This window comes from Paenibacillus sp. JL3B1040 (assembly GCF_057063165.1).
In genome coordinates, this window is sequence record NZ_CM169317.1 from 3339954 (window position 1) to 3455296 (window position 115343).

111 protein-coding genes, 1 riboswitch and 1 other annotated feature (1 of these 113 only partly in view) are annotated in these 115343 nt (G+C 54.6%); of the genes, 9 read left to right on the forward strand and 102 right to left on the reverse strand.

The window, feature by feature from the left end; all coding sequences use genetic code 11:
- Both ACZF99_RS15100 and serA read left to right on the forward strand, forming a co-directional pair.
- Positions 1-398 carry the 3' portion of a hypothetical protein gene (locus ACZF99_RS15100; protein ID WP_483605914.1) on the forward strand. Its footprint begins 523 nt before the window's first position, so only the last 398 of its 921 coding nucleotides appear in the window; the start codon falls outside the window, past its left edge; it ends in the stop codon at positions 396-398.
- Positions 399-579: 181 nt separating this feature from the next.
- Positions 580-805 (forward strand) — a binding site (T-box leader).
- 232 nt (positions 806-1037) lie between these two features.
- Complete coding sequence (gene serA, locus ACZF99_RS15105; protein WP_483605915.1) at positions 1038-2627, forward strand: phosphoglycerate dehydrogenase; 1590 nt, start codon at positions 1038-1040, stop codon at positions 2625-2627.
- A 99-nt stretch (positions 2628-2726) separates the two neighbouring features.
- On the opposite strand, the gene ACZF99_RS15110 is transcribed toward serA, so the two are convergent.
- The 21 genes from ACZF99_RS15110 to ACZF99_RS15210 form a co-directional block, all read right to left on the reverse strand.
- Positions 2727-4166, reverse strand: a complete 1440-nt coding sequence (locus tag ACZF99_RS15110; RefSeq protein WP_483605916.1) for an ATP-binding protein — start codon at positions 4164-4166, stop codon at positions 2727-2729.
- Complete coding sequence (locus ACZF99_RS15115; protein WP_483605917.1) at positions 4167-4883, reverse strand: response regulator transcription factor; 717 nt, start codon at positions 4881-4883, stop codon at positions 4167-4169. It lies immediately after the preceding gene.
- Positions 4884-4947: 64 nt separating this feature from the next.
- The gene (gene ccsA / locus ACZF99_RS15120) at positions 4948-6213 is read right to left on the reverse strand and encodes a cytochrome c biogenesis protein CcsA (protein WP_483605918.1); all 1266 of its coding nucleotides are present in this window, start codon (positions 6211-6213) and stop codon (positions 4948-4950) included.
- Entirely contained in the window at positions 6210-7880 is a 1671-nt protein-coding gene (gene resB, locus ACZF99_RS15125) for a cytochrome c biogenesis protein ResB (protein ID WP_483605919.1), read from the reverse strand. Before resB ends, ccsA begins: the two co-directional genes overlap by 4 nt.
- A 21-nt stretch (positions 7881-7901) precedes the next feature.
- Positions 7902-8429, reverse strand: a complete 528-nt coding sequence (locus ACZF99_RS15130) for a redoxin domain-containing protein (RefSeq protein ID WP_483605920.1) — start codon at positions 8427-8429, stop codon at positions 7902-7904.
- A gap of 379 nt (positions 8430-8808) precedes the next feature.
- A complete protein-coding gene (locus ACZF99_RS15135) occupies positions 8809-9555 on the reverse strand; it encodes a pseudouridine synthase (RefSeq protein ID WP_483605922.1) in 747 nt (248 codons plus the stop codon).
- 142 nt (positions 9556-9697) lie between these two features.
- Positions 9698-10231, reverse strand: a complete 534-nt coding sequence (locus tag ACZF99_RS15140; protein WP_483605923.1) for a spore maturation protein — start codon at positions 10229-10231, stop codon at positions 9698-9700.
- A gap of 6 nt (positions 10232-10237) precedes the next feature.
- Positions 10238-10867, reverse strand: a complete 630-nt coding sequence (locus ACZF99_RS15145; RefSeq protein ID WP_483605925.1) for a nucleoside recognition domain-containing protein — start codon at positions 10865-10867, stop codon at positions 10238-10240.
- A 36-nt stretch (positions 10868-10903) separates the two neighbouring features.
- The gene (locus ACZF99_RS15150; RefSeq protein WP_483605927.1) at positions 10904-12106 is read right to left on the reverse strand and encodes a D-alanyl-D-alanine carboxypeptidase family protein; all 1203 of its coding nucleotides are present in this window, start codon (positions 12104-12106) and stop codon (positions 10904-10906) included.
- 140 nt (positions 12107-12246) lie between these two features.
- On the reverse strand, positions 12247-12744 hold the full coding sequence (ytfJ, locus tag ACZF99_RS15155) for a GerW family sporulation protein (protein ID WP_483605929.1): 498 nt from the start codon (positions 12742-12744) through the stop codon (positions 12247-12249).
- Positions 12717-13400 (reverse strand): DUF2953 domain-containing protein, encoded by a 684-nt coding sequence (locus ACZF99_RS15160; protein ID WP_483605931.1) that lies wholly within the window; start codon positions 13398-13400, stop codon positions 12717-12719. Before ACZF99_RS15160 ends, ytfJ begins: the two co-directional genes overlap by 28 nt.
- Before the next feature lie 266 nt (positions 13401-13666).
- Positions 13667-14314 (reverse strand): SMC-Scp complex subunit ScpB, encoded by a 648-nt coding sequence (scpB, locus tag ACZF99_RS15165; RefSeq protein ID WP_483605933.1) that lies wholly within the window; start codon positions 14312-14314, stop codon positions 13667-13669.
- The gene (locus ACZF99_RS15170) at positions 14283-15080 is read right to left on the reverse strand and encodes a segregation and condensation protein A (protein WP_483605935.1); all 798 of its coding nucleotides are present in this window, start codon (positions 15078-15080) and stop codon (positions 14283-14285) included. Before ACZF99_RS15170 ends, scpB begins: the two co-directional genes overlap by 32 nt.
- Positions 15081-15197: 117 nt before the next feature.
- Positions 15198-15665 carry a 6,7-dimethyl-8-ribityllumazine synthase gene (gene ribH / locus ACZF99_RS15175; RefSeq protein ID WP_430702695.1) on the reverse strand — a complete coding sequence of 156 codons (468 nt, stop codon included), beginning with the start codon at positions 15663-15665 and terminating at the stop codon, positions 15198-15200.
- 64 nt (positions 15666-15729) lie between these two features.
- Complete coding sequence (locus ACZF99_RS15180; protein WP_483605937.1) at positions 15730-16968, reverse strand: bifunctional 3,4-dihydroxy-2-butanone-4-phosphate synthase/GTP cyclohydrolase II; 1239 nt, start codon at positions 16966-16968, stop codon at positions 15730-15732.
- Between the two features lie 391 nt (positions 16969-17359).
- A complete protein-coding gene (gene ribE / locus ACZF99_RS15185) occupies positions 17360-18037 on the reverse strand; it encodes a riboflavin synthase (protein ID WP_483605938.1) in 678 nt (225 codons plus the stop codon).
- Positions 18022-19164 carry a bifunctional diaminohydroxyphosphoribosylaminopyrimidine deaminase/5-amino-6-(5-phosphoribosylamino)uracil reductase RibD gene (gene ribD / locus ACZF99_RS15190; protein WP_483605940.1) on the reverse strand — a complete coding sequence of 381 codons (1143 nt, stop codon included), beginning with the start codon at positions 19162-19164 and terminating at the stop codon, positions 18022-18024. The genes ribE and ribD overlap by 16 nt, the downstream gene beginning before the upstream one ends.
- Positions 19165-19405: 241 nt before the next feature.
- A riboswitch (FMN riboswitch) is annotated at positions 19406-19571 on the reverse strand.
- Between the two features lie 171 nt (positions 19572-19742).
- Complete coding sequence (locus ACZF99_RS15195) at positions 19743-22322, reverse strand: ABC transporter permease (protein ID WP_483605942.1); 2580 nt, start codon at positions 22320-22322, stop codon at positions 19743-19745.
- Positions 22319-23002: an ABC transporter ATP-binding protein gene (locus ACZF99_RS15200; RefSeq protein ID WP_483605943.1), complete on the reverse strand. Its 684-nt coding sequence runs from the start codon at positions 23000-23002 to the stop codon at positions 22319-22321. The genes ACZF99_RS15195 and ACZF99_RS15200 overlap by 4 nt, the downstream gene beginning before the upstream one ends.
- A gap of 83 nt (positions 23003-23085) precedes the next feature.
- Entirely contained in the window at positions 23086-24075 is a 990-nt protein-coding gene (locus ACZF99_RS15205) for a sensor histidine kinase (protein ID WP_483605944.1), read from the reverse strand.
- Positions 24062-24748: a response regulator transcription factor gene (locus ACZF99_RS15210; protein ID WP_483612755.1), complete on the reverse strand. Its 687-nt coding sequence runs from the start codon at positions 24746-24748 to the stop codon at positions 24062-24064. Before ACZF99_RS15210 ends, ACZF99_RS15205 begins: the two co-directional genes overlap by 14 nt.
- 281 nt (positions 24749-25029) lie before the next feature.
- Between ACZF99_RS15210 and tlp the strand changes: the two genes are divergently transcribed.
- Positions 25030-25257, forward strand: coding sequence for a small acid-soluble spore protein Tlp (gene tlp, locus ACZF99_RS15215; protein ID WP_483605945.1), 228 nt, complete (start codon positions 25030-25032; stop codon positions 25255-25257).
- 107 nt (positions 25258-25364) lie between these two features.
- Here the strand turns inward: tlp and ACZF99_RS15220 are convergent, their stop codons facing one another.
- The 19 genes from ACZF99_RS15220 to ACZF99_RS15310 all read right to left on the reverse strand — a co-directional run bounded on the left by ACZF99_RS15220 (position 25365) and on the right by ACZF99_RS15310 (position 42399).
- The gene (locus ACZF99_RS15220; RefSeq protein WP_483605946.1) at positions 25365-25802 is read right to left on the reverse strand and encodes a peptidylprolyl isomerase; all 438 of its coding nucleotides are present in this window, start codon (positions 25800-25802) and stop codon (positions 25365-25367) included.
- Positions 25803-25948: 146 nt separating this feature from the next.
- The gene (gene lysA / locus ACZF99_RS15225; RefSeq protein WP_483605947.1) at positions 25949-27277 is read right to left on the reverse strand and encodes a diaminopimelate decarboxylase; all 1329 of its coding nucleotides are present in this window, start codon (positions 27275-27277) and stop codon (positions 25949-25951) included.
- A gap of 112 nt (positions 27278-27389) precedes the next feature.
- Positions 27390-29036 carry a spore germination protein gene (locus tag ACZF99_RS15230; RefSeq protein ID WP_483605948.1) on the reverse strand — a complete coding sequence of 549 codons (1647 nt, stop codon included), beginning with the start codon at positions 29034-29036 and terminating at the stop codon, positions 27390-27392.
- 27 nt (positions 29037-29063) lie between these two features.
- A complete protein-coding gene (locus tag ACZF99_RS15235; protein WP_483605949.1) occupies positions 29064-29486 on the reverse strand; it encodes a stage V sporulation protein AB in 423 nt (140 codons plus the stop codon).
- The gene (locus ACZF99_RS15240) at positions 29486-30127 is read right to left on the reverse strand and encodes a stage V sporulation protein AA (protein WP_483605950.1); all 642 of its coding nucleotides are present in this window, start codon (positions 30125-30127) and stop codon (positions 29486-29488) included. The genes ACZF99_RS15235 and ACZF99_RS15240 overlap by 1 nt, the downstream gene beginning before the upstream one ends.
- Before the next feature lie 196 nt (positions 30128-30323).
- Positions 30324-31031 carry a purine-nucleoside phosphorylase gene (gene deoD / locus ACZF99_RS15245; RefSeq protein ID WP_483605951.1) on the reverse strand — a complete coding sequence of 236 codons (708 nt, stop codon included), beginning with the start codon at positions 31029-31031 and terminating at the stop codon, positions 30324-30326.
- 260 nt (positions 31032-31291) lie between these two features.
- Positions 31292-32047, reverse strand: coding sequence for an RNA polymerase sporulation sigma factor SigF (gene sigF / locus ACZF99_RS15250; protein WP_155605411.1), 756 nt, complete (start codon positions 32045-32047; stop codon positions 31292-31294).
- An 11-nt stretch (positions 32048-32058) separates the two neighbouring features.
- The gene (gene spoIIAB / locus ACZF99_RS15255; protein WP_483612757.1) at positions 32059-32487 is read right to left on the reverse strand and encodes an anti-sigma F factor; all 429 of its coding nucleotides are present in this window, start codon (positions 32485-32487) and stop codon (positions 32059-32061) included.
- A gap of 29 nt (positions 32488-32516) precedes the next feature.
- Positions 32517-32870 carry an anti-sigma F factor antagonist gene (gene spoIIAA, locus ACZF99_RS15260; RefSeq protein WP_483605952.1) on the reverse strand — a complete coding sequence of 118 codons (354 nt, stop codon included), beginning with the start codon at positions 32868-32870 and terminating at the stop codon, positions 32517-32519.
- An 89-nt stretch (positions 32871-32959) separates the two neighbouring features.
- Positions 32960-34150: a D-alanyl-D-alanine carboxypeptidase family protein gene (locus ACZF99_RS15265; protein ID WP_483605953.1), complete on the reverse strand. Its 1191-nt coding sequence runs from the start codon at positions 34148-34150 to the stop codon at positions 32960-32962.
- A gap of 195 nt (positions 34151-34345) precedes the next feature.
- Positions 34346-35677: a pyrimidine-nucleoside phosphorylase gene (locus ACZF99_RS15270; protein ID WP_483605954.1), complete on the reverse strand. Its 1332-nt coding sequence runs from the start codon at positions 35675-35677 to the stop codon at positions 34346-34348.
- A 19-nt stretch (positions 35678-35696) separates the two neighbouring features.
- Positions 35697-36533 (reverse strand): purine-nucleoside phosphorylase, encoded by an 837-nt coding sequence (locus ACZF99_RS15275; RefSeq protein ID WP_483605955.1) that lies wholly within the window; start codon positions 36531-36533, stop codon positions 35697-35699.
- 51 nt (positions 36534-36584) lie between these two features.
- Entirely contained in the window at positions 36585-37772 is a 1188-nt protein-coding gene (locus ACZF99_RS15280) for a phosphopentomutase (protein WP_483605956.1), read from the reverse strand.
- Between the two features lie 33 nt (positions 37773-37805).
- Positions 37806-38777 (reverse strand): site-specific tyrosine recombinase XerD, encoded by a 972-nt coding sequence (gene xerD, locus ACZF99_RS15285; RefSeq protein WP_483605957.1) that lies wholly within the window; start codon positions 38775-38777, stop codon positions 37806-37808.
- A 108-nt stretch (positions 38778-38885) separates the two neighbouring features.
- Positions 38886-39122, reverse strand: a complete 237-nt coding sequence (locus ACZF99_RS15290) for a DUF4227 family protein (RefSeq protein WP_483605958.1) — start codon at positions 39120-39122, stop codon at positions 38886-38888.
- 162 nt (positions 39123-39284) lie between these two features.
- On the reverse strand, positions 39285-39758 hold the full coding sequence (gene fur, locus ACZF99_RS15295) for a ferric iron uptake transcriptional regulator (protein ID WP_240268227.1): 474 nt from the start codon (positions 39756-39758) through the stop codon (positions 39285-39287).
- Positions 39759-39901: 143 nt separating this feature from the next.
- Positions 39902-40528, reverse strand: a complete 627-nt coding sequence (gene spoIIM / locus ACZF99_RS15300) for a stage II sporulation protein M (protein ID WP_483605959.1) — start codon at positions 40526-40528, stop codon at positions 39902-39904.
- 99 nt (positions 40529-40627) lie between these two features.
- On the reverse strand, positions 40628-41836 hold the full coding sequence (locus tag ACZF99_RS15305) for an endonuclease Q family protein (protein ID WP_483605960.1): 1209 nt from the start codon (positions 41834-41836) through the stop codon (positions 40628-40630).
- A complete protein-coding gene (locus ACZF99_RS15310) occupies positions 41833-42399 on the reverse strand; it encodes an NUDIX hydrolase (RefSeq protein WP_483605961.1) in 567 nt (188 codons plus the stop codon). The genes ACZF99_RS15305 and ACZF99_RS15310 overlap by 4 nt, the downstream gene beginning before the upstream one ends.
- Before the next feature lie 288 nt (positions 42400-42687).
- Between ACZF99_RS15310 and ACZF99_RS15315 the strand changes: the two genes are divergently transcribed.
- Positions 42688-43251: a tetratricopeptide repeat protein gene (locus ACZF99_RS15315; protein WP_483605962.1), complete on the forward strand. Its 564-nt coding sequence runs from the start codon at positions 42688-42690 to the stop codon at positions 43249-43251.
- Positions 43252-43308: 57 nt separating this feature from the next.
- Here the strand turns inward: ACZF99_RS15315 and ACZF99_RS15320 are convergent, their stop codons facing one another.
- Complete coding sequence (locus ACZF99_RS15320) at positions 43309-44436, reverse strand: M20/M25/M40 family metallo-hydrolase (RefSeq protein WP_483605963.1); 1128 nt, start codon at positions 44434-44436, stop codon at positions 43309-43311.
- Between the two features lie 76 nt (positions 44437-44512).
- On the opposite strand from ACZF99_RS15320, the gene prli42 reads away from it, so the two are divergent.
- A complete protein-coding gene (gene prli42 / locus ACZF99_RS15325) occupies positions 44513-44611 on the forward strand; it encodes a stressosome-associated protein Prli42 (protein WP_483605964.1) in 99 nt (32 codons plus the stop codon).
- Positions 44612-44640: 29 nt separating this feature from the next.
- On the opposite strand, the gene lipB is transcribed toward prli42, so the two are convergent.
- The 5 genes from lipB to lpdA form a co-directional block, all read right to left on the reverse strand.
- Positions 44641-45327, reverse strand: a complete 687-nt coding sequence (gene lipB, locus ACZF99_RS15330; RefSeq protein ID WP_483605965.1) for a lipoyl(octanoyl) transferase LipB — start codon at positions 45325-45327, stop codon at positions 44641-44643.
- 28 nt (positions 45328-45355) lie between these two features.
- Positions 45356-46738, reverse strand: coding sequence for a dihydrolipoamide acetyltransferase family protein (locus tag ACZF99_RS15335; RefSeq protein ID WP_483605966.1), 1383 nt, complete (start codon positions 46736-46738; stop codon positions 45356-45358).
- A gap of 17 nt (positions 46739-46755) precedes the next feature.
- Entirely contained in the window at positions 46756-47742 is a 987-nt protein-coding gene (locus tag ACZF99_RS15340) for an alpha-ketoacid dehydrogenase subunit beta (RefSeq protein ID WP_483605967.1), read from the reverse strand.
- A 2-nt stretch (positions 47743-47744) separates the two neighbouring features.
- Positions 47745-48770, reverse strand: coding sequence for a thiamine pyrophosphate-dependent dehydrogenase E1 component subunit alpha (locus ACZF99_RS15345; RefSeq protein ID WP_483605968.1), 1026 nt, complete (start codon positions 48768-48770; stop codon positions 47745-47747).
- A gap of 128 nt (positions 48771-48898) precedes the next feature.
- Complete coding sequence (gene lpdA, locus ACZF99_RS15350) at positions 48899-50320, reverse strand: dihydrolipoyl dehydrogenase (protein ID WP_483605969.1); 1422 nt, start codon at positions 50318-50320, stop codon at positions 48899-48901.
- Between the two features lie 162 nt (positions 50321-50482).
- On the opposite strand from lpdA, the gene ACZF99_RS15355 reads away from it, so the two are divergent.
- Positions 50483-50800, forward strand: coding sequence for a DUF2627 domain-containing protein (locus ACZF99_RS15355; protein ID WP_483605970.1), 318 nt, complete (start codon positions 50483-50485; stop codon positions 50798-50800).
- A gap of 77 nt (positions 50801-50877) precedes the next feature.
- On the opposite strand, the gene ACZF99_RS15360 is transcribed toward ACZF99_RS15355, so the two are convergent.
- The 32 genes from ACZF99_RS15360 to ACZF99_RS15515 all read right to left on the reverse strand — a co-directional run bounded on the left by ACZF99_RS15360 (position 50878) and on the right by ACZF99_RS15515 (position 78876).
- Complete coding sequence (locus tag ACZF99_RS15360; protein WP_483605971.1) at positions 50878-51087, reverse strand: hypothetical protein; 210 nt, start codon at positions 51085-51087, stop codon at positions 50878-50880.
- A gap of 236 nt (positions 51088-51323) precedes the next feature.
- On the reverse strand, positions 51324-52127 hold the full coding sequence (spo0A, locus tag ACZF99_RS15365) for a sporulation transcription factor Spo0A (protein WP_483605972.1): 804 nt from the start codon (positions 52125-52127) through the stop codon (positions 51324-51326).
- 257 nt (positions 52128-52384) lie between these two features.
- The gene (spoIVB, locus tag ACZF99_RS15370; RefSeq protein WP_483605973.1) at positions 52385-53716 is read right to left on the reverse strand and encodes a SpoIVB peptidase; all 1332 of its coding nucleotides are present in this window, start codon (positions 53714-53716) and stop codon (positions 52385-52387) included.
- 99 nt (positions 53717-53815) lie between these two features.
- Positions 53816-55555 carry a DNA repair protein RecN gene (gene recN, locus ACZF99_RS15375; protein WP_483605974.1) on the reverse strand — a complete coding sequence of 580 codons (1740 nt, stop codon included), beginning with the start codon at positions 55553-55555 and terminating at the stop codon, positions 53816-53818.
- Positions 55556-55588: 33 nt separating this feature from the next.
- The gene (ahrC, locus tag ACZF99_RS15380) at positions 55589-56038 is read right to left on the reverse strand and encodes a transcriptional regulator AhrC/ArgR (RefSeq protein ID WP_483605975.1); all 450 of its coding nucleotides are present in this window, start codon (positions 56036-56038) and stop codon (positions 55589-55591) included.
- A gap of 38 nt (positions 56039-56076) precedes the next feature.
- The gene (locus ACZF99_RS15385; RefSeq protein ID WP_483605976.1) at positions 56077-56556 is read right to left on the reverse strand and encodes a hypothetical protein; all 480 of its coding nucleotides are present in this window, start codon (positions 56554-56556) and stop codon (positions 56077-56079) included.
- 156 nt (positions 56557-56712) lie between these two features.
- Positions 56713-57573, reverse strand: a complete 861-nt coding sequence (locus tag ACZF99_RS15390) for a TlyA family RNA methyltransferase (RefSeq protein WP_483605977.1) — start codon at positions 57571-57573, stop codon at positions 56713-56715.
- A 12-nt stretch (positions 57574-57585) separates the two neighbouring features.
- The gene (gene dxs / locus ACZF99_RS15395) at positions 57586-59496 is read right to left on the reverse strand and encodes a 1-deoxy-D-xylulose-5-phosphate synthase (protein ID WP_483605978.1); all 1911 of its coding nucleotides are present in this window, start codon (positions 59494-59496) and stop codon (positions 57586-57588) included.
- A gap of 169 nt (positions 59497-59665) precedes the next feature.
- Positions 59666-60571: a polyprenyl synthetase family protein gene (locus ACZF99_RS15400; RefSeq protein ID WP_483612759.1), complete on the reverse strand. Its 906-nt coding sequence runs from the start codon at positions 60569-60571 to the stop codon at positions 59666-59668.
- 17 nt (positions 60572-60588) lie between these two features.
- The gene (gene xseB / locus ACZF99_RS15405) at positions 60589-60870 is read right to left on the reverse strand and encodes an exodeoxyribonuclease VII small subunit (RefSeq protein WP_483605979.1); all 282 of its coding nucleotides are present in this window, start codon (positions 60868-60870) and stop codon (positions 60589-60591) included.
- Positions 60845-62227: an exodeoxyribonuclease VII large subunit gene (xseA, locus tag ACZF99_RS15410; RefSeq protein ID WP_483605980.1), complete on the reverse strand. Its 1383-nt coding sequence runs from the start codon at positions 62225-62227 to the stop codon at positions 60845-60847. Before xseA ends, xseB begins: the two co-directional genes overlap by 26 nt.
- An 11-nt stretch (positions 62228-62238) precedes the next feature.
- Positions 62239-63096, reverse strand: a complete 858-nt coding sequence (folD, locus tag ACZF99_RS15415) for a bifunctional methylenetetrahydrofolate dehydrogenase/methenyltetrahydrofolate cyclohydrolase FolD (RefSeq protein ID WP_483605981.1) — start codon at positions 63094-63096, stop codon at positions 62239-62241.
- Positions 63097-63125: 29 nt separating this feature from the next.
- Entirely contained in the window at positions 63126-63575 is a 450-nt protein-coding gene (gene nusB, locus ACZF99_RS15420; RefSeq protein WP_483605982.1) for a transcription antitermination factor NusB, read from the reverse strand.
- 226 nt (positions 63576-63801) lie between these two features.
- Positions 63802-64035, reverse strand: coding sequence for a DUF2273 domain-containing protein (locus tag ACZF99_RS15425; protein ID WP_483605983.1), 234 nt, complete (start codon positions 64033-64035; stop codon positions 63802-63804).
- Between the two features lie 14 nt (positions 64036-64049).
- Positions 64050-64589: an alkaline shock response membrane anchor protein AmaP gene (gene amaP, locus ACZF99_RS15430; RefSeq protein WP_483605984.1), complete on the reverse strand. Its 540-nt coding sequence runs from the start codon at positions 64587-64589 to the stop codon at positions 64050-64052.
- Positions 64590-64698: 109 nt separating this feature from the next.
- A complete protein-coding gene (locus ACZF99_RS15435; protein ID WP_316548896.1) occupies positions 64699-65106 on the reverse strand; it encodes an Asp23/Gls24 family envelope stress response protein in 408 nt (135 codons plus the stop codon).
- Positions 65107-65218: 112 nt separating this feature from the next.
- On the reverse strand, positions 65219-66562 hold the full coding sequence (accC, locus tag ACZF99_RS15440) for an acetyl-CoA carboxylase biotin carboxylase subunit (RefSeq protein WP_483605985.1): 1344 nt from the start codon (positions 66560-66562) through the stop codon (positions 65219-65221).
- Between the two features lie 73 nt (positions 66563-66635).
- Positions 66636-67133 carry an acetyl-CoA carboxylase biotin carboxyl carrier protein gene (accB, locus tag ACZF99_RS15445; RefSeq protein WP_483605986.1) on the reverse strand — a complete coding sequence of 166 codons (498 nt, stop codon included), beginning with the start codon at positions 67131-67133 and terminating at the stop codon, positions 66636-66638.
- Positions 67134-67312: 179 nt separating this feature from the next.
- A complete protein-coding gene (locus ACZF99_RS15450; protein ID WP_483605987.1) occupies positions 67313-68122 on the reverse strand; it encodes a SpoIIIAH-like family protein in 810 nt (269 codons plus the stop codon).
- Positions 68123-68182: 60 nt separating this feature from the next.
- A complete protein-coding gene (gene spoIIIAG, locus ACZF99_RS15455; protein ID WP_483605988.1) occupies positions 68183-68830 on the reverse strand; it encodes a stage III sporulation protein AG in 648 nt (215 codons plus the stop codon).
- 5 nt (positions 68831-68835) lie between these two features.
- The gene (gene spoIIIAF / locus ACZF99_RS15460) at positions 68836-69696 is read right to left on the reverse strand and encodes a stage III sporulation protein AF (RefSeq protein WP_483605989.1); all 861 of its coding nucleotides are present in this window, start codon (positions 69694-69696) and stop codon (positions 68836-68838) included.
- Between the two features lie 43 nt (positions 69697-69739).
- The gene (gene spoIIIAE, locus ACZF99_RS15465) at positions 69740-70936 is read right to left on the reverse strand and encodes a stage III sporulation protein AE (protein ID WP_483605990.1); all 1197 of its coding nucleotides are present in this window, start codon (positions 70934-70936) and stop codon (positions 69740-69742) included.
- Positions 70937-70971: 35 nt separating this feature from the next.
- Positions 70972-71361 carry a stage III sporulation protein AD gene (gene spoIIIAD / locus ACZF99_RS15470; protein WP_483605991.1) on the reverse strand — a complete coding sequence of 130 codons (390 nt, stop codon included), beginning with the start codon at positions 71359-71361 and terminating at the stop codon, positions 70972-70974.
- 11 nt (positions 71362-71372) lie between these two features.
- On the reverse strand, positions 71373-71576 hold the full coding sequence (gene spoIIIAC, locus ACZF99_RS15475; protein ID WP_009225775.1) for a stage III sporulation protein AC: 204 nt from the start codon (positions 71574-71576) through the stop codon (positions 71373-71375).
- 60 nt (positions 71577-71636) lie between these two features.
- Positions 71637-72155 (reverse strand): stage III sporulation protein SpoIIIAB, encoded by a 519-nt coding sequence (gene spoIIIAB, locus ACZF99_RS15480; RefSeq protein ID WP_178022790.1) that lies wholly within the window; start codon positions 72153-72155, stop codon positions 71637-71639.
- Positions 72148-73146 (reverse strand): stage III sporulation protein AA, encoded by a 999-nt coding sequence (gene spoIIIAA / locus ACZF99_RS15485; protein ID WP_178022791.1) that lies wholly within the window; start codon positions 73144-73146, stop codon positions 72148-72150. The genes spoIIIAB and spoIIIAA overlap by 8 nt, the downstream gene beginning before the upstream one ends.
- A 125-nt stretch (positions 73147-73271) precedes the next feature.
- On the reverse strand, positions 73272-73538 hold the full coding sequence (locus ACZF99_RS15490; protein WP_068785162.1) for a YqhV family protein: 267 nt from the start codon (positions 73536-73538) through the stop codon (positions 73272-73274).
- Positions 73539-73735: 197 nt separating this feature from the next.
- Complete coding sequence (locus ACZF99_RS15495; RefSeq protein ID WP_483605992.1) at positions 73736-74989, reverse strand: aspartate kinase; 1254 nt, start codon at positions 74987-74989, stop codon at positions 73736-73738.
- A gap of 214 nt (positions 74990-75203) precedes the next feature.
- Positions 75204-75761: an elongation factor P gene (efp, locus tag ACZF99_RS15500; protein ID WP_178022793.1), complete on the reverse strand. Its 558-nt coding sequence runs from the start codon at positions 75759-75761 to the stop codon at positions 75204-75206.
- A gap of 155 nt (positions 75762-75916) precedes the next feature.
- Positions 75917-76990 (reverse strand): M24 family metallopeptidase, encoded by a 1074-nt coding sequence (locus ACZF99_RS15505; RefSeq protein WP_483605993.1) that lies wholly within the window; start codon positions 76988-76990, stop codon positions 75917-75919.
- Between the two features lie 817 nt (positions 76991-77807).
- Positions 77808-78248 carry a type II 3-dehydroquinate dehydratase gene (gene aroQ / locus ACZF99_RS15510; protein WP_483612761.1) on the reverse strand — a complete coding sequence of 147 codons (441 nt, stop codon included), beginning with the start codon at positions 78246-78248 and terminating at the stop codon, positions 77808-77810.
- Positions 78249-78336: 88 nt separating this feature from the next.
- Entirely contained in the window at positions 78337-78876 is a 540-nt protein-coding gene (locus tag ACZF99_RS15515; protein ID WP_483605994.1) for a YqhR family membrane protein, read from the reverse strand.
- A 185-nt stretch (positions 78877-79061) separates the two neighbouring features.
- Here ACZF99_RS15515 and ACZF99_RS15520 point away from each other — a divergent pair, with 185 nt between their 5' ends.
- Both ACZF99_RS15520 and ACZF99_RS15525 read left to right on the forward strand, forming a co-directional pair.
- Positions 79062-80060: a DUF1385 domain-containing protein gene (locus tag ACZF99_RS15520; RefSeq protein WP_483605995.1), complete on the forward strand. Its 999-nt coding sequence runs from the start codon at positions 79062-79064 to the stop codon at positions 80058-80060.
- Positions 80061-80066: 6 nt separating this feature from the next.
- Positions 80067-80390 carry a hypothetical protein gene (locus ACZF99_RS15525; RefSeq protein WP_483605996.1) on the forward strand — a complete coding sequence of 108 codons (324 nt, stop codon included), beginning with the start codon at positions 80067-80069 and terminating at the stop codon, positions 80388-80390.
- Positions 80391-80443: 53 nt separating this feature from the next.
- Here the strand turns inward: ACZF99_RS15525 and ACZF99_RS15530 are convergent, their stop codons facing one another.
- From ACZF99_RS15530 to adhE, 21 genes are all read right to left on the reverse strand, one after another.
- Positions 80444-81418, reverse strand: a complete 975-nt coding sequence (locus tag ACZF99_RS15530) for a patatin-like phospholipase family protein (protein ID WP_483605997.1) — start codon at positions 81416-81418, stop codon at positions 80444-80446.
- Positions 81419-81486: 68 nt separating this feature from the next.
- Complete coding sequence (locus ACZF99_RS15535) at positions 81487-83127, reverse strand: proline--tRNA ligase (protein WP_483605998.1); 1641 nt, start codon at positions 83125-83127, stop codon at positions 81487-81489.
- Between the two features lie 345 nt (positions 83128-83472).
- Positions 83473-85110, reverse strand: coding sequence for a family 10 glycosylhydrolase (locus ACZF99_RS15540; RefSeq protein WP_483605999.1), 1638 nt, complete (start codon positions 85108-85110; stop codon positions 83473-83475).
- A gap of 130 nt (positions 85111-85240) precedes the next feature.
- Positions 85241-85666, reverse strand: coding sequence for a transcriptional regulator MntR (gene mntR / locus ACZF99_RS15545; RefSeq protein WP_483606000.1), 426 nt, complete (start codon positions 85664-85666; stop codon positions 85241-85243).
- Positions 85667-85797: 131 nt separating this feature from the next.
- On the reverse strand, positions 85798-86511 hold the full coding sequence (locus ACZF99_RS15550) for a cytochrome c biogenesis CcdA family protein (protein ID WP_483606001.1): 714 nt from the start codon (positions 86509-86511) through the stop codon (positions 85798-85800).
- Between the two features lie 26 nt (positions 86512-86537).
- Entirely contained in the window at positions 86538-87341 is an 804-nt protein-coding gene (locus tag ACZF99_RS15555; RefSeq protein WP_483612763.1) for a metal ABC transporter permease, read from the reverse strand.
- 53 nt (positions 87342-87394) lie between these two features.
- On the reverse strand, positions 87395-88156 hold the full coding sequence (locus tag ACZF99_RS15560; RefSeq protein WP_483606002.1) for a metal ABC transporter ATP-binding protein: 762 nt from the start codon (positions 88154-88156) through the stop codon (positions 87395-87397).
- Between the two features lie 35 nt (positions 88157-88191).
- Positions 88192-89253 carry a metal ABC transporter solute-binding protein, Zn/Mn family gene (locus ACZF99_RS15565; protein WP_483606003.1) on the reverse strand — a complete coding sequence of 354 codons (1062 nt, stop codon included), beginning with the start codon at positions 89251-89253 and terminating at the stop codon, positions 88192-88194.
- 185 nt (positions 89254-89438) lie between these two features.
- The gene (gene metG, locus ACZF99_RS15570) at positions 89439-91460 is read right to left on the reverse strand and encodes a methionine--tRNA ligase (RefSeq protein WP_483606004.1); all 2022 of its coding nucleotides are present in this window, start codon (positions 91458-91460) and stop codon (positions 89439-89441) included.
- 577 nt (positions 91461-92037) lie between these two features.
- The gene (gene yidD, locus ACZF99_RS15575; RefSeq protein WP_240269874.1) at positions 92038-92319 is read right to left on the reverse strand and encodes a membrane protein insertion efficiency factor YidD; all 282 of its coding nucleotides are present in this window, start codon (positions 92317-92319) and stop codon (positions 92038-92040) included.
- Between the two features lies 1 nt (position 92320).
- Positions 92321-92782, reverse strand: a complete 462-nt coding sequence (locus ACZF99_RS15580; protein WP_483612765.1) for a Fur family transcriptional regulator — start codon at positions 92780-92782, stop codon at positions 92321-92323.
- 391 nt (positions 92783-93173) lie between these two features.
- Positions 93174-95375: a copper amine oxidase N-terminal domain-containing protein gene (locus ACZF99_RS15585; RefSeq protein ID WP_483606005.1), complete on the reverse strand. Its 2202-nt coding sequence runs from the start codon at positions 95373-95375 to the stop codon at positions 93174-93176.
- A gap of 204 nt (positions 95376-95579) precedes the next feature.
- Positions 95580-97187, reverse strand: a complete 1608-nt coding sequence (gene nagZ, locus ACZF99_RS15590; protein ID WP_483606006.1) for a beta-N-acetylhexosaminidase — start codon at positions 97185-97187, stop codon at positions 95580-95582.
- 32 nt (positions 97188-97219) lie between these two features.
- The gene (locus tag ACZF99_RS15595) at positions 97220-98827 is read right to left on the reverse strand and encodes a response regulator (RefSeq protein ID WP_483606007.1); all 1608 of its coding nucleotides are present in this window, start codon (positions 98825-98827) and stop codon (positions 97220-97222) included.
- Positions 98802-100646 carry a cache domain-containing sensor histidine kinase gene (locus tag ACZF99_RS15600; protein ID WP_483606008.1) on the reverse strand — a complete coding sequence of 615 codons (1845 nt, stop codon included), beginning with the start codon at positions 100644-100646 and terminating at the stop codon, positions 98802-98804. The genes ACZF99_RS15595 and ACZF99_RS15600 overlap by 26 nt, the downstream gene beginning before the upstream one ends.
- Before the next feature lie 88 nt (positions 100647-100734).
- A complete protein-coding gene (locus tag ACZF99_RS15605) occupies positions 100735-101562 on the reverse strand; it encodes a carbohydrate ABC transporter permease (protein WP_483606009.1) in 828 nt (275 codons plus the stop codon).
- The gene (locus ACZF99_RS15610; protein WP_483606010.1) at positions 101562-102446 is read right to left on the reverse strand and encodes a carbohydrate ABC transporter permease; all 885 of its coding nucleotides are present in this window, start codon (positions 102444-102446) and stop codon (positions 101562-101564) included. The genes ACZF99_RS15605 and ACZF99_RS15610 overlap by 1 nt, the downstream gene beginning before the upstream one ends.
- Positions 102447-102532: 86 nt before the next feature.
- A complete protein-coding gene (locus tag ACZF99_RS15615; RefSeq protein ID WP_483606011.1) occupies positions 102533-103921 on the reverse strand; it encodes an ABC transporter substrate-binding protein in 1389 nt (462 codons plus the stop codon).
- Positions 103922-104133: 212 nt separating this feature from the next.
- Positions 104134-104874, reverse strand: a complete 741-nt coding sequence (gene pflA, locus ACZF99_RS15620; RefSeq protein ID WP_483606012.1) for a pyruvate formate-lyase-activating protein — start codon at positions 104872-104874, stop codon at positions 104134-104136.
- A 123-nt stretch (positions 104875-104997) separates the two neighbouring features.
- Complete coding sequence (pflB, locus tag ACZF99_RS15625; protein ID WP_483606013.1) at positions 104998-107259, reverse strand: formate C-acetyltransferase; 2262 nt, start codon at positions 107257-107259, stop codon at positions 104998-105000.
- Positions 107260-107510: 251 nt separating this feature from the next.
- Positions 107511-110126 carry a bifunctional acetaldehyde-CoA/alcohol dehydrogenase gene (adhE, locus tag ACZF99_RS15630; RefSeq protein WP_483606014.1) on the reverse strand — a complete coding sequence of 872 codons (2616 nt, stop codon included), beginning with the start codon at positions 110124-110126 and terminating at the stop codon, positions 107511-107513.
- Positions 110127-110573: 447 nt separating this feature from the next.
- On the opposite strand from adhE, the gene ACZF99_RS15635 reads away from it, so the two are divergent.
- Positions 110574-111290 (forward strand): Crp/Fnr family transcriptional regulator, encoded by a 717-nt coding sequence (locus tag ACZF99_RS15635; protein WP_059043666.1) that lies wholly within the window; start codon positions 110574-110576, stop codon positions 111288-111290.
- Positions 111291-111456: 166 nt separating this feature from the next.
- Here ACZF99_RS15635 and ACZF99_RS15640 read toward each other — a convergent pair whose 3' ends face one another.
- The 3 genes from ACZF99_RS15640 to nirB form a co-directional block, all read right to left on the reverse strand.
- A complete protein-coding gene (locus tag ACZF99_RS15640; protein ID WP_483606015.1) occupies positions 111457-112239 on the reverse strand; it encodes a formate/nitrite transporter family protein in 783 nt (260 codons plus the stop codon).
- Between the two features lie 88 nt (positions 112240-112327).
- Entirely contained in the window at positions 112328-112675 is a 348-nt protein-coding gene (gene nirD / locus ACZF99_RS15645) for a nitrite reductase small subunit NirD (RefSeq protein WP_483606016.1), read from the reverse strand.
- Between the two features lie 34 nt (positions 112676-112709).
- Complete coding sequence (nirB, locus tag ACZF99_RS15650; protein ID WP_483606017.1) at positions 112710-115145, reverse strand: nitrite reductase large subunit NirB; 2436 nt, start codon at positions 115143-115145, stop codon at positions 112710-112712.
- Positions 115146-115343 lie beyond the last annotated feature (198 nt).

Below are 115343 nucleotides of genomic sequence, written 5' to 3' on the forward strand. Positions count from 1 at the left end.
AGAACTACGGTCTGCAGGCGCAAAAGAAATATTATTCCTCGATCCTCAAATGGACCGCCAAAACGAAACAGGGCATTCCGGCCGATTACACTTACAAGAACAACATCGGCACCAAAGAATGGTCCGGTTATTCGCTGGCCGTCAAAAACAAAGCCATCACCGATATGATGGTGAACGAGCAGCTTTATGTATCTTATCTGCCGCAGGACCTTACCGCCAAAATCGATCAGCTGATCGAAAACGGAAAAGCCGATGCGCTGAAACTGACCTCCGTTGCCTCGATCGTTAAGGTTTTAACGGAAACGGATGCCGTCAAAAACAAGGAATTCACAAAATGGAAATCAACGTATTACGCCTCCGAATCGCTGCCGGAGCTGCCATTCTTTACGGAGAACTAAGCCTCGCGGCTTGTCGCCGGAATCAGACGCTTTTCGACATTAGTAAAATCATAACCAAAATTCCAGGCGGATTCAAGTTCGGTCAAAATCCGAACGACAACCGCATAACATTGTAAAAATGTTCAGGTTAGTGTTGACACTCACGCGGGGGCCGTGTTACATTATGAAAAATTACATCTCATGAAACACGTTGAAGGAAATAAGGATTCGGAAAGCTTCCAGAGAGCCGGTGGTGCTGCAAACCGGCAGCGGAACGAATGCCTTTAGCGCTCCCGAGTCGCTGCGTTGAATCTAAAGTAGGCGCAGCCGGTGAACCCGTTACCGTTCTGTCAGCAATGACAACTGAGGCTGCTTCTGCGAAGGCGCAGCGAATTAGGGTGGTACCACGATCAACTCTCGTCCCTTACTACGGAAGTAGTGTGCGGATCGAGAGTTTTTTGGTTTATCAAGTAAGATGTAACGAAACGCGGACAGCGATCTAACGTCCCGGGGTACCTTCATTCTTTTGTACGGTGATAGGACACAGCGTCAATGAAGGACTCATCTGAAACCCATCAGCGTATGCTTCCGAAGAAAGCAATGTATGCATACTTTCCAAGGAGGCCTTGCTATATAAAACTTTTAGGAGGGTCAATAATCATGTTTAAAGTGTTAGTATCGGATCCGATCAGCGACTTGGGGATTCAGCAACTGATGGATGCAGCCGACGTTGAGGTCGATAAGAAACCGGGTCTCAGCGAAGACGAATTGGTGCAGATCATCCCGCAATACGACGGGCTTCTGGTCCGCAGCCAAACGAAAGTAACCGAAAAAATCATGGAAGCCGGGACCCGCTTGAAAGTCATCGGCCGTGCAGGTGTCGGGGTCGACAATATCAATCTGGAGGCCGCCACGAAACGCGGGATCATCGTCATCAATGCTCCGGACGGCAACACGATCACAACATGCGAGCATGCGTTTGCGATGATGATGGCTTTGGCCCGCCATATTCCACAAGCCTACGCCAAAACGATCGGCGGCGAATGGGATCGCAAATTCCTAGGCGTGGAGCTGCGCAACAAAACGTTGGGCGTGCTGGGCATGGGGCGGATCGGCAGCGAGGTCGCCAAGCGGGCTAAGGCGTTTGGTATGGATATTCTCGGATATGACCCGTTCCTAACCGAAGATCGTGCCGAGAAGCTGGGCGTCAAACTGGCCACCGTGGACGAAATCATTCGTAACGCTGACTTCATCACCGTGCATACGCCACTGACGCCGGAAACGAAGCATATGATCGCCCGTCCTCAGTTTGAAGTGATGAAGAAAGGCATGCGGATCGTCAACTGCGCGCGCGGCGGCATTATCGACGAAATGGCGCTGGTTGAAGCGATCGATCAAGGCATCGTCGCCGGAGCCGCCTTCGACGTGTTCGAGAAAGAGCCGCCGGAAGCTGACCATCCTTTCCTGGGCCATCCGAAAATCATCGTGACCCCGCACCTCGGTGCCTCCACCGTGGAAGCCCAGGAAAACGTGGCTATCGACGTATCGGAGCAGGTGCTTCACATCCTGCGCAACGAACCGTTCAAAAACGCCGTCAATATGCCGCCGGTCGCGGCCAGCGTCATGAACAAGCTGCAGCCTTATTTCGGGCTTGGCGAGAAAATCGGCATCTTCCTGTCCCAACTGAACAATCAGGCCGTGAAGGAAATCCACGTCGATTATGCTGGAGATCTGGCGGAAGTCGATACGCAGCCGCTCACCCGCTATATCATCAAAGGGGTGTTGTCCCGCCATTTCGGCAGTGACGTCAATATCGTCAACTCCATGCATCTGGCGAAAGTCCGCGACATCAACGTCGTCGTCTCGCAGGCATCGGCCACCAAAGGCTTCACCAACCTGATCTCTGTGACGCTCAAGGCCCAAGACGGGGCGGAGCGCCGAGTTGCCGGAACGCTGCTGAACGGATATGGCGCGCGGATCGTACAGATCGACAAGTTCCCGGTCGACGTTGCGCCGGAAGGTCATCTGATCTTTATCTCACACAACGACAAACCGGGGATCATCGGACATGTCGGAACCTTGCTCGGGAAGAACGACGTCAACATCGCCTCCATGCAGGTGGGACGCAAGCTCGTCGGCGGAGAGGCCATCATGGTGCTGACCGTGGATAAAGCCGTGACCAAGGACGTACTGGACGACTTGACGAAGCTTCCCGAACTGAATAAAGCGCAGCATATCATTTTTGCCTAACCCGGCCCAAATCCCGATTATTGTTCCACGATGAACAAGATTTATCTGCGGCATTCAACAAAAAAACATCCTTCTTCGCGAAGGATGTTTTTTTGTTGATTACGTGGTTTGCCCCTTTTCGACAGGAAGCAGAAAGTGAAAAGCCGTGCCTTTGCCGATTTCGCTATCGGCCCAAACCGAGCCGTGATGCGCATCAATAATATTCTTAACGATGGAGAGCCCGAGTCCCGTCCCCCCGTTCTCCCCACGAACACGTGCCTTGTCGGCTTTATAGAAGCGATCAAAGATAAACCGCACATCGTCGCTGGGAATGCCGACGCCCGTATCCGTCACGGTCGCGTGGAGCCGCTCGCTCTGCCCGTCCTGCTGCATGCCGGCCGTCACCGTAACTTTTCCGCCTTCCGGCGTATGCCGGAACGCATTGTCCAGCAGGTTGGTCAGCACCTGCTCCAATCGGTCCTCATCGGCTAGCAGCTTCAAATCCCCCGCTTCCAATTCCAACGTGAGATCGACGCCGTTCTCCTTGGCCCGCACCTGAAATTTACGGTACACCCGCTCGGCCAATTCGCGGAAATCCACCTGGCGCATTACCATATCGGTATGACCGGCCTCCATGCGAGCCAAGTCCAGCAAGTCGCGAACCAGCCGCCCCATTCGTAAGGACTCGTCATAAATGACCTGTGCGAGCTCGGCACTTTCTTCCGGGGAAGAAGCCATGCCGTCCAGCAACGCTTCGCTGTAGCCCTGCATCATCGACAGTGGGGTTCGGATTTCGTGCGACACGTTCGCTACGAAGTCGCGGCGCATTTTCTCCAGGCTCACCTCTTCGGTCACGTCGCGAAGCACGGCGACCGCCCCGCGGACTTCGCCGTCCGAGGACAGCGGGGCCATATGAACGGACCATACGCCTTTCATCACGTGGACGTTCATCTTTTGGTCGCTTTCCTGGTCCAGCAGCCGGCGGAACATCGGAAGCAGCGGCTGAGGAACAGGCTGTCCTTCACCGGTCGGCGCCAGCCGATCCTCCGCATCTTCCTCGGTCAGATCGCTCCACATCTGCAGAATCCGATCGCCCGGCGGGTTGGTCAAGATGACATAGCCGTTTCGATCCAAGGTGATCACCGCATCGTTCATGCTGCGCAGTACGCTGGAAAGATGCTCTTTCTCATGCTTCAGGCTGCGAATCGTATTGTCCAGTTCTTCCGCCATATGATTGAACGTGATCGCCAGTTCGCCGATCTCGTCGCTCGTGCGGAGCGACAGGCGAGTATCGTACTTGCCCTTGCGCACCGAATCGGTAGCTTGAATCAACTGCTGCATCGGTTGGGTGATCTTGGTGAACAGAAACAACGCAAAAAACGTCGTGAGCGAAAATCCGATCATCGCGACGATCACGAATAGTCGTTTGACCGCTCCGGAGTTCGTAAAATTCGTATCGATATAAGGTAGCAGAAACAGACCCATCAGCATCATGACGCAGGCCACCAGGCAAATGATCGTAATCCACAGCTTACCGACGAGCGTTCTCCAGAAGTTCACTTACTTCGAAACCTCCAGCTTGTAACCGACGCCCCATACCGTGGTGATCATCGCGGCGGATTCCGGCGAAACCTTGTTCAACTTCTCGCGCAGCCGTTTGACATGAGTGTCTACCGTACGCAAATCGCCGAAAAATTCGTAATTCCATACGTCCTTCAATAGTTCTTCCCGGGAAAACACCTTATCCGGCGAAACCGCCAGATAATGCAGCAGTTCATATTCCTTCGGGGTCAGGCTGACCTCTTGGCCGCTTGCCGTTACCCGGTGGGCGTCATGCTCTATCACGAGATGAGGGAACACGATATTGTTGCTAGTCCCGCTTTCCTTGGTCAAATAGGCCGTTGCCGAAGCCCGGCGCATAATCGCTTTGACCCGGTAGATAACCTCCCTTGGGCTGAACGGCTTCACGACGTAATCGTCCGCTCCGACTTCAAAGCCCTGCACGCGGTTAATTTCCTCGCCTTTGGCCGTCAACATCAGCACCGGCGTGGCTTTGACTTGTCTCAAACGGTTACAGACCTCGACGCCGTCAATGCCCGGCAGCATGACATCGAGCAGAATCAACCCATAGTCGCCGGAGGTCGCCTTTTTCAAGGCGGTTTCGCCGTCTTCCGCTTCATCGATTTCGTAGCCTTCTTTTTCCAAGTACATCTTCAGCAGCCGGCGAATCCGCTCCTCGTCATCGACTACCAGAATGCGGTTTGCTTGATCTGACATTAACAACAACCCCTTCATCATCTTACCCAATCAGTTGAGCAGTCCATATGGTCTTCTTGCTTTGTTAATCGGTACCCGCATAGGAGTGCAGACCGGCGATGATCAAATTCACCCCTACGAGCGTAAACATCACGACCAGAAATCCCAAGACGGCAAGCCAAGATGCCTTGCGTCCCTGAAACCCTCGCGACAAGCGCAAATGCAGATAGGCACTGTAGAACAGCCAGGTAATCAGCGCCCATACTTCCTTCGGATCCCAACCCCAGAATCTGCCCCAGGCCTGCTGCGCCCAGATCATGGCAAATACGAGCGCCCCCAAAGTAAAGATCGGGAATCCGATCGCAATTGCCCGGTAACTGATCTCATCCAGATCATCCGGATCGATACCCCGCAGTGTTGGCGACAGCGCCGTGCCTAGCGGTTTGCGAAGGATCAAACGGAGCAGCACATAAAGCACGGTCCCCGTTAGTATAGCCCAAATGACCGTGTTCAGTTTACGGCCCGCCGTGTCCCCCCTCATCCAGGAAGGCGCATCGAATAACGGTTTTGTCATGCCGAGGAACGGCTGGATTTGCTCCGGTTCGCTGTGATGCGGACCGACGATCGGCGGCAGATTATAGATTTCTTTATCTTCTATTGTACTATCCTGCTCTACTTGGCTGTCAATCGTTGTCTGATTTTGTACGAATACGGCTTCATATCCTGCTGCCCGAAAGGCGAATACGGAAACAAGAAAGCCCAATACTATAATAATAGAAAAGAGCGTAAATTCAACCCACCATTTTTGCCGCCGGCCCGGCCGGTCGGTGGCCGTGAAATCCACGGCGCGCAGCAGGTACATCAAGCCGGCGATAAATCCGACGGCGAAAAACGCCTCGCCGGTGGCCGCCAGCGTGACGTGAATATAGAGCCAAATGGAGCGAAGCGACGGAATTAACGGCTGCACGTCCTGCGGAAAAACGGCGGCATAGGCCATGATCAGAATCGCCAACGGGAGCGCAAACATGCCGAGCAGAATTTTGCGGTAAATGATAAAGACGATGGTAAAGGCCACCATGATCATCATCGACAAAAACGACATGAATTCGTACATGTTGCTGACCGGCACATGTCCGCTGTAAGCCCAGCGGGTACCGCAATAAACGAGATGCGACAGCAAACCAAGCGAGGAAACGCCGAACGAAATGCGCCCCCATTTGATCTCATGGCGCTGCGGGTCGCGATTGCGCCATGTTTTTCCCGTGACGGCCACCACATATAAAATAAAGGCCGCGCAATACAGCAAAAAGGCCGTCATAAATGCGACTCTACTGATTTCCAGAAAGTTCATGGACGTTCCCCCCTATTTTCCAATGACTTCTCATCCGCTTCCAGGCCCATCGATTGGAGGAACGCGGCAACTTCGCGGCGCATGCCGAACCAGTTCTTCGTCGTGTGTCCGCCCAGCGTCAGCTGACGGCCGTCCACGCGCAGCCATATCCGGCGATGCTGCCAATAAAACCCTAAAATCAGCCCCAGCATCACGATTCCGAGTCCCAACCAGACGAACGGCATGGCCCGGTCGACGCGAATGTTCAGGTAACTGGACGCTTCGATGAAGTCCACGTCCTCCATGCCGAGAACGTCCAATTGCAGCTTATCCTGCACTCCGCCGAGCTGCCGGTTGATCGCATCCTGCTGAAAACGCTCCTTGTCGATCTGCTTGGGAAAGTAAATATACTGCGCGCCCTCGTCAGGAAGCCCCGGTCCTTGGATCAAGAACAAGAAGGCGGGCGCATTGGGCTCGCCGGAGATGGATACCGGCTGCCCTTGGTCGTTAAGGGAAAAATCCATATATTTGTTTTGCAGCGTAAGCCGATAAGGGCCGACCACAAATTCACGCTGCGGATTTCTCATATCCAGTTTAAATTTACCGTACGATTCTCCGGTTTTACCATTCACCAAAGCCGGTTGTACGGATCTCAGCTTCGGCGTCAGATCGAAGTCGAACTGGTAGGCTTGGAGACCCTTGTAGCTGAGCGGATCGTTCACCCGGATGGCGTGACGCTTCACTTCCCGAAGCTGCGGCTCTTTCGAAGGATCATCGCAATCCGCCGTGCATTCATAGAGCACCGCTTGCGTCTCGAACAGCTTGGGAACGACTTTGCCCCTTGCTTTGAAATCCTCGGACATTTCGTCCTCGTTGTAATATTCGACCGTAAACTTCTCGTTTTTCAAATACATGTCGGTTTCCGGGATTCGCGTCACTTCCCCCTCGGGGAACCAGTAATGTTTGTCCAGGTGCAGACCCGGCAAACCTCGGAATAAGACGGCCAGGAGAAACACGATCAACCCGATATGAATGATATAAGGCCCCCAGCGGCTGAACCGCTGCTTCTCGGCCAACAGAGCGCTGCCGTCCGTGTAAACGCGGTAATGCTTCTTTCGCAAAGGCTGAACGGCGCGCTGCACCCAATCGCCGCCTTCTTCCTCGACTTCCCCCTGGTACACGATTTTCTGGCGGGTCAGGAATTCAAGGTGCTTGCGCACTTTTTGCTTTGAAAGCGCTTTGTATAGCGGAAGCACGCGATCCAGGCTGCAGATCACCAGCGAAGCGCCGATCATAACCAGCAGCAGAATAAACCACCAGGATTCATACGTATGGGATAAACCCAGTCGGTAATAGATTTCGCCGATCGTTCCGTATTTGTTCTTATAAAAGGTGGACGGGTCGAAATTGACGAAGTTGCTCTCCTGTTCGAAGATTGTGCCGAACATCGCGCCAATCAGCGTGATGATGATCAGGTAGACAGCCACCTTCACGGAGGAGAAGAAATTCCAAATCCGATCGATCACGTTAGGGTTGGCTCGCTGCGAGCGCCGGGCAACCCCGTCATAGCGCATCTCCAGCAACCCGCCCGACTGCTCATCCTCGATCAGTGGTTTGCCGCAGGCTTCGCATAACACGGTTCCCACCCGATTCTGGTGGCCGCATTCGCATTTTGTATTTTGGATCACCGCTTATGCCTCCTCTCGTCGTCAAAGATCCATCAACTGCCTGATTTGGTCATCCAGCGTATCCAAGTTCAGTTCGCCTTGATGGATGGAGGAGATTTTGCCGTTTTTGCCGATAAAAAACGTCGTCGGCATCGGCACGATGCCGTAATCGCGCGTCGTGGTGTTATCCGAATCGAATAAAATGGGAAAATCCACGCCCGTCTGCTTGACGAAATTTTCCACGGTCATCTCGTCCTCGCCCGTGTTGACCCCCAGCACGACGACGCCTTGATCGCGCCATTTTTCCCACTGGGCTTGCAGGGCAGGCATTTCTTTCACACAATAGGTACACCAGGTAGCCCAGAAATTCAGGACAACCGTTTGGCCTTTATAGTCGTCCAGCGTATGTACCTGTCCATCCAAACCAAGCAGCTTAAAGGCCGGCGGTTGTCCGCCCTGCTTCGGCTTTTCGGCTTCGCCGCCGAACACCGCGGTCCCGATGGCATAGCCGCCCAGGACGACGATTAGCAGTAAAATAACGATTTGGATCGGCCGTCTCGCCTTCCCCATATTTAACTTCCTTTCTATGACAAAAATCATAAGTGTTGAACAAATCGTGAACACTCTATGAACATTATAACGAAATTTGCCACAGTTTCAGCCCGGGGAAATATGAATATTATGTGACGCGCTAGAAATGAGGTGATTTTTGGTAACTCCGTGCGGAATTTTAGGCTTACGATCGCTGTTGTTCGCGGATTTCTCTGATTTCCTAAATTCATATAGGGTAGAAATCCGCTCACAAAGGCGACCACTGCCGTTTCTTCAGAATCATTTCACACTTTGCCATTCTCCGCTTTTTCTAAGTTCAACTTTAGAGTTCATGTTCTTAGAACGTTAGCCGTTTCAGCTTCTAATTCCCTTCTTCGTTACCACTTTCACCGCAGTTCTAGCGCTTCGGGTTGGGGGGAGTGGTGGGGCGGGCTTGTTTATAGAGGCTTTCGACCTCTTCTTTGGTCAAATGGCGGTACAGGCCGCGCTTCAGGTTGCCGAGGTACAAATCGCCGAAGGAAATGCGCTTCAGCTTTGTCACGGGGTGCGAGATCGCGTCGAACATGCGGCGTACCTGCCGGTTTCTGCCCTCATGAATCGTGATCGAAATCGTCGAGAATTTGCCTTCCGGATCGACGTCTTGGTACTCCACCTCCGCCGGGGCCGTCATTCCGTCCTCCAGCATAACGCCTTGCTTCAGCTTGTCCAGCGCCGAACCATGCGGTACACCTTTGACCGTGGCATGATACGTCTTCGGCACATGATGCTTCGGGTGCGTCAGCAGATGAGCAAATTCACCGTCATTGGTCAGCAACAGCAGTCCTTCGGTATCATAATCGAGCCGGCCTACCGGGTAAACCCGCTCGGTGATTCCTTTTAAATAGTCGGTGACGATTTTACGGCCTTGGGGATCGGATGCGCTCGTGATCACGCCTTTCGGTTTGTTGAACACCAAATACAGCTTCTTCTCCTTGCCGATCGCCTTCCCCTCGACGGTAATGACGTCAACGGTTGGATCGGCTTTCGTGCCGAGGGTCGTGACGGTTTCCCCGTTCACCTGAACTTTGCCGCTCAAAATCAATTCCTCGCATTTGCGGCGGGAGGCCACACCTGCGGCGGCCAATATTTTCTGTAATCTCTCCATTTTCGCTAAGTCACCTCATACACATGATACCCACCGAAGGGCAAAATCACAATAGCCGTGCGGAGAAACCGCAAAAACCGCCTCGTCAGCTTGCTGCCGGGACGGTTTACACGTGATTCCTAAACGATATGTAATGCAGGAATTATCCGAATAAGAGCAGACAAACGGCGATCGCCGCGATAAATCCGACAATATCCGAAAACAGCCCAACCTTTAAGGCGTAACGGCCATTCCGAATCCCTACGGCTCCGAAGTAGACCGTCAATACGTACAACGTCGTATCGGTGCTTCCTTGAATCGTGGAGGCGATGCGGCCGATCATCGAATCCGGACCGTAGGTTTTGATCAGATCGGTCGTAAACGCGAGCGATCCGGTTCCGGTCAAAGGCCGGAGGAAACCAAGCGGCAGCACTTCCGGCGGAACCCGCAGCCAAGACAGCAGGGGAGCTACCCAACCGACGAAGAAATCCAGCGCCCCCGACGCGCGGAATACGCTGATGGCCACCATCATGCCCACCAAATGCGGGATGATGCCGATGGCGGTCGAAAAACCGTCCTTGGCCCCGTCCACGAACGATTCGTAGACCGGCACTTTTTTAAAATAAGCATAAAGCGGAATGAACGCGATCATCACCGGTACCGCCCAAGCGGAAACTAGATTGATCCAGTCCAGCAAAGTGCCTCACCCTTTCAGCGAGATATTGGGCGGCGCTGTGGCCTGTGGCGGGGTCCGATAAGGGCTGCGCTTGCGATACCAACGGTCGGCCAGGATGGCCGCCATCGTGGCGATTGCGGTCGCAAGCAGCGTAGAGCCAACGATCTCGGCCGGATTCGCGGAATGAAAATTGATGCGGATGGCAATCAACGTCGTCGGAATCAACGTGATGCTCGCCGTGTTGAGTGCCAGGAGCGTGCACATCGCCGGAGAAGCCGTCTGTTTGTCCGGATTCAATTCTTGAAGCTCCTGCATGGCGCGGATTCCCATAGGCGTTGCCGCATTCCCCAATCCCAGCAAATTGGCGCTCATGTTCGATAGAATATACCCCATGGCCGGATGATTCTTAGGCACGTCGGGAAACAAATAAGCAACGATCGGCCCAAGCAGCCGGGAAATGGCTTTAACCAAGCCGGAATCCTCTGCCAGCCGCATGATGCCGAGCCAGAACACCAATACGCTGATCAAACCGAAACAAACGGTCACACCGGTCGCGGCCCCATCGAATGCCGCTTGCGTCACGGTTCCGATTTCCCCTTTCACGGCGGCAAACAGAAACCCGATCAAAATGAGCGCAAGCCAGATTTTATTAACCATTCTTCTCCCTCCTTGGCCCTGTCTCCTGTAATTCTGTTATTGAACGTCAAAGAGCAGGGATTGCAGCACACTTTTCAGCGTCCCGGCCCAATCGGAGGGCAACCGGATGAGCTTGCCGTCTGAGGCGGAGCCAAATGCCCCGTCGGCTTTCGGTTCGCTTCCTTCTCCCAATCTGGACGGGCTGTAGCTGATTTTATCGTAGATCGGCACCGTGCCGATCTCTTCCCCTTTCAACAGAACGGTGATACTCCCGCGGTATCCGAACGAACCTGCGCGTGCCGTGGATAGCTTAAGCCTTCTTTCAATTTGGCCGACTTCCTCCGGAGCCAACGCATATTTGAATTCCGCTCCGGTGATCAAACCGTTCTGAACCTCCTGCCCTTTGTCGATCAGCGTCGTCAGCGGAAAGTTGGCAAAGCCGAAGTCCAACAGCTTCCGGTGGTCGTTCCAATCATCCCCGTCATTTAAGGTGACGACGGCGATTTGCTGTCCGCCGCGGGTCGCGGAACTCACCAGGCAGCGTTTAGCAATTTGGGTATAGCCGGTTTTGACGCCGTCCGCCCCATCGTAGAAACGCAGCATCTTGTTTTTGTTCAACCATTTGTAATCCCAAGGATCGTTGGGATTCGGCGCGGTTTTGCTCGGCGTACGGACGATCTCCTTAAACTGCGGATTTTGGAGTGCATAGCTTGTCAGCTTGGCCAAATCGTTAGCCGTCGAATAATGCCCTTTGGCGTCGAGGCCATGGGGATTCTCAAAGCGGGTATGCGTTAGTCCGAGCAGCTTGGCTTTTTCGTTCATCAAGTAAACGAACCCCGCCTCGGAGCCGCCGACATGCTCGGCGATCGCCGTAGCCGCATCGTTGCCCGAGCGGAGCATGAGCCCGTACAGCATATTTTCCAGGCTCATCTCTTCCCCCAAACGGAGATAAATGGACGAACCTTCCTTGGCAAAAGCGTTCTTTCCGACCGTGACCGTATCCGATAGCTTGCCGTGCTCGATGGCGACGATGGCCGTCATAATTTTGGTCAGGCTGGCGATCGGCAACTGCTCATCTCCCCGCAGACTATACAACAGGCGGCCGGAAGTCACGTCGATGACCGCTGCGGCTTGAGCGTGAACGGTTGGCGCTTCAGGAGCGGCCTGTACCGCTGTCGGGCTCAGCCAACTTAGCAGCAGCAGGGCGGCCAGGCAACCGCAAACCGAGCGAAATTTGCGGCCAGATGCATTTTTCCTCATAAGTCGATTCCTCCGGTAACAGGTACTGTAGCGAGTACTTGTTTACTTATATGCGATAATCCAAGAGAGTATGTCCAACCCCGAAACGAAGAAAAAGACCCCTCCCGGAAGTCCGGAAAGGATCGACGGTCGTAAGGCGGTTAGGTGAACGGGTTGACGCCGGTTCTTGCAGCCGATTCCTGCATCGCGTTTTGCGCAGCCTGTGCCGATGCGATCGAGGGATCCACCGGTGCCTGTTGGTTCGGGAACATGGACTGGATTCTGTCGATAACGCCGGGCACCGAATCGATGATCTTTTCGACCAGATGCGTCTGATTGTCCAGCGGTACGATGTGTACCCCCGGCTTGCCCACGACGAGGAATGCGATTGGATTTATCGATACCCCGCCGCCACTACCGCCGCCGAATGGACGGGCTTTGCCGTGCTCAGACGAACTCGTGCCCTCTTTATCATGGCCGTCGTCGATATTGAAATCGCTGCCCCCGGCAGCAAATCCGAACCCGACGCGGCTGATCGGCAGAATCACGCTGCCGTCCGGCGTTTCGACCGGCTCGCCCACAATCGTGTTCACATCAACCATATCCTTGATGTTCTCCATGGCGGTTTGCATTAACCCTTGAATAGGATGGTCAGCCATTTTTTCACTCCTCCCTTCACTTTTAGCACGCGAACTATAAGTACCAGTCCAGCATATATAGCATAACCGCAGCGAATTTGCGCTATGCAGCGAAATTCCGTGGAAAATAACGGCGTGCCGCCGAATACCGGAACGACGAATAGCTTCGGTCGCTGCTTTAATGAGATGTGATGGGTAAGCCACCCGACAAGCGTGGCTTTAACCCCCCATAACGCCCCGGTCAATGTCGCGGTATGGGCTGCATCCTCCAGACCCACATTGGTTGACCATTCCAACTGGCGGAACGATACGCGACGGAGCGTGGACCGAAGCCATACCCGAAACCCGCTGGTCGCCTTGAGCATCCGGTCGAACTCGTCCATCCATAGATCGATTTGATCTTTGTTCAATTTTTGGTCGACGCTCGAAGACTCCTTTTGCAGTATGTTCTCAGACCGATTCTCCTCGAACTGCAGGCCATCGCGCCAGTTCTTCAAGCGAACCGAGGGCACTTGATAATGCAAGCGAACAAAGCCGTAGAGCATCGTGACATCCAGCAGGATCGTATCGTCCCGATTCTTCTTGCGCAGAGTCAAATGGAGCGTGATGGTAGACAGCAAAATCAAGGCGGCTATAAGCAGCAGCAGGATCAGGATGCCTCCGAGCCAAATCCACACGGGAAAGCCCTCCATACCTATCAGATAAAATTCTCCATCGTAGTATGTCTATCCAAAAAGGAAAAAATTCGTTCAAAACGCTTGGGGAACAAAAGGAACATCTGAGGCATTATTTAGGCACGATAGGCAGAAAAAGCCCCCGTCGGGAAGCCGAGGCCACCCAATAGGGGCAAAAAAGAGGCAAAAAGTTCCCTTATGTTATCCGGATGCCCGGAAATACCGCTTTATGTTCATCCTCGGCCGCTATTTGAAAAAACAGCGCTTCATCAGATCTCGCCCTCCCGGTCACCATCCCCATCCGGCGGCGAAACTTCATTGTCCACGTCGTCGAAGGTCAACTGTTGTTCCTCCAGCCGCTGAAACAGCAGCTGCGTTTCCTCCTCCAGTTGCTCGGCGCTTTCGAAATCGGCCAAGTCCGGCAGATCCTTCAAGCTGGCCAATCCGAAATAATCAAGAAAGGCTTTGGTCGTACCGTATAGAATCGGACGTCCAATCGCTTCGGCACGGCCAACCTCCTCGATTAAATCCTTGTTCACCAGCGAATGGATGGCCCGCTCCGACTTGACCCCGCGGATCTCCTCGATCTCCACCCGGGTAATCGGTTGACGGTAAGCGATGATCGACAGCGTCTCGAGCGCCGCCTGGGATAAGGTCGAACGCGATGGCGAATAAGCCAGACGTTCGAAATAAGGGGCATGCTCCGGCAGCGTGGCTAACTGGTAATTACCGGCGATCTGCACGATCTGAAGTCCTCTGCCGGCTCGCTCGAAGGACGACTTCAGATCGAGCAGGGCATCCGAAACCACCTCCTGCCGCTGTTCCGTCACTTCGGCCAGCTGCTTGAGGCTCAGGCCTTCTTCGCCCGCCAAAAACAGCAGCCCCTCAATAATCGATTTCAATTCCTGAAAATTCATCGATCTTTCCTTCCCCTCTCCACTCCATAACAATATCGTCGAACAGTTTGTTCTGGTAACAGACGATCTGTTTCATCTTCATCAGCTCCAGCACGGCCAAAAACGTGACGACGATTTCATGCCGGTACATCTCGGGGTGCAGCAGCTTGGAAAAGAGCAACCGTCCCCCCTTGCCCGTCTGCTCAAGCGCGGCCACGACCTCCTTGATCCGGTCCTTGACGGAAATTTCGTCGCGGTGGATTCGCGCCACCGTGTTGCGTTTGGCCGCCCGACGAATCGCCTTCTGAAAAACGGCGATCAGGTCGGCGGCGTGCAGGCCCTTCACGGGGTTCTCTTGCACTTCCGGCATAAACGGCGTCAAGTCCTCCGGTTCCTTGGAGAATATCAAGCTGCGCTCCCATTCCCGTTCATGCAAATGCTCGGCGATGCCCTTATATTTCCGATATTCGATCAGCTTGCGGATCAGTTCGTCCCGCGGATCTTCCTCATCCTCCAGCAGATAATCGAATTCATCGTCCAACTCGATAACGGGCGGTTTGGGCAATAGCTGTTTACTCTTGATCGACAGCAGCGTGGCCGCCATGACCAGAAACTCGCTGGTCACCTCCAGCTCTAGCTCCTGCATGTCTTGCAAATATTCGAGGTACTGATCGGTGATCTCGCTGATGGAGATTTGATGGATATCGATCTCCGCTTTGTCGATCAAGTGCAATAGCAAATCCAGCGGTCCCTCGAAGGTTTCCAGCTTGTACGTAACTGTCGTCAATGAACATCCTCCACCCGTAACCTAACATATATGTAGATTAGTTTACCTTAAAAACGGTTGGTTGCAAAAGAAAAATGTAGTACCCCGCCGATGAGGGATACTACATTAAGATAAGCACTATTTCAGCTGTTTCGTCAAGTTCGCCATTTCGATCGCCGCCATCGCCGCGTCCCAACCTTTGTTGCCGGCTTTCGTGCCTGCGCGTTCGATCGCCTGCTCGATGTTTTCGGTGGTCACAACCCCGAAGATCGTCGGTACGCCAGTTTTGAGACCTACGGCCGCCACGCCTTTCGCGACTTCGTTGCAGACATAATCGTAATGCGTAGTGGAACCCCGGATGACGGTGCCCAGCGTGATCACGGCGTCGTATTTGCCGCTCTCGGCCAGCTTCTGTGCCGCAAACGGGATTTCGAATGCGCCCGGTACCCAGGCGACGTTGATCTCTTCCTCTTTGGCCCCGTGCCGTTTCAAGGCATCCAAGGCGCCGGTGAGCAGCTTGCTTGTGATGAACTCGTTAAACCGCCCGACGACGATCGCATATTTTAACCCTTCCGATACTAAGTGCCCTTCAAATACGTTTGCCATTTCATAATCATACCTTTCTATTGGGAGATAATTTGATGATTTCACGTCGCAGCCTTCCGCTGTTCTAAACCCGGGAGGATTCGTCCTGCTCCAGATCGTCAAATCTGAGTAAATGCCCTAATTTAGTCTGCTTCGTGTGCAGATATTTGGTGTTATCCTCAGTTTCCTTCATTTGAATCGGTACGCGTTCGACGACCTCCAGCCCGTAACCCTCCAAGCCTTTGATCTTCCGCGGATTATTGGTCATCAGGCGAATCTGGCGAATGCCCAGATCCTTAAGGATCTGCGCTCCAATACCGTAATCGCGCAGGTCCGCCGGAAATCCGAGCTTCAGATTGGCGTCAACCGTATCGAGACCTTGTTCCTGCAGCTTGTAGGCTTTCAGCTTATTGATCAAGCCGATGCCCCGGCCTTCCTGGCGCATATACAGCAGCACGCCGCGGCCCGCTTCCTCGATCTGGCGCAAAGCCGCTTCGAATTGCGGACCGCAATCGCAGCGGTGGGAGTGGAATACGTCCCCGGTCAAGCATTCGGAATGCACCCGCACCAGTACCGGCTCGTCGCCGTTAATCTCGCCTTTGACAAGCGCGACATGCTCTTTGTTGTCGACGTCGTTCGTGTAAGCAACGGCGCGGAACTCGCCGTAATCGGTCGGCATGCGGACCTCGACTTCGCGGGTGACCAGTTTCTCCTTTTCATTGCGGTAGTGAATCAGATCTTTGACGCTGATTAATTTCAGGTCATAGGTTTTGGCAATTTCCACCAAGTCCGGCAATCGGGCCATCGTCCCGTCTTCCTTGATCACTTCGCAGATCACGCCGGCCGGATAAGCGCCGCACATCCGAGCTAAGTCGACCGCCGCTTCCGTATGGCCGGCGCGCCGCAACACGCCGCCTTTTTTGGCGATCAGCGGAAACATATGGCCCGGCCGGCGGAAATCCGAAGCCTTGGCGTTCGGGTCCATGATCGCCTTAACGGTCAAGGACCGCTCATACGCCGAAATCCCCGTCGTCGTATCCTTATGATCGATGGAAACGGTAAAGGCCGTGCCGTGGTTATCGGTGTTTTGCGCCACCATCGGTTGCAGGTCCAGCTCTTCGGCCCGCTCCGCCGTAATCGGCAGGCAGACCAGACCGCGGCCTTGCGTGATCATGAAGTTGATCACTTCGGGCGTCGCTTTTTCGGCCAGGGCCAAAAAGTCCCCTTCATTCTCCCGGTCTTCGTCGTCGACGACGATGATGACCTTGCCTCGCATCAATTCGTAGATCGCTTCTTCAACCCGATCTAATACAATATCGCTCATAGCTTTCCCCTCCTTATTATATGTAGTTCAAAATGTCGTCTTCGGATCACGAAGTGATTCACAGCGGCGGTTTCGGCGGCGAATCGATGACGAAATGGGTGGGTGCCTTGCTAACGGAACTCAGAGACGTTATTTCTCTGCAAATTGGGCGATTCTTGCCCTAACGGAACCAGGAGGTCTTATTTCGAGACAATACGGCTGATTTGCTGCCAATTAAGCTCAATAAGGTCTCTGAGTTCCGTTGCATCGGGAAATCGCCGGGAAATGAGACAATAAGAGCTCTCCGTTCCGTTACAAGTTCCAGCCAAAACGGATAGGTTCTCTTTCGGTCGCAGCCCGTGTTCCTCACTTCATCCAGTTCGACGCCAAACAATCGCATAACAACCAGTTTTTAAACAAACCCGTTCGCGGCCAGAAAAGGCAGGTTGATTCCCGACTCACCGCCGCCGCTTACATCCTCCGCATCAACGCCGTCTCTGCCGAACTTCAGCAGATGGTCCACGTACTTCCCGAGCACGTCGCATTCCAGATTGACCGTGTCTCCGGCCCGTTTGAAGGCCAACACCGTTTCGGCCAACGTATGCGGGATGATCGAGATCGTAAACGTGCCGCCGCGCGCTTCCACCACCGTCAAGCTGATGCCGTCCACCGCGATCGAACCTTTCGGAATAATGTATTTGAACAAAGACGGCTTGTGGGGCTTGATGGTGTACACGACCGCGTTTTGATCCTGGCTGGTGCCCAAAATCGTGCCGACTCCATCGACATGCCCCTGAACGATGTGGCCGCCGAACCTGCCGTTCGCCGCCATCGCCCGCTCCAGATTGACGCGGCTCCCGGCTTTCAAATCCTTCAGATTGGTGTTGCGGTACGTTTGCGGCATCACATCCACCGTAAAAGAGGCAGCGTCGAATGAGACGGCCGTCAGACAGACGCCGTTGACCGCAATGCTGTCGCCCAGCTTGATGCCTTCCGTAACGACGTTCGCAGAGATGCCGAGCAACATCGCTTCGCCTTTACGGCCGATCGATTTCATCGTGCCGATTTCCTCCACTAGTCCCGTAAACATTCAGATTCCCCCTCCTTCTTTACAGCCTGCGCCCAGACCGGAAATCCCCGGATGCACACATTATCTCCGATTTGCTCCACTTCCATGTCGCGCAGGAACACGGCATCCCGCATTAAATCGTACCCGGCGAACATAAAGTTCCCCGCGGCTTCCTTGCCGCCGATCAGCTTGGGAGCGAAAAACAGCACGATTTCGTCCGCAAGCCGCCGCTCCAGCAGCGCCCCGTTCAAACGTCCGCCGCCTTCGACGAGCACGGAGGATATCCCCCGCTTGCCAAGCTGCACGAGCGCTTCCCGAAGATCCACCCGCGGGCCGCCGCCGCAGCGGATGATCTCCGCGCCGCGCCCGGTCAGGCGCTCGGCTTTGGCCGGGTCGGCCTGCTCCGTGGTCAAAATCCACGTCGGCGCCGCCCCGTCGCTCAGCACCTTCGCCGTCTCCGGGATGCGAAGCGTCGAATCCGCGATCACGCGAACCGGCGACAAGCCCGGTACGGACAGCCGGGTCGTAAGCTGCGGATCATCGGCGGCAATCGTCGAAACCCCGACCATAATCGCCTGATGGCGATGGCGCATCGTATGCACGATTTCGCGCGCCTTTTCGTTGGAGATCCATTTGCTGTCCCCGGTACGGGAAGCGATTTTGCCGTCCAACGTACTGGCTGTTTTGACCGTGACATAGGGCAATCCGGTCGTGATGTACTTGATGAACCTACGGTTTAACCTCAAAGCTCGCTCGCGCAGTACGCCGACCTCGACCTCGATACCGGCCGCTCGCAGCATGGCTATGCCTTTCCCGGCTACCAACGGATTCGGATCCTCGCAGGCAACCACGACGCGGCTCACCTTCTCGCGAATAAGCCGCTCCGCGCAAGGCGGGGTCAAGCCATGATGGCTGCAAGGCTCCAACGTTACGTAGACGGTGCTGCCTTCCGCCTGCGAACCGGCCATGTTCAGGGCATGCACTTCGGCGTGCGGGGTCCCCCGCTGCAAATGGGTGCCGAGCCCGACCAACGCCCCTTGCTTGACGACTACGGAGCCGACGACCGGATTGGTTCCGGTTTGTCCCAGCGCCCGCTCCGCCATGTCCAGCGCCAGCGTCATGTAATATTCGTCGTCGATTGCCTTCATCCGTCACACCTCTTCCTGCCGATGGCCTTTTGTATGAAACCAAAATAACCCTGCCGCAATCCGGCAGGGTTGACTATGAGAGTGATTCTACGCATATCGAAAAGAGCGCCGCCATTTCAATATCTGTACGGCCCGCAACCAATCCAACCCGCGCTCACAAAACGCTTGTGAAAAACGGAACTTGTTTGATTGAAACTCTTTAGATTTGAACACCTTCGCAAAAAAACGTTCGTGCTCTCGCGTTTTCCTTCTCCCATCCAGACTATACTGTCGGTCCCGGAATCTCACCGGCTCAGCCGCAAACGCTGGTTAGAGCGCTGGCGGGTCACGGACTTGTGCTACACCGGATAACCATCCGATGAGCCATCACCGTCGGTAGGGAATTTCACCCTGCCCCGAAGGATTGCTGCTTATTTAATTGGATCCCATGACAACATTTATGTTTGCGATGCGTAATAGTCGTTTGGGTTCTGACTGTCTCCCACCAAAATCCTACCACGATCCGATCAATCCTGTCATAGGCTCTGCGGTAATGTTACCACCACAAATTGAAAAATGCAAGGACTCCCGCCGCTACTTTAAGTCATATCGTCCCGAAGCGCATCAATGATATTTTCTTTTTTTATCTTGCTAACGGCATACAGCATTGTAATGAACACGATAAAGAGCACGCCGAACACGCTGATTGCCATACTGCCCCACGGGAACGCAAAATCGATATTGTCCATCCCGCCGGCAACCATTCCTTTGTAAATCAGCCAAGAAAAGATAGCCGCTAGGGGAAGCCCAAAAAGCAACGTCCTCATGCCATAAAAGGCACACTCCAAATTCATCATCTTTTGAAAATCGCGTTCAGACATCCCCACGGAGCGAAGCATGGCAAGTTCCCGCCGACGCAGCTTGATATTCGTGGAAATCGTGTTGAACACATTGGCAACCCCAATCAGCGAAATCAGAATGATAAACGTATAAGCGAACATGTTGACAATGAAGATCATATTTCGGTTCTCTTCAAGTACTTTATTGAGATTGTATAGGTTGTACTCGGCTGTTGTAATTCCCGCCCCCTGAATCATCGTTTCCATTTCAGCCGCCGATTGTGTGGGATTCTTTGACCGAAAGGTCAAGCCCTTAACAGCCACCTGGGCATCGGGGGTTTCAAACTTCTCTTTGAGCGAATAGGGAACCATTATCCTAAAAAAGTATGGCTTCGGCTCGGATTTTTCTATGAGCGGGAGTGTATCAGGCGGCACGGTTTCGACAAACGTAATGCTTACGTTTTGCCCCTGCTCCATCTCCGGCTTGCCATTGGTTTCGGGAGCGATGGTTAAACTCATGGAAGACCTCGTGAACATATTATTTATCCGGTCAGGCTCCTCCACTTTTCCGTCGCCTTGCATTTGGGCAACCGCGATCATCTTCGCGTTTTCCCCGGTATATTCCTCTGAAGGCAAGCCCAAGCCCTTGATTATATTCAGATAGGCGCTGTCCTCAAGAAACTGGAGCTCCATTGGAAGATGTATCGTTTCATCCCGCGAAGGTGAATCCGTGGATTTCCAGTAATCGTCTGAAAGATCGCTTGCTTTGGCAGCGCCTGAATACTTCATAAGCGCTTGATACGAGCTTTCGTAAACCCCATCGGCAGTTTTTAGTTTGTCGTAAAGCGACAACATTTCGCTATCGTCCATGTCCTGCGTCGCCAAACCGATGTCATAATCAGTAACCACTACGGCCCGCTCCGACGCCTGTTTCATATCCGTTACAAAAGAACTGGCCGATATAAACAGCACTACGCTTAAACCAAGGGATAGCACAATGCTGCGATAGCGTTTCTTGTTTCTTTTAAAATTCTTTAGCGCAAGGGTTCCCTCCAAACCGTAAATACGCTGCGCCAGTTTTGACGTTTTCACGGCTTTCGATTCAACTTTTACCTCGTTTGTCTGGCGAATACTCTCCATCACGGGAGTGCTTGCAGCCTTCTTGGCCGGGATATAGGCCGAAATCAGAATGGTAACCAAGCTGACCGCCGCCGCAACGGCAATCGCGGGAGCAGACACCGTCAAGGTTAAAGGTACGGCGCTGTAGGCAATGCTCCCGAAACTTCTGGCGACAACGGAAATCACAAGCCCGATGCTGCCTATGCCAACGATAACGCCAATCGGTATGCCGATTGCGCCAATACATAGCCCCTCAAACAACACCGAATTTCGCAGTTGCCTCGCTGTGGCTCCCACCGACGAGAGAATCCCGAACTGGCGAGTGCGTTCGTTCAGCGAAATGGTGAATGCGTTATAAATCAGAAAAATCGAGCCTATCATAATGATGGCGACCACAATGCCGCCAACTGTGTACAGAAGCACGTTGAACACGTTATCTTCGGAAAGACCCATGAAGCGCAGCACATGATCGTTAAAAACATAAGCTTCGGTTCCGGCTGCGCTGCTTGCGTAAGCGTGAACCTGGCGCGGGTTTTTCAGCGTGACAAATAGGCTGAAGCTGTCCGCTTTGTTCCCAGCATCCGCTGTCGTTATCAAGGTATATCCCGGAGCGGAAGCTTCCTCAAAGCCGGGGCTTTGGCTGATACCGACAACCGTGTAAGTTCTTTCGTCTTGTGGCACAAGCGTTTCTTTCCCGGAAAGGTAAGGGTCGTGTTGACCGAGTTTTTTGTCGCCAGTCATACGGCTTCCGACAGCAAGGGTAAGCTTGTCGCCTACCGCGAATTTAACGCCGCCGTTTGTGGCGACGCGCCCCGAAACAACCATCTCCCCACTGTTTTTCGGCAATCTTCCTGCAACCAGGGTTACGGGCAAGGTATCAAAGGCTTCCTCGCTGTATCCGGCTATAAAAAGATACGGCTTGCTGGGGTTTTTCCCGCCGTCAAGCGTTGCGTAGCCGATATTTTCAAATGTTGCGGTGTTTGCAACTCCCTCGTCGTGGGTTCGTTCCTGTACGAAAGAAGAAGGGACGTCCAAAAACCCAACATGCCAATCGCCGTATTTCTCGGCCGCGCCGTTTGCCATATAGTTCAGCAAGGAAACGCCAAAGGTGGTTACAGCCGTTATCATCGCGGCGGACAATACCACTCCGATGATCGTGACAACCGTTTGGGTACGGCTTTTTTTCATACTTTGCAGGGTGACTTTGTTGAAAATGTTCATGGCCGCACCCGCTCATCTCTCACGACTTTGCCGTCTGATATGCCGATAATGCGGTCTGCTTGCAGGGCGATATTCTCGTCATGGGTGACGAGGAGAAGGGTCTGCCCATATTTTTGATTGCTTTCTTTCAACAGCTTGATGATTTCATGTCCATTCCGGCTGTCCAAACTGCCCGTGGGCTCGTCAGCCAACATGACCGCCGGGGCGTTCATCAAAGCGCGTCCGATGGAAACGCGCTGTTGCTGGCCGCCCGAAAGCTGATTGGGCAAATGCGTTTTGCGGTCTTGCAGCCCAAGCAATTCGAGCAAGTCATCAAGCCTCTCCTTATTGACCTTCCGCTTGTCCATCAGGATCGGCAAGGTGATGTTCTCCACCACATTCAGCGTGGGGATGAGGTTGTGAAACTGGTAAATCAGCCCGACTTGCCGCCTGCGGAAAATAGCCAGTTTTGTATTGTTTTGGGCATATACATCCTGCCCGTCCAAATATACCTTTCCGCTTGTCGGCACGTCCACACCGCCGATGATGTGAAGCAATGTGGATTTACCGGAGCCGGAGGAACCGATGATGGCGGTAAACTCCCCCTTTTCGATGGTAAGCGAAACATGGTCAAGCGCGGCAACTTGGTTTTCGCCCTTGCCATAGACCTTGCATAAATTTTCAATTTTTAAGAGCTCCATGATGCAAGCCTCCCTTTCTCATGGTTTACCCCTATCATAGAGCTTTCGGCTTACATCTCTGTGACTTTCCGGTGAGAGATTCGTCACTTTGGGAAACGAATGGTAAAGATCGCGCCGCCCTGCGGGTGATTTTTGGCGGTAATCGTCCCTCCTTGCCGGGTTATGATCATTTTGCAGAGAGCCAGTCCAATCCCGTATCCTGTTGCGTTTGCGCTTTTCCCGCGATAAAATCGGTCAAACAGGCGGGGAATATCTTCTTTTTCAAAACCCGTGCCGCTGTCGCGGATGGCCATTTCGGCAAACAGGGGGTTGTCCGTGCAGACAATCTCAATCTTTCCGTGCTCGCCTGCGCTGTCCAGACAATTTTTGAGGATGTTTTGCATGGCTTCCGACAGCCAACCTGAATCGCCCTGAATCATCATCCCTTTCGGAACGTCGATTTGCAAATTAATATCGCGGAGTTCCATTGGGATGAGGAGCGGGCGAAGCGCGGCGCGTACAAGAGCGTTCACCTCGATCCGCTCGCTTTGGAATACCACAATGCCCGCGTCCAAGCGGGACAATTTTAAGAGGGAAGTAATCAGCCAATCCATTCGCACCAGCAATTCCTCCGTTTCCCGCACAAAGGCTTTTCGCTCGTTTTCATCGGGATGATTCGCTAACAAGGACAGAATGAGGTTCGCGGATGTGAGCGGGGTGCGGAGTTGGTGGGCTATATCGGCCAACGAATCGGCAAGATGTTCTTTTTCTTTTTTCAATGCATCGTTTTGCTCCCGAATCCGCAACATCATTTTTGTGATCTCGCTGTGCAGAATGGAAAGCTCGCCCTCGTCCGACTCACCGATATACAGATGGTCTGCATGATGAAGCACCAGGTCGATTTGATTTGAAATCCGCGCAATGCTGTTGTATCGGGCTTTGGTAAACACGAAAAACGCCGTGCCAAAGGCGGCGGCAGAAGACGTGGCAAGGATTCCCGCCGCCGTATTGATGGCAAATCCCAGCATTACAGCGGCGGCGGCCATGAAGGAGAACAGAATGGCAAACTGCCGAAACTCTCTATTCCGAAGCATACTCGCCCCCCAATCTATACCCTGTCCCGCGCACGGTGAGAATAATTTGCGGGTTTGCCGGATCATTCTCGATCTTCTCCCGCAAACGCTTGATGTACACGGTCAGTGTATTGTCATTGACAAACTCGCCCGCCGCGTCCCACAATTCGTCAAGCAGCCTCCCCCTCGTGATAACACTTTTGGGGTTGTTAATAAACACCAGCAACAAGCGGTATTCTAAGGCGGATAGAAACACCTCGCTGCCGTTTTTTTTCACAACACCGCTTGCCGTATCGACATGCAGCCCGCAGATTTCAAAAGCCGACCGGAAGCGCCCGCTTTTACGCAAGGCGCTGCCAATTCGCGCCATCAATTCACGCGGACGAAAAGGCTTGGTGATATAGTCGTCCGCGCCCATGTTCAGTCCGGTAACCACACTCGCCTCGTCGCCGGAAGCCGTCAGAAAGATAACGGGTACATCCCCTGCTTCTTTGATATCCGTGCAAACCGTAAAGCCATTTCCGTCAGGCAAGGAAATATCAACGAGCGCGAGGTCAAATTTATTCCCGGCAAGCGCGGCAAGTGCCTCATTCCGCGTAGGAGCGTGGGTGACAATAAATCCTTCCGAGCGGAGCAAAAGTATAAGGTTTTTAGCGATTGCCTTATCGTCCTCCACCAAAAATATCCGTGGCATTAGCCAAACCTCCGTTTCCTGATCCATTCCTATAAATCGTCTTTGATTGATTGCATAATACATCTGCATTAAACAGTTGTAAACCGTGCAATTTCGCTTTCTGCCAAATGGCGAGCAGACGCCTCTAGTCTCCTTCAATGTAAAAACAGAGCCAGAACTTCGCTTTGGAAGTCTTGACTCTACGGATTTCCGTGGCCGAGTGAATAAATCATGTCCAAACAGGCAACCTTAAACCTCGATATCCCCAGCGAAAAATCATGATCATTCAGGAGGAGTTTAGCATGGCAAAACCCGACGACCGTTCCGATAATGTCGAGAAGCTTCAGGACAGCATTCAAGATACGATCGAAAACTTCCGCGAAGGTCAAGACTATCTAAGCGAACATGCCGACGAAATCTCCGGCGAAGAGAAGCGGCAAATCGAGGAGAAAAACGAAAGACGGCTTAAAGCCATCGAAGGTCAACGCGAAGAAGTGAAGGATGAGGCGGCTCATCAAGGAAATTCTTAAAGTCCGCTTGGAATCAGGGCGCCGGATATGAAGCGGATCAAGCAAAAAGGGGTGTTTCGGCTCGCCAGCATAACTGGCGGCGAAACACCCCTTTATACGTTGCGGGATTAAGCCTCGTCCCACACCGTAACTTCCTTCATCTTGTCCCCAGGACGAACCTGATCCACAAGCTCCATCCCCGAAGTTACTTTGCCGAATACAGTATGCACACCGTTCAAATGCGGTTGCGGCTCATACACGATGAAGAACTGGCTGCCGCCGGTATCTTTGCCGGCATGGGCCATCGACAGCACGCCGCGCTCGTGTTTGGTGACATTCGTATCCGTCTCGCATTTGATCGTGTAGCCGGGTCCGCCCGTTCCTGTTCCATGCGGGCAACCGCCTTGCGCCACAAACCCCGGGATCACGCGATGGAACGTAAGTCCGTTATAGAATCCGGAATTCGCCAGCTTTTCGAAGTTGGCGACCGTACCGGGAGCTTCCTCCGGCAGGAACTGAATTTCCACCTCGCCGCCTTTTTCCAATACGATTTTACCTTTTTTCATATCCGCACACACCCTTCTTCTTGAACATCATAGGACAAACCTCCTCCAGTTTACTAAAAAAAAGCCCTTCAAGCAAAAAAGCCGGGCAGAGAGCCGGACGAAACCCGGTTCCCCTGCCTCGGCCTTACTTTATCCGTTGTTGCCGATTACTTCAGTGACGGCTGTTTGGCGATCCGCTCGGGGATGACGTCGCAGGCGATCAAGTCCTGCAGCGACTCCCGCTTCACGACAAGATCGCTGCGTCCGTCTTGAACGAAGACGACCGCCGGACGGCGAATCCGGTTATAATTGCTGGCCATGGCATAGTTATAGGCGCCGGTGCAGGCCACGGCGAGCAAATCGCCGCTGTTCACCTTCGGCAAATCTACGTCCCAGATCAACATATCGCCGCTCTCGCAGCATTTGCCGGCGATCGATACGGTCTCTTCGTTCGCATCATTACCGCGATTCGCCAGCATCGCCTCATATTTGGAGCCGTAAAGGGCCGGACGCGGGTTGTCCGTCATCCCGCCATCCACGGCGACGTATTTACGCACGCCGGGAATATCCTTGCTGGTTCCCGCCGTATAAAGCGTCGTGCCTGCATCCCCAACGATGCTCCGGCCCGGTTCAACCCAGATTTCCGGAAGCTGCGGGTAGCTGGCAAATTCCCGTTTGACCGCCTCCGTAATCGCGCCGACGTAATCGGAAACCTTCAGCGGCGTGTCGCCTTCCGTATAACGAATGCCAAAACCGCCGCCCAAATTGACGACCTTGAAGATAACGCCCAACTTTTCCTTAACTTGCATGGCAAACGCCGCAACTCGTTCAATCGCCATCTGGAAGCCTTCCACTTCGAAAATCTGCGACCCGATATGCGAATGTACGCCGAGCAAATGCAGATTCAAGCTGCGGTTGGCCAATTCCACGGCTTCCAGCGCCGAGCCGTTGCCGATATCAAACCCAAATTTGGAGTCAGTTTGACCTGTCGAAATATATTCATGCGTATGGGCTTCCACCCCCGGCGTTACGCGAAGCAGGACATTGACGGTGACGCCTTTCTCGGCGGCGATCGCCTGCAGCATGTGCAGCTCCGTAAAGTTGTCCGCCACAAAACAGCCGATTCCGGCGGAAATCGCCATTTCCAATTCATCCGGCGTCTTGTTGTTGCCGTGAAAATGGATTCGCTGCGCGGGGAATCCCGCTTGAAGGGCCGTAAACAATTCACCCTCGGAGACGACGTCCAGAGACAAGCCCTCCTCCTCGGCCAGCCGGCACATCGCCATGACGCAGAACGCTTTGCTGGCATAGGCAACCTGGAAAGACAGGCCCGATGCCCGGAAGGCGTTCATATATTCACGGCATCTTTGCCGCACAAGGGTTTCATCTACGACATACAGCGGCGTCCCGTAGGTTTGCTTCAACTCGACCGTATCGCATCCGCCGATTTCGAGATGGCCTTTTGCATTGATTTTGCTGGTACCGTGTAAATACATCTATGCAGTCCTCCACTTTCAAATTTTACACCAGTATAGCAAACAACCGGTAACCTGAAAAATGGATTTTTTTGAATAACATTTGTGTTATATGTTGAACAAGCCTAAAGCGTCACCGTTTGCCCGGCATTCGCGTATTGTCCCGCGGCTTGTTGGAGGACGGTCTTTGCTTGGAAGTCATCACCGGAACACGGAACAACACCCCCGCCAAAGCTTTGGCATTAAAAGGTATAAACGGCCACAGATAGGAGGAGTTGTTCGAGCGGCGCAAAGACAGCAGAACGATAAACGCCGTGACCCCAATCAGGAATCCGGGGGCGCCGAAGACGGCAACCGCTACCAGTAAAGCCAGCCGTACGACGCGATTGGCGAGGCCCAACTCATAGCTTGGCGTCGCAAACATCCCGATCGCCGCGACCGCCATGTAGAGGACGACCTCATTGACGAACAGTCCCGTCTGGACGGCGATATCGCCGATCAGAATGGCCGCGATCAAGCCCATCGCGGAAGCCAGCGGGGTCGGCGTATGCACGGCGGCCATCCGCATCAGATCGACGCCGAACTCGACCAGCAGGAATTGGGCGATCAGCGGAATTTTCGCCTGTTCCTCGGGTCCGATGAAGGCAAGCCCCGCCGGCTTGAACTCCGGATAGACAACGATCAGCAGCCAGAGCGGCAGCAGGAACAGCGAAGCGAAAATGCCGAAGAAGCGCACCCAGCGCAAATAAGTTCCCATGAACGGGGTTTGCCGGTTCTCCTCCGCATGCTGGCACAGATCGAAAAAGGTTGTCGGCAAGATCATCACGCTGGGCGACGTATCCACGAACACGACGACCCGGCCTTCCAGCAAATGCGAAGCGACGACGTCCGGACGCTCCGAGTAACGCACCAGCGGATACGGATTCCAACCTCGGTGAATGATCGCTTCCTCCAGCTGTTTATCGGCCAGGGGAATGCCGTCGATATTGACCGCTTTAATTTTTTCGCGGATGGAATCGACCTGGGTCTTATCGACGATATCGTCGATATAGGCAATACAGACGTCGGTGCGGGTCCGGCGGCCCACGCTGACCATCTCCAGTTTAAGTCCCGGATCGCGCAGCCGGCGGCGAACCAAGGTGATGTTGGTGACCAGCGTCTCCGTGAACCCGTCCCTCGAGCCGCGTACGACACGCTCCAGCGACGGTTCCTCCGGGCTGCGGACGGGGTATTGCCGGGTATCCATGAGCAGCGCCGTTTGCTCGCCCTCAATAAAGAGCGTGCTCATGCCGGTCAACGTTTTGTTGATGGCGTCGCTCAGCTTCTCCGTTTTCTCCACCTGAATATGAGGAATATAGAGTTCGAAAAAAGAGCGGAGGGCTCCGGTCGACAAATTCTCCGGCGTCAAATAGGTCAGCCGCTTGAGGATTTCCTGCATGGCGTCGGTCCGCGCAAAACCATTAATGAAGAAGAGACAGGTGCGTTTGCCGCCGAAGGTCATATCGCGGAACACGACGTCAAAGCTTTCCCCGAGGCTGACGACTTCCTTCAGCGTATGTTTCGTTGTCGCCAGACTGCGGCTGATCGCATCGCTTTGCTGCCAATAAATGACCGACTCCTCAACATTGTCGGATCTCTCCGCCTCGCGTTTCCGTCTGGTCGCCTCGTCTTCCGGGGAGTTCTCCTGCAGAAAATTCTCCTCTTCCTCGGGAACGAAGTCCGGAATCGCCTGCGGCGGATCGATCCCGTCCCGCTTCGTCCCTTGCGTATCCTGCTCCATCCATCATCATCCTCCGTATCTTCAAATTCACGGTCTGTAAATAAACCATTCAAACAGGGAGCCCGCCATTTTGCCAAACACCATGGCAAGCAAGAAGCCGAACAGATACCGCTGCATATGTAGCCTTTTGGCCAAAATCGGCAGCACATTCAGCACTTCGGTCAAGGCCGCCGCCAGCATCCCGACGAATACGCCGTTAAACAAGCCGACGACGCCGGTGATCGCCCACGGCCCGGCGATTTTCCAATCCCAGAAGTCCGCAACCGTGCCCACCACGGCTCCGGCGATCATCGCCCCTTCATACCAGTGCACCTTATCGTAAGAATTCGTCACCTGAGCCAGGCGCGGAATCATGTCCAGCACGATAAACAAAGCGATCGCGCCGCCGCCCACGGCAATGCCGCCGGCTAAGCCGAGGAAGATCGCCACCCCCGCAGCAAAGGGAGACATCAGGTTCGCTCCGCCGACGATTCGGCGCGATGCATTTTTTTGTACTCCTCGGCAACGACGTATTGATTGAGGTTTTCCTGGTAGAGGAACATCTCGACTTCCAGCGGGGTGGGTTCCTCATTCCATTTCTTCTTGAACAAATGATTAAAAAACACGATCATCCCGAATCCGATGCCCACGGAATACGCGCCTTGAAACAGATAGGGATGCTCGTCCTTCTTGCCGGTGATCATCTCCACGATCCTTACCTGTACCTCCGGCATGCTGACGTCGGCATGGAAGTTCATAATGGTCAGTGCCGCCCCGAAGAAGAGCAGCAGCCAGACCAAGACAAACAGCAGCGGAGACGGTTTCTTCTCAGGTTTAACCATTTCCACGAGTACGTGCGGTTCGCCGAGCAATTCGACGCGCTGCCCGGGAAATCGGGCTTGGATGGCGGATAGGACCTGGAGCATATCGATGACGATCAAGTTTCCGTCGCGCTGCTCCGGCCGCACCAATTCCAGCTTCAGCAGCTCGGCTTCCAGTTCCGGCTCCGCCAGCACGCGGGCTACGTCCCGCAGCCGAATCGGTGTCCCGGCGGGAATCCCGACCTGCTTGCGCAGACGCAAATAGACGATGGACGCGGAATCTTTATCCATGCGGACCACCCTTCCACTAGCGTATTGCCCATAGTATGCCAAGCGAGGAGGGGCTTTACTCTTGGTCAACAACTCATGACTAAAGTCACGAGTATCCTTTACGTTATTAATGAAAATGGGCACCAACCCAAAAAAGCATGGGGAGATGCATTCGCATCCGTTCCCCATGCTTGATCGGTTTTGACCGCTTTCGGAATTACAGCGTGATTGCCGTATCCAGCGCCACTTCCATCATTTGCTTGAACGTCGTTTGCCGTTCCTCGGCGGACGTCTCCTCGCCGGTCAGCAGATGGTCGCTGACGGTCAGAATCGTTAACGCCCTCGCGCCGTATTTGGCGGCCAGCGTATACAGCGCCGTCGTTTCCATCTCCACCCCCAGCACGCCGTATTTCATCAGGAGCTGGGTTACGCTCGTATCGTCGCGGTAGAACATGTCCGAGCTGAAGATGTTGCCGACGTGCAGCTTCAGCCCTTTTTCCACACCGCGTTCATAGGCCGCTTTCAACAGCTCGAAGCTGGCGATCGGCGCAAAATCGTACCCGCCAAAGACGTGGCGGTTCATGCTGGAATCGGTACAGGAGGCCTGGGCCAAAATGACGTCCCGCACGCGGACATGCTGCTGCATGCCGCCGCAGGTTCCGACGCGGATCAGGTTCTTGACGCCGTATTCCTTCATCAATTCGTTGACGTAGATGGAAATCGACGGGATGCCCATGCCGGTGCCCTGCACGGAAATCCGTTTTCCTTGATAAGTGCCGGTAAAGCCAAGCATCCCGCGCACCTCGTTATAACAAATGACGTCGCTCAAATACGTCTCCGCGATAAATTGGGCCCGGAGCGGATCTCCCGGCAGCAGGATCGTTTCGGCGATCTCTCCCGGTTTGGCTGCGATATGTACACTCATGTTCTGGTGTCTCCCTTGCTCACAATAATGGTATAGCTTCCACTCTTATATTATATAGGATGTTACAATCAACGTATATGGATGCACCTTTTTCCGCTGTTGATGCCGGGGGCCCGCTCTTGTCATCGTTGCAGCCTTCTTATATGGCGGGCTGGTGCTTCAGCATTACGTCTAAACCTGTACAAGACAAAATCACCCCCTCGGAAACGGATGCGCCTCATAAAGGCCACCGCTGCACGAAGGGGTGCGTACAGGTCAGGTCATTGCGCGATTTGATCGCGAATGCTCTGCAAGATTTTCTTCTCCAGCCGGGACACCTGTACCTGGGAAATCCCCAGCCGGCTCGCCACTTCCGACTGAGTCTGGTCGCGATAGTACCTGAGGTACACGATCAGACGCTCCCGGTCGGTCAAGCCGTCGATCGCTTCGTGTAGCGCCAGCTTGTCGAACCAGCGCTCCTGGGATTCATCGGCGATTTGATCCATCAGCGTGATCGGGTCGCCGTCATTTTCAAACACGGTTTCGTGAATGGACGCCGGCGGCTTGTTGGCCTCCTGGGCAAACACGACGTCCTCGGGCGTCACCCCCAGCTCCTCGGCGACTTCCTTGACCGTCGGAAGCCGGCCCAGCAGCTTGGACAATTCATCCTTCTTCTTGCGAACCTTGTTCGCCATTTCTTTCAGCGATCGGCTGACCTTCAGCGTTCCGTCGTCGCGCAGGAAACGCTGGATCTCCCCGATAATCATCGGCACCGCATACGTAGAAAACTTCACATCATAGCTGAGATCAAACTTATCCACCGACTTGAGCAGGCCGATACAGCCGATTTGAAACAAATCCTCGGGTTCGTACCCCCGATTCATAAACCGCTGCACGACGGACCAGACAAGCCGAATGTTGCAGTTCACCAGCCGGTCTCTGGCAGCGTTGTCCCCGGATTGACTCAGGGCGATCAACCGTTTCACTTCCGTGTCGTCCAAAAACTCTCTCGAGATTTGCTTCACTTCGGCATCCATAGATCCAACCCCTAATTGTATAAAGCTTTCTTGGATACAATCCTTTTCTTCATCCGAATGCGCGTGCCTCTGCCCATCTCGCTGGTCACATCGAATTCGTCCATAAAATTCTCCATGATCGTAAAACCCATGCCGGAGCGTTCCAGCTCAGGCTTCGACGTATAAAGCGGCTGCTTCGCCAACTCCACATCCTCGATGCCGCGGCCTTGATCCTCGATGATCAAGGTCACCGTATCGCCTTCAATCGCGGCGGAGATCGATACGACTCCTTCCGGGTTTCCGTCGTATCCGTGGATGATGGAATTCGTGACCGCCTCCGACACCACCGTCTTCAAATCGGTGATCTCGTCCATCGTCGGGTCCAGTTGGGAGACGAAGGCGGCGACGGTCACCCGGGCAAACGATTCGTTTTCGGATTTCGCAGCAAACTTCAACGACATGAAATTTCCGGCTTGATTCGCGTTGGTATTCACAGGGCCACCTCCAGATCCGTCAGCGCCATATCCTCGTTTTCGAAGATGGACATGATCTTGAACAATCCCGACATTTCCAGCAGCCGGTAAACCGGCGGGTTGACGTCGCACACGACCATCTTCCCGCCTTTTTGCTTGATCAGTTTATATCTTCCGAGGATAACGCCGATGCCGGAGCTATCCATAAACTGCAGCGATTTCAGGCTTAATACGAGATTGCGGCAGTTTCCGCGGGCGATCTCTTCATCCATCCGCATGCGGACGTCGTCCGCCGTATGGTGATCCAATTCCCCGCTCAAACGTACGATTAACGTATCGCGGTGTTTTTCCATTTCCACATGCAAATTCACGTCTGTTCACTCTCCTCCCTGACATGAACACAACAATTCTACGATCCCGGGCCGGATTCCTGCCGACTGACAAAACTAGAAGAAAAGCCCTATGAATCTACAAAAAACAAGTGGGCGGCCGTTCGTTTAAATAACGTCCACCAGCCGGCTTTATCGATATCGCTTGGCGCGGTCAGCTCGAATTCGGTCAGCACGCGGCCGTCCTGATAAACCACCAGCTTACCGACGGATTGGCCCGCTTTGATCGGCGCCGCAAGTTTTTCCGGAGCAAGCAGCTTATGCGTGATACTGTCCTGCTTCACGCCTTTTTTGACCAACACGTTCAGCGGTTTGGCCGCCGCCAGCTCCAATTGAGCGCTCATCCCCTTCTGCACCTTGACCTTGCCGATCGTTTCCCCCGCTTGATAAATCGGCAGCAGTGCGTACTGCGAGAAGGCATAATCGAACATGGCCGACACTTCGCCGTTCCGTGTCTTCGTATTCGGTTCGCCAAGCACCACGGCGATCATCCGCATCCCGTCGCGTTTTGCGGTGGCCGCCAGGCAGAACTTCGCTTCCGACGTATAGCCGGTTTTCAGACCATCGGCCCCGCTATAGAAGCGAACCAGCTTGTTTGTGTTTACCAGCCAGAACGGCTTTTCCGTTCCCTGCCGCAAGTAATCCTGGTAGGCGCCGGTATATTTCGTGATCCCTTCATGCTTGAGCAGCTCCCGGCTCATGACCGCGATATCGTGCGCGGAGCTGTAGTGGTCTTCCACCGGGAGGCCGTTGCAGTTGACAAAATGCGTATCCTTCATTCCCAGCTCCTGCGCCCGCTCGTTCATCATTTTCACGAACGCTTTTTCGGACCCGGCTATTTTCTCCGCCAGCGCCACGGATGCATCGTTCCCGGAAGCCATAGCGACGCCCTTCAGCAGCTCGTCGACCGTCATCGACTCCCCCGGCTCCAGAAAGATCTGCGAACCGCCCATGGACGCCGCATACTCGCTGGCGGTTACCTTGTCGGTCAGCTTCAGCGTGCCGTTATCGATGGCCTCCATCGTCAGCAGCATCGTCATGATCTTGGTGATGCTGGCCGGAGGCAGCTTCTCGTGGCTCTTTTTCTCGTAGATGACCGTACCCGTATCCGCATCGATCAATATCGCGGACAGCGCATTCTCCGCCAACGCGATTTCATCATCCCCGACATGCGGTCCGCCGTGTTCGGCGCTGGTGGAAGTCGGCCAAACCGACGCGGCCAACACAAACGCGGTAAACCAGATCAACACCCGTCTTTTCAAGATTCGTCCTCCTTTGGACATCAGTCTGGATTCTGCTAACCTAGTATCGGCATGAAAGTGGGATAATATTCCTGAAAAAAAGAAAAAAAACGCCTCTCGGCGTTTGACTCCAACATTTGAAAAAGGGAAGTTTTTATCGCTATTTCATACGATCCCGCATTCCGCTTGCGGCGGGGCTAGGGTCCCCGCGCATGCTCAGAACCGCTTGACGCCGTCCGGCGTCACAAGCGCGAAGACAAGCGGACGTCTCGGCACCTTCGATCCGGAAATGCCGTAAGCATTTAAGATGCGCCGCTCCGCTTCGGCGCGGCCCGCTTCATGGCTGCGGTTCAAATGCAGCACGGCCAGCGTTTCGCCAATCTCAACCGGGTCGCCGATTTTTTTGCGCAGCTCCACTCCGGCCGCCAGATCGATGACGGAATCCTTCGTTTCCCGGCCGGCGCCCAGCATCATCGCGGCGATGCCGATCTCTTCCGCTTGAATCGAGTCAACGAATCCGTTCGCGTCCGACTTCACGTCCACCTTCAGCTCCGCGGTCGGCAACAATTCGGGATGGTCGATCTGCTCCGTATTGCCGCCCTGCGCAGCCACCATCTGCTTCAGCTTCTCCAGCGCTTCGCCGCTGTCGAGCCGCGCAGTCAGTATGGCTTGCGCTTCTTCCTCGTCCGCGGCCTTGCCGCCGAGAATCAGCATGTGCGAGGCCAGGATCAGGCAGACCTCCTCAAGATCGGCCGGGCCTTCGCCGCGCAGCGTTGCGACGGCTTCCTTGATCTCCAGCGCATTTCCGATCGCGTGGCCCAATGGCTGGTCCATGTCGCTGATCACGGCGACCGTGCGGCGGCCGACCTGGGTCCCGATATCGACCATGGCCTTGGCCAAGCGGATCGAATCCTCCAGCGTCTTCATGAACGCGCCGCTGCCGGTTTTCACGTCCAGCACGATGGCGTCGGCGCCGGCGGCGATCTTCTTGCTCATGACGCTGCTGGCGATCAACGGGATGGAATCCACCGTAGCGGTTACGTCCCGCAGCGCGTACAGCTTCTTGTCCGCCGGCGTCATATTGCCGCTCTGGCCGACGACCGCCAGACCGATTTCGTTCACCTGGCGGAAGAACTGCTCCTTCCCAAGTTCCACGGAGAATCCGGGAATCGCTTCCAGCTTGTCGATCGTTCCGCCGGTATGCCCCAGGCCCCGGCCCGACATCTTCGCCACCGGTACGCCGGCGGCGGCAACGAGCGGCCCGAGCACGACGGTCGTTTTATCGCCGACTCCGCCGGTGGAATGCTTATCGACCTTGACGCCATGAATGGAGCCGAGGTCAATCCTATCCCCGGAACCGGCCATGGCCATCGTCAGGTCGGCCGTTTCTCGGGCGCTCATCCCTTGATAATAAACGGCCATCGCCCATGCCGACATTTGGTAATCGGGAATCTGCCCCTCGCTGTACCCTTTCACCAAGAAGGCGATCTCTTCGCTCGTCAGTTCCTGGCCATCCCTTTTTTTACGAATCAGATCTACCGCTCTCATCGCTCCCTACCTCCGTTCCTTAGGCTTCGCCGATTTGCGGAATAATGGACAACACGAGGCTCAGGAACTTCTCGCGCACGCGCTCGGTCGTTTCCATGACCTCCTGGTGGGACAACGGCTGGTCCAAAATGCCCGATGCCATGTTGCTGATACAGGAGATGCCCAGCACCTCAATGCCCGCATGCCGGGCCACGATCGTTTCGGAGACGGTGGACATGCCTACCGCGTCGGCGCCAAACATCCGCAGCATACGGATTTCCGCCGGCGTCTCATAGGTTGGGCCAAGCAAGCCGGCATAGACGCCTTCCTGCAGAGGCACCCCTTTGTCCTCGGCAATCTTCCGCGCGATGTCGCGCAACCGGCGGCTGTAGGCCTGCGACATATCCGGGAAGCGCGGTCCAAGCTCCTCGTCGTTGGGTCCGACCAATGGATTTCTCCCCGTCAGATTCAGATGGTCGGAAATCAGCATCAAATCCCCCGGCTCATAAGACGTGTTCACCCCGCCGGCAGCGTTCGTAACGAGCAGCGTCGTGACGCCCAGCTCTTTCATGACCCGCACCGGAAACGCGGTCAACTCCGGCCCGTACCCTTCGTACATATGGAAGCGGCCTTTCATCAGCACGACCGGCGTGCCTTGAACCGTCCCGATCAACAGCTCGCCGACATGGCCTTCCACCGTCGATTGCGGAAAGAACGGGATCTCGCGGTAATCGATGGTGACCGGCTGCTCGATGTGATCGGCCAGAACGCCCAATCCGGAGCCCAGAATCAATCCGATCTTCGGCGCAAGCGCCGACCGGGAACGGATGTATTGCGCCGCCTCCCGGATCATGCCAATGGTCAATGTAGTCGTCATATCGAAATCCTCCAAGTCCAAAATAAAAGATGACTTTTTGAACTGCCTCTCTTATACGAGTTCGTGTAAAAAGCTCTTGCCGTGCTCGGTGGCATGTACCCCGAAATTGTCGGCGATCGTCGCCGCCAAATCGGCATACGTCGCTCTGACTCCCAGGCTCCCCGGCTTGTTCAGGCTAGGCCCGTAGACGAGCAGCGGCACATATTCGCGCGTATGGTCCGTTCCCGCGTGAATCGGATCGTTGCCGTGGTCGGCGGTAATGACCAGCAGGTCGTTTTCACCCACATTCTTCAGCAAATCCGGCAATGCGGCGTCAAATTCCTCGAGCGCCCGGGCGTACCCTTGAGGGTCGCGTCGATGTCCATACAAAGAGTCGAAATCAACAAGATTCGTGAACAGCATACCGGAGAAATCCTGGCCGATGCGCTGCAACGTCTCCTCGATCCCGTGCTGGTTGCTCTTCGTCGGATACGAGGCGGTAACCCCTTCCCCGGAGAAAATATCACCGATTTTCCCGACGGCAACGACCTCCTTGCCGGCATTTTTCAATGCATTCAGGACGGTGGGTTCCGGAGGCTTCACCGCGTAATCATGGCGGTTCGGCGTGCGTTGGAAGTTGCCCGGCTGACCGAGGAACGGACGGGCGATGACGCGGCCGACGGAATGCTCCGGTTCGAGCGTCAAGCGGCGGGCGATTTCGCAGGCCCGATACAGCTCCGGCAACGGGATGACCTCTTCATGGGCGGCGATTTGGAATACGCTGTCCGCCGAGGTATATACGATCCATTTGCCGGTCTTCATATGCTCTTCCCCAAGCTCCACCAGGATTTCCGTGCCCGAAGCCGGCTTGTTGCCAAGGATTTTGCGGCCCGTTTCCTGCTCGAAGCGGGCGATCAAATCGCGCGGAAAGCCGTTCGGATACGTCTGGAACGGCGTTTCGATCTTCAGCCCCATCAGCTCCCAGTGGCCGGTCATGGTATCCTTGCCCGAGGAAATCTCGGCCATTTTGCCGTAAAAGGCGGTCGGCGACGCCACCGGACTTAAATTCGGAAGCTCCGCGATATTGCCCAGTCCTAATTTTTGCATATTCGGCAGCTTGGTGCCCGGCACGGTCTGCAAAATATGCCCCAGCGTATGCGCCCCTTCGTCGCCGAACTTCTTGGCGTCCGGCAGCTCGCCGATTCCCACGCTGTCGAGGACGATGACAGTTATTTTTCTAAAACGGTTTCCGTTACGCATCTACTATCACTCCTTTGATCTATGCAGCTATAGTTATCCCTTGCTCGAAGGGAAAACATTCTGCCTATCGTTAGGCGATGCTTCCTCCGTGCCTTCCGGTGCTTCCGACTTGCGTTTGGACCGCGGATGATAAGCATCGTAGACCGTCTTCAGATTAGGCCTTGTGCGGCTGACGTACATTTGGGTCGTCGAGGCGTCGGCGTGGCCTAACAGCTCCTGCACCGACCACACGTCCGCCCCCCGCTCCAGCAGATGGACGGCGAAGGAATGGCGCAGGGTATGCGGCGTGATGTCCGCAGAGATTCCGGCTTCCTGGCCGTATCTCTTGATCACCTTCCAGAAACCTTGGCGACTGATCCGCCCGCCTCGGCGATTCGGGAACAAGGCGGAGTTGTCCCCTCCGGCCTGGACCAATTGGAGGCGTCCTTCCCGCAAATACCGGTCCAGCCATTCCGCCGTGACGCCGCCAAACGGAATGATTCGCTCCTTCCCCCGCTCGCCGGAGCAGCGGAGAAAGTTTAGAGCCAGGTTTACGTCATCCGTATTCAGCGAGATCAGCTCGGACACGCGGATACCGGTCGCATAAAGCAGCTCCAGCATCGCCTTGTCCCGAAGGCCCAGCGGCGTTTCCGGCCGTGGGGTCTCCAGCAGTCGTTCCGTCTCCTCCACGGTCAGCGATTGCGGCGGTTTTTTTTCGGCTTTCGGCACCTCCAGCATTACGAAGGGATCTTGGTCGATCCGCCGTTCCCGCAGCAAATACTGAAAGAATGCGCGAAGGGTCACGGACACTCGCTGAATCGTCGCCGGAGCTCTGCCGCGTTCTTTCAGGTGAGCGAAATAGAGCAGGACTCCCGCGCGGGTGACTTGGCGGAAATCGTCGACCTGCTTGTCCCGCAAGTATAGGATATACTGCTTCAGATCCCGCGCATAGGACTCCCGAGTCGCTTCGCTTAGCCCCCGCTGTCCGGACAAAAATGAAATAAAAGAGGCCACATCCCGTTCCATGCGTTGCGCCTCCTTTCTCGATTGTCGAAAAACGATATATTTTACCGTCCGCCTTAATGACTAATTCCACATCCCGCCGGAAATTCCCTGCTGCTCCCGACGAAAGGGCTACTCCCCATACCAAAAAAACATTTTCAACCGGTCCGCCATCGTCTCCATCTCGGCGCTTCCCGGCAAGCCTTCGCGGAATACCTTCACCGCGGAGCCTTCGGGAACGCGGTACTTGTCCTCGCGAAACACGTATTCGTCCAGCAGTCCCAGCGCTTTGTAGAAAGTATACGCAAGCGCGACGAATAGGATCAAATATTTCCCCGATCTTAGCCATTTGCGAAGCGAAATTACCATACCCCCACCCCTCCATCCTTCGTTCGGCGCCCGGGTTTCTGCTTGGACACCCCTATGTATTCAGTATATAAAGAGGGGCCGGCGAGTATGCGGAATCGGTTGATCGCGGACAACGTAAAAAGCTCCCTACGGCAGGGCCGTAAAGAGCTCGGCTTCATGATCTTATTTCTTATTGCCCGTTCCCGGAGAGTCGTTGTTCTTGTCCTTGCATCGGTAACAAATGCCCTGAAAATCCAATCGGTGATCGAGCACCGTAAAATTGAATTCCTTCTCCAAGCGTTCCTCAAGCGGTCCCAGCCAATCCTCGCGGATTTCATCCATTGCCCCGCATTGAACGCAGATCAAATGGTGATGATGATGTTTGGTCGTATCGGTACGCAGGTCGTACCGGGCTACGCCGTCACCGAAATTGATCTTCTCCACGACGTGAAGCTCGCTGAGCAATTCCAATGTTCGATAGACCGTGGCCAGGCCGATTTCCGGCGCCTTGTCCTTGACGAGCATGAATACATCTTCCGCACTGAGATGATCGTCTTCATTTTCGAGCAATACGCGTACCGTGGCTTCCCGCTGGGGCGTCAATTTGTAACCGTGGGATTGTAACTGCTGTTTGATTTTTTCGATCTTTGCTTCCATGTTCTCCCTCCCCCAGCCCTTGCCGCACATCCAAAAAAAGTTCTATAACCACTTCTTTCATTATAGGGGGAGTGATTCAACAAAGTCAAACATTTTGGTAGAGTCGTCTGTGTTCTGCCTACCTATGCCGGGGAACCGTCATTTCATGCGATCAAGGGCGTAACCCAGCTCATCAAAATCGGCGTGACATAGGTTTCAAACGAAGAGACGGCCAGCAGCATGGCGGCCATGGCCAGCGTCAGCCCCGTGTAGGATAAGAACGGACGGGCGGCATGCCCTGTGCGGCTCATCAGCACGCGCGAGCGGATGATATTGAGGGAGAAGCCGACAGCCGCCACACTGGCTATCAACAAAGCCGGAATCACGACCAGATTATGCGGTGCGACCGAGACGAGGGCAAACAGCAGCCCTTTCCAAGTATATTGTCCGACCAGGCATCCGACCGTAAAACCGATCAGTACCCCTTTCAGAAAGTCGAGGATCAGGATGCCCGGAAGCCCGATGACGGATAATCCAAGCAGCCAGATCAATCCGAGCCATTTCAAATGCAAGGCGGCGACGTCCCAAAACGACTGCGGCTGGAATTCGGCTCCGCCCTCGTTAATCGACAGAAAAAAATCGCCCAAATAACGGGAGATATCCTGTTGCTGTTCCAAAGTTAAAGCATTGACCATCAATGCGCCGAATACGACGCCCATCAAAAACAGCACGGAAACAAAAACGTAAAGCGGCGTTTGGTCTTTGAGCGCATGGCGAATCGGATGCAGCATCGAATTTTGCCTCCCAGCTTGTTCAATAGGGTCCTATCCTAAAACTATGAACAAGTCCGCTCGCCTATGCCTGCTTCTTTCCGTGCGGCTTCCGACAGGTCATGATTTCTTCACTTTACCGTAAATCCCGCCGCCTCCCGCGCTAAGCTCCAGCCTGCCGCTGCGGGCCAGGATAATCCGTTCGGCCAACTCAATCCCCGCCGCCTTCGCCAGCTCCGTTTCCGGTACGCGATGCAAAATGTTCATCTCCGTGCCGAACTGCTCCAGCAGCAGCTCCAATTTCGCCGGTCCCAGGCCCGTGATAAACTCCAAGGGCACCTGGTAATGATAGGGCGGACGATGGGCCGGAATGATCGGCTCCGGTCGATCCGCGATCGAGCGAATGCGGTCGAGCACGCCTCTCACCAGCTTCGGACTGCCGCAATAAGGGCAGCGCTCCACAGCGGCTTCCGCCTCGTCGATGATGTAATTGCAGTTGCCGCAGTAGGTACGGTGGTATTTGCCGAGGCGCGGATTCAGCCCGTAATTTCCGGCCACCCGGCGTCCTTCCTCGCGGCGCAGCGCCTTGGCGAACTCCAGGTAACTCGCTTCCTTAAGCCGCAGTTCATTGTACTCCCGGCCGATTTTGCCCAGCGAATGAGCATCGGAATTGGTCAGGATCGTGTAGGGATCCAGCTCGCTGATCAAGCCGGCCATCTCGGTATCGGCGCTGAGCCCCAGTTCCACCGCGCTGATCAGGGAGAGGTCCAGCACATCGTTCATACGCGGCGCACAGCTCCCGTAAATACTGCGATGCGGCGTGAAAATATGGGCAGGTAGGATCATCCCGCCCCGGGCATACACCTCCTTCTGCAAGGTGATCGCCGGAGCGTACACGCGCTGCGAGCTAAGACCGACATTTTTCATTCTGGATCTCAGCCAGCCGGTGAAGCCGCGAATCGTCTCAAGATGGGGAAAGAAGGCAAGCAAATGCGCCGGCCCCATCCCCGGCTCACGGATTTCCAGCTCGCTGCCGAGCAGAATCGTCGTCCCCTGATAAGCGATACCTCCGTCCTTCAGTTCCTGCATTTCGCCCCGCTCGAGGCATAGCTCGATATCCTCCTGAACCCCGGGGGCATGACAGTCGATGATGCCGACAAGTCCGATACCCTTTCGTTTCGCGGCCTCCTTTGCGATGCCGGCAAAAGTCAGGTTGCGGCTGCCGCTGATCTTGACCGGTTCATCCCGCCCGGTTCGTCCGATATGGATATGCAAATCGGCAAATACGGTCTTCAGTTGATCCCGGGTAGAATCGGAATGCGGGTTCATGCTCCTGCCCCGGCCGATCCGCGAACGTTCCAAAGCTGCCAAATATATACCGCCAAGATCGTTTTGGCGTCGGCGATCCGCCCCTCGGCAATCAGCTGAAGGGCTTCCTTCAGCGTCGCTTCCCGAACTTCGAGAAATTCGTCCTCGTCCAGCGACATTTCGCCGGCGCTTAACTGCTCGGCCAAATACAAATGAATAATTTCATCCGCAAAACCCGGCGAGGTATAAAACGAATGCAAATGCGTCAGTTTGCCGCAGCGATATCCGGTCTCTTCCTGAAGCTCGCGGATCGCCGCTTCCGCCGGATTCTCCCCCTTCTCCAATTTGCCGGCCGGAATCTCCAACTCGCATCGGCCCATCGCCTGACGGTATTGGTCGACCAACAGCAGGCGCCCCTCGTGCACCGCCAGCACGGCTACGGCACCCGGGTGCTTCACGATTTCGCGCGTTGCCGTCGTTCCATCCGGCAATTTTACCGTATCGATCTGCAGAGAAATCACTTTTCCGTTAAATACCGGCTCCGTCGAAACCGTCATTTCGACTAGTTTATCGTTTGCAGTCATCTCGTTTCCTCCTTAATTGGGCAAAAGCCATCCTATCCATTCATAACTTGTCCGCACCGGACATATGGTGTTATTATACCAGACCCGCTCGGAAAGGAGCCCCTCATGAAAAGTTATTTTACGGAAGACCGCGTTCGCGCCCAGGGCAAAGGCTGGCAAATCCGCATCCTATTATCCCAATGGATGAAAGAAGCGGGGCGCGACGCCAAAATCTCCGATCTCCTCCAATCCTATAAATCTAGTTATTCAGACATGGTTATTCCGGTTAATATAAGGAGGGGGTGAATTATGCGTAGTCCTTCCGGACAACCACAAAATATGGGTAAAATCGTAGAAATGATTCAAAATGCCGTCACGGCAGGACGGCTTGACGTCGCCGATCAGTTGGCGGGGCGAACCGACAATTATTTGCTTGGCGAGCTGGTACAATCCTTGTATAAAGAAGGTTACGTTGCATTAGCCAAAGAACGGCTGCTGCAGATGGAACCTCGCTTGCTTCGCGAACCCTCCCCCCCATTTTTGAAGCTTGGCCTGATTTGGGCGGAAATCTGCTACGACGAGAGACGGTATGACGAAGCAGCCCCTATTTTTGAAACGATTGCCGAGCGGCATCCCGATTTCGCCGCCGCCCGCTTCGGCGCGGCTTCCTGTTACTTACAACTGGCGATCGCCAATTTGGAACGGAGAATCCAGCTGTATCACCCGTCCAAAACGGAGCAGGCGAAAATCTGCAAATATTTGGATGACTTTCACCAAGCCCTGAATCTGATCCACACTTCAGGTTGGCATACCCAGTGGAACCATGCACAGGTGCGCAATTTACCGACGAAACCGGCCACCCTGCTGCAATAATCAAAAAGTAAGCCCGGTGCATTCCGCACCGGGCTCTTCCTTCTCCTCGTCCCGCATTTAGGAGGATACGGATTGACGGACGATTTCCAGGGCGAATTTCGCGGTCTTGACGATATCGTCCTTTTTGATTCTTTCGCTTGTCGTATGGATGTCCTCATAGCCGATGGCCAAATTCACGGTTGGGATCCCCAGGCTGTTGAATACGTTCGCGTCGCTGCCGCCGCCGGTCGTAAACGTCGTACCCGCCAGTCCGAGCGCACCCGCCGCTTGCTTGGCGATCCGCAATACGGGAGCCTCTTCCGGAATGTGGAAGGCACGGTACAGCACCTCGCTGCGGAATTCCCCTTTCGCCCCAAAATCGCGGCAAGCGGATTCCACCGCTTCCTTCATTTCCTGCAGTTGCTTGTCGACCTTCTCCTGGGACATGCTGCGCGCCTCGCCGTATAAAGTAACGTGGTCGGGGACGATGTTGGTCGCACCGCCGCCTTCGAATTTGCCGATGTTCGCCGTCGTCTCGTGGTCGATCCGCCCCAGGTTCATCCGGGCCAACGCTTTGCCGGCCACCTGAATCGCGCTGATTCCATCCTCCGGATTTACCCCGGCATGGGCGGCTTTGCCGTAAATCTCGATTTCGACGCGAGCTTGCGTAGGTGCGCCGACGCAGATCGTGCCCACTTCGCCGTCGGTATCGATCGCAAATCCGAACTTGGCGTCCACGAACCGCGATTCCAGCGCCCGCGCCCCACGCAGACTGGATTCTTCCCCGACCGAAATAACGAACTGAATTTGACCGTGCGGGATTTGCTCCTCCTGCAAGGTTTGAATCAGTTCCAGCAGCACCGCTACGCCGGCTTTGTCGTCGGCCCCGAGGATCGTCGTGCCGTCGCTGCGGATCCATCCGTCATCGCCGACCACCGGCTTGATCCCTTTGCCCGGCGTCACGGTATCCATATGGCAGGTGAACAGGAAAGGTTCGGCGGACACGCCTTCGCTTGCCTTCAGCGTGGCGATCAGGTTCCCGGCGCCATGTCCCGTTACCGCCTGCGAACCGTCCTCAACGACGTCCAGCCCCAAATCGCTGAATTTGCGTTTCAGCACATCGGCGATCCGGCGCTCGTGTTTCGTTTCGCTGTCGATCTGCACCAGTTCCAAAAATTGTCCGATGACGCGTTCCTCGTGAATCATTGGACTTTCCTCGCTTTCTTCGTTACGATAATAGAAGTGAAAAACAATATACGTTTAAGCAAAAGGAGTTACCGTTATGCGCAAAAATCGGATGAGAATCGTTGTGTTTTTAATGTTGTTCGCCATGATCGCTTCCACGCTGGTCGCTTTCCTGGAGCCTTTCTTCATTCGCTGACCTTCTGCGGGGGCTCTTTAAGTACTTCTTTAAGCTTCGGCCCAAGCCCCCGAACGCTCAAACACCGCGTTAAATTTCGGAACGATGTCCTTCGCGACTTGCTCCACCGTAAACATGCGACCGGTCGCGTCCTCCAGCGACGTCACCCCGTATTCTTGAATTCCGCAAGGAATGATGCCGCGAAACCCTTCCTCCTGAATGCCGGACTTGACGTTAAAGGCGAACCCATGGCTGGTGATGAACCCTTTATGGTGCCTGCTTTTGTTGAATTTCACGCCAATCGCGCAAATTTTCGCGTCGCCGATCCATACCCCGGTATACTCCGGCTTTCGCGAGCCCGTAAGACCAAATTCCGCCAAATAATCGATAATCACCTGCTCCAGTTGGCGCAGGTAACCGTGCAAATCCAGGCTGCGCCCGGCACCCAGTCTAAGCAGCGGATAGCCGACAAGCTGGCCGGGCCCATGGTATGTAATGTCTCCGCCGCGGTCGATTTCGAACACCGCAATGCCCCGTTCCTGCAGTTCTTCCGCACTAAGCAGCAAATGCTCGGGATGGCGCTGGGAGCCGATCGTGTAGGTCGGCGGATGCTGCAGCAGCAGCAGGTGTTCAACCTGCTGCTGCGCATCCATTTCTTTAACGAGTCGTTTCTGCAATTCCCAGGCTTCCCCGTATTCCATCATCGGATAATAGCGTACTGTCAAGCCCTCGTTCATCGCCTAATCGCCTCGATCCTCTCTTGGTTCAATACACCTGCGTATCCAAATTGTAGCTTTCCATATTTTCCTTCACCCGCTGCATAAAGCGGCCGCAAATGACCCCATCTAAGATCCGATGATCCAAGGACAAGCAGAGATTGGCCATCGAACGGACGGCGATCATGTCGTTGATCACGACAGGTCTTTTGACGATCGATTCGAACGTTAAGATGGCGGCTTGCGGATAATTGATGATCGGCTGCGTCAAAATCGAACCAAACGATCCGGTATTGTTCACCGTAAACGTTCCGCCCTGCATGTCGTCCAGCTTCAGCTTGCCGGAACGAACCTTCGTCGCCAGCTCCTCGATTTCCCGCGCCAGGCCGGCGATATTTTTCTGGTCGGCCTTTTTGATAACCGGCGTCAACACCGAATCCTCGGTTCCGACGGCAAGGGAGAGGTTGATATCGCGTTTGACGATGATTTTGTCCACCGCCCACACCGAGTTCATGATCGGATAATCCTTGATCGCACCCACAACCGCCTTCAGCAGGAAGGCCAAGTACGTCAGATTTACGCCTTCCTTCTGCATAAATTCCTGCTTTATCTTGTTGCGCAGCTGCACCAGATTGGTGACGTCGACTTCGATCATCATCCAACCGTGCGGAATCTCCGACACGCTTTGTCGCATCCGGGTAGCAATCGTGTTACGGATGGGAGTCACGTCGATAAAATACTCGGAACGGTCGCCTCCCTCCACTTCGATGGTCGGGATCGGCGGATTTTCCGTCAAATGCAAGCCGGAATGGCGTACCGGGCCAGCGGCGGCGTTCAGCCCTGCCGGAATAGCGTTCGACGCCGCCGGTGCGGGGGACGGCGCTGCCGGCGGCTGGACGGCGGGGGGGACGGACGGCGCTGCGGCTGCGGCTGGTGCCGAGGCGGCTCCTCGGCCGCCCTGCTCGATGTAAGCCAGCACGTCTTTGCGCGTGATTCGTCCGCCGAGCCCCGTCCCGGCGATTTGCCGCAAATCCAGGCCGTGCTGGGCGGCGAGCGTCTGCACCGCCGGCGAATACCGGCTGCGCTGCGGCTCATCGGGCCGGTCGCCCGCGCTTGGCGTCCCCGCTGCCGGATGGGCTGCCGCGACCGCCGGAGCATCTGCCGGTGCGTCGTCGGCATTCGAAGTTTCGATCCGGCAGATCACGGCGCCAACTTCGACCTCCTGCCCTTCCTCGGCCAGCAGTTCGCCCATCACCCCGTCCAAAGTCGAGGGGATTTCCGCATTCACTTTATCCGTAATGACTTCGAGAATCGGTTCGTATTGCTCGACCGGGTCGCCCGGTTTCTTCAGCCACTTTCCGATGGTGGCCGAGACGAGCGATTCGGCGAGCTGGGGCAAATGCACGTCAATCAATGTTTTATTGGATGGCATCGTATACTCACTCCCAATTAATAAAGCGCCAATTGAAGCATCGCTTCTTTGACCTTATCTTTGCTTAGCATAAAGAATTTCTCCATCGGCGGACTGATCGGCATGGCCGGAACGTCCGGGCCGCATAGCCGGGCAATCGGTGCGTCCAGCTCGAACAGGCATTCCTCGGAGATGATGGCCGAGACCTCGGCGCCGATGCCGCCGGTCTTGTTGTCCTCATGGACGATCAGGACCTTGCCCGTCTTGCGGGTCGCTTCCACTATGGCTTCGCGGTCCAACGGCTGGAGCGTACGCAAATCGAGAATATGGGAACTGATCCCCTGCTCCGTAGCCAGCTCTTCCGCGGCTTGCATCGCAAAATGCAGCGGCAGGCTGTAACTGATCACCGTAATGTCGCTGCCTTCCCGAAGCAGGTTCGCTTTGCCGATCGGTACCACATAATCGTCCACCGGTACATCCTCTTTAATCAGCTTGTAGCATTTTTTGTTCTCAAAGAACAACACCGGATCGGGGTCGCGGATCGCCGCCTTCAGCAGGCCTTTGGCGTCATAAGCCGAGTAGGGGGCAACGATCTTCAAGCCCGGCGTACCGAAGAAGATCGATTCCGGACATTGGGAGTGGTACAATCCGCCGAAGATCCCGCCGCCGATCGGAGCCCGAACGACGACAGGGCAATTCCAGTCGTTGTTGGAGCGGTAGCGAATTTTCGCCGCTTCGCTAATAATCTGGTTGGTGGCCGGCAGCATAAAGTCGGAATATTGCATTTCCGCGATCGGCTTCAGCCCATACATCGCCGCACCGATCGCAACTCCGGCGATCGCCGACTCGGCCAGCGGCGTGTCAATGACGCGCATTTCCCCGAACTGCTCCTGCAGGCCTTTCGTCGTCGTGAACACGCCGCCTTTTACGCCAACGTCTTCCCCCATGACAAATACGCGTTCGTCCCGTTCCATTTCTTCTTTCATCGCGAGACGGATCGCGTCGATATACTCCATCACCGGCATAATTATTGCGCCTCCCCTTCGCTGGCATACACATGCAGCAGCGTGTCTTCAGGTTTCGGGAACGGCGCGTTGTCCGCCGCTTCCACCGCTTCCTTCAGCTGTTGATTCACTTCCTTCGACAGCGCCTCGTCCTGCTCCTCGCTCCATAAGCCGGCATCGATCAGGTACGATTTCATTTTCGGGATTCCGTCTTTTTTCCAGTTTTCCTCGACTTCTTCCTTCGTCCGGTACGCCAGGTCGTTATCCGACGTCGAGTGCGGAGACAGCCGGTACATCATCGCTTCGATCAACGTTGGCCCCTCGCCGCGGATGGCGCGTTCCCGCGCTTCCTTCACCACGCGGTACACTTCAAGCGCATCGTTGCCATCGACGCGGATTCCCGGAAAACCGTAGCCTTGGGCCCGGTCGCAAACGCGCCCGCCCAATTGCTTCTTCACCGGAACGGAGATGGCGTATTGGTTGTTTTCGCACATAAAAATCACCGGCAGTTTCTGGACCCCGGCAAAGTTCAAGCCTTCATGAAAATCGCCCTGATTGCTGGAGCCTTCGCCAAACGTGACATAAGAAACGATGTCTTTCTTTTGCATTTTCGCCGCCAAAGCCACGCCCACCGCATGGGGTACCTGGGTCGTCACCGGACTGGAGCCGGTCACGATGCGCAGCCGTTTGCTGCCGAAGTGTCCCGGCATTTGCCGGCCGCCGCTGTTCGGGTCGCCCGCTTTGGCGAACGCCGACAGCATCAACTCGGTCAGCGACATGCCGACCGCCAGCACAAAGCCGTAGTCGCGGTAGTAAGGCAGGAAATAATCGCGCTGCCGATCCAGCGCGAACGCTGCGGCAACCTGCGCCGTCTCCTGTCCGATGCCGGAAACGTGAAAATTGATTTTCCCCGCCCGCTGCAACAGCAGATTGCGCTCGTCGAATTTGCGCGCGACCACCATATATCTGTACATCTCAACGACTTCCGCATCCGTTAATCCGAGCTGCTTATGTCTTGGCTCCGTTTGAACTAAACTTTTGGCATTCATGGGAGTTACCTCCTTCGATTGGGGCTATGCATACCTTAATCTTAACACCAGGTACTAAGACTTGGAATAAGTTTATTATAATCTTTTTGCGTTGAAAAGGAAAATATTCATTTTCCCGTCCGTAACCCTCAAGTGTTTAAGGAGTTTCCGTCCACGGCCAGCGCCGCTTCCCCGACAATTTCCGCCAGCGTCGGGTGGGCGAATACCGCCTGTCCGACTTCCCAAGGCGTTGCATCCAGCACCTGTGCCAGCGCCGTTTGACTAATCAACTCCGTCACATGCGGCCCGATCATCTGCACGCCGAGGATATCGTTCGTCCGGGCATCGGCCACCATTTTGACGAAGCCTTCCGCTTCGCCGTGCACCAACGCCTTGCCGATCGCCGAAAACGGAACCTTGCCGATTTTGACGTCCATGCCCTTGGCCTTGGCCTCTTTGGCAGTGATGCCGACCGAAGCCACCTCCGGACGGGTATACACGCAGCGCGGGACCTGGCTTTCCTGATATCCGTGCGAAGCTTCCCCCGCCAAATGATGTACGGCCGTTAATCCCTCATGACTGGCGGCATGTGCCAGCTGAAGACCGCCGATGCAATCGCCGATGGCATAAATATGCGGTTCGGTTGTCTGCATATGTTCATTTACCCGAATGAAGCCGCGCTCTAACCCGATGTCGGTATTTTCCAGCCCGATATTCTCCACGTTCGCCTCGCGTCCGATCGAAACCAGCAGCTTGTCCGCTTCGAGTCGGATCGATTCGGCCCCGCGCTTTGCCGAAATATGTACCCGGTTATCGCCGATTTCAAGCGACCCGGGATCCACTGAAATCCCGGTCAGGACTTCAATGCCGCGTCGCTGCAGTTGCTTCCGCAATTCGCGGGCCACGTCTTCGTCCTCGGCCGGCAGCAGTTGGTCCGCCGCTTCCGCTAGGGTCACCCGTACGCCAAAATCGTTGAGCAGGGATGCCCACTCCACGCCGATGACGCCGCCCCCCACGATCAGTATCGAGCCGGGAAGTTCGGTTAACTGCAGCGCTTCGTCGCTGCTCAGAATATGGGTACCGTCCGGTTCAAGCCCCGGCAGCGTCCGCGGCCGCGAGCCGGTCGCAATAATCAGATAGGTCGGAACGACCGTTTCCATTTCTCCGTCCGGGAGCTCCACCGCAACCGCCCCGCTTTTCGGCGAGAAGATCGACGGTCCAATCACCCGCCCGGTGCCTTCGATAACGCGGATTTTATGTTTACGCATCAAATATTGGACCCCTTTATGCAGTTGATCCACGATGCTTTGCTTTCTTTCCTGCACTTTGGGATATACCAGCGTGACTCCGTTCGTTTCAATGCCAAAGCTCGCGCTGTCCTTCATTTGTGCGTAGAGCTCGGCGCTGCGCAGCAGCGCTTTGCTTGGTATACAGCCGCGGTGCAGGCAGGTTCCACCCAGCTTGTCCCGCTCGATAATCACGACGTCTTTCCCCAATTGAGCCGCGCGTATGGCCGCGATATACCCGCCCGTACCTCCGCCCAGCACTGCTACATCACAAGTCATTGCCATATCAGATCTCCACCCATTCTATCAAATCAGTCACTTTCCCCTATTTTACCTTGTTTTTCCGTTAATACAAATCAGGGTCGCAAATAGACATCCTTTCGGGAAAAAGGTATGATATTTTTAACAATACATAGGTCAATTTTAAACGAAAGGGCGATTCCATTCATGAAGCTGAAATTATCCCGGTTTATCGCCATCCTATTGCTGGTTATTCCCGGCATAGCGGCGATGATCGGTTTTCTGAAAATAAAAGATTCCCTATTCGATTATATGTCCGCTCACGGCGACGATGCCTTGACCCGCGTGAGCTTCGACTGGTTAAACTTCGTGCTGGGCATCGTGTTATTCGCGGCAGGGGCCGGATTTCTGGGCGGCTGGATCTTCTTTCGGGATCGGAAGCGCAATTACGTCGGACCAAGATTTCGCAAAAAAGACGCGCCTCCCGGCAAAGAACCGGAACCGTCCGCACTGCAGCATGATTAACCTCAGGTTTTCCGATTTACGGGCAAATAATAAACCTCTTTCGCCTAAAAATCTTGGCGGGAGAGGTTTTTTTCGGCTTATTCGTATAAAGCTTCTTTCAGCTTGGTCGACATCCGCGAGCCGTTATGGGAAGAGACGCGAAGCAGCGCTTTGCGCAGTCTGGCATTTTCGGCGGAAACCTGTTCATAACGATCGATTAGTTCCAATATTTGCTGCCGCATTGCTTCCTCCACATCGGCTTGCTCCAGCATTTCCCGATAAGCCGCCGGTTCGATTTCCTTGGACATGTTCGCTCATCCTTTCTCACATTCAAATTATACCATAAGCTCCCGGTGACGGATGTGCGACGTTTCGACCTGAATGGTGAAGTGACCGATATAAGATCGGCAAAAAATAAAAAACGGTCGTATCCCGGTATGCACCGAGAGACCGCCTTTTATCCCATTCTGTATAACTACGCAAGTGAACGACCATCGGCTTGAACTCACCAGTCGTTATCACGTTCATTCGTTTCCTTAGACTTTCACGACACTTTATGCTCGATCCGCAGCTTGTCGGCTACCATGGCGATAAATTCGCTGTTGGTTGGCTTGGATTTGGAAATATTGATAGTATAACCGAAAAGATGGCTGATCGAATCGATGTTGCCGCGCGTCCAAGCGACTTCGATCGCATGGCGGATCGCACGCTCCACGCGGGATGGCGTCGTTTTGAATTTTTCCGCAATGGCCGGATACAACGTTTTGGTGATCGCGCCCAAAATTTCGATGTTGTTGTAAACCATCGTAATCGCTTCGCGCAGATATTGATACCCTTTAATATGCGCCGGAACTCCGATTTCATGAATAATCGAAGTGATATTCGCATCGAGGTTTTTGCCTTTACCCAGCGGTACCACGTTCGATTTCGCAAAGGATGCCGACGGTGCGCTGGTAGTTAAATTTTGTACGCCGACGAGCTGACGGATGCGGTTCGCCAGGACTTCCATGTCAAAAGGCTTCAAGATGTAGTAAGAAGCGCCAAGCTGAACGGCACGCTGCGTGATGTTCTCTTGTCCAAAAGCGGTTAGCATGATGATTTTGGGCTGTGGAGTCAAGTTGAGATCGCGAATGCGCTCAAGTACTCCCAAACCGTCCAGATGAGGCATAATGATGTCCAGGATCAAAACATCCGGAACTTTTGCCGCATGATCGATCATCTCCAGCACTTCTTCCCCATTATAGGCGATTCCCGAGACGACCATATCGTCTTGCTCCGAAATGTATTCCGCAAGCAAATTTGTAAATTCTCGATTATCATCCGCCAACAACACTTCGATTTTCTGCACTGCCTACTTCCTCCTTCAGGTAAATGGATGGGTTATTCTTTGTTTCTCCTCTTCCCAGAATAAGGATTCGACATACAAAAGTAAATTCCTTCTGTCGAAAATTATTTTTATTTATTTTTTTACAGGGTTGAGATATAATAAAATATTTATTTACACAAAGCGATCCCTTTCGGATTCATTCGACAAATGCATACAGGATTCATGCAAGGGTTTGTCGATCCGACGCAACCCGCAAGAAAAAAATCTTAAGGCAGCGTTTAGCTCGCCTTAAGATTTTGCAACGTGCCTCTGTTGCTTTGCAGAATACCGGCATCCTGCAGCATCCATTCGATAAAGCAACCATATCCGGATTTCGGATCGTTGACGAATACATGGGTGACTGCGCCGATTAGCTTCCCGTTCTGGATAATTGGGCTGCCGCTCATGCCTTGAACGATCCCGCCCGTCTTCTCCACCAGACGAGGATCGGTAATCCGAATCACCAGACCTTTGGTTTCAGGTACGTTCTGCTTGGAGACATGAACGATCTCCACCTTGAATCGCTCCACACGTTGACCTTCCACCACCGTTAGGATTTCCGCCGGTCCTTCCTTAACTTCTTCCGCAAAAGCAACAGGGACCGGTTTCTGATATACGCTATGCTCCGGATTTTGCGACATTTTCCCGAAGATCCCGAAATGGGTATTGCGTTCGATATTACCTAAAGTTTTTCCTTCCTTCAGAAAATGAGCCCGCTTCTCCCCCGGTTCTCCGTTTTCGCTTTTGGAGATGGACGTGACGCTGGACTGCAGGATCTGCCCGCTGCCGACCACGATCGGCGTCTGCGTATTCATATCGGTGATAATGTGACCTAACGCCCCATACACGCCATGATCCGGAGCATAGAACGTAAGCGTTCCTACCCCTGCGGCGGAATCACGGATATACAACCCCAGTCTCCAGGCCCGATCCTGCTGATCGTACGCCGGGTTTAAGGAAGTGTTAAACTCCTTGTCGTTCCGCTGATAAGTAATTTTTAGCGGACGCTGATGTTTGCCGGCATCGGCCGCGATATCCGCCACCTCGCGTACATCCTGCAGCTTCGCACCGTTAATGTGGGTGATCAAATCGCCGGCTTGAATTCCCGCCGCTTCGCCGGGAGATACCTTGCCGGTGGCGGTGACAACCTGGTGGTGGCCGACCACTAAGATCCCGGCGGATTTGACTTTCACGCCAATGGTTTGTCCGCCGGGAATCACTTTGAGGTCCGGTATGACATTGACCTTAACGGTCTTTAGAGGAATTTGACCGAATAATTTCATGCGGAGGTTGGCTTCTCCACTCCGAAGCGACGAAAGCTTGAGCGGATTTCCCAAAGATACTTTCATGGAAGGGTTAGCCTGCCCATTTAACATCACAACATCGGGCCGATCCACGCTAACTTCGGCCTGTACGGGCAAAGCTAAAGAAATTTGCGTTCCCTGACCCTGAAACAGGCGCAACTCGTCCGGCAATGCGGGCAGCCGTCCTTCAGCGGCCGACGTGCCGAGAAAACAAAAGAAGAAGGCAAGAAAAAGACCGAGCATTCTATTCCTGAGGTTCGGGTTCAATGGCTGTCACGCTCCCTTAGCTTCTTTCGCTTGACGAAAAGGTGGTCGCCAATTGCGTACCTATAAGATACCCCGGGTCAGGTGTTTTATTACTGTCAATCATTGTGCCGGACTTAAGAAACCATCCTTTTGTGCCTGTGCCAGCTTCAGCATTTCCTGGGCATGGTGCTGGGTTTTCTCCGTGATTTCCACCCCGCCGAGCATGCGGGCCAGTTCATTTACACGTCCCGCTTCATCTAACGGTTCGACGCGGGTCATCGTGCGGCCGTCTTCAACGACTTTCTCGATTAAGTATTGCCGATCGGCCATGCAGGCCACCTGCGGCAAGTGGGTAATGGCGAACACCTGGCACATCGCGGACAATCGCGACAATTTATCGGCGATCGACTGAGCTGCCCGTCCGCTGACGCCGGTATCGACTTCGTCGAAGATCAGCACCGGGACTTGCTCATGCCGGGCAAAAATGCTCTTCAAGGCCAGCATCATCCGCGACAACTCACCGCCGGATGCGATTTTGCTCAGCGGCCGGAGCGGTTCTCCCGGATTCGGCGAAATCAGAAATTCGGCATTATCGATGCCGTGTTTGCCGGGACGAATTCTCTTCCCTTCCCATTCCAAGCCATGAGCATCCTCCATGAATGACAGCTTCACTTGCAAAGTCGTTCTTCCCATCTGCAGGTCCTTAAGCTCCATCTCGATCTGGGCAGCGAGTTCATCGGCCATCCGGCGCCGGACGGCACTTAGCTCGAACGCTTGCTTCATTAGATGCGCCGTCAGTTTCTCCCGCTCCGCCTGCAGTTGTTCCAGCCGCTCATCCTTGTTCTCCAAAACATCCGCTTCCTGACGGATTTTCTCATAATACGCGAGGATGCCTTGAATATCGTCGCCGTATTTGCGGCGCAGGGTAGAGATCAGATTCAGGCGTTCCTCCACCTCCTCAAGCCGCTCGGGATTAAACTCGATCCGTTCACGATAGTTGCGCAGGCCGAAGGATGCGTCCTCCAGTTGATAATAAGCGGATTGCAGCTGCTCCAGAAGGGGGGAGATCCCTTTGCTGTCATAAGCGGCCACTTCGCTCAGCTTCGATACCGCCTTTGCGATTGCCTCAAGTCCTTGGGGACCGTACAGCAGGTCGTAGGCTTTCGAAATGGACTCCATCATTTTCTCGCTATGGGATAGCTTGACCTTTTCCTCCGCAAGCCATTCATCTTCCCCCGGTTTTAACTCGGCCGCGGATATTTCGCCAAGTTGAAAACGGTATAAATCGAGCATTTGCAGCGCTTGCTGGCTCGTATTGCGAAGCTCGTTGTATTCCTTCTCGATCCGCACGAATTCGGCGTACGTCGTCTGGTAAGCGGCCTTCACCGGATCAATCGAATCGGCCCCGTAAGCGTCCAACAACTCCAGATGGCGTTCCGGGCGCAGCAAGGTTTGGTGCTCGTGTTGGCCGTGCAGGTTGATCAATTCGTCGCCGACCTCGCGCAGCATGGACAAATTGACAAGTTGACCGTTAATGCGGGCCGAACTCTTGCCCTGAACGCTTATTTCCCTGCGGATGATCAGCAGTTCGCCGGGATCTCCGGCGATTCCCAATCCTTCCAGAGTCGTCCACACCGGATGTCCCGCGGGCAGATCGAAGGAGGCCTCCATCTCGGCCCTGTCGCTGCCGTAACGGATCAAATCGGCCGAACCCCGGCCGCCGGCAATCAGACCCAGCGCATCAATAATGATCGACTTGCCCGCGCCGGTCTCCCCTGTCAGAACATGAAAGCCGGAACCAAACGAAACGTCCACCGCTTCAACCACCGCGAGATTACGAATGGATAAATGAACCAACATGCGAGGCACCCCTTCCCCTAACTTCAAACTCGATTAAGATATGTATCCCATAATTTGCTCGATCAGATACCGGCTGTAATCCTCGTTCCGGCAGATCAGCAAAATCGTGTCGTCGCCGCAAATCGTGCCGAGCAAATCCGGCCACTCCATATTATCGAGCAGCACGGCCACCGAATTTGCCGTCCCCGGAAGGCATTTCATGACGACCAGATTATCGGTATGATCGATGTGCACAAAGCTGTCGACCAACGCCCGTTGCAGCTTTTGCACCGGGTTGTAGCGCTGGGCCGTCGGCATGGAATACTTGTACCTGCCATCGTCCGTTGGTACCTTGATCAGCATCAGTTCCTTGATATCGCGGGAGACCGTGGCCTGGGTGACCTGGTAACCCGCCTCGCGCAGCGCTTCCACCAACTCGTCCTGGGTTTCGATTTCTCTTGCCGCAATGATTTCCCGAATTTTGATATGTCTATGCCCTTTCATTCTGCCCTCCATTTGCCTGTCGGTCGAACGTAATCGATTCAGGCGGATTCATCTTCTTCGTCATCGTCCGTCATTAAGGAGATGGCCTTGAGCTCCCCTTGATCCGGATCCACGTACAGCAAGCCGGCGCATTCCGGATACAGCAGCAGGAACGGCAGGAGCTCCCTTCGCACCCCGCTGCCCGTCCATTCGATCGGGAGGCGTTCCCGCGCGGTTCTCACCAGATAGAATTCCCCGTTCTTGACCGCAATATAGTCGATAAACAGACGGCTGCGCAGCAGTTCGCCATCCACGCGAAAGGCAAGCGGCACCTTCAATTTATCGCTAACGACCTCGTAACCCGCTTGCTCCAGCATGTCCACGGCAGGGTGCTCCAATATCTCCTCATTCATTTCAAATCCGATGCCGGATCTTAAAGAAAACGGCTTGCGAACCCAGGAGCGAAAACCGCGATAAAGCAAATAAGCGCCGATTCCCGCGATCACAACCATCAGAAGACCGTCAGAGTATGCTCCCACCGATTATCACCTCACCCTCTATTTCGACGCCGCCGCGATCAGCTCCTGTCAGGCGATAACAAATTTATAAGGGGAATGAGGACAAAATCGCGTTTTGATTTTATTATAGGGAACAAACGTTCGTTTTTCAAGTGCATTGCATGCGAAAAAGACCCATCACTTGGATGAGCCTCCCGCAAAGGTGTTCGACGCTTCCTGAACGACACTGGCCGCCATTTCGCGAATCTCCGACAGCCGTTCGTCTTTCCGCTCCCGCGCGCGATCCGCTGCGGCTTCATCCAGCCTGAGATGGGCCAAAAATTCGATGTTGCCCTCTCCGCCAGTAATCGGGGAGAAGGTCAACCCGGCCACCCCGTAGCCCTGCTCTTCAGCAAAGGAGAGCACCGTCTCGAGCACCTCCAGATGTACCCTCGAATCCCGCACCACTCCGGATTTGCCGACCTTCTCCCGCCCGGCTTCAAACTGCGGTTTGATGAGCGCGGCGATGTCCGCCGGCCTCTTGAGCAGCGCAAGCAATGGCGGCAAAATGATTTTGAGCGATATAAAGGATACGTCGATGCTGGCAAAGTCGGGTGTCGGACCATCCAAATCCTCCGGCCTCATATAGCGAAAGTTGGTGCGTTCCTTGACATTCACCCGCGGATCGTTGCGCAGTGACCAATCGAGTTGATTGTAACCGACGTCGATAGCGTAGACATAGGCGGCGCCATGCTGCAAGGCGCAATCCGTGAACCCGCCGGTGGAAGAGCCGATGTCCAGCATCGTGCGTCCCGTCAGATCAAGCTGGAACCGCTTGATCGCTTTCTCCAGCTTCAGTCCGCCTCGGCTGACGTACGGATGGATCGCCCCTTTGACGGACAACGCGGTATCGCGCGGGATTTTCGTTCCCGCCTTCTCGATCCGCTCCTGTCCGCCGAACACCAGTCCGGCCATGATCGCGGCTTTCGCCTTTTCCCTACTATCGAAATATCCCTGCTCCACGAGCAGGACGTCTACGCGTTCCTTGGAAACCGACATGCCAATCTCCCGTCAATAATTTACTTTTTTGCCCATGGCCAGATGTTGGCTGCTCCGTAATTTCTGCACTTCGTGAACGATGTTTTCGGACGTCAAGCCTACTTCATCCAATTGCTCCTTGATGCTGCCATGCTCGATAAACCGATCCGGGACGCCCATCAGATGAATGTCCATTCCACTGAGCCCTTGCTCCGCGTAGAATTCCAGAATGGCGCTGCCCAAGCCTCCCGCCTGCGAAGCCTCTTCAAGCACGATCATCCTGCCGCTGCCCTGTGCCAGTCTTATCAGCATATCACCGTCGAGGGGCTTCAAAAATCTGGCGTTCACGACGGCGGCGGACACGCCTTCGCGTTTCAACATTTCCGCAGCTTCCTCCGCGACCTGCACCATCGGGCCCACCGCAACGAGCGTCAGGCTGTCCCCTTCCCGCAGTTGTTCCCAGGTACCGATCGGAATCGGCACCAGTTCTTTGTCCAGCGGAACGCCCGGCACGTTGATCCGCGGATAGCGGTAGGCGATTGGGCCGTCATTATATTCCAGCGCCGTCTTCATCATATGGCGCAATTCATTCTCATCCTTCGGCATCATTAATACGATATTCGGAATATGCCGCAAAAAAGCGATATCGTAAACCCCTTGGTGGGTCTCTCCGTCCGCGCCGACGAATCCGGCCCGGTCGATGGCGAACATCACGTTCGCATTATGGCGGCAAATATCATGGACGATTTGGTCGTAAGCCCGCTGCATGAACGTGGAATACACCGCGTACACCGGCTTCAGGCCTTCCATCGCCATGGCGGCGCACATCGTGGCGGCATGCTGTTCGGCGATGCCGACGTCGATCATGCGGCCGGGAAAACGTTCGGCGAATTTAACCAATCCGGAACCGCCCGGCATGGCCGGGGTAACGGCAACGATGCGTTCGTCCTGTTCGGCCAGCTCGATCAGCGTTTGCCCGAACACTTCCGTGTACATCGGATTGCCGACCGCCTTCAGCAGTTGGCCGGACTCGATTTTGTACGGCGTAATGCCGTGCCATTTGTGAGAATCCTGCTCCGCCGGCGTATATCCTTTGCCTTTGGTGGTCAGGACATGCACCAGAACCGGGCCGCTCACGTTATTCGCCTGCTTGAAGGAATCGATCAAGCCCGGCAAATCATGGCCGTCGACCGGCCCCAGGTATTTGAAGCCCAGCTCCTCGAACAAGACGCCGGATACCATCAAATACTTCAGGCTGTCCTTCACCCGCTCCACGGTTTTGGCGACCTTCCCGCCGATCGCCGGGATCTTCTTGAGCAGTTGCTCCACTTCGTCCTTGGCCCGCAGGTAATTGCGGTCGGAGCGGATTTTGGTCAGGTAATTATGCAAAGCCCCGACGTTCGGTGCAATCGACATTTCATTGTCGTTGAGGATCACCATCAGGTCTTTCTTCTCATGACCGATATGATTCAGCGCTTCGAACGCCATTCCACCGGTCAGCGCACCGTCCCCAATGACGGCGATTACCCGGTTGGACTCGCCCTTTAAATCCCGGGCCAGCGCCATCCCCATGGCCGCCGAAAGCGAGGTGCTGCTGTGCCCTGCCTCCCACACGTCATGCTCGCTCTCGCTTCGCTTCACAAACCCGCATAACCCGTGATGTTTGCGGAGCGTGTCGAACTGGTCCATCCGCCCGGTCAAGATTTTATGTACATAAGCCTGGTGACCTACGTCAAAGATCAGTTTATCCTGCGGACTGTTGTAGCAATAGTGCAGAGCGATCGTCAATTCCACCACGCCCAAATTCGAAGCCAAATGCCCGCCGGTCACCGACAGCTTCTCGATCAAGAACTGGCGGATTTCCGCAGCGAGCGGCGTTAATTGCTCCAGGGACAAGTTTTTCAGATCGGCAGGCTCATGTATTCTCGAAAGCAGCACAGACATTCCCCGCTTTCCTTAATGTAGGGTTCGAAAAGCCCGCAAGCGAAAACCGGCTTTTCGTTGCACTAGATGATAATAGCTTTCATTATATCATATGTCACGATGATGTCGAAATCACATGCCAAGGATGAACGAGTCATTTTTCCCTGATTTCGCATGAAAATCCGGTTTCTTAGTGATCGCGGCGAAGCAGCATATCGGCGATTTCCAGCAGCCGCTGCGGGTTCGGAACCGTTCCGTCCTGCACCGCTGCCTTCGCCTCGCGCGTCAGTCGATCGACCTCGGAGCGGGAAGACTCGATGCCGATAAAGTACGGATAGGTCACCTTCTGCTGCTTCACGTCGCTTTGCGTTTTTTTGCCGAGCTTGCGCTCGTCCCCGATTAAATCGAGGATATCGTCCTGAATTTGAAAAGCGTGTCCCAGCGCCCGTCCGTAACGCCCCAAGGCTTCGAGCTGCTCCGCCGTACCGGAAGCGAGATATCCGCCCGCTTTCACCGAGAACACGATCAGGTCACCGGTTTTGTGCTCATGGATATACTGCAGCCGACCCAGGTCGGTCACTCCCTGCTCGCCTTGCATATCGGCCACTTGGCCGCCTACCATGCCGCCGGGTCCGGCGTAGCGGGACAGTTCCTCCACGATCGCCAAAGCCGCCGCGGCCGGCACCCCGTGTTCGCGGCTCGCTTGAACTACATTGTAGAAGGCATGCGTCAGCAGACCGTCCCCGGCCAAAATCGCCATCGCTTCCCCAAACATTTTGTGATTCGTCGGTTTGCCGCGGCGGAAGTCATCGTTATCCAGCGCCGGCAGGTCGTCATGGATCAGCGAATAGGTATGCACCATTTCCACGGCGCAGGCGACGGGCATTGACGCTTCCCGGCTGCCGCCGAGCGCCTCCGCCGCAGCCACGACGAGCAGCGGCCGCAGCCGTTTCCCTCCGGCCATCAGCGAGTAATCCATCGCCTGACGCAGCGTATCCGGTACTTCCCAAGCCGCCGGAAGGCTTGCGGTCAGCCGGGCGGAGACGGCTTCGCTAATTTCCTTCACATATTCCTCTATCGTTAAATGCTGCCGCAACAAGATCACCGCTCTCTTCAGAAATCCGCGCCATCGCCCAGCGGCGGCTGAAACGGCTGTTTCTCCACCGCTCCGTCTTCTTCTACGATCATTTCGATTTTCCGTTCCACCTGAGCCAGCTTTTGTCCGCATAATTGCGAAAGACGCATCCCTTGCTGAAACAGGTCAATCGCTTTCTCGAGCGGCACGTCGCCGTGTTCCAGTTGGGAAACGATATCCTCCAACTGGTTCATCGCTTCCTCGAAATTCAGTTCCGGTTGCTGCCCTTCCGCGTTAAGCGTGGCTTCCTGTTCCTTCATCTTCTTCAGCTCCTTCCGGTCTCATGCCCCATACTTGACAATCCAGTTCTCCGTCCGTGACTTTGACCGTAATCCGGTCGCCCGGTTCGACGTCCGACAACGACTTGACGAGCCGCTCGCCTCGTTCATCGTAGACGAGGCTGTAGCCCCGCGCCATCACCTTAAGCGGGCTTAACGCGTCCAGTTGGCGAAGACCCGAGGCAAGCTGGCCGGACTTCTCCCGCAGGATGCCGTACATGGCCTGCCGCAGCAGGCGATCCGCCTCCCGCCGCCGGCGCCCCGCGAACTGCAGCGCTTCCCGGGGATGGAAGCGCAACAGCCGCTGGTGCAGGCGGTCCTGGGCCGCGCCGGCCAACTGCAGCCGCGTCTCCATGCGGCCGGTCAGCCGCGAGGACAGCCGGTCCAGCCGCTCCGCGTGCTGGAGCAGGCTGCGCCGCGGCTGCGTCAGCGCCGGCGAGCGTGTCAGCCGGCGCAGCCGTTCGCGCGCCTGCTGCAGGCGGTGCTGCAAGCCCTGCTGCAGCACTTGCTCGCGCTGGCGCAGGAGCGCGCGCAGCTCGGCCGTATGCGGCACGGCCAGCTCGGCGGCCGCAGTGGGCGTAGCGGCGCGCAGGTCGGCGACGAAATCGGCGATGGTGAAGTCCGTCTCATGGCCGACGGCCGAGATGACGGGGATCGCCGATTCGTAAATCGCACGCGCGACCTGCTCCTCGTTAAACGCCCACAGCTCCTCGAGCGAGCCGCCGCCGCGGCCGACGATCAGAACGTCGGCCTCGCCCATGACGTTCAGCGTCCGGATGGCCTTCACGATCGAAGGCGCAGCCCCTTTGCCCTGGACGAGCACGGGGTGCAGGATCACCGCGGCCTGCGGGTACCGCCGCCCGAGCGTCGTCAGGATATCGCGGACCGCAGCCCCGGTCGGCGAGGTCACGACGCCGATCGTCTTCGGGAACCGCGGCAAAGGCCGCTTGCGTCCCGGCGCGAACAGCCCTTCCGCCTCGAGCTTCTGCTTCAGTTGCTCGAAGGCTAAATACAAGCTGCCGACCCCATCCGGCTGCATATGCGTCGCGTAGAATTGATATTGCCCGTCCCGCTCGTAAACGGAAACGTTGCCGCGGGCGATCACGCGCGTCCCTTCCTTTGGCCGAAACGGCAGCCGCTGGTTGTGGGACGCAAACATAATGCATTTGATCCGGCTGTCCGCATCCTTCAGCGTAAAATACATATGTCCGCTGGAATGGTGCGTGAAGTTGGAAATTTCACCGCGAATCCAGACGTCGTTGAGCACCTGATCCGATTCCAGCTTCATCCGGATGTAGCGGTTCAAATCCTTGACCGTCAAAATCCGCTGTGGATCCATCAAGCCGCCTCCTACTCCAGCCCCTGCAGTCTTTTCGCCGCGATCAGCGTATTATGCATCAGCATCGTGATCGTCATCGGTCCGACGCCGCCGGGTACCGGGGTAATTGGGCCGGAAACTTCCTTTACGCTTTCGAAATCGACGTCCCCGGCCAGCTTGCCGCTCTCGAGACGATTCATGCCGACGTCGATGATAACCGCGCCCGGTTTCACGTAAGAGGCGTCGACGAAATTGGCGCGCCCGATCGCCACCACGAGAATGTCCGCCAACCGGGTCAGTTCCTTCATATTGGCCGTACGCGAATGGCACATCGTGACCGTGGCGTTCTCCCGCTGCAGAAGCAAGGAGACCGGCTTGCCGACGATGTTGCTGCGGCCGATGACGACCGCGTGTTTGCCGGCAATCTCAACGCCCGTGCGTTTAATGAGTTCGATGACGCCCGCCGGCGTACACGGCAGCAAGCTATCGTCGCCGATCATCAGATTGCCGACATTCACCGGATGAAACCCGTCGACGTCCTTCTCCGCGGAAATCGCATCGATGACGGCTTTCTCGTCGATATGCTTCGGCAGCGGGAGCTGCACCAAGATCCCGTGAATACGGGTCTGATGATTCAGCTTGTCCACCAGAGCCAGCAGCTCCTCCTGCGACGTCTCCGCGGAGAGGCGGTGAACTTCCGAATAGTAGCCCAGCTCATGGCATGCTTTCTCTTTATTTCGCACATACACTTGCGAAGCCGGATCCTCTCCGACGAGCACGACCGCCAGTCCCGGCGTAACCCCCCGCTCCGTCAGCCGCTTTACCTCTTCACGCAAATTCTTGCGGATTTCCTCCGAAATTTGTTTTCCGTTAATGATTGGTGCCGTCATGCTCGTCCTCTCCTCTACTTAAAATTAAATTACCGGTTGCTTTTCAACTGATCGACGTCTTGAATCATTTTGCCAAGCACGCCGTTCACGAACTTGCCGGATTCCGCGGTCCCGAAATGTTTGGCCAGCTCGATTGCTTCATTGACGGCCACTTTGCCCGGCACGTCGTCGCGGAAGATCATTTCATACGTGGCCAGACGCAACACCTGCCGGTCCACTTTGGACAAGCGGCTGATTTGCCAGCCTTTCAAATAATCCTCCAGCAGGGTATCGATCGCCTCTTTCCGGCTCCAGGTACCGTTAACCAGTTCGAGGACGAAAGCCCGGGTCGCGTCCACATCCGACAGTTCTACCTCGCTTTCGTTTTCTTCCATGGCTTCCGTAAGCAGCATGGTGACCGCCTCGTGGGCGTCAACCTCGTTCATTTCCATCTGGTACATGCTCTGTACCGCAATCTCTCTCGCCAAACGCCGTTTCATCTGCTTCCTCCTAAAAAGTTTCTAAACGTGAATCCTCAACCTGTTCTTATCTTTCAGCATGGACCAAAACCGCTTCAATCATCACCGGCACCGCCAAACGCTGCATATCTCTTTACACAAAAAAAGACCCGCAATAGGCTTACTCCACAAAAGGGGCAAGAAAACGTTCCTAGCTCTTTTCCGGAGTAAGCATATCACAGGAAACGGGAATGAGGAATTCGAAATCTTATTTGAAGGGACGCCACCGCGTCGACAGCCACTCCCAGATCGTGCCCCAAGGCAGCAGCGGGCCTCCCTCCAAGTCCTTCTGCTTGCCGATCGTATACCCGATAAACAGCAGCAAGGCGCAGAACAACATATTCCAGAATCCGAAAAACAGATAGATCGGGCATAAAAACACGGCCGCCGCTACGCCAAGCAGGCGTCCTTTGTGACTCTCCCACAATTGTTTCCAGAACACCCCGCTGCTCACCCCTATTCAACCCGGCTTTTGATGACCGGGGAATGGACCAGATTGGCAATGTATACCGACACGTAGGAAACGGGAATTCCCGTAATTTCCTCGACATGGTCATGAACTTGTCGCTGAACTTCCTCCGTCAGCGCCGGGATCGACGTTTCGCCGTCGACAAGCGCACGAACCACGATTTCCAGTCCCGATTCCGTGATTCGAATCCGCGTCTTGACTTCCTTGATGCCTCTCACGCGAGAAGCGGCTTTATAGGACAGATTCTCGATCGTCTCCACCGAAATTTGGATATCCCCGTATTCGTTGCGCTGGTCAATCGAGGTCGCCGAACTCCGGTCTCTGCTGATCGATATGTAGAAAACACGGATGCTGATGAGCAGCAAGACGATGGCTGTCACCCAGGCTCCGATGTAGAACGGCTGCTGCTCCAGCATCTTCAGGTCCAGGGGAATGGCGTCCGTAAGCAATAGAATAACGAAAACGGAAAGGATCGCGATGCTCAAGCTGTAAACAAACATCAGGATTCGGTCTAAAATTTTGGCCACGACAGGTATTGCCTCCTTAATAGAGGTTTGAAGTTACACTTCAGCTCGTCCCAGCTGAAAATTACAGTAAACCCCTGACCGAGAAGCGGTCGGGGGTTCGTCACAATCGTTATTTCACGCGATGGGTCGCTTCCACTTCTTCCACACGTTCGGCCGCTTTGAAAATGACGTCGTGAATATGCACGTTCACTTCGATTACATTCAGTCCCGTCATGGTTTCGATGGAGCGCTTGACGTTACGCTGGATTTCCGAGGCGACTTCCGGGAGACGGTTGCCGTATTCGACGATAACGGATACGTCTACCGCGGCTTCACGTTGGCCGACTTCCACCTTGACGCCTTTGGAAAGATTCTTTCTTCCCAGCAATTCGGCGATGCCGCCGGCAAATCCGCCGCTCATTCCGGCTACGCCTTTCACCTCGACGGTCGCCAGTCCGGCGATCACTTCGATGACTTCCGGGGCAATCTGAATTTCACCAATATCCGTACGTTCGAATTCCGTTGGCAAAGTGCTCATTCTATTCATCCACCTCTCAATAAGTATGACGCTGCTCTAGCGATAGATACCGCGCACTTATTATACATACTATATCATTTTGGGTTCATTATGACAAACATACGGCGGCTTTCTATATCTCGTTTTCTTCCAGAAATTTGATATCGAAGTCGCCTTTGATGAAAGTCGGATGCTCCAACAGCTTCTGGTGAAAGGGGATCGTGGTATGAATGCCTTCGATGGCGAATTCGGACAGGGCTCGCTTCATCTTGGCGATCGCTTCCTCCCGCGTGGGTCCCCAAACGATCAATTTGGCAATCATCGAATCGTAATAGGGCGGGATCGTATACCCTGGATAAGCGCCGCTGTCGACGCGTACCCCCGGTCCGCCCGGCGGCAAATAGAAGCCGATTTTGCCCGGAGAAGGCATGAAGTTACGGGCTGGATCCTCGGCGTTGATCCGGCATTCCATCGACCAGCCGTTCAGCTTGATGTCCTCCTGGGTGAAGGAAAGCGGATTGCCTTCGGCCACGGAGATCATCTCCTGGATCAAATCGACGCCGGTGACCATTTCGGTAACCGGATGCTCCACCTGAATCCGCGTGTTCATTTCCATGAAATAGAATTGCCCATCCTGTCCCAATAGGAATTCCAGTGTTCCCGCACCGGAATAGTTGACGGCCTTCGCGGCTCGGACCGCCGCCTCGCCCATTTCCCGCCGTTTCTCCGGCGAGAGCACCGGACACGGCGCCTCCTCGACCAGCTTCTGCCGGCGGCGCTGCACCGAGCAATCGCGTTCGCCCAGGTACACGGCGTTGCCGTGCTTGTCGGCAATGATTTGGATTTCCACGTGCTTCATGCCGGTCAAATATTTCTCCAGATAGACGCCGGCGTTGCCGAACGCTTTTTGCGCTTCCTGTTGGGCCGTTGTAATTTGCTTGATCAGCGATTCCTCGTCCTCGGCGATGCGGATCCCTTTGCCCCCGCCGCCGGCGGTCGCTTTGATGATGACCGGATACCCGATGTCGCGCGCCACCATGACAGCTTCGTCCAGATCCTCAATCAACCCGTCCGAGCCGGGAATAACCGGCACCTTGGCTTCCTTCATCGTTTGCTTCGCCATCGCTTTATCCCCCATTCGGGTGATCGCTTCCGGAGAAGGGCCGATGAACGTTATGTTGCAGGAGCCGCAAATTTCCGCGAAATCCGCGTTCTCCGCCAGGAATCCGTAGCCGGGATGAATCGCGTCGCACTCCGTCAACGTCGCTACGCTCATCAGGTTGGTCAAATTCAAATAACTGTCCTTGGACAGCGTCGGTCCAATGCAATAAGCCTCATCGGCCAGCCGCACGTGCAGTGAATCCTTGTCCGCTTCGGAATAGACCGCTACGGTGGAAATCCCCAGCTCGCGGCAAGCGCGAATGATCCGTACGGCGATTTCGCCGCGGTTCGCAATCAATATTTTATGAAATTTCATGAGATTCTCGTATCCTCCTTTGGAAAGCTAGGGTAGCGGCCCTTGAAGCTGCATAGGGGCGGTACGCCTCGATTTACTCCGGCTTCACCAAAAAGAGAGGCTGTCCGTATTCGACCATCTGCCCGTTCTCCACGAGGATGTCGATGATCTCGCCTTTGACTTCCGCCTCCAGCTCATTCATCAGCTTCATCGCTTCAATGATGCAAACCGTCGTCTTCTCGCCGACTTTGTCGCCGATGTTCACGTAAGGCTGGGCTTCCGGCGACGAGGAACGGTAGAACGTCCCGACCATCGGCGAAACTATGGTATGTAAATTGGCGGCAGACGCAGCGGAACGGGCCGCTTCCGTCGCTTGGGGCGCCGATGCGGATTCTTGCGGAGCCGGAGCCGGTACAGCGACTTGGATATTTTGCGGCGCGGCGGCAACCATCTGCGGCTGCACATGAACAACTTCGCTTACTCCGGGCTTGCGGATGCACAAGCGAGCGCCTTCATTTTCGATTTCTAATTCATGCACGGACGTTTGGTCCAACAGTTCGATCAATTCTTTGATTTCACTCAGCTTAAACATATTTTCACTCTCTCCTTCAGCTTTGTAGGAAAAGCCTTGGCCTTAAAACATAAGCCTCGCTCGGCTCATAACTTTATGTATTATATCATAATCGATCAAAATGGAAAGAGTCCAAGTTGCCTCGGACCCTCCCCGCAATTGGAACCTATCGGTTCGCATTTTTATTTGGCTTCACTCTTTTATTGCGTTACGTACTGAACGCTGACTTTGTCCTGGGAAACACCCAGCTCCTTGATAATCAGGTCCATAATGCTTACGGCTTCCTTGGCTTCCATCTTCTCGCTGACGACGACAACCTTAAATTTGTCTTCCGTTTCTTGTACGACGGCATTCGCATATTGCTGTTTCAGTCTTTCTTCGATGTCGTAGATTTTCGCTTCTTTCTCTTCCAATGCGCTTAATTCCTGCTGCGCCATGGCGGCTTCCTCCAGCGATTTGTTCTCGTTGATCGCCTGAATCAGCTCTTCTTGCTTCTTCATGTTTTCCTGGGTGCGGGTAAATTGATAGGCATTCAACGTGTCCGTAGAGGAGACGCCCTGGGCTTCCAACTGGTTCAGCACATCTTCATCCGTTGCGGCTGACTTCTGCCCGTCCGCAGTCGGAGCGCCTTCCGCCGCCTTGTTGCCATCCGTCGCTTTCGCATCGCCGGTAGCCGCAGCGTCGTCGTTTTTCGCCGCATCCGGATTTTCGGCACCGTCCGCCGCGCCGGCTTGTTCCGATTCGTCCGCGCCTGCGGTACCGTCCGTGATGGCGCTGCCGTTTTCGCTGCCGTCCGTAGTCACTTCCGACAGGATCACGTCGTCTCCCGCGTTTCCGCTGCCTTCCAGAACGCCGTCTTGCGTCATGCCGTTATTTGTCGTGCTGACATGCTGTCCGTCGGTTGGCGTCGAAGTCTGCGGTCCGTCCTCCGTAAATAAGTAGTAGGCGGATAAAATAACCATCAAGCTCAGCATGGAAACCAGCCAAATCGTTTGTCTTTTGGATTTCATAATGGAATTCCTCCTCAAATTTTAAATGGATCGAGAGACATCCTGACTCCGAATCATCGATTATTGCGATTGCTTGCGCGGAACGACGGAGATCCGGTATGCCGGTACGTTTAGGCCCTTCTCGACAGCGTCCACGATCAAGCTTTTCACCGTTTTGTTCTCGGCCCCACGCGCTACGATCAGCACGCCGCGAACCTTGGGTTTGATCTTCTTGGTGACGATCGGCTGCTCGCTGCCGGAAGCCTCGTAGGTGACGATCTGGCCATCCCGGGTATATTGGGTGATGTGCCGTTTCCCTCCGTCCGCATCGCTTTCTTCCGTTAGTTCCTGCGAGTCTTTAATATTCCGTTGAACCACGATTTCCTCGGTCGAATCGATGGTTACGAGCACGTCCACCGCACCGACCCCCACGATTTTTTCCAGGATCTCCTTGGTTTTGCCTTCGAGCGTCATTTCGATGCTGCTGAAATCATCGTTCCCCGTTCCGCCCGCGGATCCGGACGAATCGGCGATTTCCTGCATCATAGGCGGTTCGCGGCTCCCCTCGCCGTTAGGTTCCATCTGCTTCACGTTGACGAAGGAATTGAACAGCATAATGGCGATCCCGACCAGCCCGAGGATCAGCAGCCAACGAAACGTACTTGCGGTTTTTTTGCCTTCCGCTCCCCGACCAAGCCATTGCTCCAGTTTTTTCAGCCATCCCGGCACTTTCATCACCTCCCGGCATTATCTTCTTTAGGATTCGCGGCCCCAAGGACCGTAACCGCCTCTCTATCTACGCCCCAGTTCTGCTGGAGCAGCTCTTCGATTTGCAAGACCAACCGGCCTGCCGCCGGCTTGGCCTCGCCCGCTGCCTTGCCGCCGCCATCGTCGTTCGACCCCGAGGCGGTTACGTCCCGCGCTTCGTCGCCGGAGTCGGCCATCGCCGCACGGCTTTGAGTCTCGATCCGATCTTCCTCACCCACGGCCTTGCCGGAATTCTCTTTTGTGCTTACGTTGATATTAATTTTCTCTACTGGTGCGATCGATATCTCCGGCCCCCGTCCGGCTGCACCGGGATCAACGCTGGCCTCTTCCGGCTTGACCTGCGCCAGGACCACCTCGACCGAGGAGATGACCGGCTCCGCGGCAACCGGACGGGTTCCGTCGGCTCCCGCCTGCGCTTTGGCGGGTTCCGTTCTCAGCTTGACGGAGACCCGGTCTACCTGCTGCCCTGTCGTTCGTTCGATTTGTTCCTTCATTTGTCTGGCTGCCTCCTCGCCTGCCCAGGCGAGCGCTTCGGATTCCTGCTTCCGCTTCAACTTCTCGCCCTGCTGTAGAATCGCTTCCGTGCTTTGGTTCCGAGAATCGCTCGCCATGCCGTCCCAACTGGTGGCGAAAGCCGCTTCAAGCTGATCCTTGGCATCCGCCGCAAAGAAACGCATGACCGGGGATAGCAGCGTCAGCAGGATCAAAAGGCTGACCACGAATTTGACGTAGCGCTCCATCGCGCGGTTGGGCAGCAGCAAATCGATAAAAACCGCGATCAGCACGATGAAGATAATTTCTCTCAACCACTCCGACAGCCAGTTCACGCATGATCACCACCCCTTGTTCATTCGTTTTGTCCTTGGCGTTTCACCTCATCATGACGGTGATGTTCCCGGCGGTCAGCATGATCGTGATCGCCAGGAAAAACATCATGCCGACGGCGGCCAGCGCCGCAAAAACATACAGCATGCTCTTGCCGATCGTCTCCAGGCAAGCGATGACCGGCGAATCGCCGAGCGGCTGCATGACTGCCGCAGCCAGATTGAAGATCAGCGCCAGCGTAATGATTTTGATCGCCGGAAAAGCGCAGAGGAACAACAGAATGATGACCCCGACCAGGCCGATCGAATTTTTGACGAGCAGAGAAGCCGAGATGACGGTATCCGTAGCGTCGGCGAATACTTTGCCGACGACCGGCACGAAATTTCCGGTCAGGTACTTGGCCGTGCGCAGCGTGACCCCGTCCGCCACCGATCCCGCGATGCCTTTTACGGAAATGACGCCGAGAAAGACGGTGAGCAGAACCCCTAGCAGAGCCATGCTGACGGTACGAAGCAAATTGGCCAGCTGAGTGAGCTTATACTTGTCGGACAACGAGCTGACGATGTGAAGTACCGCCGAGAAGAACAACAACGGGAACACGATTGTATGCACCGCCGTTCCGACCGCGTGAACCATAAATACGACCAGCGGATGGGTCACCGTCACCGTCACCGCATTGCCTAAGGAGGCCAGGAGCGTAAACAGCAGCGGCACCATCGCCATCATGAAGTCGATCATTCCGCTGATCGCATTCGTGGCGTACGTGATCGCGACGTGGAAGCTGTTGATCGCGAGTACCAGGATGACCATGTAGCAAATGGAGTAGGCCACTTTGCTGACCTGTTTGCGTTCGAACGCCGTTTGCAGGGTTTCCAGGATCATGCTGAAGATGGTAAGCAGCACGATGGTCACCAGGATGTGCCCGTTGTATAACACTTCGTGCCACATATATCGCATCAGGCCGCTAAGTCCCGATTTCAGACTGAAGCTCTCGTCCTGCTGTAGAAGCATTTCCATAAATGAAGGAACCTTCTGATCCGGAAAAAAACCGCCGTAATCCTTCATTAGCTGCTGCCAATACTTTTCAACCTGATCGGTGGGAAGCTCCTCGGCCTGGCGCTGGATCCAGTTATCCCCTTCCCCTTCGGCGGAGGCGATGACGGGCATGTACCCAAACAGCAGCACGCCCAGAAAAATCAAGAGCAACGTAGGGCCGCGCCATCGTTCGTTCGTAGCGAGCATAAGTCCTTCTCCCCAATCTGATGCCATGCAGCCTGCTAAGCCGGCAGCAGCTTAATGACGGTCTCGATAATGATGCTGATGATCGGAATGGCGAGCACCATGATGAGCACTTTTCCCGCCATCTCGATCTTGCTGGCGATGCCCTCCTGCCCGGCATCTCGGACGATCTGCGCGCCGAATTCGGCAATATAGGCAATGCCGATGATTTTCAGAATCGTCTTCAGATAAATCATCTGGACTCCGGATTTTTCGGCCAGATCCTCGAGTACCTCGATAATTCCGCCAATTTTGCCGATCAGGTACAGAAAGATCAGAACGCCCGTACTTGCGGCGATCAGGAAAGCGAACATCGGCTTTTGTTCCTTGACGACCAGGACCAACACGGTAGCGATAAGCCCGAGCCCTACGACTTGGATGATTTCCACGGAGCGATCACCTACTGGAATAAGAAAATCGATTTGATTTCCTGAAACAGACTGTCAAGCAGCCGAATGACCATGAACAGGACGACAACGAACCCGATCAGCGTCACCCAATGCGCCATGTCTTCTTTTCCCATCTGCTTCAGCACCGTATGGATCATGGCGATAATGATACCGATGCCCGCAATCTGAAAAATGGCGTTCACTTCTATGTTCATTGATTTGGCACCTCACTAACGATTTCACAGGCGACAATCAGCCGTGGAGGGAAATGGAATTCAGTAGAACAAAATGACGATGAACGCTCCGCACAAAAGTCCCAAGCTTCGATACATTTTTTCATAGCGGGCTTGTTCTTCCCGTGCCGCGGATTCCTCGCTTTCCAGTTGCCGCACCGCCGTGGCCAGATGACCCAGTTGGTCCTTCCGGTCGCTTGTCCCGAGCGTCAAGCTGAGCTGCCGGATGACTTCCTGCTCGGGCGCCTTCATGGCGGTATATTTCCACAGCTTCGTCACGGCTTGCTCCAAGCTTTCTTGCGCGGTCCACGGGTGAGCCGAACTCATATTGTCCGCCGCATTGACGAAAATCGCCCGAATCGGCTCCCCGCTTTGCTCGCCGATTCTTCGGAGCGCGTCCGGCAAGGGCGTAAAGCCGTACATGATTTCCGTCTCAAGCCGCTTTAAAGCGAGGATGAGCCGTCGGATTTGGCTTGGCCGGGCGGCGAACTGCCTGGCTTGCAGCCAGCCTGCCAATGTGGCGGTCAGTAGGACGAGCGCGGCCCCGAACATCTTAAGCATGTTCTTCCCTGCCTTTCCAGCCGGGTGAGGCCGCCGGGATGCCTCGGCGTTTGCCGTCCCACAGCTTGAATGCCAGTCCTTTTTCCGTTCGCGCCAGCACCGTGTACATCTGGAAGAAGGAGCTCTCCGCCAGCTTGGCCAACGCCGGGCGGGCGGCCAGATCGTCCACGCTCGACCCGTGCGCCGTAGCGATGACCCGAACTCCGGCGTGCAGCGCTTCGGCCAAAGCTTCGGCATCCTCCGGGCGGCCGATCTCGTCCACGATCAGCACGTCCGGCGACATGGAGCGAATCATCATCATGATCCCCTCCGCCTTCGGACAGCCGTCCATGACATCGGTTCGCGGACCGACGTCAAAACCGGGCACCCCCCGCTTGCTGCCGGCGATCTCCGAGCGTTCGTCGATCACCGCAACCTTCAGCCCCGGCCAGAGCGCTTCGGGATGTCCCCAGGTTCCGCTGCTAATTTGACGGGCCAAATCGCGAATCAGCGTCGTTTTGCCTTGCTGCGGCGGCGACAGGATCAAGGTATGGTGCACCGTTTTATGCCTGAAATCCAGCAGCTTCGGCAGGATCGGGTCGGCGATGCCGCGGATCTCCCGGGCAATCCGCACGTTAAAGCCGCTGATGTCGCGCAAGTGCTCCACCCTCCCTCCGCTAAGCAGAGTTCTTCCGGCCAATCCGATGCGATGGCCGCCGGCGATCGTAATAAACCCTTTGCGAAGCTCCTCTTCCATCGTGTAGAGCGAATGGTTGGTGATCAGGTCAAGCAGGCGATTGCCGTCCTGCTTGCCCGGCTTGTACGCCGCGTCCGGATCCCTCGTCATCTCCCCCTCGGGCGTTAGGAAGAAGTAGCGGCCGCCTGCGTTAATCTCGAGCGGACGCCCCTCACGGATGCGAATCTCTTCCAAACCCGGAAAGATAGAAGGCGGAAGCTTAAGCAGCAAGGCCCGAAGATTGTCGGGAAATACGGTCAACCAACTCGGGTTCATAGGCGTACCCCCAAAACTCTTACTTTCATGCATGTCCATACCGCCCAAAACTTTCTCTTAATTGAATTGTTTTTGCTATATCACATGTGTATGCTTGTACTTTGCCAATATGCTAGGGAAATCTATCATTTCTTCAAAATACCGATTAAGAGACAAGCCACTCCGCAGCCGATCCATACCATCTTTCCCCAGGAAAGTTTATCGGCGATGCCGGCTAGCCCGATGGACGTGGTGACGAGCAGAATCGTCGGCCCGACGAACGCCAATGCCGAGTTGACGGCCAGCGCTTTATCCACCCTTCCAAGCTTAAGCATAAGCAGCGCCGCCAGAATCTCGATCGTACCCGAGAAGATGCGCAGAGCTGCCATACTGGTTACGAATTTATCAAGCATAAGTACCTCCTTCTTGTCCCATCTGTTCTCTTAACGATATGCCCGAATATCTCTATTTATTAAAAAAAAGGAGTCGTCCCCAAAACACAAAAAGGCCGGATGGAATATATTACCTTTCCATCCGGCCTTTTTGTGTTCATGGGCTTATGGGGCAGCCCCTTCCATTTCGCGTTTGATATTTTCCGGGTTCCGTTGGTTTACCGGCGTTCCTGCGGCCCGCCAACAAAAGCGGTGCTCTCCGCGTCCAGGCCGTAGGCCGTATGCAGCACGGTTACGACCTCGTTTAGCTTACTTCCGTCGATGACGCAGGATACTTTGATTTCCGAGGTGCTAACCATCACGATATTGACCCCTTGTTGCGAGATCACGTCGAACATTTGTGCCGCGACGCCCGGATGGCTGACCATGCCGGCGCCAACGATCGACACCTTCACGAGTCCTTCCTCGGAGGTAACTTGCTCGTACGGCAGTTCGCTGCGGATCCCTTCCAGCACCTTCACCGCTTTGTCGCAATCGGACAGGGCCACCGTAAAGGAGAAGTCCGCTTTGCCATCCGTTACGCCGCTTTGCACAATGATGTCCACGTCGATTTTCGCTTCGGCCAGCGAGCCGAACACTTTCGCCAGTACGCCGGGCACGTGCGACACGCCCATGATGCTGATTCGGGCCACGTTCTTATCGTAAGCGATACCGCTGACTACCACACCTTGTTCCATATTGACTTCCTCCTTCACGACCGTACCTTCATGATAGTTAAAGCTGGAGCGAACGACGAGCCGGACCTTGTTGTGCTTCGCGTATTCCACCGCGCGGGGATGCAGGACCGCCGCCCCCAGATTCGCGAGCTCGAGCATCTCGTCATACGAGATTTCATTCAGCTTGCGGGCGTTTTTCACGATTCGCGGGTCGGTGGAATAAATCCCGTCCACGTCCGTGTAAATCTCGCAAAAATCCGCTCCCGTCGCTGCGGCCAGAGCAACCGCCGTCGTGTCGGAACCGCCTCGCCCAAACGTGGTGATTTCCCCATCCTGGGTCATGCCTTGGAAGCCGGCAACGATCACGATATGGCCTTCCTCCAGCGATTTCAGTACCCGTTCGGGTTGAATCTCGGTGATCCGGGCTTTGCCATGCTCCGCTTCCGTGCGGAAGCCCGCCTGCCAGCCCGTATAAGAAACGGCTTTGGCGCCAAGCGCGTCGATGGCGATCGCCAGCAGCGCGATGGAGATTTGCTCGCCGGTCGTCATCAACATATCCATCTCCCGCAAAGGCGGGTTCTGATTCAACAGCTTTGCCTGATCGATCAAATCGTCCGTCGTGTCGCCCATCGCGGAGACTACTACCATGACCCGATGCCCTTCCTGCTGCTTCTCCACAACGCGCCGGGCGACGCGCTGCATGCGCTCCGTATCGCCTACGGAGCTGCCTCCAAATTTCATCACGTATAAAGCCAAGTCAGACCCTCCCTAATGGTGCCCCGAATCGGAGCGTTCAGCCCATTGAATCCAGTAACGCTTTAAACCAGTATAATACGAAAGACCCGAAGTTCGTCAATGCTTTTGCGGATATTAACAAAAATTCCTCCACCCAAGTCAGGTGGAGGATGCCGCTTTAGGACCAAGCCCCCGCTTGGAGCAGAGCCTTGTACCAAAACAACCGCAGGGGGAATTATGCCCGCGAAATGTATTTGCCTTCGCGCGTATCGATCAGCAGCACGTCGCCTTCATTAATGAAGAGCGGGACTTGAACGTTCAGGCCGGTTTCGACCTTGGCGTTTTTGGTTGCGCCGGTTGCCGTGTTGCCCTTGATCCCCGGTTCGGTTTCAATGACTTTTAACTCAACGCTGTTCGGCAGGTTGATCCCGAGAATTTCGCCTTGGTAGCTGACGATTTTGACATTCATGTTTTCCTTCAGGAAGTTCAGCTCCCATTCCAACTGTTCCGAAGTCAACGTGAATTGATCGTAAGTTTCGTTGTCCATGAACGTATGTTCTTGGCCGCTGGCATACAGGTATTGCACGTCGCGGTTTTCAATCATCGCCCGACCGATCGTTTCACCGGCGCGGAACGTTTTTTCCACGGTGTTGCCGTTACGCAGGTTTTTCAGCTTGGAGCGGACGAACGCCGCGCCTTTGCCCGGTTTCACGTGTTGGAACTCCAGCACCGTATAAATGTCGCCGTCCACCTCGACGGTCAAGCCTGTTTTAAAATCGTTTACTGAAATCACAAAAGTACCTCCTCAAGTGGGTTAACACTTCTATTAAAATTGAAAAATACCCAAATTTCAAGCTGCCGTCGTAAGCTGCTGTTCCCCCACGCTTGGAGTCCCTGCGAAATCACGCACAGCCGGGCGTCCGCCCTTATGAGAACCGTTCGTCTTGATTAGCCGAGCGAAATGAAGTCCTTCGTCGACTCCGTCAACCGGCGCATCCCGGTCTCCGTGATCACCACATCGTCTTCGATGCGAACGCCGCCGATTCCCGGCAAGTAAATGCCCGGTTCCACGGTAACGACCATCCCCGGCTTCAACACGGTATCGCTCGCTTTGGATACGCGCGGCGCCTCATGCACTTCCATGCCGAGGCCGTGTCCGGTGCTGTGGCCAAACTGTTCGCCGTAGCCGTAACGGGTGATCACGTCGCGCGCCAAGGCGTCGGCTTCCCGTCCGGTCATTCCCGGACGCAGGAACTCCAGCGTATGCAGTTGGGCCTCCAGCACGATATCGTAAATTTCGCGAAGCTTGGCGCTTGGCGTTCCCAAGGCCACCGTCCGCGTAATATCGGAGCAATATCCATTATATAATGCGCCGAAATCCATCGTTACCAGTTCGTTCGCCTGCATGATGCGTTCGCTTGCTCGGCCGTGAGGCAAAGCGGAGCGTTCCCCGGAAGCCATAATCGTATCGAACGAAGGGCCGGTTGCGCCGTTCTTCCGCATGAACGTTTCCAACTCCAGCGCGGCCTCCCACTCACTGATTCCAGGCTTCAGCACGTCCAGCATATGCTGGAACGTCCGGTCGGCCAACTCGGCCGCTTCCTTCATGATCGCCAATTCCTCGGCGTCCTTGAACATGCGCAGTTCTTCTACCAAACCGCTCAGCGGAACAAGCGTTGCCGGCTTTAGTTCCCGCTCGTAAGTGCGGTAAGTGGCGAACACCATCTGCTCTTCTTCAAATCCAAGCCGATCCAAATTCTCTTGTTTCAGCAGGCCTTGAATCGTTCCGGTGACCGAAGCCCCATGATCCACGATTTCGAACCCGGGCGCCTGTTCGGCCGCCTGCGTCAAATAACGGAAGTCCGTCAGCAGCCAAGCCTTTTGCTGCGTAATCAGGACATAGCCGGAACTTCCCGTAAATCCCGTCAAATAGCGGCGGTTCACTTCTCCGGTGATCAGCACGGCTTCGATCTGCTGCGATGTCATCGCTTCGCGGAGCCGGTTTATACGTGTACTCGCCATAACTAACTCTCCCTTTTTTAATAAGGTAGTTCAAAAAGCCGTCTTTGGATCACGAAGCTCAAGCGAAGGAGCATTTCGGCGTCGAATCTTGAATTCAGCCGGTCCTTCCGTTGCTCACGTAGCCTCCGGCTACGCTCCGCTACTCACTCCCTAGCTTCATCCAACCTTCTCGGTGCTCCACACCCGTCCTTTTGAACCTTTATTTGAATTGGTAGTTCAAAAAGCCGTCTTTGGATCACGAAGCTCAAGCGAAGGAGCATTTCGGCGTCGAATCCTGAATTCAGCCGGTCCTTCCGTTGCTCACGTAGCCTCCGGCTACGCTCCGCTACTCACTCCCTAGCTTCATCCAACCTTCTCGGTGCTCCACACCCGTCCTTTTGAACCTTTATTTGAATTGGTAGTTCAAAAAGCCGTCTTTGGATCACGAAGCTCAAGCGAAGGAGCATTTCGGCGTCGAATCCTGAATTCAGCCGGTCCAAAGCGAACGCTTCCGAAGCATGTTTCCTCCGGAAACATTTGAGTTGCTCACGTAGCCTCCGGCTACGCTCCGCCACTCACCCTCCTGCTTGTAACGGAACTCAGAGACGTTATTTATCCGCTTCTGGGGGTTTTCTGCGGCTAACGGAACTAGGGGGCCTTATTTCGAGCAAAACCGGCCCCTTCGCTTCCATTAGAGTCCAATAAGGTCTCTCAGTTCCGTTACTTTGGGAAATAACCGCGAAAGGGTTGAATAGAGGCTGTACGTTCCGTTACGCATCGCATCCACAAACCGCAAACTTCGCTCTTCCTTACCGAACTTCCGAACTCCACAACTTCGTTATCCCCGCTCCAAATGGCGTTTTAGCGCCAACAGTCCCATTTCATACCCGAAAGCTCCGAACCCGGAGATTTGTCCGACGGCGATCGGTGCGATTACCGAAGTGTGACGGAACGCCTCGCGGGCATGGATATTGGACAAATGGACCTCGACAACGGGGAGATTCACCGAGGTCAAGGCGTCCCGAAGCGCATAGCTGTAATGCGTCAACGCCCCCGGATTCAGCAGAATCCCGTCCGTATTTCCGTAGGCGGCATGAATTCGGTCGATCAGCTCGCCCTCATGGTTGGATTGAAAGAAGGAAAGCTCCAGCGCGATCGGCGCGGCCAGTTCCTTTAGTTTGTCTTCGATGTCGACGAGTTTCTCGGAGCCGTATACGCCGGGCTCGCGCACGCCAAGCATGTTCAAATTCGGTCCGTTCATCACCAGGATGCGGTACATGGCGGCTCCCCCTTTCCGAAAAATAACCAAAAATAATTTTAACATAGGAGGGAGCCGCTTGAGAAGCTATATCTTTTCGTCCCGACGCTTATTGAAGCGCTTGCTCGCGGGCTTTGTTCGGTTCGCGCGACCGTTCGTCCGTATATTCCTCCGCCGTGGTGTAGCCGATAAACAGTCCCCATAGCAGATACAGGCAGAATTCGCTGATGATCGTGGTCCGCGACAGCTCGCGCAGCGGGGGAATCAGATCAAGCAGCGGACCCAGCATCCCGAATAAAATCCCCCACCACGCGATGCCGTACAGGATGCCCGGTCCCGGTCCCTTCAGTTTACGGAACGCCAGCACGTAGAGGATCGTCGCCAGCAGGGACAATGCGATAAACGACAGCCACCCGACGTAATACCCGGCTTGACTATGCAGGAACGAATTTTTGAAAAAAGGCTCCACCAGATAGCCGGGCAATACCGAGGTAAAGCCCATATAGAAAAACAGCCCTTTGACGCCTCCCCAGATCAAACCGGCGAAAAATCCGATTTCCAGCGAGAACAGCCAAATGTTGGTGTTTTCCCGGCGCCGTTGCTGCCAGGGCTGAATCCTTGGCCGCGATTGCTCCTTGTCCGACTTCATGCGCATCCTTCCCTTCCATAGAAATATTTTCATTCATTTTTTTGAGCATTAGTATGCACATTTCCAAAAAGACTAAACAAACTAGAATTTGCCCGCAAAGTCCGTTACAATGGAATCATTACAAATCTTCTGATCCACGCCGATTACGCCATACCAAACTTATCAATTGTAGGAAGGTGAAAGTTTTGCCTGAACAATCCGCACCGACGATTTACGGCGGCCAAGCCGTTATAGAAGGCGTCATGTTCGGTGGAAAATATGTCAATGTGACCGCCGTTCGGCGGAAAACCGGGGAAATCACCTTTTTGGAGGTCCCCAAAGAAGACAAGGAATGGATCAAACCGCTGCGAAAAATTCCGCTGATCCGCGGAATCGTCAGCATCGTCGACTCCAGCGCCAAAGGCTCCAAACACCTCAACTATTCGGCAGAGGCGATGGCCGACGACGAGATGGATCCGGAGGAACGCGCCAAACAGAAGGAGAAAGAGGAGTCCGGCTTTTCCCTTACCATGCTGCTTGGAGTAGCCGTAGTCGGGGTCTTGTCCTTTATCGTGGGCAAGCTGATATTTACGTTGGTTCCGGCGCTCTTGGAGCAATATTTGTTTCAACACGCTTTTGCCAGCCAAACGCTGCATTCCCTAATCGAGGGCGCTATCAAAATCATCCTGTTGCTCGCCTATCTGTGGCTCATGTCCCAGACACCCGTGATCAAACGGTTGTTCCAATACCACGGGGCAGAGCATAAAGTCATCTCCGCATATGAAGCCGGAGCAGAATTGACCCCGGCCAATGTGCAAAAATTCAGCCGTCTTCATTACCGCTGCGGCAGCAGCTTTATCATTCTGACAGTGATCGTCGGCGTCATCATTTACTCCTTGCCTATATTCAGTTGGGATTCGCTATGGGAGCGCATCTACATCCGGGTGCTGCTGCTCCCGCTGGTCATCGGACTCTCGTTCGAAATGCTGCGCCTTACCAATGCGGTTCGCGACATCCCGGTCCTTCGTTTCCTCGGCTATCCGGGACTGTGGCTGCAGTTGTTGACGACAAAGGAGCCGACCGATGATCAGGTCGAGGTATCCATCGCGTCGTTTAACCGGATGCGCGAGCTGGATGCCCAGTGGGAGCAAGTCGGCGTCACCCCGGCGCCCGTTCGTTCGACTTTGGATCCCTTGAAAGGATGAGGTAACATGAAAAAGCAAGGCATCATGTTTTGGGTCATCGTCCTCCTGGTCGCTATCGGCATCATCGACAGTCTCTTTGTCAGCCATCGAATCCCTTGGAGCAGCATCATCGTTCCGGTCGCCGTCATCGGCATCGTCTTCCTGCTGTATAAATTCCCGCCGCGGAAATACCGGAAGACGCAGCCGAAAATCAAGCCTTCCGCGCGGACGATGGCCAAAGTGGCCGCAGAACGCAAGCCCGCCCGCAACGAGAAGCGCAGAGCGTATCCGTTTCAAGTCATCGAAGGCCACAAAGGCAAGAACGACGACGATTTGCCTAAATATCATTAATAAAAATCCCAAAAGGACGGCGCCGCGCAAACTGCGGCACCGTCCTTTTGGGTTTATTTTTGCGCGGCGTAAGCTTGCTGGTACTTCTTGAACTGATCCTCGTAAAGCTGCACGTTCCAACTGCCGAAGAACCGGTCTCCGGCCAGAAAACCCGATTCGTATAACAGCAGGCTCTCCTCTTCGCTAATATCGAATTGCGTCGTACCGATGCCAAGCGTCGGGATCTTCACGGTCCGGTACCGGTTGGATTGCTCGATGTACCGCTCGTCATGGGCGGACAACATCGTCTCTACGATCGCCTGCAGCATCGTAAACGGCCCGGTAATGCCATGCGGCTTATTCGTGTTTTTGCCGACCATTTGAAAGCCGACGGTCGGAATGCGCCTCTCCCCGTGCCGCGGTTCCTCGCGGTCAAACAGCCAAAGCGGAAAATTGCTGAGCAGCCCGCCATCGACAATATGCAGAAATTGCTCGGCGAACGGCTTCCCTTTGGCCAGCTTCGGCGGCAGCCGTAAGAGCACCGGATCAAAGAAATAAGGGATGCTGCAGCTCATGCGAACCGCTCTTGCCACCTCGAACGTCGCCGGTTGAATGCCGATATTGTCCAAATCATCCGGCAGGATCATAATTTTGCCGCTCGTGATGTCCGAGGCGATAATCGTCAGCTTTCCCGGCGTCAGATCGCCGAACGTGCGAATGCCTTTGGCCAACAAAATCTGGCGCACCCACTCCTCCAGCGCCTCGCCTGAATACAGGCCCTTTTTAAGCAGGACCCGCAGGGCCGGTCCTATCAAGGCCAGATTAAAAATCGGCGCCCGCTTCAGAAATTTCGTAAACGACGCGGTCAAGATCAGGTCTTTCATTTCGTCCGCGGTATAACCTGCGGCAATCATCGAAGCGATGATCGAGCCGGACGAGGTTCCGGCCACGCGATGAAACCGCGCGCCGTATTTCTCGGCCGCCCTGACCGCGCCGGCCAACGAAATCCCCTTGACCCCGCCGCCTTCAAACACACCGTTCATCAGCATCAGGCGCCTTCCCCCCAACCCGCATTCCGTCTACTGCTTATGTATGTCGGGAAGGGTTGTACGTATGCCTAAAGAACCTGCCCAGAGACGATACGCCGAATCGCCTCCGCCGCTGTGACGAGCTCACGTTTCATGGCAGCCCGTTCCAACCATTCAACCTGACCCTGTTCCGCCGATTTGCCGATGATGACCCGATACGGTATGCCGATCAAATCCGCATCATGGAATTTGCTGCCCGGACGTTCCTCGCGGTCATCCAGCAGGACTTCGATCCCGGCTTGGGTCAATTGTTCGTATAGCTGCGCGGCCAGCTCCATCTGCAGCGGATCCCTCGCGGATATCGGAATGAGGTGCGCTTGATAGGGAGCGACCGACGCCGGCCAGATCAGGCCGCGATCATCCTGGTGCTGCTCTGCGATCGCGGACATCAGCCGGGAAAGTCCGATTCCATAGCAGCCCATCAGCATGGGCTGCTGCCGTCCTTGGGCATCCAGAAATACCGCCCCCAGCCGTTTGCTGTACTTGGTTCCGAGTTTAAACACATGACCGACCTCGATGCTTTGCAGCAGCTCCAGCTTTCCGTCATGACATCGTGGACAGGCGTCGCCGCTTACAACGTTCCGAAAATCGCCAACGATCGCCTGCGGCACATCGCGAACCGGGCGAACCAAGCGCATATGGTTATCGGCCGCATTCGCCCCTGCGATCGCGGTAGCCAGGCTCCAGGCGTCCCGGTCCATCAATACCGGGATGTCAAGACCCATTGGATCGGCATAACCGACGGGAGCCCCGGTCACTTCCTTCACCGTCCCGCTATCGGCCAACTTCACCTGATCGACCCCTAACCAGGCGGCAACTTTCAGCTCGTTCACATCGTGATCCCCGCGTACGACGACCGCAACCGGTTCCTTACCGTCAGGAATGTAGATCAGCGTTTTGAGGAAATGTTCCGGCTCCGGCGCTCGATCCTTACGGCTTCCGCCCGGTTGCGGCGAAGCCGCCTTTTCAAGATTAGCCGCGTAATGGCATGCTTCGCAAACGGCTATATGATCCTCGCCGATATCGGCTAAGGCCATGAATTCATGGGTGCCCCCTTCTCCGCCGATGGTTCCCGGATCGGCCTCCACCGCCCGATATTCCAAGCCGCAGCGGCGAAAAATCCTCTCATAAGCGGTAAACATCGCCCGATAAGCCCGATCAAGGCCCGCCCAATCGGAGTCGAAGGAATAGGCATCCTTCATCAGGAACTCCCGGCCGCGCAGCAAACCAAACCGAGGACGTCGTTCGTCACGGAATTTCGTTTGAATTTGATACAGAGCAAGGGGCAGCTTCCGGTATGAACTCACTTCATCCCGCAGCAGCATGGTGATCACCTCTTCATGCGTCGGGCCAAGAGTAAATTCGCGTTCATTACGGTCCTTGAAACGGATCAACTCCGGTCCGTAGCGTTCATAACGACCGGAATTCCGCCACAATTCCGCCGGCTGCATGGCGGGAAGCAGCAGCTCCTGGGCTCCGGCCCGGTCCATCTCCTCCCGCACAATCCGTTCGATTCGATGCAACACTCTTCTGCCCAAGGGCAGGTAGGAGTAAATCCCTGCCGCCAATTGGCGAATGTAGCCGCCGCGCAGCAGGTATTGATGGCTGCTTGCCTCGGCATCGGACGGAGCTTCCCGTAAGGTTGGGGATAATAACTGACTTTGGCGCATATCTGAATCCTCCTTCATCCTGGTCCTGCAAAGACCGTTAAAAAACAAAAAGACACATCCGTCAAGGGACGAATGTGTCGTGGTACCACCCTAATTCCACCACCTGCAAAGATCAAGTGGCGCTCAGTTCCAAGGTAACGGTTGGGGACCGGTACGGGTTGAATTTTCCTCCAGGAAACTTCCCTGTACAGCTCACAAGGCGGGAAAAATTCACGTCGCGACGGAGACCTTCCAGCTCTCGAGTCTCTTCTCTGGTGACGCGGTCGTCAATTTCGATCCTTGATCACAGCCGATAATACTAAAAAACGATTTTGAGAACGAATTTACCGTATTTGATCCTTCCTGTCAAGGTTGTGTCCCATAATAGGACTGCAGCAGCGGGATCAACCCAAGCGGGTTCTTGCGTAAATCCTTGGCGCTAAAGAAAATGCTGCCGCTGATTTCGGGAACCTGTCGGTTGTACTCCAACTGATCGATAATTTCCTGTGCGCTGGACCAGCCGATTTCCGGCGTTCCCAGCTTATACGGCGCATGGCCGATGTACAGCTTCACGTTGGTACCTCGAACCTCTCCGGCCCACCAGTCGGCCAACAGGTCATAGCGGACCTCTTTCCGCGACAAGCTCCAATAGATCTGCGGAGCCACGTAATCGATCCATTCGTTTTTTATCCAGGTGCGGACATCTGCATAAGTGCTGTCGTATGCCGTAACACTGGCCTTCGTATCGGAGCCGGTCAAATCGTTCGACTTGTTCCGCCAAACTCCGTACGGGCTGATGCCATAAGACACGTTCGACTTGGCTTGGCCGACGCTTTGGCCTAGCTTCTGCACGAACTGATTGATGTTATCGCGCCGCCAGTCGCCTTTGGTTGCAATTTTCTTAACGTTATAAGTTTTGAACGTGGCGTCATCCGCGAATTTCTTCGAGGCCGTTTCCCCGGTCGGATAAAAATAATCGTCCAAATGAACGCCGTCGATCTCATATTCGTTCACGACTTCCATGATCGCTTGGATGACGTGCTCGCGGGCTTCCGGAATTCCCGGATTAATGTACAGCTTGCCGTCGAACTTCACGATCCATTCCGGGTGCACGTTCGCGACGTGATTGGCCGGAAGCTTGCTGGCATCGCCGCCCGTGCTGGCGCGGAACGGATTGAACCAGGCATGGAACTCCATGCCGCGGCGGTGCGTCTCCTCGATCAGAAACTGCAGCGGATCGTAGCCTGGATCCTTGCCGGCGGTTCCCGTCAAATAAGAGGTCCACGGCACCAACGAGGACGGATAGATCGCGTCCGCGGACGGGCGCACCTGAACGAACACCGCGTTCATGCCCATCGCCTGCACTTCGTCAAGCAATTGCACGTATTCGGCTTTTTGAGTCTCCACCTTACCATACGAGCTTTTGCTTGGCCAATCGAGGTTGGACACAGTCGATACCCAAACGCCACGCAGCCCGCTAGCCATATCGCCCGCAGCCGGCGGCCGCGGCAAATCGCCCTGCGGCAGCTCCCCGCCTGCGCCGGGATCCGACGGAACATTCACGGCACCGCTCGTCAGTATAATGGTACGGTTCTTCCCGTTCCAGTCGACGTTAATCCCGAGCTGCTCGCTGACGAAGCGAAGCGGCACCATCGTTCGGCCGGAACTGATTTCCACCGAAGCTTCAAGGTTGACGGTGCTCCCGCCCACTTGAACCGCGGAAGAACCTAGCGTCAACACGAGGGTGCTGCCGTCTTTTTGAATCGTCGCCGTTTGATCAGTTTGAGACCAGGCAACCTGGGCCCCCAGGTTTTCGCCGATCACCCGAAGCGGTACCATGGTGACGTTCGCCCCGGGCTTCATGTATGGCGAAGCATCGGTGGACAATTCCTCCCCGTCGAGAATAATCCGAATGTCGGATGCGGCAGTTGCCGGCGAATTTCCGGAATAAGGCCAGAAGAAGAACAACACGAGGAAAGGAATAAACCATTTGCGAAATTTCATCAGAATCCTCCACATCATCGTTATGTACGGACAAACCGCGCTACTCTCTTTAACGTCCGGCGGAGGCCAAGAGTTGCGCTCTCGGGGCAAAAAAAAGCATCTGCCTTATCTTCAAAGACAGATGCTTCTTCTACGATTCGTTAATCAGTTCCTGATGGACCGTCTCCAAATCACGGATCCGGGAGCCGTCGCGCTTGAAATATTCCACAAGCGTTGCAATGCGCGTGATGGAATCCCAGCTTAAATGATGCTCGATGCCTTCGACGTCTTTATAAATGTTCTCGTGGTCGACGCCGATCATGCCAAGGAACTCCTCTAGCAGTTGATGCCGGTCCACGAGCCGTTTGCCGATTTTTTTCCCTTTGTTGGTCAGGACAAGGCCCCGGTACTTCTCGTAAATCAGATACTCATCCTTGTCCAATTTTTGAATCATTTTCGTGACGGAGGAAGGATGAACCTCCAAACCTTCCGCGATATCGGATACGCGCGCGTATCCTTTCTCGTCGATCAGTTTGTAAATACGCTCCAAATAGTCCTCCATACTGGGCGTTGGCATCTATCGATTCCCTCTTTTCCATGAGTTGACGCGGACAAAACATGTACGCAGGTTAACATTACTCTGTTAATGATACATGTTCTGATTGTCCGTTGGCAAGTGCACATCGGCACACTTTCCGAGGTCCCCTCTTAGAACTTCAGCCATTCGGGCGTAATTTGCTGCAGCCAAATCGTGATACGGGCCATACGGTTCGTAAACAGCAGCACCCCCATCAGCAACATCAGGGCGCCGCCGATTTTCATCATGATCGCGGAATAACGAAGAATCCATTTCGTCGAGCCGATAAAGAAAGCCAGCGCAAAAAAAGGCAACGCAAACCCCAGCGTATACGCGGTGATGAGTCCGATCCAAGTTCCCGGCTCCGTCACGGCCAATGCGATGATCGCCGCCAGAATCGGACCGACGCAAGGCGACCAGCCTGCCGAGAAGCCGATACCGAAAATAAACGAACCGACGTATCCCGCCGGCTTGAATTTCAGGTCCATTTTCCGTTCCTTCAGCAGAAACTGCGGCTGGAAAATCCCCAGCAGAAACAAGCCCATACAAATGATCAGAATGGCGGACAATTGCCGAATCAACCCGCGGTATTGATTGAAAAATTCACCAAACAAACCGGCGCCGAAGCCGAGCGTGTAGAAGACGACGGAGAAGCCGAGGATAAACGCCAACGTATGCGTCATCGTCCGGAACCGGACATCCCGTTTGCTTTGCTCCGTCTTCAACTGCTGGACGGACATCCCGGTGATATACGACAAATAGGACGGATATAAAGGCAGGCAGCAGGGAGAAATGAAGGAAGCGATCCCCGCGGCAAAGGCAATCCCGAGATGGATGTCGGCCATATGAACCTCCTATGTATCCTTGCTGGCTAGGCGGAACTCCCCCTCTTGCCCAGCAAGGTAAGAATAAGCATGCAGATCAGCAGCAGCACGATCGTAGCGCCCGGCGCCAGATTCCAGATGCCGGCCACGATCAGTCCCGCCACGACCGCAATTTCGGCGATCACGACGGAGAAAATGACGGACGTCTTAAAACTTCGGGCAATCAGCAGGCTGCAGGCGGCCGGAATCGTCAGCAACGCCGAGACCAGCAAAGCGCCAACGATTTTGATGGCGGTGCTGATCACCAGCGCCGTCATGACCGTCAGCAGAAGATTCAGCAGCTTAACCGGAAGACCGCTTACCGAAGCGGCATCTTCCTCAAAGGTCAGCAGGAAAAACTCCTTGAAAAAGGCGGCAACGATGACCACCACCACCAAGGTAACGCCAAATGCCACGTACATATCGGTCGTATCCAGCGTATAAATACTGCCGAACAGATAGCTGACCACATCCGTATTGTAACCCATCCCTAGCGTGAAGAACAGGGAAGCCAACGCGACGCCGCCGGACATGATAATGGCAATTGACAGCTCGGCGTATCCTTTATACGCTTTGCGGAGCTTTTCTATGGCAAAAGAGGCGGCAACGGCAAAAGCCAGACCGACGCCAACGGGATAAACGCCGATCAAAAAACCTAAGGCCACCCCGGCTATCGTAACATGGGCCAGCGTATCCCCGATCATCGACAGGCGGCGCAGCACCAGAAAGATCCCGATCAGCGGCGCCGTCAGCCCGATCAGCAGCCCCCCAGCCAGCGCTCTTTGAAAAAACTCAGCGGATAAAATCTCCAACATCAACAACTCCTAATAGTTCTGCGAAGCAAAAAGGGCTTCGAAAGCGTAGACTAAATCAACGAATGCTGCAGGTCCGGAATCGCGCAATCCTGCTCGTGCGAGTGCCGTACGTAAAATTTGATCGCCCCGCAATGCTCGCGGGGTTCCTGACCCAGCTTGCCTTCGATCATGCCGATATCATGGGAGACCATCAGGAACGTCATATGATGATGGGCGTGCATATGAAAGATCAATTCAAAAAAATCGGCTTGCGTCTGGGCGTCGATACCGACCGTAGGTTCGTCCAAAATAAGCAAATCGGGTTTGTTGACCATCGCCCGCGCCAAAAATACGCGCTGCTGCTGGCCGCCCGACAGCTGGCCGATCCGCTTGTCCTGAATCTCGCCAATCCGCATGACTTCCATCGCATCGTCACACTTGCGCTGCTCCTCGCGGCCAATCCGGCGGAACAGCTTCTTGTTGTTGTATAGGCCGGACAGCACCACTTCGCGGACCGTCGCCGGAAACAGCGGGTTAAAAGCGTTCTTCTGCGGCACATAGCCGATCCGCTCCCAATCGCGGAAACGCCGGATCGGCTCGCCGAACAAGCGGATTTGTCCTTCCGTCGGCGGCAACAGGCCTACCATCATCCGCAGCAGCGTTGTCTTCCCCGCGCCGTTGGAACCGATCACTCCGACGAAATCCCGCTCGCGGACCCGAAAGCTGAAGTCGGAGATGACTCTTTGTTCCTGGTACGCGAAGGAGACATGATCGAGCTCGATGATACTGTCATGACAAACGGCATCCTGTGCCGTATTTGCGTCGGATTTCATTCACTTTGCGTCCTTCCGGTACATATAGTTTTCTTTTATTGTAGAGCTTGAATCAAATTTTGCAAATTTTTCTCCATCAGCGTAAAGTAATTGTCCCCGGCTTTCGCTTGGGATTTCGTCAACCCCTCCACCGGATTCAAGACCAACGTTTCCACACCGGCCTCGGAAGCCAGCGTTTTGGCCAATTTATCCGAGACGAGCTCCTCGAAGAAAATATAGCGGATGCCCTCTTCCTTCACCAGCTTCGATAATGCCACCAAATCCTGGGCCCGCGGCTCGGCTTCCGGCGAGAGCCCCATAATCGCGTGTTGGGACAATCCGTAATCCCGGCACAAATAGCCGAAGGCTTGGTGGGACACGACGATTTCTTTGTTCGGCAGCGCGGACAATTGTTCGGTAAACTTGGCGTCCAATTCCTGAAGTTGGCCAAGCAGCTCCTGATAACGGGCTTCATAAGCCGCCTGATGCTCCGGGTCTGCGTCGACGAAACTGTTCTTGATGTTCTCCGCCATGACGATGGCGGATTTCGGACTTACCCAGGTGTGCGGATCCACATGATGATCGGCGGTTTCCTCCTCATGGTCCGCTTCCGTCCCCGCTTCATGCTCCGCTTCCTCGCCATGACCATGGCCGTCGTTGCCATGATCGTGGCCGTCGTCGCCATGACCGTGGCCGTCGTCGCCATGACCGTGGCCGTCGTCGCCATTCGCTTTGATCAACTCGATGCCCTGGCTAACCTCCACGGTTTTGACCTTGGCGTCGCTCCCCAAGCCTTTCAGAAAGTTCGGCACCCAGCCCTCCAGCCCGGCACCGTTATACAAAAACAACTGGGCTTTGGACACATTCAGAATATCCTGGCTGCGCGGTGTCCAATCATGCGGCTCGACTCCCGTCGGAAGAAGATTAATGACGTTGGCGTCCTCGCCGCCGATCGCTTGGGCGAACTCATAGATCGGATAAAAACTGGTTATTACATTTACCTTGCCCTCCACGATCTTTCCGCCATCCGTGTTCTTTCCGCAGCCCGACAATGCCAGCATTGCGGCAAGCAGCGCCGCAATGAGAAGAAGTCCCCGTTTGGTTCTATGTAAAAGCATCATTTTCTCCCCTTCTTAATCGTAATGATTACCAACAAGGATTATAGGGCTATTCTTCTATGATTGTCAACCTCTATTATTCTTCCTTTCACAGCGTCACAACAAACAAAACCGCCAGTGGGGGTGCCCCTGGCGGTGGAAATGAACGGCGCAAGTTCCGCAGTTCGTGAATAATCGGTCTTTGCTTATTTCACGATGGCGCCGTTTGGCATCGAATCCGGCACCGTCGCCAGCGTCAGCTGGTCTCCTTGCGAAGCGGCCAGAATCATTCCTTGCGACAACTCGCCGCGCAGCTTTACCGGCTTCAGGTTGGTGACGCAAATCACCTTGCGTCCGACCAACTCTTCCGGCTTGTAAAACTTGGCGATGCCGGATACGACCTGACGCTGTTCGTAGCCCAAATCCAGTTGCAGCTTCAGCAGTTTGTCAGCCTTCGGTACCGGTTCGCAGGCCAGCACCTGCGCGACACGCAGCTCGACCTTGGCGAAATCGTCGATGCCGATTTCGTCCTTCGGCGCCGGCTGTTCCACCGCCGGTGCCGGCGTGGACGTCGCAGCCGCGGTCGCGGTCGGGGCAGTAGCCGCCGCTCCTCCGCTCATCGAGTTCGAAATGAACTCGATCTCCTGCTCCGCGTCGAGCCGCGGGAAGATCGGCTCACCTTTGGCGAGCTTCGTTCCGGCCGGAATCCGGCCAAACGTCTTGGTGCTCTCCCAGGTCGTCAGCTCCCCGGGAGCGATCCCGAGCTGTGCCCAAATTTTCGTCGGAGCCTGCGTCAGGAACGGCTGCAGCAGGATCGAAGCGATGCGCAACGACTCGGCCAGATGCGCCATCACCGAAGCAAGCTCGCCTTGCTTCGTTTCGTCTTTGGCCAGCACCCAAGGCTGCGTCTCGTCGATGTATTTGTTCGTACGGCTGATGAACGCGCCGATCTGGGTCAGCGCCACGGAGAATTCCATGTTCTCCATCACTTCCTCCACCTTGCGAACCATATCCAGCGCCGCTTGCTCCAACTCGGCGTCATACGCCGTAGCGTTCGGCTGATAAGCCGGAACTTCGCCGCCAAAATACTTCTCAACCATCGCCACCGTCCGGTTCAGGAGGTTGCCCAGGTCATTCGCAAGATCGGAATTGACCCGCTGTACGAAGCTTTCCGGCGTAAACGAGCCGTCCGAGCCGAACGGTACCTCGCGCAGCAAGTAATATCGCGTTGCGTCGAGCCCATAACGGTCGATCAGCACGTTCGGATCCATGACGTTGCCTTTCGATTTGGACATTTTGCCGCCCTTCATCAGCAGCCAGCCGTGACCGAACACCTTCTTCGGCAGCGGCAGCCCCAACGCCATCAGCATGATCGGCCAATAAATCGTATGGAAACGCACAATCTCTTTGCCAACCAGGTGAACATCCGCCGGCCAATACCGTTCGTACAGCTCCGGATGGTCCGTGCCGTAACCGAGCGCCGTGATGTAGTTGGACAAAGCGTCGATCCATACGTACACGACGTGCTTCGGATCGCCCTTCACCTTCACGCCCCAGTCGAACGTTGTCCGCGACACGGCCAAATCTTCCAGTCCCGGCTTGATGAAGTTGTTGATCATTTCATTTTTGCGCGATTCCGGCTGGATGAAGTCCGGGTTCTCTTCATAATACTTCAGCAGGCGATCCACATAGTGGCTCATCCGGAAAAAATAACACTCTTCCTTCACCAGCTCCACGGTATGGCCGCTTTCCGGGCTTTTCCCGCCGATCACTTCGCCTTGATCGTTGCGAACCACGTCCACCAGTTGCGATTCCGTGTAGTAGGTCTCATCGGGAATGCTGTACCAGCCCTCGTATTCCCCTTTGTAAATGTCGCCTTGCTTCAGCAGCTTGTCAAAAATCTCTTCCACGACCAGCTTATGCCGCGGTTCCGTCGTGCGGATAAAGTCGTCGTAGGAAATGTCCAGCTTCTCCCAAAGCTGCTTGATCCCCGCTACGATGCCGTCAACGAATTGCTGCGGGGTTTGGCCTTTTTCCTTCGCTTTCTGCTCGATCTTCTGCCCGTGTTCATCGGTCCCCGTCAAATAGCGGACATCAAAGCCGCGCAGCCGTTTGTACCGCGCCATCGCGTCCCCGGCCACCGTCGTGTAGGCATGGCCGATATGCAGCTTATCGCTGGGATAATAGATCGGCGTCGTAATGTAAAACGTTGGTTTGTTGTTGGACATTGTACCCTCATCTCCTTTAAGACTGTTCGAACCATCAATTAAACTACTAATACAACAAAAAAACTCCCGCCCCATCATGGGGCGAGAGAGTTCTCACGCGTTACCACCCAAATTTCCCGCACCTTCACAGACCACGGGCTCCACTAGTCGAAACCGACCTTCCGTTAACGCCGGACCCTACGCCGTTCCCTTACCCGCGCGCTGTGCGAAACGCCGACCGGCTCGAAAACGGTTCCTCCCGGACCATCTTCCAAAGACGCTCCAGACCGGTTTGCAGCTGCCCCGGCTCTCTGTGGCTGGATCTTATCCCTGTACTCATCCGTTCACTGGAAACTTTAGTGGTTGTTCAAAAAATCATCTTTCGATCACGAAGTAGTTCAAGACAACCGGGCCTTATGTTGCTCACGTAGCTTACAGCTACGCTCCGCTACTCATTCCCTAGTTTCATCCAACCTTCTCGGTGCTCCAAACCTAATTTTTTGAACTTACACATTTTATTTTGAACTTACATTTTATATTAAAAAAATTCCCAAACCATGTCAAGCCGCGCCGGAGATGGCCTTTCCCTGATTTGCGATCAGGCTTGTCCGCCGTTCAGCGGCGGCGTGCCCTGCTCTCCCCCGCGTTTCTTCTCCGCCTTCGGCGGAACGGGGTCGTACCCGCCCGGATGGAACGGCTGGCATTTGACGATCCGTTTGGCCGCCAGCCAGGACCCTTTCAGCGGACCATGCACCTCAATCGCCTCCAAAGCATACGCCGAGCAGGTCGGATAGAACCGACAAGTCGGCGGTTTCAGCGGCGAAATAAACTTGCGGTAGACATGGATCGGCGCCTGAAACGTTTTACGGACCACGCCCATCTCAAGACACCCCGCTCGGCTCCGGCGCGGCATCCTGCAGTTTGCCGTCCGGCCGGCAGTTTTTACAATACCCGAATACCTCGAATTTATGTTTCACGATCTGGAACTGCTCCGGCGCGTCCGTGAGCGGCATCGGACAGAAATGGATCGGATACGTCTTCTCGCATTGCAGGCAGATCATATGATGGTGATGGTGGCCATCGTTGCTGCAACTCGCCTTGAACTTCAACCCGTCCTCGAACATGACCTGCTCCAGCACGCCAAGCTCCTCCATGACCCGGAGATTACGATATACGGTATCGAAGCTAAGGCCGCTATACTGCTTGCCCATATATTCATAGACGTCCTTCGGGGTCAAATAACCGTTCCGCTCGGCGAACAGCTTGGCCAAGCTTTTGCGTTGGTCGGTAATCCGCAGTCCTCGGCTGGACATCACTTTGACAATTTCCTCGGTCGACAGCATGTGACATTCCTCCCGTCTGAACCTTTCTCTCCATGCGTCTTCTCTAATAATGCCGCAAATCGGCAGCACCGTCAAATGACCCGGATTCGCAAGGCTCGTAATGCTCACAAGGTGAAAAGTGTCCAGCTCTCGGGGGAGTGCCTACAAAATGTTGTATTTGTTACAACATTTTAAGTGCTAAACGGCTTAGTTACAGCGAAATATTGCATTCTGTACAACATTTCGCGGCAAACCTCGCTTGAAGCCCCGTTATTGTTGCACTTTATACAACATTTCACTCCAAACTTCCCAGCCTCCTACTAAAATGTTGCATAAATTACAACATATCAGCTTCTAACCTTACATCAAAAAGGCACGGCGCAGGGCGCCATGCCTTTTCGTTCATTTGCTCTTATTCGCTTTTCTTCTCCGGCATCTGCTGGAACAGCAGGTTTACGGACAGGTTGCTGCCCGGAGCGGCCGTGAATACAAGATCCACGGTTTGCTCGCGTTCGCCGGTGCGGAACAGCACGGCATTTTCGTTAGGCGCTCCGAGTCCTCCGACCGTCGGCAATCCTACGATATCGCCGTTGACCATGACCGCTCCCGAATAATTCCCGCCGCGCGGATTAAACGTGATCAATGTATTCGGCGCGACACGATATAGCTTGATCCGGTACAGAACGCCGAAGTTCCCGGCGTTCAGCCGATAATCGCCTTTAATGCCGTCGGCTCCTACCAGGAACGGGTCGCTGGAGTTATCGCCGATCAACAGCCGGGACGGCGTAGTGCCGATCAGGTTGGTCACCTCGATGTTGCGGTTGGCTTCCATGTAAGTGCCGCGATTATGAATGTCAGGTTCGAGCGCGCTCAGGTAAGGCAAGGTCTTGAATGGATCTTGCTCCTGATCGACCATAATCACCGTATAATGGAGCGTACGGTCGCTATACAAATCGGCAAACAGCGAAATGACGTCGCCTTGCTTCATCACTGTGGCGCTTAGCTCATCCAGGATGACTTTGCTTTCTCCCGGAGCAAGCCACAACTCCTTGTATTTGCTGCCGGTTTGCATCGACTCGTAATAGCGCTGTACCGATACTTTCCCCGTTGCCGTTGCATAAGGGCTTGGGCCGCCGAAGCCCAGGCTGCTTTGCGTCAAACGCGCCGTTTCACCGTTATTGTTCGTGGCGATAACGTACATTTTCACCGGTTTCCCGGTCACATTGGCGTGGTGAACCATGAAGCGCGTATTTCCGATGGCCGATTCCTTATACAGAATCCCTTTGGAATAGACTGTCTCCGGGCTGTTGCTCCGGATCAACGTTACCGCCTCGGAAGTGAAATCGTATTTGATCCGTTCCCAGCTCGGTACCTGCGTGCCGTCGAACGTATATTTCTCGCCGACCGGCATGAACAGTTTATTAAATTCGTCCTGCGTATAAAGCGTTTCGTTCGTAATCGTAATCGTCTTCTCCATGGTCGAGAACAAGCCGAATTGATTGACGACCTTCAAACGGATTGTCATTTGCCCCGGCGTAAAGAACGCCAGTTGTTTATTTTCCCAAATGCGTTCGGTGATGCCCACTTCATCCGTACTGAGGTCGGTGTAAGTGATCATTTCACCCATTTTGTAAGTGTCTTTGTCCGTGGTAAAATTCGCCACCGGCGGCGTATGCGGCTTGCTGACATGAATCGTCAGCGAATACGGATCACTCCATTGACCGCTGGAGTCCTGAACCCGGTATGTAACGATGTAATCCCCCGGCGTCATGAACATATCCTCTCGCCCGGTCCATTCCTCGTTCACGATGGGCAGTCCGATCGGCGAAGATGAACTGGTCACATACTGCACTTGAGTTTCGCCGGCGATCACTTCCTTGTTGCCGATCGTAAAAGAAGCTGTAGGCAGGGTGTTTAAATTGACGATGACTCGTTTGCCTGCCGAATCATACGAATAAGAAATATTCAAGGCCTTCGTGATCGCGGTCAGCGGTACCATGAAGTTGTTTTGCACCGAGTAGGATTTCCCCCGCATCGTTTGCGTCACGCCGTTCACTTTGTAATACGTCGTATTCATTTTGAACCGAAGCTCGTCGCTGCCCCGTTTAATGATCGTTTCTTTAGTCTTGTTGTCATAAGATAATTGGAATCCCGCCCGCTCGACGATCGCCCGGATCGATACGTAAGATACGCCGTCCTTCACTTCCATCGGATAACCGGCAAGGTATTCCTTTCCGTTTTGGTACATCTTCTTGCTGTTCACCATCAAAATCAATTGACCCGAGTTGCCCTGGGGTTGTGCTTGATCGATCGACGGTGTAACCGGACTGGTCGGCGGCGGAACCGAACCATCGTCGCTGTCCGTTTCCCCCTGGTCCTCTCCCGGAATCGTTCCCCCCGTCGTTCCGTCGTTTGTTCCCTGGTCCGTAGGCGTGTCGCCCGGCGGAACCTCATCGGTCGGATTAACCAATGTCCCGTTGTCTGCGAGCTGCTGCGTCACGGTTGACGGATCCGTGCCGTTTCCTTGCCCCGCTTCCTCCGCGCTGGCCGGAAGCACCATGGCAACTTGCGATACCACCAACATTGTGGTGATCAACAATCTCTTTACATTCATGCCTAAACTCCCTTACTCTCCCATTTTGTATTACTCCCTTTATCTCACAATGTATTAAACGCAAGTAAAAACGAAAAGTTGCTGACACGAACGACAATAAATTGGCAAAAGCATTCGTTCGATGTTGCGTTTTTCTTTATATTTTGACAAATCCCGCGAAAAAACGCCCGGAAATCGCTCCCGGGCGTTGTTGCAAAAAAATTTTTACGCTTGAGTCATGCGGACAGGCAAAACTCCCTGCGGCTGTCTCACGCCGAGCAGAACCCTAGCCGCCGCATCCAAAGAGTAGGGCCGGTTCTCATACAAGCAAAGATAGGCCTCGATCTCCGGAAACGCGTTCAAATCATAAGGATTGCGGGTAGAAACGACGATCATCCGTTTACCCGGTAGCTGCTGGATGCGCTGTACCAGCGTTCGCTGTCCTTCGGGGATCGCCCCCTCTGCGGTATAGGTCGCCACAACGATCTGGCCGACCGATCCGCATCGCTCCAGCACGGCAGCGATCTCCTCGTCGCTTGGCTCCGTCCCAATCACCGCTGCGGCTACCTGGCCGTGAAGCGGCCGCAGAGCATCCGCCAGCGTATAGGGCTGCACCGCCGGCTCATCGACCTCGGTGCGGTGCCGCAGCTCCGGCCAGACGACCAGCACCGGCCGATCGGTCTCGATCGGCAGGCTGCCCGCGCCCTTCACGAGCGTGACGCTGCGCTCCGCCGCTCGCCGCAGCATCTCGCCGCTCACCGCCTCCGGCGTCAGCGGCCCTGCCGTCGCCGTTGCAACGGACAACGCCTGCGCCGTATTGCCGATCCGCTTCGCCTTCAGCGCCAGAATCCGTTCCAGCGAGCGGTCGATTCGCGCTTCGCTGATCCGTCCGCTCCGCACCGCTTTGACCACCCGCTCGATCGCCGCGCGCTGCTCCTCCAGCGTATGGCTCACGAGCACCAGATCCGCGCCGGCTTCAATGGCCCGCACCGCCCCTTCGGCGATGCCGTAATGCCCCGCGATGGCCTGCATTTCCAGGCAATCGGTGACGATCAGCCCGCCGAAGCCCAGCTCTTCGCGGAGCAAGCCGGTCAGCACCCGGCGCGACAACGTCGCCGGGATCTCCTCTGGCTCGAACGCCGGAAAGATCACATGCGCCGTCATAATCGCGTCGACGCCTGCCGCGATCGCTTCTCGAAATGGCGCCAGCTCGACCTGATGCAGCCGTTCCTTCCCGTGCGGGACGCTGGCCAAGCCGCGATGGGAGTCCACCGCCGTATCGCCGTGGCCCGGAAAATGCTTGGCCGTTGCGATCACGCCCTGCGCCTGGGTTCCCCGCACTGCCGCAGCCCCGTGTACGGCAACCCGCTCCGGGCGTTCCCCGAACGAGCGCACGCCGATCACGGGATTCGCCGGATTGTTGTTGACGTCGACGCACGGCGCAAAGTTAAAGTTGATGCCCAGTTGCTGCATCTCCTTCGCCGCAAGCCGAGCCACTTCTTCCGTCAACGCAGGATCATCGGCCGCCCCGAGCGCCATATTGCCGGGGATGCGGCTCATTCCTTCATGGTCCAGCCGGGCCACCATGCCGCCCTCTTGGTCGATCGCAACGAACAGCGGAAGCTCCGGCTTCCGGCGAGGCATCGCCTGCAGGCTCCGCGACAGGTCGGCGAGCTGCTCTACCGAGGCGATATTTCGCCGGAAATATACTACGCCGCCTACATGTTCATGCTGCACCAGCGATCGAATCTGTTCGTCCGGCACCAAGCTATGAAATCCGCAAATAAACAGCTGCCCGATCTTCTCCTCCAACGTCCATGCCGTCCAATCCACTAGCCGTCCTCCTCATCGTAAATTAATCCGTTCTAAGATACGTTGGATTCCTTCTGCCGGAAATCCGACGGCGTCATGCCGGTATATTTCTGAAAGACCTTGGTGAAATAACGCCGCTCTTGGTAACCGATCGCGGTCCCGATCTGCGCGATCGAACGCTCGCTGCTGCGCAGCAAGCATTTGGCCATCTCCATTCGCTGTTTGGTCAAATACTCCACGAACGTTTCGCCAAAATGGTTCTTGAAGAGCAAACAGAAATAACTGCTGCTGATGCCAAGATAATCGGCGATTTCTTCGATCCCGAAATCGTGGCCGAGATGGTTTTGGATATAATTTTGCGCGGACATCATCAGCAGCTCCGTGGATTTCTTGGCCGACAGACAACTGCGCGACTGCACGATCAGCGAGACGACCAGCGACAGCAGCTCTTTCAAGCTCAGCGGCTCCCGCAGCCGCTGCCATAACGCTTCTTCCTGTTCTCGCGGCAGCATTTGCAGCTCGCGCATTTCGCGCAGCAGATGGATGAGCAAATAATGCATCAGCTTCTCCGCCGCGCCGACCCGCTGTTCATCCAGGCGGCCGATGTACGACTTCAATTCCTCGGCGATGCGTTCCAGGACCTCCTGGCTTCCGTTGCGCAATCCGGTTCCCAACTGTTCGATCCAGCCCCATTGCATCTCCATGGCGTCCGTTTCCGAACGGGAATCGTCCGCCATCAATGCATCGGCCTTCAGTAACCCTTCCTGCGACGAGCCCAGAATCATCCGATGCTGCAAATGATGATACAAATCCGACAATTCCTGCAAACGGCGTGGTTGAGCAGCCAAGCACATCCGGACCGGCAAATCCTCCTTGACGCGGATCAACTGCCGGATGCGTTCGTATCCCGGGACCAGCGCCTCCTCCTCGATCGGCCGATCGGCCGAAGGAGAAGGAAACACCATACACCATTCCCCCTCGCGGATCTGCAATACGGCCAGCCTCGGCACAACCTCGCCAAATATATCTTTCAAGGCCTGCTTGATGTGCAAATTCCAGGCTTTTCGCTCATGGAGCGTCCAGACGATCGAGCGATGCGAATACCCTTCCAAATCCAACAGAAGCATGGTGTAACGGCGACACTCTCTCCCGCCCTCCTCGTCATCCCATAACAGCCCTTCCCCTTCCGTCTCCTGGCCGAGCAAGGAATGCATCAAGAAGTTTTCGTTAGCCAGATCGACTGCCCGATTCAGCCGCTGCTCCTTGTTCAGGTTTTTGCGCTTCTCGCGTATCTGCTTGGCGACGCCTCGGACGGTCTCCTCCAGCTCGAAATAATTGATCGGCTTGCAGATGTAATCCTTTACTCCATAGCGAATCGCGGTTCGTGCATACTCGAATTCCTGATACCCGGTCAGCAGCAAAACTTCGCAAGGAATCTCCCGATCCCGGAGCTCCTGCAGCAATTGGATGCCGTCCATCACCGGCATTCGGATATCGCTTAAAATCAAGTCGGGACGATGCATGGAGGCCATCCCCAACGCTTCCTTGCCGTTCTTGGCCAACAAGACGATCTCGAACCCCATTTCTTCCCAAGGCAATACCTTGGACAAGTTCGTGAGAATATGAATTTCATCGTCAACCAGCAACGCTTTTAATCTCATCGGAATCACCCGCCCCATATCTTGGTATCACGCACTGAATCGTCGTCCCGTACCCGGGCTGCGAACAAATAAACAATCCGTACCGGTTCCCGTACTGAAACCTCAGCCGGTCGTATACGCTGCGGAGACCCAGCCCCCGGCGTTCATGATTCGGATACGGCGCCAAGGAACGGTAGGCCGGATCGTCCATATCCGCGTATTGGATCTTCGCCAACTGCTCGCTCGTCATCCCAATTCCGTTGTCTTCAACCGTCAGCAGGATGCGGTCTTGTTCCATTCTCCCCGTGACCTTGATCCTGCCTTTATATTCGATCCCTTCAAATCCGTGCTGAATGCTGTTCTCCACGAGCGGCTGCAGTGTCAATTTCAACAACAGGCAATTCATCATCTCCTCCGGAATTTCGATCGCATATTCGAACAGCTCGTCGAACCGGAATTTTTGAATTTCCAAGTAGCTGCGCAAATGCTCAACTTCCAGATTCAACTTGATTTCTTCCTTATCCTGAATACTAATCCGCAAAATACTGGCCAGACGGAGCACCATTTCACTTACCTTGCGTCCCTCGTTCTGCACGGCAAGCGCATTGATCGATTCCAGCGTATTAAACAGGAAATGCGGTTTAATTTGCGCCTGAAGGACGCGCAGCTCGGCGTTGGCCTTCTGCAGTTGCTCCCGCTTCACCTGCTCGAACAGCTCATTGATTTTATCCATCTGATTATTAAAACCTTTTTGCAGCAGAAGCAGTTCGTCATCGCCTTTCTCGTCCACGCGCGCATTTAGGTCGCCGCTCTCCACCTTACGCATGAACCTCACGATCACGCCGATCGTTCCGGTAATCCGGTTCATAAAAAGCAGGTTGAACAACATCGCCGTCAGTACACAAACGCAAATAATGGCGACAAACCATTTGGCGAAGGTTGTGACCTCCTGCGACAAATAGCTCCAGGAAGTGACCGAAACGAGGCTCCACGGGTAATCCTGCAATTTATAGATGGAGACAACGCTCTCTTTGCCGTTAAATTTGCCTTTAAAACTTCGATAACCGTCGCCGAGCTCCCATTCCTTCGACAGGTAAGCTCCGATTTGCCGTCCATCCAGCTCCGACTGATAATCGTACAGGATCAGGCCTTTGTCGTTGACCAGCATAAAGCGGGTATCCCGCATTTCGCTGCCCAGTTTCAGATTCTGAAAAATCTTCTCGAATTCCCAGTTCTTGATCTGCACCACCAGCACGCCAACCCGTTCCAGATTGCTGAGTTCCTTGATCAGGCGGATTTGCGTAAACACGGTATCCGATCCGGTCAATTCAGGATATTCGTGCGGAGCGATCCATTTGGGTTGGCCGTTGAGGGCCATCACTTCGTTATATAAAGGATGCTCCGTGAATTTCTCGTAGGGCAGCGTCTCGAAATTTTCCTTGTTGAAAATGGCGATCACATTGGATTTCCGGCCCCCGTGAATGTTGTACAAAAACGCATAGTCGATGGCCGGGTGACTGTACAGCAACGATCGGAAATTTCGCTGATTGGCGTTCAGCTCCAGTTGGGTCGTGGCCGTCAGATCCTGCGTATCCGGATCCTTGGCCGATAACGCAGCCTGAAATACCCCTTTGGCAATGCCGTTGTCGGTGACGTTGTCCATCTCCTGGAAGACGTTCTTGATGCTGTAGCCGATCGCCTTCAGCGAATATTCCGCCTGTTGGCTGTATTTCTTCTCGATCGAATTAAACGTGACAAAAAACGTAATAATGCCCAGCACAAACAAAGGAATAATCACCAGCCCCAAAAAGGCGGTAAACAGTTTAATGCGCAAATTCATCGGCGGCAGCTCCCAATCGGTAAACTGGATCGTTGGTTCTATTTCGGCTTGATTTCGCCCACGTAACCCCATTTTACCACGCTGCAGTTTATCCTTTAACGCTGCCGGCCGTAACGCCTTCAATAATTTTTTCTTGCAGCACCGCGTAAATGATCATGACCGGCAGCACGCTGAATACGATGCCCGCCGACATTTGCGCGTAATTCGTGTTGTAGGCGTCGCGGAAGCCGACCATGCCTACCGGGAGCGTTCGTAATTCTTCACTGGACAGAAAATAGTTCGCCAGCAAAAATTCGTTCCAGTTGCCGAGAAAATTGATGATGAACACGGTCACGATCGCCGGCACCGTCAGCGGGAGCATCACTTTGAAGAACATCCCGGCCGAGCTTAACCCGTCCATGACGGCAGCCTCCTCGATTTCTCCGGGGATGGAGCGCATAAACGCGGCCAAGATGATAACCGAAAACGGAATCGCGTTGGCTACGTAAGGCAAAATGAGCGCCATATGCGTGTCGAGTACGTTCAGGTTGCGCATCATGCCGTAGATCGGCAGCAGCAGGGAATTGTTCGGGATCAGCATCCCCAGCAGGATCAACTGGAACACGATCACACTAAGCCGGTTATACCGCATCCGCGTCACCGCAAACGACAGCATCGCCGCAAACAAAATGGATAAGCATGCCGACAAAACGCCGATATACAAGCTATTGAAAAAATAGGTGCTGATTTTGGCGTTAACCCAAGCGTTGACATAGTTGTCGAAAATGATCGACGACGGCAGGCCGAACGGGTTGGACGCAATCGCCTGGTTATCGGTTTTTACCGATGAAAACAGCACGAACAGGAAGGGATACAAAATGACGAGCAGATAAGCCATCAGGAAAATATGCGGGATCGCCTTTTTCAGCACTCTCATCAGTATTCAATCCTTTCTGCGCGTCGGGCTATGAGCAGTTGGTACACCGCGGTGATGATGATCGTAAACACGAAGATGAGCACCGCGATCGCATTGCCGAAGCCGTGCCGGAAGCTGGTAATCGCGTAGCGGATCATGTACGTCGCCATGACGTCCGTCGAACCGGCCGGCCCGCCTTTGGTCATGACCAGCACGATATCGGCCGCTTTCATGGCGCCGGCCACCGACAGCATGACCACGACGGAAATAATCGGCATGATCAGCGGGATGGTGATTCGAAAGGCGCGCTGAATGCCGTTTGCCCCGTCAATTTCCGCCGCTTCATCCAGCTCTCGCGGAATTGCCAGAATCGCCGCCAACACCATGACGATATAGAAACCGGTCCACTGCCAGGCGTTCGTGATCAGAATGGAGATCATTGCCCAATTTTTGTCGGACAGCCAGTACACCGGGGGAATGCCGAACACGCCGAGCATCTCGTTCATCAAGCCGAAATCGGGGTTATAAATGAAGCCCCACAAAATGCCGATGACCGCGGTCGACATGATAGACGGCATAAAAACGGCCGTTTTGTACAACCCTTTCAGCTTTTTGACATTCGCGATGAGCAAGGAGAAAAAGACGATCAACGGCACCTGAATCAGGCAGGAAAACAAAATGAAATAGGCATTGTTTCGCACCGATTTCCAGAAGGCCGGATCCTCGAACGCCATCGCGTAGTTATCCAGTCCGATGTAGGTCATATGCTTGGAGATGCCGTTCCAGCTAGTAAAGCTGTTGTTGATGGCCGTAAAGATCGGGTAGATGAAAAAGGCGAGAAACAAAATCAATGCCGGGAGAACAAACAAACCATAGATCAGAGGGCTTCTGAGCGCTTTGTTCATGCCAATACCTCCGTAGTTGGAAGCAAGGGCGTCCCCTGTCCGCTTCCGGCGGGTGACGCCCTTGCCTGAATTTCTTGCCGAAACGGTTACTCCGCTGCGGCATTCGCCGCATCTTGCGCCGCCTGCACATTTTCCAGCATCTTCGCCGGTTCGATTTCACCGCCAATGATTTGTTGGATGCCCATGCTAAGCGCCGTGTTGACTTCCGCTTGCACCAGCGCGTCGAACGCCGGGAACGACGTGCCGATTTCGCTGACCGCTTTGAAAATGTCCTGCATCAGCGGGTCGTCGGACGCGGTTTTCATTTGCTCCAGATCCATTTTCATCGCCGGCAGCACACCGTCTTCCTTCAAGCCGCGCAGCTGCATTTCATCCGTCCACATGTTTTTGATGAACTCTTTGACGGCCGCAAGCTTCCGCGGATCATCGGCAACCGCGCTGGAGAAGCCGTAGCCGTTGTTGGCGTCCTGCATCACGACGACCTTGTCGCCTTCGTTCAGCGGCGGCATGTTGAAGTAGCCGATTTTGCCAACCCTATCGCCGGCTTGAGCCGGATCGCGGAAGACGGAGTTGGCCCACGAGCCGTCCATCATCATGATCGCTTCGCCCGTAATGATTTGGTTTCTCATATCCGCGTATTCGAAGCCGAGCTCGCCTTTTTTGTAGTACCCTTTTTGCACCCATTCCTGATGTTTGGCGATCGCTTTGACCATATTCTCGTCGGTCCACTTCGTTTCACCCGTTTTGAAGCCGTAGGTGATTTCCGGTCCGGCATAATACGACCACAGGTTATTTGTCGTCATCAGCGGAATCCAGGCATCCTTGGAGGATTGGGCAAACGGAATTTTGCCGTCGGCCTTGATTTTCTCGGCGATTTGCTCCAGCTCGCCCAGCGTTTTCGGCACCGTCAATCCTTTTTGCTCGAAATATTCTTTATTGTAGAAGAAGCCTTCGATCGATCCGCCGATCGGCAGACCGTATACTTTGCCGTCAAGGGTGAACGGATCCAGCGTCGTAAATTTGTCCTTAATGCCCAGTTCTTCGATGATCGGCGTTAAATCCAGCATCAGGCCTTCTGTGGCATACAACGCGGCGTCCGGGCTGCCGAACACGTCGAAAATTTCCGGCGGTTTCCCCGCGGCCATTTCGCCCCGCAGCTTTTCTTTGCGGTTGACTTCGGAGTCGACCGCGTCCAGCTTGATCGTTAAACCCGGTACGGCGGCTTCCGTCTGCTTGACGACATCCTCGAGCATCGCCAGGCGGAATTTCTTGGATTCCCCGACTTGCGTGTGGCGGATCGTGATTTCAAACGGATCGTTGTTCGTTTCCGTCTCCGTCCCGGCCCCATTGTTCGACGTTCCTTGCCCTTCGTTCGCAGGCGCGTTCTGCGCGTTGTTGCCGGAATTGCCGCAGCCGGCAAGCAGCGCGGATGCGAGGAATACGAGCGACAGCAACATCACCAAACTCTTCCTCATGTTTCCAGACCCTCCTCGAAAAACGGTGTATTGTGATACACCCTCATTATAGAAAGCGGCTTCCGCTTTGATAAGGAGGACATTTTTCTATTATGGGGATAATATCCTCTAAATTGAAAAATGAAAACGGTTAAACCTGACGCTTGCGCGTTAAGTTTAACCGTTTGTTGTTGAATATTAACATGATTATGTTATATATATTCACATAATGATTAAGATTTTGCCGCTACCTGCTGCTCGCCTTCGCGAATAAGCCGGTAAGCGCGTTCGATCTCTTCCTCCGTCGGAGAAGGAACGCCTTCGAGCGGATAGTCCCACCCCAGCTCCTGCCATTTGTATATGCCCATCTGATGATACGGCAGGATTTCGAACTTCTCAACGCCTTGCAGGCTGCCGATAAATCGTCCAAGCTCCAGCAAATCCCGCTCGTCGCCGTGAATGCCGGGTACGTACACATGTCGAATCCACATTTTACGGCCATGATCGGATAGCCAGCGGGCGATTTTCAACATCCGGTCGTTCGGTTTGCCGGTCAACTTGATATGCTTCTCGTTGTCGATATGCTTCAAATCGAGCAGCACCAGATCGGTAACGTCGAGCAGATCGCGGATCTTGTCCCCTTCGTTGTACCCGTTCGTGTCCAGCGTCGTATGAAGGTTCCAGCGTTTCTTCGCTTCCCGGAACAATTCGGTGACGAACGGCGCCTGCAGCGTCGCTTCGCCGCCGGATACCGTCAGCCCGCCGCCCGACGACCGGTAATAGCTCAAATACGGTTCGATTTCGGCAAGCACTTCTTCTACGGTCATTTCTTTGCCTTCCGTCAGGCTCCAGGTGTCCGGGTTATGGCAATACTGGCACTGCAGCAAGCAGCCCTGCATAAAGAGTACGAAACGAATTCCCGGCCCGTCTACCGTTCCGAAAGTCTCTAATGAATGTATGCGACCTTTAAGCATCTTTCGTCACCCTTTCATGGTAAGCCGTCCGATATAGGAATGGGGAGAAAGGCGATCAGGCCCAACTCCCCATTCTTTCGTACAGCTTCAATTGTTGCTGCTTATCTGTTTACAGACAGGTTCTTACATTTTGCCGTGGAATGTCCGATTGATGACATCCAGCTGTTGCTCGCGAGTCAACTTAATGAAGTTCACCGCATAACCCGATACGCGGATCGTCAGTTGCGGATATTGCTCCGGATGCTCCATCGCATCAAGCAGCGTCTCCCGGTCAAATACGTTGACGTTCAAGTGATGCGCATGGCTGCCGAAGTAGCCGCCCATCATCGAAGCCAGGTTCGAGACCCGGGTTTCTTCGTCTTTGCCCAGCGCCTTAGGTACGATCGAGAAGGTGTTCGAGATACCGTCCAAGCTGTGCTCGTAAGGCAGTTTCGCTACCGAACTCAGGGAAGCCAAGGCACCTTTCTTATCGCGACCATGCATTGGGTTCGCCCCCGGCGCGAACGGTTCGCCGGCTTTACGCCCGTCAGGCGTTGTACCTGTTTTCTTACCATAAACAACGTTCGAGGTAATTGTCAAGATCGATTGCGTCGGCAAGGCATTCCGATAAGTTTGGTGCTTGCGAATCATGCCCATGAACGTTTCAACCAGGTTCACGGCGATTTGGTCAACGCGGTCGTCGTTGTTGCCGTAGCAAGGGAATTCGCCTTCGATAACGAAGTCGACGGCGATGCCGTTTTCGTTGCGGATCGGTTTAACTTTCGCATATTTGATCGCGCTGAGCGAGTCGGCCACAACCGACAGACCGGCGATACCGCAAGCCATCGTACGCAGGATATCGCGATCGTGAAGCGCCATTTCGATCCGTTCGTAAGCATATTTGTCATGCATGTAGTGAATGACATTCAGCGTATTTACATACAATTTAGCCAGCCATTCCATCATCGGAACGAAGCGTTTCATCACTTCGTCGTAATCCAGATATTCGGAAGTGATCGCCGGATATTCCGGACCGACTTGCGTGCCGTATCTTTCGTCTTTACCGCCGTTGATTGCGTAGAGCAAGCATTTGGCCAGGTTCGCGCGAGCGCCGAAGAATTGCATTTGCTTGCCGATTCTCATCGCGGATACGCAGCAAGCGATCCCGTAGTCATCGCCGTAGATCGGACGCATCAGATCGTCGTTTTCGTATTGAATCGAGCTGGTCTCGATGGATACTTTGGCGCAATATTTCTTGAACGCATCCGGCAATTTGTCCGACCAGAGCACCGTCAGGTTTGGTTCCGGAGCGGCTCCCAAGTTGTAGAGCGTATGCAGGAAGCGGAAGCTGTTCTTCGTTACGCGGGTCACGCCTTGCACGGACATCCCGCCGATCGACTCGGTTACCCAAGTCGGGTCGCCGCTGTACAATTCGTTATATTCCGGAGTTCTCAGGAACTTCACGATCCGCAGCTTCATAACGAAGTGGTCAACCAGCTCTTGTGCGGTTTCTTCCGTCAAAGTACCTTCGGCCAGATCGCGTTCGATGTAAGCGTCGAGGAACGAGGATACGCGGCCAAGGGACATTGCGGCGCCGTCTTGTTCTTTAACGGCTGCCAGATAACCGAAGTACAACCATTGGAAAGCTTCCTTCGCGTTGTTCGCCGGTCTGGAAATGTCGAAACCGTACATTTGGCCAAGTTGTTTCAACTCGCCCAAGGCGCGGATTTGCTCGGACAGTTCTTCGCGTTGGCGAATGATTTCTTCGCTCATCACGTCAACATCCAGCTCGTTAAGCTCTTGTTTCTTCTGATTGATCAGGAAGTCTACGCCGTACAGCGCCACGCGGCGATAGTCGCCGATGATGCGGCCACGGCCGTAGGCATCCGGCAAACCGGTGATAATCCCGGTGTGGCGGGCGTTTCTCATTTCAGCGGTATAGGCGTCGAATACGCCTTGGTTATGTGTTTTGCGAACATTGGTATACAGATCCACGATTTCTTCCGGAAGCTCGAAGCCGTAAGCCTTACAAGCGGTGATAACCATCCGGATGCCGCCGTTAGGACGGATCGTGCGTTGGAAAGGCGCGGAGCCTTGTACACCAACGATTTGTTCTTTGTCTTTGTCAAGGTAGCCAGGAGCATGGGAAGTAATGGTCGAAGGCGTGTTTACGTCAACATCCAATACACCGCCAGCTTCTCTTTCTTTCTTGGACAAGCTCGATACGATTTCCCACAAAGCTTTCGTGTTGGCCGTAGCGCCTTTCAAGAAAGACTCGTTACCGTGGTAAGGCGTGATGTTCGTATCGATGAAATCCTTGGTGTTCACCTCGTTCATCCATTTGCCCGGTTTGAAGCCTCTCCATGCGTTTTGCACGTCTTGCACTTCTTTTTCGATCACCGACATCTTTATTCCCTCCATTTTATATAGTGGTCGCGGTTTGAAGGATATATCCCGCGCCTCATGATCCCTTAAATTTGTGACATTTTTCACAACTTAGACAATAATTGTGCCCGGCCACGGGACCGGGATTCCATGCGATCATCACTCTTATGAGGGATCATTTATATTGTAATCATAGCTTAACCGCCCTAAAAAGATTGTGACAAATATCACATTAAGTGATATTTGTCACGTTTTCATACCAGGTTGTTCACTTATTCTTCAAATCTTCCGTAGAAGGCGTCGCGGTAAACTTCAGCCAGTTCGCTGACCAGCGGCAGCTTCGGATTCGCTGTCGTACATTGATCTTCGAATGCACGGTCCGCCAAGTAATCGACACGCGATTCGAAATCCTTCGCATCGAAACCAAGCTCCTGGAACGTTTCCGGAATGCCCAACTTCTTGTTCAGGTCGCGGATCGCTTTGATCAAGCTCTTCACGCCTTCTTCCGTCGTGCGGGCCGGCAGGCCCAGAATGCGGGCGATTTCCGCGTAACGCTCGTCGGCTACGAAGTTCGTGTATTTCGGCCATGCGGCGAACTTCGTCGGTTTCTTCGCATTGTAGCGGATCACGTGCGGCATCAGGATCGCGTTCGTGCGTCCATGAGCCGTATGGTATTGGCCGCCCCATTTATGGGCCAAGCTGTGGTTGATGCCCAGGAAGGCGTTGGAGAACGCCATCCCCGCGATCGTCGAAGCGTTGTGCATTTTTTCGCGGGCCAACTTGTCGCCGGTCAATGCCGATTTCTCGAGGTATTGGAATACCAGTTGGATCGCTTTGATCGCCAGGCCGTCCGTATAGTCGTTGGCCATGACCGATACGTAAGCTTCAATGGCGTGCGTCAGGACGTCCATCCCCGTATCGGCTACCGCGGTTTTCGGCAGGCTGTACACGAAGACCGGGTCAATAATCGCCACGTCCGGAGTCAATTCGTAATCCGCCAAAGGATATTTCGTATTGCCGTTGATTTTGTCCGTGATTACGGCAAAAGATGTTACCTCCGAGCCGGTGCCCGAGGTTGTCGGAATAGCTACGAATTTCGCTTTTTGGCCGAGTCTTGGATACTTGTAAAGGCGTTTGCGGATATCCATGAATTTTTGCTTCAGGTTAAAGAAATCTTCCTCAGGATATTCATAGAACAGCCACATGCCTTTCGCCGCGTCCATCGGCGATCCGCCGCCGAGGGCGATGATGCAGTCCGGCTGGAATTTGGCCATCAATTCGGTACCGCGTTCCACCGTCGTTGTCGATGGATCCGGCTCGACGTCCGAGAACACCTCGATCGCTACCGGCGTTTGGCGTTGACGGAGATAATGCTCCACCCTTTCCACATACCCCAGTTTCACCATCATCGGGTCGGTAACGATCAGCACGCGGGAGATGTCCGGCATTTTAGCCAAGTATTGCGTCGAATTTTTCTCGAAATAAATTTTGCTCGGCACTTTAAACCATTGCATATTCACGGTACGACGATTCACCCTTTTCACGTTGATCAGATTGACGGCCGTTACGTTCGAAGAGGTAGAGTTGCGCCCGTACGATCCGCAGCCGAGTGTCAGCGACGGCAGGTTCGTGTTGTAGATATCGCCGATACCGCCTTGCGACGAAGGCTGATTAACCAAAATCCGGCAGGTAGGCATCCGGTCCGAAAACTTTTGGATGACTTCCTCATTGTTCGAGTGGATGACCGAAGAGTGGCCCATGCCCCCAAACTTAACGACTTCCAGGGCACGTTCGATGCCTTGCTCGGCGTTCTTCACTTTATAGCAAGCGAGCACAGGGCTCAATTTCTCGGCGGACAACGGGAATTTCGGACCTACGCCTTCGATTTCGGCAACGAGGATTTTCGTTCCGGCCGGCACATCAATGCCGCACATTTCCGCAATCTTCACGGCCGATTGGCCTACAATCGAAGGATTCACCGCACATTTGTCGGCGATGATGGCTCCGGCGGTCAGCTTGGCCGCTTCATCCTTGTTCACGAAATAACAGCCGTTGGCGATCATTTTTTTCTTCACTTGGTCGAAAATCGGCTCTTCGATAATGACGGCTTGTTCGGATGCGCAAATCATGCCGTTGTCAAACGTTTTGGACAGGATCAGATCGTTGACCGCTTGATCCAGGTCGGCGCTCTTCTCAATGAAGCAAGGCACGTTGCCGGGGCCTACGCCGAGGGCCGGTTTGCCGCAGCTATACGCTGCCTTAACCATCGCGGAACCGCCGGTAGCCAGGATGCAGGCGACGTCGGGGTGATTCATCAGCGCGTTCGTGCGGTCCATGGAAGGATTTTCGATCCACTGGATGCAGTCGGCCGGCGCCCCGTGTTTAACGGCGGCCTCGAGCAATATTTTAGCGGCTTCCGTGCTGCAGGCTTGAGCGGACGGATGGAAACCGAAAATGATCGGGTTGCGAGTTTTGATGGCGATCAAGGATTTGAAGATAGTGGTCGACGTTGGGTTCGTGACCGGGGTAATCCCCATAATGATCCCAACCGGCTCGGCGATTTTCTGAAAGCTGTCAAAGTCGTTGTCCTCGATGACGCCAACCGTTTTGTCATACTTGATGCTGTGCCAGATGTACTCGGTCGCAAACATGTTTTTGATGATTTTGTCCTCGTACACCCCGCGGCCCGTTTCTTCAATCGCCAGTTTCGCAAGATGCATGTGTTTGTCGAGCCCGGCCAAAGCCATGGCTTGCACGATGTTGTCGATTTGCTCCTGATCCATGCTCATGAAGGCTTCGGAAGCTTTCTTCGCCTTGTCGATCAAGGTTTGAATGTAATCTTGTGCAGTCGGCTGTGCTTTGGGAGCCACTTCGTTTTTAACGGCCATCTCTCTCATCCTCCTAGTTTGGGTTAAGGATTTTGCCTGCGGTGCGGGTAATCATCGTTTTGCATTAGTGAAAGTTTTCACTTGCAAGCGAATCCTTATGAAGCTTGTGCGCTTCTCTTTATGTCTTGATCATAGCACAGGGCTTTGACTTTTCATAGTGAATTTTTTCACATACTTTAAAGAAAATTGAAAGTTTTCACTTGCCATGATTTTATTTTCATATATACTTTACATTGTGCGAACATTCTTGTCCTGTTTTTTTGGTTAAAAAGTCCTTGATCCTACGCATGCCATAGCTCATTTTTATCGTCTGACAAAGTGAATTTTCTCACAATGTTGAAATTTCGACACTTTTTCGGGCTTTACGGCCCCCAAAAAACTGAAAAACCGAGTTATAATTAATTTAAAATTTTCAGAAAAATTTGGAGTACAAAGGGGAAATCGATGATGAGTGAAATTGTAAATGCCACCCTGCCCCGCGGCAATACGAGCTGTTTTACAGAGCAAAACTTCAATCGCCTTCTCGTTACGATGAAAGACAAAGCCTATCCCGAGGGGACGCATTTGTTCTGGGAAGGGGACTTTTCCGATAAATTGTTCTATATCAAGCGCGGCCGCGTGAAACTGACCAAATCTACGGATGAAGGCAAGGAACTGATCCTTTACATGTATGGACGCGGAGACATGGTCGGTCAAGCCGATCCGTTCTTCAGCTCGAAGCACAGCTTCACGGCCGAAGTTATCGAAGACTGCGAAATCGGCGTCATCGAACAGAAGGATCTGGAAATCATGATCTGCCAGCATTGCGATTTCGCCATCGATTTCATGAAGTGGATGGGGATTCACCACCGTTTGACTCAGACAAAATTCCGCGATTTGATGATGTACGGCAAACCGGGTGCGCTGTGTTCGACGTTGATTCGCCTCAGCAATACGTACGGCGAACAACACGGGGACACGATTCTGATCAACAAGAAGATCACTCATACCGACTTGTCCAACATGATCGGAGCAACGCGCGAGAGCGTCAATCGCATGCTGAGCGACCTGCGCAAGAAGGACGCCCTGGAATACGAAAACGGCATGATCGTGATCAAAGACCTCGTGATGCTGCAGGATATTTGCCACTGTGAGCTGTGCCCGAACGAAATTTGCCGCATCTAAACGAAAAGCCAAGTCAAATCCGCGCTAATTCCGGCGAATCGAACCGTCCCTTCCTTGTCGGGCGGTTTTTTGCTTTGTTCTTTTTCTCGCATAGCAAATTCCCCCTCCAAGCTTCGTCACTGTCGGACGAACTTCGGAGGAGGAGTACGTTGTGCAACTGAATGCTCTACGCCTTCTTGCGTACAGGCGAGATAAACCAGTAGGCCATGCCGACGAACACGATGCCGCCAACCATATTCCCTAGCGTGACCGGCACCATGTTGTGCAGCCAGCCGGCAAACGTAACCGTATCCGGATGATTCGGCAAGAGCAGCGACAAGCTGAGCAAGGTCATATTGGCCACGCTGTGCTCGTAACCGCTGGCGATGAACGCATAAAGGCACCACCAGATCAGGACCAGCTTGGCAATGTCTTCCTTGGTCCGGTTTGCCATCCACAATGCCAGGCAAACGAGCCAGTTGCACAAAATGCCGCGGAAAAACAGCTCCGTTACCGGTGCGCCCATCTTTTTGGCCGAAGCGGCAAAGATCAAATGCTCCGGCGCGGCCGTCTTGAACAAACCGCTGCCCACGATCAGCAGGCAAAGTACCAGCGCGCCCGCCAGGTTGCCGAGAAAAACGATCGTCCAGTTCTTGGCCGTATCGCCGATCGTCGTCCGCTTCGCCAGCGTGCTTGCCGTAAAAAACATATTGTTGCCGGTAAAGAGCTCCGAGCCGGCGAAAACGACCAGCGTCAGGGCAAGCCCGAAGGACATTCCCATCAGCATGGTCTGATACGGCGATTTGACCGCCGCCAGCGGCCCGCCGATGCTGAAGATCAAAATGATGCCCAAGCCGACGTAAGCGCCCGCCAGCATCGCCGACACAAAGTATCTGGGCAGACTTTCGTTCATCTTTTCCTTTTTTTTGACCGCCGTTTCCACGATCGCTTCCACATTTGGCGTAAACATCCGCGTTCCTCCCCTAAATTCAATTTGCCCATGCTCTACAAAAAAACGCGGCGACCTTCCGATCACCGCGCTCTTCACTCGGACGCCGCTACGCTTGCTGCAGCTCGGCTGCGGCCACGAAAACCTGCCCATCCTCCACCTTGACCGGAAACATCGGCACCTTGCCGTTGTCCGGCGCTTGAACCAGCCCCGTAGTCAGGTCGATTTTCCAATCATACAGCGGATCGTACAGATAATGGCCCGACACGATGCCCTCGGCCAACGGACCGCCCTTCGGATGCGGATTTTGGTTGAGCGCCGCAAACACGCGGCCATCCGACGTACGGAACACGGCGATCTGCCGATCGCCCAGCTCCACGACGCGCCCGATCTGCGGCAGGAAATCCTCCAGGGCGCCAACAGGATAAAACGTTTCGCCACACAACTCCATCTTCATGCTCCATAACCCCTTTCGCTTAAGACTACTGACGTTACAGCCGGTTGCTCATTTCTAGCGAATGATACAATTTGCCGCGCTGCTCATCGTCGTTCAGCACTTTTTTCCATGGATCCGTCACTTGCTTCAGGGCAATTTCAATGCGTTCCATCAGCGCTTTGCGATTCTCGATGTCGTCGACCACAACCGAGCGGATGTGCTCAAGTCCCATCCGTTCCACCCACTCCGACGTTCGCTCCAAGTAGTTGCCGGTTTCGCGATAATACTGCATGATTGCGCCGCACAGCTCGATCAGCTCTTCATCGGTTCTCACCTTGCAAAGCGAATCCGCCAGCCGCGCCTTGATCCCACCGTTGCCGCCGATGAAGATTTCCCAGCCGCCATCGTTGCCGACGATGCCGATATCTTTGGTGCACGATTCGGCGCAGTTGCGCGGGCAGCCGTTAACGGCCATCTTGAATTTCGCCGGGAAGTCGAGCCGCTCGAATTTGCGCTCCAGCAGCGCGCCCATGCCCATCGAGTCCTGGGTGCCGAAGCGGCAGAATTGCGAACCGACGCATGTTTTCACGGTACGCAGCGATTTGGCGTAAGCATAACCCGACGGCATATCCAGCTCCGCCCAAACTTTAGGCAGATCTTCTTTCTTCACGCCGATCAAGTCGAGACGCTGCCCGCCCGTGACCTTCACCACTTTGACATCGTATTTTAGGGAAACATCCGCGATTTTCTTCAGATCTTCCGGCGTCGTTACGCCGCCGTACATCCGCGGGACCACCGTATACGTGCCATCCTTTTGAATGTTGGCATTCATCCGCTCGTTCACGAACCGCGACGCTTTCTCGTCCTCGTGCGTATCCGGATAAATCATGCCCAGGTAGTAGTTGATGGCCGGCCGGCATTTCGAACAGCCCTCCGGTTGCGACCATCCAAGCACGTTCATGACTTCTTTGGTCGTCTGCAGGCCTTTTGCCTTAATCTCCGCTACGATCTCGTCGCGGCTCAGCGAAGTACAGCCGCAAATGCCCTGCTTTGCCGTTTGCGTGAAGCCGTCGCCAAGCACGTATTGCAAGATTTGCTCGACGACCGGTTTGCAGCCGCCGCAAGAACGGGTTGCCCCGGTGCGCGCCTTGATCTCATCCACCGTCGTCATGCCCTGGTTCACGACGCAATCGACGATCGTGCCTTTGGTGACCCCGTTGCAGCCGCAGACGATTTCATCGTCGCTCATCGTTTCGACCGATGCCTTCTTCTTGCTTCCGCCACCGCAGCATCCGCCTCCCATCAGCGACTCGTACAGCTCGTCGGTCATCACCGCTCCCTGCTTAATCAGCTTCTGCAGCTCGGCCGAATCCGAGACGTCGCCAAATAGAACTGCCCCTACCAGCTTGCCGTCCTTCAGCAGGATTTTCTTATACGTGCGTTTCCAATCGTCCTTGCTGGCGATCACCGTATGCTCCGGCCCGTCGATAAACTCGCCGGTGGAGAAGACGTCCACGCCGGAAATTTTCAGCTTGGTCGATACGACCGAGCCTTCATAAGGGGCGGTTTCCACCCCGCTGATATGTTTGGCCAGCACCATCCCCTGTTCGAACAGCGGTGCCACCAAGCCGTAGCAGATACCGCGGTGCTCGGTGCATTCGCCGACCGAATACACGCCTTCCAGCGACGTCTGCATATAATCGTTGACAACGATCCCGCGGTTGACTTCGAGTCCGCTGGCTTTGGCGACGGCGACGTTCGGTTTGATCCCTACGGCCATCACGACGAATTCGGCTTCCAGCTCCGTGCCGTCGGCAAAGCGCAACCCGGCGACCCGGCGGCCGCCCAGCAGCTCCGTCGTTTGCGCGCCCATCTTGAATTTGATGCCCTGGCGCTCCAGCTCCGCCTTGAGCATCGCAGCCGCCTGGTGATCGAGCTGACGCTCCATGAGATCCTCCATCAAGTGCACGACGGTCACGTCCATGCCGAGCTGCACAAGTCCCTTGGCCGCTTCCAAACCAAGCAGACCGCCGCCGATAACGGCCGCTTTCTTGCAAGTTTTGGCCGCCTGCAGCATTTGTTCGCAATCCGCGATGTCGCGGAAGCCAACGACGCCTTCCTTATCGCTGCCCGGGATCGGCAAAATAAACGAGGTCGATCCGGTCGCGATCAACACCTTATCGTAAGGAACGCGTCGCCCGTTCTCGGTCACGACCTCCTTGCTTTCCGCGTCGATCCGCGCCACGGCGGTCCCCATGTGCAGCGTGATCCCCTGATCCTTGTACCAGTTCAAATCATTGAGCACGATGTCGTCCAACGTTTTGCTGCCTTCCAATACATACGACAGCATGATCCGGTTATAATTCGGATGCGGTTCGCTCCCGAACACCGTGATATCGAATTTCGAAGTTAATTTTAAAATTTGCTCGACCGTACCAATGCCGGCCATTCCGTTACCGATCACGACAAGTTTCTCTCTGTCAGTTCCCATGTTCGTAACGCCTCCTCCAATAAGTACCTGGGTCTCTTGTGTATTCACGATATTTCAATTTTTAAGTGATGCTTCAAGTATATATTTTAAATTGAAGGCAACTTGTGATTGCATTCACATTAATTGTGAAAATTTACACAAACTTTTGTCATAACTATTTTACTGAACCTATTGAAAAAATCCGCAATCCCGGTTATA

Bases quoted from the DNA above. Each gene is read 5' to 3' on its own strand.
- ACZF99_RS15360 (WP_483605971.1), bottom strand. From the start codon at position 51,087: ATGTCCAAGGAAATCGAACCGGCGGCTTATCGGGAAATGCTGGAGCAA.
- spoIIIAA (WP_178022791.1), bottom strand. From the start codon at position 73,146: ATGAACCCGAGTTGGTTGACCGTATTTCCCGACAATCTTCGGGCCTTG.
- ACZF99_RS15270 (WP_483605954.1), bottom strand. From the start codon at position 35,677: ATGAGAGCGGTAGATCTGATTCGTAAAAAAAGGGATGGCCAGGAACTG.
- spoIIIAB (WP_178022790.1), bottom strand. From the start codon at position 72,155: ATGCTTAAGATGTTCGGGGCCGCGCTCGTCCTACTGACCGCCACATTG.
- ACZF99_RS15345 (WP_483605968.1), bottom strand. From the start codon at position 48,770: ATGAATGCCAAAAGTTTAGTTCAAACGGAGCCAAGACATAAGCAGCTC.
- recN (WP_483605974.1), bottom strand. From the start codon at position 55,555: ATGTTGGTTCATTTATCCATTCGTAATCTCGCGGTGGTTGAAGCGGTG.
- ACZF99_RS15200 (WP_483605943.1), bottom strand. From the start codon at position 23,002: ATGGAGCTCTTAAAAATTGAAAATTTATGCAAGGTCTATGGCAAGGGC.
- ACZF99_RS15595 (WP_483606007.1), bottom strand. From the start codon at position 98,827: ATGAGATTAAAAGCGTTGCTGGTTGACGATGAAATTCATATTCTCACG.
- ACZF99_RS15540 (WP_483605999.1), bottom strand. From the start codon at position 85,110: ATGAAATTTCGCAAATGGTTTATTCCTTTCCTCGTGTTGTTCTTCTTC.
- tlp (WP_483605945.1), top strand. From the start codon at position 25,030: ATGGCAAAACCCGACGACCGTTCCGATAATGTCGAGAAGCTTCAGGAC.
- ACZF99_RS15315 (WP_483605962.1), top strand. From the start codon at position 42,688: ATGCGTAGTCCTTCCGGACAACCACAAAATATGGGTAAAATCGTAGAA.
- ACZF99_RS15435 (WP_316548896.1), bottom strand. From the start codon at position 65,106: ATGAGCACTTTGCCAACGGAATTCGAACGTACGGATATTGGTGAAATT.
- nusB (WP_483605982.1), bottom strand. From the start codon at position 63,575: ATGAAACGGCGTTTGGCGAGAGAGATTGCGGTACAGAGCATGTACCAG.
- ACZF99_RS15615 (WP_483606011.1), bottom strand. From the start codon at position 103,921: ATGAGGAAGAGTTTGGTGATGTTGCTGTCGCTCGTATTCCTCGCATCC.
- lpdA (WP_483605969.1), bottom strand. From the start codon at position 50,320: ATGGCAATGACTTGTGATGTAGCAGTGCTGGGCGGAGGTACGGGCGGG.
- ACZF99_RS15235 (WP_483605949.1), bottom strand. From the start codon at position 29,486: ATGTCTCCCTTTGCTGCGGGGGTGGCGATCTTCCTCGGCTTAGCCGGC.
- spoIIM (WP_483605959.1), bottom strand. From the start codon at position 40,528: ATGCTGCATCCGATTCGCCATGCGCTCAAAGACCAAACGCCGCTTTAC.
- adhE (WP_483606014.1), bottom strand. From the start codon at position 110,126: ATGGCCGTTAAAAACGAAGTGGCTCCCAAAGCACAGCCGACTGCACAA.
- ACZF99_RS15580 (WP_483612765.1), bottom strand. From the start codon at position 92,782: ATGCTGTCGACCGAGGAAATTGTCAAAGTGATGTCCAGCCGAGGACTG.
- ACZF99_RS15305 (WP_483605960.1), bottom strand. From the start codon at position 41,836: ATGAACCCGCATTCCGATTCTACCCGGGATCAACTGAAGACCGTATTT.
- ACZF99_RS15220 (WP_483605946.1), bottom strand. From the start codon at position 25,802: ATGAAAAAAGGTAAAATCGTATTGGAAAAAGGCGGCGAGGTGGAAATT.
- dxs (WP_483605978.1), bottom strand. From the start codon at position 59,496: ATGTCTGTGCTGCTTTCGAGAATACATGAGCCTGCCGATCTGAAAAAC.
- ACZF99_RS15450 (WP_483605987.1), bottom strand. From the start codon at position 68,122: ATGAAATCCAAAAGACAAACGATTTGGCTGGTTTCCATGCTGAGCTTG.
- ACZF99_RS15320 (WP_483605963.1), bottom strand. From the start codon at position 44,436: ATGATTCACGAGGAACGCGTCATCGGACAATTTTTGGAACTGGTGCAG.
- ACZF99_RS15505 (WP_483605993.1), bottom strand. From the start codon at position 76,990: ATGGCGAGTACACGTATAAACCGGCTCCGCGAAGCGATGACATCGCAG.
- ribH (WP_430702695.1), bottom strand. From the start codon at position 15,665: ATGGCAAACGTATTTGAAGGGCACTTAGTATCGGAAGGGTTAAAATAT.
- ACZF99_RS15135 (WP_483605922.1), bottom strand. From the start codon at position 9,555: ATGGAGAGATTACAGAAAATATTGGCCGCCGCAGGTGTGGCCTCCCGC.
- ACZF99_RS15640 (WP_483606015.1), bottom strand. From the start codon at position 112,239: ATGTTTACGCCAAATGTGGAAGCGATCGTGGAAACGGCGGTCAAAAAA.
- accB (WP_483605986.1), bottom strand. From the start codon at position 67,133: ATGTTTAAGCTGAGTGAAATCAAAGAATTGATCGAACTGTTGGACCAA.
- ACZF99_RS15130 (WP_483605920.1), bottom strand. From the start codon at position 8,429: ATGGGGAAGGCGAGACGGCCGATCCAAATCGTTATTTTACTGCTAATC.
- ACZF99_RS15240 (WP_483605950.1), bottom strand. From the start codon at position 30,127: ATGGATAAAGATTCCGCGTCCATCGTCTATTTGCGTCTGCGCAAGCAG.
- accC (WP_483605985.1), bottom strand. From the start codon at position 66,562: ATGAAATTTCATAAAATATTGATTGCGAACCGCGGCGAAATCGCCGTA.
- prli42 (WP_483605964.1), top strand. From the start codon at position 44,513: ATGCGCAAAAATCGGATGAGAATCGTTGTGTTTTTAATGTTGTTCGCC.
- fur (WP_240268227.1), bottom strand. From the start codon at position 39,758: ATGGAAGCAAAGATCGAAAAAATCAAACAGCAGTTACAATCCCACGGT.
- scpB (WP_483605933.1), bottom strand. From the start codon at position 14,314: ATGAATTTTCAGGAATTGAAATCGATTATTGAGGGGCTGCTGTTTTTG.
- nirD (WP_483606016.1), bottom strand. From the start codon at position 112,675: ATGAAGATGGAGTTGTGTGGCGAAACGTTTTATCCTGTTGGCGCCCTG.
- ACZF99_RS15210 (WP_483612755.1), bottom strand. From the start codon at position 24,748: ATGCCACGGATATTTTTGGTGGAGGACGATAAGGCAATCGCTAAAAAC.
- ACZF99_RS15635 (WP_059043666.1), top strand. From the start codon at position 110,574: ATGAGTGAAATTGTAAATGCCACCCTGCCCCGCGGCAATACGAGCTGT.
- pflB (WP_483606013.1), bottom strand. From the start codon at position 107,259: ATGTCGGTGATCGAAAAAGAAGTGCAAGACGTGCAAAACGCATGGAGA.
- ACZF99_RS15610 (WP_483606010.1), bottom strand. From the start codon at position 102,446: ATGAACAAAGCGCTCAGAAGCCCTCTGATCTATGGTTTGTTTGTTCTC.
- ACZF99_RS15145 (WP_483605925.1), bottom strand. From the start codon at position 10,867: ATGGTTAATAAAATCTGGCTTGCGCTCATTTTGATCGGGTTTCTGTTT.
- serA (WP_483605915.1), top strand. From the start codon at position 1,038: ATGTTTAAAGTGTTAGTATCGGATCCGATCAGCGACTTGGGGATTCAG.
- ACZF99_RS15355 (WP_483605970.1), top strand. From the start codon at position 50,483: ATGAAGCTGAAATTATCCCGGTTTATCGCCATCCTATTGCTGGTTATT.
- ACZF99_RS15310 (WP_483605961.1), bottom strand. From the start codon at position 42,399: ATGACTGCAAACGATAAACTAGTCGAAATGACGGTTTCGACGGAGCCG.
- xerD (WP_483605957.1), bottom strand. From the start codon at position 38,777: ATGGAACGGGATGTGGCCTCTTTTATTTCATTTTTGTCCGGACAGCGG.
- ACZF99_RS15275 (WP_483605955.1), bottom strand. From the start codon at position 36,533: ATGACGACTACATTGACCATTGGCATGATCCGGGAGGCGGCGCAATAC.
- ACZF99_RS15205 (WP_483605944.1), bottom strand. From the start codon at position 24,075: ATGCTTCGGAATAGAGAGTTTCGGCAGTTTGCCATTCTGTTCTCCTTC.
- ACZF99_RS15525 (WP_483605996.1), top strand. From the start codon at position 80,067: ATGAAAAAGCAAGGCATCATGTTTTGGGTCATCGTCCTCCTGGTCGCT.
- aroQ (WP_483612761.1), bottom strand. From the start codon at position 78,248: ATGTACCGCATCCTGGTGATGAACGGACCGAATTTGAACATGCTTGGC.
- ACZF99_RS15335 (WP_483605966.1), bottom strand. From the start codon at position 46,738: ATGCCATCCAATAAAACATTGATTGACGTGCATTTGCCCCAGCTCGCC.
- ACZF99_RS15390 (WP_483605977.1), bottom strand. From the start codon at position 57,573: ATGTCGGTTTCCAAGGAACGCGTAGACGTCCTGCTCGTGGAGCAGGGA.
- sigF (WP_155605411.1), bottom strand. From the start codon at position 32,047: ATGGATGCCGAAGTGAAGCAAATCTCGAGAGAGTTTTTGGACGACACG.
- ACZF99_RS15565 (WP_483606003.1), bottom strand. From the start codon at position 89,253: ATGCTTTTACATAGAACCAAACGGGGACTTCTTCTCATTGCGGCGCTG.
- lipB (WP_483605965.1), bottom strand. From the start codon at position 45,327: ATGAACGAGGGCTTGACAGTACGCTATTATCCGATGATGGAATACGGG.
- ACZF99_RS15280 (WP_483605956.1), bottom strand. From the start codon at position 37,772: ATGCGTAACGGAAACCGTTTTAGAAAAATAACTGTCATCGTCCTCGAC.
- ACZF99_RS15230 (WP_483605948.1), bottom strand. From the start codon at position 29,036: ATGGAGCAGGATACGCAAGGGACGAAGCGGGACGGGATCGATCCGCCG.
- ACZF99_RS15290 (WP_483605958.1), bottom strand. From the start codon at position 39,122: ATGGTAATTTCGCTTCGCAAATGGCTAAGATCGGGGAAATATTTGATC.
- ACZF99_RS15535 (WP_483605998.1), bottom strand. From the start codon at position 83,127: ATGCGCCAAAGTCAGTTATTATCCCCAACCTTACGGGAAGCTCCGTCC.
- lysA (WP_483605947.1), bottom strand. From the start codon at position 27,277: ATGTATTTACACGGTACCAGCAAAATCAATGCAAAAGGCCATCTCGAA.
- ccsA (WP_483605918.1), bottom strand. From the start codon at position 6,213: ATGAACTTTCTGGAAATCAGTAGAGTCGCATTTATGACGGCCTTTTTG.
- ACZF99_RS15600 (WP_483606008.1), bottom strand. From the start codon at position 100,646: ATGAATTTGCGCATTAAACTGTTTACCGCCTTTTTGGGGCTGGTGATT.
- spoIIIAE (WP_483605990.1), bottom strand. From the start codon at position 70,936: ATGCTCGCTACGAACGAACGATGGCGCGGCCCTACGTTGCTCTTGATT.
- nirB (WP_483606017.1), bottom strand. From the start codon at position 115,145: ATGGGAACTGACAGAGAGAAACTTGTCGTGATCGGTAACGGAATGGCC.
- ACZF99_RS15530 (WP_483605997.1), bottom strand. From the start codon at position 81,418: ATGCTGATGAACGGTGTGTTTGAAGGCGGCGGGGTCAAGGGGATTTCG.
- metG (WP_483606004.1), bottom strand. From the start codon at position 91,460: ATGTCCAACAACAAACCAACGTTTTACATTACGACGCCGATCTATTAT.
- ACZF99_RS15585 (WP_483606005.1), bottom strand. From the start codon at position 95,375: ATGAATGTAAAGAGATTGTTGATCACCACAATGTTGGTGGTATCGCAA.
- ACZF99_RS15605 (WP_483606009.1), bottom strand. From the start codon at position 101,562: ATGAGAGTGCTGAAAAAGGCGATCCCGCATATTTTCCTGATGGCTTAT.
- ACZF99_RS15115 (WP_483605917.1), bottom strand. From the start codon at position 4,883: ATGTCAGATCAAGCAAACCGCATTCTGGTAGTCGATGACGAGGAGCGG.
- ACZF99_RS15560 (WP_483606002.1), bottom strand. From the start codon at position 88,156: ATGAAATCCGACGCAAATACGGCACAGGATGCCGTTTGTCATGACAGT.
- folD (WP_483605981.1), bottom strand. From the start codon at position 63,096: ATGACGGCACCAATCATTAACGGAAAACAAATTTCGGAGGAAATCCGC.
- spoIIAB (WP_483612757.1), bottom strand. From the start codon at position 32,487: ATGTCGTTGAAGTTTGCTGCGAAATCCGAAAACGAATCGTTTGCCCGG.
- ACZF99_RS15195 (WP_483605942.1), bottom strand. From the start codon at position 22,322: ATGAACATTTTCAACAAAGTCACCCTGCAAAGTATGAAAAAAAGCCGT.
- ribE (WP_483605938.1), bottom strand. From the start codon at position 18,037: ATGTTTACGGGACTAGTGGAGGAAATCGGCACGATGAAATCGATCGGC.
- ACZF99_RS15515 (WP_483605994.1), bottom strand. From the start codon at position 78,876: ATGAAGTCGGACAAGGAGCAATCGCGGCCAAGGATTCAGCCCTGGCAG.
- ACZF99_RS15490 (WP_068785162.1), bottom strand. From the start codon at position 73,538: ATGCTTGATAAATTCGTAACCAGTATGGCAGCTCTGCGCATCTTCTCG.
- yidD (WP_240269874.1), bottom strand. From the start codon at position 92,319: ATGGGCGTGGTCCGTAAAACGTTTCAGGCGCCGATCCATGTCTACCGC.
- ACZF99_RS15180 (WP_483605937.1), bottom strand. From the start codon at position 16,968: ATGAGCGATATTGTATTAGATCGGGTTGAAGAAGCGATCTACGAATTG.
- spoIIIAC (WP_009225775.1), bottom strand. From the start codon at position 71,576: ATGAACATAGAAGTGAACGCCATTTTTCAGATTGCGGGCATCGGTATC.
- deoD (WP_483605951.1), bottom strand. From the start codon at position 31,031: ATGAGTGTACATATCGCAGCCAAACCGGGAGAGATCGCCGAAACGATC.
- ACZF99_RS15550 (WP_483606001.1), bottom strand. From the start codon at position 86,511: ATGGCCGACATCCATCTCGGGATTGCCTTTGCCGCGGGGATCGCTTCC.
- ACZF99_RS15150 (WP_483605927.1), bottom strand. From the start codon at position 12,106: ATGAGGAAAAATGCATCTGGCCGCAAATTTCGCTCGGTTTGCGGTTGC.
- mntR (WP_483606000.1), bottom strand. From the start codon at position 85,666: ATGCCAACGCCCAGTATGGAGGACTATTTGGAGCGTATTTACAAACTG.
- ACZF99_RS15340 (WP_483605967.1), bottom strand. From the start codon at position 47,742: ATGCCGGTGATGGAGTATATCGACGCGATCCGTCTCGCGATGAAAGAA.
- pflA (WP_483606012.1), bottom strand. From the start codon at position 104,874: ATGCTTAAAGGTCGCATACATTCATTAGAGACTTTCGGAACGGTAGAC.
- ytfJ (WP_483605929.1), bottom strand. From the start codon at position 12,744: ATGGCTGACCATCCTATTCAAGGGTTAATGCAAACCGCCATGGAGAAC.
- ahrC (WP_483605975.1), bottom strand. From the start codon at position 56,038: ATGAAAGGGCATAGACATATCAAAATTCGGGAAATCATTGCGGCAAGA.
- ribD (WP_483605940.1), bottom strand. From the start codon at position 19,164: ATGAAGGCAATCGACGACGAATATTACATGACGCTGGCGCTGGACATG.
- xseB (WP_483605979.1), bottom strand. From the start codon at position 60,870: ATGAAGGAACAGGAAGCCACGCTTAACGCGGAAGGGCAGCAACCGGAA.
- xseA (WP_483605980.1), bottom strand. From the start codon at position 62,227: ATGGATCCACAGCGGATTTTGACGGTCAAGGATTTGAACCGCTACATC.